101 protein-coding genes and 2 pseudogenes (1 of these 103 only partly in view) are annotated in these 112,923 nt (G+C 60.9%); 38 read left to right on the top strand and 65 right to left on the bottom strand.

The annotated features are described in order from the left end of the window. The 10 genes and pseudogenes from HBN98_RS21055 to HBN98_RS21100 form a co-directional block, all read right to left on the bottom strand. Window positions 1–1,042 (bottom strand): annotated as a pseudogene (locus HBN98_RS21055) (RHS repeat domain-containing protein); the annotation flags it as partial. Window positions 1,043–1,150: 108 nt separating this feature from the next. Further along, window positions 1,151–1,792 carry a hypothetical protein gene (locus HBN98_RS21060; RefSeq protein WP_151101599.1) on the bottom strand — a complete coding sequence of 214 codons (642 nt, stop codon included), beginning with the start codon at window positions 1,790–1,792 and terminating at the stop codon, window positions 1,151–1,153. 312 nt (window positions 1,793–2,104) lie between these two features. Further along, on the bottom strand, window positions 2,105–2,506 hold the full coding sequence (locus HBN98_RS21065) for an Imm50 family immunity protein (RefSeq protein ID WP_083368673.1): 402 nt from the start codon (window positions 2,504–2,506) through the stop codon (window positions 2,105–2,107). A 107-nt stretch (window positions 2,507–2,613) separates the two neighbouring features. Beyond that, window positions 2,614–2,857, bottom strand: a pseudogene (locus tag HBN98_RS21070) (RHS repeat domain-containing protein); the annotation flags it as partial. A gap of 185 nt (window positions 2,858–3,042) precedes the next feature. Further along, entirely contained in the window at window positions 3,043–3,333 is a 291-nt protein-coding gene (locus HBN98_RS21075; protein WP_083369428.1) for a hypothetical protein, read from the bottom strand. Window positions 3,334–3,571: 238 nt separating this feature from the next. Continuing rightward, window positions 3,572–3,916, bottom strand: coding sequence for a hypothetical protein (locus HBN98_RS21080; protein WP_146188728.1), 345 nt, complete (start codon window positions 3,914–3,916; stop codon window positions 3,572–3,574). Continuing rightward, complete coding sequence (locus HBN98_RS21085; protein WP_229755016.1) at window positions 3,913–8,598, bottom strand: RHS repeat-associated core domain-containing protein; 4,686 nt, start codon at window positions 8,596–8,598, stop codon at window positions 3,913–3,915. The genes HBN98_RS21080 and HBN98_RS21085 overlap by 4 nt, the downstream gene beginning before the upstream one ends. Next, on the bottom strand, window positions 8,598–9,335 hold the full coding sequence (locus tag HBN98_RS21090) for a DUF4123 domain-containing protein (protein WP_083368675.1): 738 nt from the start codon (window positions 9,333–9,335) through the stop codon (window positions 8,598–8,600). The genes HBN98_RS21085 and HBN98_RS21090 overlap by 1 nt, the downstream gene beginning before the upstream one ends. Continuing rightward, entirely contained in the window at window positions 9,325–11,367 is a 2,043-nt protein-coding gene (locus HBN98_RS21095; protein ID WP_083368676.1) for a type VI secretion system Vgr family protein, read from the bottom strand. The genes HBN98_RS21090 and HBN98_RS21095 overlap by 11 nt, the downstream gene beginning before the upstream one ends. 131 nt (window positions 11,368–11,498) lie before the next feature. Further along, window positions 11,499–12,014, bottom strand: coding sequence for an Hcp family type VI secretion system effector (locus tag HBN98_RS21100; protein ID WP_003226246.1), 516 nt, complete (start codon window positions 12,012–12,014; stop codon window positions 11,499–11,501). 407 nt (window positions 12,015–12,421) lie between these two features. Here HBN98_RS21100 and HBN98_RS21105 point away from each other — a divergent pair, with 407 nt between their 5' ends. After that, on the top strand, window positions 12,422–13,099 hold the full coding sequence (locus HBN98_RS21105) for a type 1 glutamine amidotransferase domain-containing protein (protein WP_083368677.1): 678 nt from the start codon (window positions 12,422–12,424) through the stop codon (window positions 13,097–13,099). A 109-nt stretch (window positions 13,100–13,208) separates the two neighbouring features. Here the strand turns inward: HBN98_RS21105 and hglS are convergent, their stop codons facing one another. The 6 genes from hglS to HBN98_RS21135 form a co-directional block, all read right to left on the bottom strand. Then, on the bottom strand, window positions 13,209–14,597 hold the full coding sequence (gene hglS / locus HBN98_RS21110; RefSeq protein ID WP_083368679.1) for a 2-oxoadipate dioxygenase/decarboxylase HglS: 1,389 nt from the start codon (window positions 14,595–14,597) through the stop codon (window positions 13,209–13,211). An 88-nt stretch (window positions 14,598–14,685) separates the two neighbouring features. Next, window positions 14,686–15,906 carry a glycolate oxidase subunit GlcF gene (gene glcF, locus HBN98_RS21115; protein ID WP_064588102.1) on the bottom strand — a complete coding sequence of 407 codons (1,221 nt, stop codon included), beginning with the start codon at window positions 15,904–15,906 and terminating at the stop codon, window positions 14,686–14,688. Between the two features lie 2 nt (window positions 15,907–15,908). After that, window positions 15,909–16,958, bottom strand: coding sequence for a glycolate oxidase subunit GlcE (glcE, locus tag HBN98_RS21120; protein WP_083368680.1), 1,050 nt, complete (start codon window positions 16,956–16,958; stop codon window positions 15,909–15,911). Continuing rightward, entirely contained in the window at window positions 16,958–18,457 is a 1,500-nt protein-coding gene (gene glcD, locus HBN98_RS21125) for a glycolate oxidase subunit GlcD (RefSeq protein ID WP_083368681.1), read from the bottom strand. The genes glcE and glcD overlap by 1 nt, the downstream gene beginning before the upstream one ends. A gap of 165 nt (window positions 18,458–18,622) precedes the next feature. After that, entirely contained in the window at window positions 18,623–19,549 is a 927-nt protein-coding gene (locus HBN98_RS21130; RefSeq protein WP_064588099.1) for an alpha/beta fold hydrolase, read from the bottom strand. Window positions 19,550–19,570: 21 nt separating this feature from the next. After that, window positions 19,571–21,022 (bottom strand): flavin-containing monooxygenase, encoded by a 1,452-nt coding sequence (locus HBN98_RS21135; RefSeq protein ID WP_083368682.1) that lies wholly within the window; start codon window positions 21,020–21,022, stop codon window positions 19,571–19,573. A gap of 190 nt (window positions 21,023–21,212) precedes the next feature. Here HBN98_RS21135 and HBN98_RS21140 point away from each other — a divergent pair, with 190 nt between their 5' ends. Both HBN98_RS21140 and HBN98_RS21145 read left to right on the top strand, forming a co-directional pair. Beyond that, window positions 21,213–22,286, top strand: coding sequence for a diguanylate cyclase (locus HBN98_RS21140; protein ID WP_083368683.1), 1,074 nt, complete (start codon window positions 21,213–21,215; stop codon window positions 22,284–22,286). A gap of 123 nt (window positions 22,287–22,409) precedes the next feature. Beyond that, the gene (locus HBN98_RS21145; RefSeq protein WP_064588096.1) at window positions 22,410–23,642 is read left to right on the top strand and encodes a M20/M25/M40 family metallo-hydrolase; all 1,233 of its coding nucleotides are present in this window, start codon (window positions 22,410–22,412) and stop codon (window positions 23,640–23,642) included. A 284-nt stretch (window positions 23,643–23,926) separates the two neighbouring features. Here the strand turns inward: HBN98_RS21145 and HBN98_RS21150 are convergent, their stop codons facing one another. The 8 genes from HBN98_RS21150 to HBN98_RS21185 form a co-directional block, all read right to left on the bottom strand. After that, window positions 23,927–24,796 (bottom strand): isocitrate lyase/PEP mutase family protein, encoded by an 870-nt coding sequence (locus HBN98_RS21150; RefSeq protein WP_064588095.1) that lies wholly within the window; start codon window positions 24,794–24,796, stop codon window positions 23,927–23,929. A 185-nt stretch (window positions 24,797–24,981) separates the two neighbouring features. Beyond that, a complete protein-coding gene (gene astA, locus HBN98_RS21155; protein ID WP_064588094.1) occupies window positions 24,982–26,016 on the bottom strand; it encodes an arginine N-succinyltransferase in 1,035 nt (344 codons plus the stop codon). Between the two features lie 61 nt (window positions 26,017–26,077). Then, the gene (locus HBN98_RS21160; RefSeq protein ID WP_083368684.1) at window positions 26,078–27,094 is read right to left on the bottom strand and encodes an arginine N-succinyltransferase; all 1,017 of its coding nucleotides are present in this window, start codon (window positions 27,092–27,094) and stop codon (window positions 26,078–26,080) included. 119 nt (window positions 27,095–27,213) lie between these two features. Then, a complete protein-coding gene (locus tag HBN98_RS21165; RefSeq protein WP_083368685.1) occupies window positions 27,214–28,563 on the bottom strand; it encodes an APC family permease in 1,350 nt (449 codons plus the stop codon). An 87-nt stretch (window positions 28,564–28,650) separates the two neighbouring features. Further along, window positions 28,651–29,403 (bottom strand): N-formylglutamate amidohydrolase, encoded by a 753-nt coding sequence (locus HBN98_RS21170; RefSeq protein WP_083368686.1) that lies wholly within the window; start codon window positions 29,401–29,403, stop codon window positions 28,651–28,653. Further along, the gene (locus HBN98_RS21175) at window positions 29,387–30,718 is read right to left on the bottom strand and encodes a type I glutamate--ammonia ligase (RefSeq protein ID WP_064588090.1); all 1,332 of its coding nucleotides are present in this window, start codon (window positions 30,716–30,718) and stop codon (window positions 29,387–29,389) included. Before HBN98_RS21175 ends, HBN98_RS21170 begins: the two co-directional genes overlap by 17 nt. After that, a complete protein-coding gene (locus tag HBN98_RS21180) occupies window positions 30,715–31,359 on the bottom strand; it encodes a cysteine hydrolase family protein (protein WP_083368687.1) in 645 nt (214 codons plus the stop codon). Before HBN98_RS21180 ends, HBN98_RS21175 begins: the two co-directional genes overlap by 4 nt. Window positions 31,360–31,361: 2 nt before the next feature. After that, window positions 31,362–32,216, bottom strand: a complete 855-nt coding sequence (locus HBN98_RS21185; RefSeq protein WP_083368688.1) for a MurR/RpiR family transcriptional regulator — start codon at window positions 32,214–32,216, stop codon at window positions 31,362–31,364. Window positions 32,217–32,547: 331 nt separating this feature from the next. Here HBN98_RS21185 and HBN98_RS21190 point away from each other — a divergent pair, with 331 nt between their 5' ends. Next, a complete protein-coding gene (locus HBN98_RS21190) occupies window positions 32,548–33,117 on the top strand; it encodes a histidine phosphatase family protein (RefSeq protein ID WP_083368689.1) in 570 nt (189 codons plus the stop codon). Beyond that, on the top strand, window positions 33,117–33,872 hold the full coding sequence (gene cobF / locus HBN98_RS21195) for a precorrin-6A synthase (deacetylating) (protein WP_083368690.1): 756 nt from the start codon (window positions 33,117–33,119) through the stop codon (window positions 33,870–33,872). The genes HBN98_RS21190 and cobF overlap by 1 nt, the downstream gene beginning before the upstream one ends. A gap of 107 nt (window positions 33,873–33,979) precedes the next feature. Here cobF and ftrA read toward each other — a convergent pair whose 3' ends face one another. Next, complete coding sequence (gene ftrA / locus HBN98_RS21200) at window positions 33,980–34,954, bottom strand: transcriptional regulator FtrA (protein ID WP_083368691.1); 975 nt, start codon at window positions 34,952–34,954, stop codon at window positions 33,980–33,982. 102 nt (window positions 34,955–35,056) lie between these two features. Here ftrA and HBN98_RS21205 point away from each other — a divergent pair, with 102 nt between their 5' ends. The 4 genes from HBN98_RS21205 to HBN98_RS21220 all read left to right on the top strand — a co-directional run bounded on the left by HBN98_RS21205 (window position 35,057) and on the right by HBN98_RS21220 (window position 38,793). Continuing rightward, the gene (locus HBN98_RS21205) at window positions 35,057–35,485 is read left to right on the top strand and encodes a rhodanese-like domain-containing protein (RefSeq protein ID WP_064588084.1); all 429 of its coding nucleotides are present in this window, start codon (window positions 35,057–35,059) and stop codon (window positions 35,483–35,485) included. A 327-nt stretch (window positions 35,486–35,812) separates the two neighbouring features. Further along, a complete protein-coding gene (locus HBN98_RS21210; RefSeq protein WP_083368692.1) occupies window positions 35,813–36,592 on the top strand; it encodes an ABC transporter substrate-binding protein in 780 nt (259 codons plus the stop codon). Between the two features lie 200 nt (window positions 36,593–36,792). Then, window positions 36,793–37,905 carry a M14 family metallopeptidase gene (locus tag HBN98_RS21215; RefSeq protein ID WP_083368693.1) on the top strand — a complete coding sequence of 371 codons (1,113 nt, stop codon included), beginning with the start codon at window positions 36,793–36,795 and terminating at the stop codon, window positions 37,903–37,905. 171 nt (window positions 37,906–38,076) lie between these two features. After that, entirely contained in the window at window positions 38,077–38,793 is a 717-nt protein-coding gene (locus HBN98_RS21220) for an alpha/beta hydrolase (RefSeq protein ID WP_083368694.1), read from the top strand. 3 nt (window positions 38,794–38,796) lie between these two features. Here HBN98_RS21220 and HBN98_RS21225 read toward each other — a convergent pair whose 3' ends face one another. After that, the gene (locus HBN98_RS21225; protein WP_083368695.1) at window positions 38,797–39,363 is read right to left on the bottom strand and encodes a DcrB/PsbP domain-containing protein; all 567 of its coding nucleotides are present in this window, start codon (window positions 39,361–39,363) and stop codon (window positions 38,797–38,799) included. Between the two features lie 91 nt (window positions 39,364–39,454). Beyond that, window positions 39,455–40,237, bottom strand: a complete 783-nt coding sequence (locus HBN98_RS21230) for a hypothetical protein (protein WP_083369429.1) — start codon at window positions 40,235–40,237, stop codon at window positions 39,455–39,457. Between the two features lie 132 nt (window positions 40,238–40,369). Between HBN98_RS21230 and HBN98_RS21235 the strand changes: the two genes are divergently transcribed. Continuing rightward, the gene (locus HBN98_RS21235) at window positions 40,370–40,906 is read left to right on the top strand and encodes a chalcone isomerase family protein (protein WP_083368696.1); all 537 of its coding nucleotides are present in this window, start codon (window positions 40,370–40,372) and stop codon (window positions 40,904–40,906) included. Between the two features lie 144 nt (window positions 40,907–41,050). Beyond that, the gene (locus tag HBN98_RS21240; RefSeq protein ID WP_083368697.1) at window positions 41,051–42,370 is read left to right on the top strand and encodes an Nramp family divalent metal transporter; all 1,320 of its coding nucleotides are present in this window, start codon (window positions 41,051–41,053) and stop codon (window positions 42,368–42,370) included. 225 nt (window positions 42,371–42,595) lie between these two features. Here HBN98_RS21240 and HBN98_RS21245 read toward each other — a convergent pair whose 3' ends face one another. The 3 genes from HBN98_RS21245 to HBN98_RS21255 are packed head-to-tail and all read right to left on the bottom strand — an operon-like array spanning window position 42,596 to window position 45,179. Next, window positions 42,596–43,777, bottom strand: coding sequence for an acetyl-CoA C-acetyltransferase (locus tag HBN98_RS21245; RefSeq protein ID WP_064588077.1), 1,182 nt, complete (start codon window positions 43,775–43,777; stop codon window positions 42,596–42,598). A gap of 11 nt (window positions 43,778–43,788) precedes the next feature. Next, complete coding sequence (locus HBN98_RS21250; RefSeq protein ID WP_083368698.1) at window positions 43,789–44,454, bottom strand: CoA transferase subunit B; 666 nt, start codon at window positions 44,452–44,454, stop codon at window positions 43,789–43,791. A gap of 26 nt (window positions 44,455–44,480) precedes the next feature. Further along, on the bottom strand, window positions 44,481–45,179 hold the full coding sequence (locus HBN98_RS21255; RefSeq protein WP_016983257.1) for a CoA transferase subunit A: 699 nt from the start codon (window positions 45,177–45,179) through the stop codon (window positions 44,481–44,483). Window positions 45,180–45,410: 231 nt separating this feature from the next. On the opposite strand from HBN98_RS21255, the gene HBN98_RS21260 reads away from it, so the two are divergent. After that, window positions 45,411–46,286: a LysR family transcriptional regulator gene (locus tag HBN98_RS21260; protein ID WP_083368699.1), complete on the top strand. Its 876-nt coding sequence runs from the start codon at window positions 45,411–45,413 to the stop codon at window positions 46,284–46,286. Between the two features lie 114 nt (window positions 46,287–46,400). On the opposite strand, the gene HBN98_RS21265 is transcribed toward HBN98_RS21260, so the two are convergent. The 4 genes from HBN98_RS21265 to HBN98_RS21280 form a co-directional block, all read right to left on the bottom strand. Next, entirely contained in the window at window positions 46,401–47,243 is an 843-nt protein-coding gene (locus HBN98_RS21265) for an NAD-dependent protein deacetylase (RefSeq protein ID WP_083368700.1), read from the bottom strand. A 141-nt stretch (window positions 47,244–47,384) separates the two neighbouring features. Next, window positions 47,385–48,431 carry a class I SAM-dependent methyltransferase gene (locus HBN98_RS21270; protein WP_083368701.1) on the bottom strand — a complete coding sequence of 349 codons (1,047 nt, stop codon included), beginning with the start codon at window positions 48,429–48,431 and terminating at the stop codon, window positions 47,385–47,387. A gap of 169 nt (window positions 48,432–48,600) precedes the next feature. After that, window positions 48,601–49,929: an ATP-binding protein gene (locus HBN98_RS21275; RefSeq protein WP_083368702.1), complete on the bottom strand. Its 1,329-nt coding sequence runs from the start codon at window positions 49,927–49,929 to the stop codon at window positions 48,601–48,603. Then, window positions 49,926–50,666, bottom strand: a complete 741-nt coding sequence (locus tag HBN98_RS21280; protein WP_083368703.1) for a response regulator — start codon at window positions 50,664–50,666, stop codon at window positions 49,926–49,928. The genes HBN98_RS21275 and HBN98_RS21280 overlap by 4 nt, the downstream gene beginning before the upstream one ends. 294 nt (window positions 50,667–50,960) lie before the next feature. On the opposite strand from HBN98_RS21280, the gene HBN98_RS21285 reads away from it, so the two are divergent. Together HBN98_RS21285 and HBN98_RS21290 are read left to right on the top strand one after the other, a co-directional pair. Beyond that, the gene (locus HBN98_RS21285; protein WP_064588070.1) at window positions 50,961–51,224 is read left to right on the top strand and encodes a DUF2790 domain-containing protein; all 264 of its coding nucleotides are present in this window, start codon (window positions 50,961–50,963) and stop codon (window positions 51,222–51,224) included. Window positions 51,225–51,495: 271 nt separating this feature from the next. Beyond that, window positions 51,496–52,308 carry a class I SAM-dependent methyltransferase gene (locus tag HBN98_RS21290; RefSeq protein WP_083368704.1) on the top strand — a complete coding sequence of 271 codons (813 nt, stop codon included), beginning with the start codon at window positions 51,496–51,498 and terminating at the stop codon, window positions 52,306–52,308. Window positions 52,309–52,444: 136 nt separating this feature from the next. Here HBN98_RS21290 and pcsA read toward each other — a convergent pair whose 3' ends face one another. After that, window positions 52,445–53,167 (bottom strand): phosphatidylcholine synthase, encoded by a 723-nt coding sequence (gene pcsA / locus HBN98_RS21295; protein ID WP_083368705.1) that lies wholly within the window; start codon window positions 53,165–53,167, stop codon window positions 52,445–52,447. A 250-nt stretch (window positions 53,168–53,417) separates the two neighbouring features. Here pcsA and HBN98_RS21300 point away from each other — a divergent pair, with 250 nt between their 5' ends. Beyond that, on the top strand, window positions 53,418–54,176 hold the full coding sequence (locus HBN98_RS21300) for a tellurite resistance TerB family protein (protein WP_083368706.1): 759 nt from the start codon (window positions 53,418–53,420) through the stop codon (window positions 54,174–54,176). A gap of 100 nt (window positions 54,177–54,276) precedes the next feature. On the opposite strand, the gene HBN98_RS21305 is transcribed toward HBN98_RS21300, so the two are convergent. Next, a complete protein-coding gene (locus HBN98_RS21305) occupies window positions 54,277–54,735 on the bottom strand; it encodes an REP-associated tyrosine transposase (RefSeq protein ID WP_083368707.1) in 459 nt (152 codons plus the stop codon). Window positions 54,736–55,075: 340 nt separating this feature from the next. Here HBN98_RS21305 and HBN98_RS21310 point away from each other — a divergent pair, with 340 nt between their 5' ends. The 3 genes from HBN98_RS21310 to ligD are packed head-to-tail and all read left to right on the top strand — an operon-like array spanning window position 55,076 to window position 60,055. Next, window positions 55,076–56,455, top strand: a complete 1,380-nt coding sequence (locus tag HBN98_RS21310) for an iron-containing redox enzyme family protein (protein ID WP_083368708.1) — start codon at window positions 55,076–55,078, stop codon at window positions 56,453–56,455. Between the two features lie 10 nt (window positions 56,456–56,465). Continuing rightward, window positions 56,466–57,419, top strand: coding sequence for a methyltransferase (locus HBN98_RS21315; RefSeq protein WP_083368709.1), 954 nt, complete (start codon window positions 56,466–56,468; stop codon window positions 57,417–57,419). A 17-nt stretch (window positions 57,420–57,436) separates the two neighbouring features. Beyond that, window positions 57,437–60,055, top strand: a complete 2,619-nt coding sequence (ligD, locus tag HBN98_RS21320; protein WP_083368710.1) for a DNA ligase D — start codon at window positions 57,437–57,439, stop codon at window positions 60,053–60,055. Here the strand turns inward: ligD and HBN98_RS21325 are convergent, their stop codons facing one another. Both HBN98_RS21325 and HBN98_RS21330 read right to left on the bottom strand, forming a co-directional pair. Beyond that, window positions 60,056–60,466 (bottom strand): hypothetical protein, encoded by a 411-nt coding sequence (locus HBN98_RS21325; protein ID WP_169844071.1) that lies wholly within the window; start codon window positions 60,464–60,466, stop codon window positions 60,056–60,058. A gap of 80 nt (window positions 60,467–60,546) precedes the next feature. Further along, window positions 60,547–60,861, bottom strand: coding sequence for a DUF2388 domain-containing protein (locus HBN98_RS21330; protein WP_025111286.1), 315 nt, complete (start codon window positions 60,859–60,861; stop codon window positions 60,547–60,549). Between the two features lie 187 nt (window positions 60,862–61,048). Between HBN98_RS21330 and HBN98_RS28415 the strand changes: the two genes are divergently transcribed. Further along, a complete protein-coding gene (locus HBN98_RS28415; RefSeq protein ID WP_083368712.1) occupies window positions 61,049–62,662 on the top strand; it encodes a methyl-accepting chemotaxis protein in 1,614 nt (537 codons plus the stop codon). Window positions 62,663–63,197: 535 nt separating this feature from the next. Then, window positions 63,198–64,841 (top strand): malate dehydrogenase (quinone), encoded by a 1,644-nt coding sequence (mqo, locus tag HBN98_RS21340; RefSeq protein WP_064588061.1) that lies wholly within the window; start codon window positions 63,198–63,200, stop codon window positions 64,839–64,841. 162 nt (window positions 64,842–65,003) lie between these two features. On the opposite strand, the gene HBN98_RS21345 is transcribed toward mqo, so the two are convergent. The 3 genes from HBN98_RS21345 to HBN98_RS21355 all read right to left on the bottom strand — a co-directional run bounded on the left by HBN98_RS21345 (window position 65,004) and on the right by HBN98_RS21355 (window position 67,882). Beyond that, on the bottom strand, window positions 65,004–65,435 hold the full coding sequence (locus HBN98_RS21345; protein ID WP_083368713.1) for a nuclear transport factor 2 family protein: 432 nt from the start codon (window positions 65,433–65,435) through the stop codon (window positions 65,004–65,006). A gap of 546 nt (window positions 65,436–65,981) precedes the next feature. Further along, window positions 65,982–66,848 (bottom strand): CAP domain-containing protein, encoded by an 867-nt coding sequence (locus HBN98_RS21350; protein WP_083368714.1) that lies wholly within the window; start codon window positions 66,846–66,848, stop codon window positions 65,982–65,984. Between the two features lie 260 nt (window positions 66,849–67,108). Then, on the bottom strand, window positions 67,109–67,882 hold the full coding sequence (locus HBN98_RS21355; RefSeq protein WP_083368715.1) for an alpha/beta hydrolase: 774 nt from the start codon (window positions 67,880–67,882) through the stop codon (window positions 67,109–67,111). 112 nt (window positions 67,883–67,994) lie between these two features. Here HBN98_RS21355 and HBN98_RS21360 point away from each other — a divergent pair, with 112 nt between their 5' ends. Next, the gene (locus HBN98_RS21360) at window positions 67,995–68,939 is read left to right on the top strand and encodes an aldo/keto reductase (protein WP_169844072.1); all 945 of its coding nucleotides are present in this window, start codon (window positions 67,995–67,997) and stop codon (window positions 68,937–68,939) included. A gap of 174 nt (window positions 68,940–69,113) precedes the next feature. After that, window positions 69,114–69,317, top strand: coding sequence for a hypothetical protein (locus HBN98_RS21365; RefSeq protein WP_083368716.1), 204 nt, complete (start codon window positions 69,114–69,116; stop codon window positions 69,315–69,317). 9 nt (window positions 69,318–69,326) lie between these two features. Here the strand turns inward: HBN98_RS21365 and HBN98_RS21370 are convergent, their stop codons facing one another. Next, a complete protein-coding gene (locus tag HBN98_RS21370) occupies window positions 69,327–70,220 on the bottom strand; it encodes a LysR family transcriptional regulator (protein WP_083368717.1) in 894 nt (297 codons plus the stop codon). Between the two features lie 211 nt (window positions 70,221–70,431). Here HBN98_RS21370 and HBN98_RS21375 point away from each other — a divergent pair, with 211 nt between their 5' ends. Further along, entirely contained in the window at window positions 70,432–70,863 is a 432-nt protein-coding gene (locus HBN98_RS21375; protein ID WP_083368718.1) for a (R)-mandelonitrile lyase, read from the top strand. 112 nt (window positions 70,864–70,975) lie between these two features. On the opposite strand, the gene paoC is transcribed toward HBN98_RS21375, so the two are convergent. The 5 genes from paoC to HBN98_RS21400 form a co-directional block, all read right to left on the bottom strand. Next, on the bottom strand, window positions 70,976–73,174 hold the full coding sequence (gene paoC / locus HBN98_RS21380) for an aldehyde oxidoreductase molybdenum-binding subunit PaoC (protein ID WP_083368719.1): 2,199 nt from the start codon (window positions 73,172–73,174) through the stop codon (window positions 70,976–70,978). Next, window positions 73,171–74,127: an FAD binding domain-containing protein gene (locus HBN98_RS21385; RefSeq protein WP_083368720.1), complete on the bottom strand. Its 957-nt coding sequence runs from the start codon at window positions 74,125–74,127 to the stop codon at window positions 73,171–73,173. The genes paoC and HBN98_RS21385 overlap by 4 nt, the downstream gene beginning before the upstream one ends. Then, window positions 74,124–74,771 carry an aldehyde dehydrogenase iron-sulfur subunit PaoA gene (gene paoA / locus HBN98_RS21390; RefSeq protein WP_268241012.1) on the bottom strand — a complete coding sequence of 216 codons (648 nt, stop codon included), beginning with the start codon at window positions 74,769–74,771 and terminating at the stop codon, window positions 74,124–74,126. The genes HBN98_RS21385 and paoA overlap by 4 nt, the downstream gene beginning before the upstream one ends. A gap of 321 nt (window positions 74,772–75,092) precedes the next feature. Continuing rightward, window positions 75,093–76,847, bottom strand: coding sequence for an L-lactate permease (locus HBN98_RS21395; protein ID WP_064588051.1), 1,755 nt, complete (start codon window positions 76,845–76,847; stop codon window positions 75,093–75,095). Window positions 76,848–77,043: 196 nt separating this feature from the next. Next, window positions 77,044–77,316 (bottom strand): hypothetical protein, encoded by a 273-nt coding sequence (locus HBN98_RS21400; protein ID WP_083368722.1) that lies wholly within the window; start codon window positions 77,314–77,316, stop codon window positions 77,044–77,046. A gap of 301 nt (window positions 77,317–77,617) precedes the next feature. Here HBN98_RS21400 and HBN98_RS21405 point away from each other — a divergent pair, with 301 nt between their 5' ends. Both HBN98_RS21405 and HBN98_RS21410 read left to right on the top strand, forming a co-directional pair. Then, window positions 77,618–78,697: a hypothetical protein gene (locus tag HBN98_RS21405; protein WP_083368723.1), complete on the top strand. Its 1,080-nt coding sequence runs from the start codon at window positions 77,618–77,620 to the stop codon at window positions 78,695–78,697. 2 nt (window positions 78,698–78,699) lie between these two features. Further along, complete coding sequence (locus HBN98_RS21410; protein WP_083368724.1) at window positions 78,700–79,053, top strand: DUF1428 domain-containing protein; 354 nt, start codon at window positions 78,700–78,702, stop codon at window positions 79,051–79,053. 116 nt (window positions 79,054–79,169) lie between these two features. Here the strand turns inward: HBN98_RS21410 and HBN98_RS21415 are convergent, their stop codons facing one another. Further along, a complete protein-coding gene (locus tag HBN98_RS21415) occupies window positions 79,170–79,364 on the bottom strand; it encodes a hypothetical protein (RefSeq protein WP_083368725.1) in 195 nt (64 codons plus the stop codon). Between the two features lie 105 nt (window positions 79,365–79,469). Here HBN98_RS21415 and thpR point away from each other — a divergent pair, with 105 nt between their 5' ends. Then, complete coding sequence (gene thpR / locus HBN98_RS21420) at window positions 79,470–80,009, top strand: RNA 2',3'-cyclic phosphodiesterase (protein ID WP_064588046.1); 540 nt, start codon at window positions 79,470–79,472, stop codon at window positions 80,007–80,009. A gap of 252 nt (window positions 80,010–80,261) precedes the next feature. Here the strand turns inward: thpR and HBN98_RS21425 are convergent, their stop codons facing one another. The 5 genes from HBN98_RS21425 to HBN98_RS21445 form a co-directional block, all read right to left on the bottom strand. Beyond that, complete coding sequence (locus HBN98_RS21425; protein ID WP_083368726.1) at window positions 80,262–81,359, bottom strand: polyamine ABC transporter substrate-binding protein; 1,098 nt, start codon at window positions 81,357–81,359, stop codon at window positions 80,262–80,264. A 169-nt stretch (window positions 81,360–81,528) separates the two neighbouring features. Then, complete coding sequence (locus tag HBN98_RS21430; protein ID WP_064588044.1) at window positions 81,529–82,404, bottom strand: ABC transporter permease subunit; 876 nt, start codon at window positions 82,402–82,404, stop codon at window positions 81,529–81,531. After that, window positions 82,401–83,282: an ABC transporter permease subunit gene (locus tag HBN98_RS21435; RefSeq protein ID WP_169841920.1), complete on the bottom strand. Its 882-nt coding sequence runs from the start codon at window positions 83,280–83,282 to the stop codon at window positions 82,401–82,403. The genes HBN98_RS21430 and HBN98_RS21435 overlap by 4 nt, the downstream gene beginning before the upstream one ends. A 29-nt stretch (window positions 83,283–83,311) precedes the next feature. Beyond that, window positions 83,312–84,454, bottom strand: coding sequence for an ABC transporter ATP-binding protein (locus tag HBN98_RS21440; protein WP_003226103.1), 1,143 nt, complete (start codon window positions 84,452–84,454; stop codon window positions 83,312–83,314). A 350-nt stretch (window positions 84,455–84,804) separates the two neighbouring features. Further along, entirely contained in the window at window positions 84,805–85,566 is a 762-nt protein-coding gene (locus tag HBN98_RS21445; RefSeq protein ID WP_083368727.1) for a gamma-glutamyl-gamma-aminobutyrate hydrolase family protein, read from the bottom strand. A 282-nt stretch (window positions 85,567–85,848) separates the two neighbouring features. Here HBN98_RS21445 and HBN98_RS21450 point away from each other — a divergent pair, with 282 nt between their 5' ends. From HBN98_RS21450 to HBN98_RS21465, 4 genes are all read left to right on the top strand, one after another. Next, a complete protein-coding gene (locus tag HBN98_RS21450) occupies window positions 85,849–87,225 on the top strand; it encodes a glutamine synthetase family protein (RefSeq protein ID WP_064588041.1) in 1,377 nt (458 codons plus the stop codon). A 178-nt stretch (window positions 87,226–87,403) separates the two neighbouring features. Then, on the top strand, window positions 87,404–88,894 hold the full coding sequence (locus HBN98_RS21455; RefSeq protein WP_083368728.1) for an aldehyde dehydrogenase: 1,491 nt from the start codon (window positions 87,404–87,406) through the stop codon (window positions 88,892–88,894). Window positions 88,895–88,945: 51 nt separating this feature from the next. Next, window positions 88,946–90,229, top strand: a complete 1,284-nt coding sequence (locus tag HBN98_RS21460) for an NAD(P)/FAD-dependent oxidoreductase (protein WP_083368729.1) — start codon at window positions 88,946–88,948, stop codon at window positions 90,227–90,229. A gap of 489 nt (window positions 90,230–90,718) precedes the next feature. Then, a complete protein-coding gene (locus HBN98_RS21465; protein WP_003226097.1) occupies window positions 90,719–91,267 on the top strand; it encodes a cupin domain-containing protein in 549 nt (182 codons plus the stop codon). Window positions 91,268–91,921: 654 nt separating this feature from the next. On the opposite strand, the gene HBN98_RS21470 is transcribed toward HBN98_RS21465, so the two are convergent. The 3 genes from HBN98_RS21470 to HBN98_RS21480 form a co-directional block, all read right to left on the bottom strand. Beyond that, complete coding sequence (locus tag HBN98_RS21470) at window positions 91,922–92,665, bottom strand: DUF4225 domain-containing protein (RefSeq protein ID WP_083368730.1); 744 nt, start codon at window positions 92,663–92,665, stop codon at window positions 91,922–91,924. Further along, window positions 92,658–93,158 carry an Hcp family type VI secretion system effector gene (locus tag HBN98_RS21475; RefSeq protein WP_083368731.1) on the bottom strand — a complete coding sequence of 167 codons (501 nt, stop codon included), beginning with the start codon at window positions 93,156–93,158 and terminating at the stop codon, window positions 92,658–92,660. The genes HBN98_RS21470 and HBN98_RS21475 overlap by 8 nt, the downstream gene beginning before the upstream one ends. A gap of 215 nt (window positions 93,159–93,373) precedes the next feature. Then, complete coding sequence (locus tag HBN98_RS21480) at window positions 93,374–93,664, bottom strand: hypothetical protein (protein WP_064588036.1); 291 nt, start codon at window positions 93,662–93,664, stop codon at window positions 93,374–93,376. A gap of 591 nt (window positions 93,665–94,255) precedes the next feature. On the opposite strand from HBN98_RS21480, the gene HBN98_RS21485 reads away from it, so the two are divergent. The 4 genes from HBN98_RS21485 to HBN98_RS21500 all read left to right on the top strand — a co-directional run bounded on the left by HBN98_RS21485 (window position 94,256) and on the right by HBN98_RS21500 (window position 97,793). Next, the gene (locus tag HBN98_RS21485; RefSeq protein ID WP_064588035.1) at window positions 94,256–94,669 is read left to right on the top strand and encodes a hypothetical protein; all 414 of its coding nucleotides are present in this window, start codon (window positions 94,256–94,258) and stop codon (window positions 94,667–94,669) included. A 245-nt stretch (window positions 94,670–94,914) separates the two neighbouring features. Then, window positions 94,915–95,337 carry an HD domain-containing protein gene (locus HBN98_RS21490; RefSeq protein WP_083368732.1) on the top strand — a complete coding sequence of 141 codons (423 nt, stop codon included), beginning with the start codon at window positions 94,915–94,917 and terminating at the stop codon, window positions 95,335–95,337. 141 nt (window positions 95,338–95,478) lie between these two features. Further along, window positions 95,479–96,498 carry an AbrB family transcriptional regulator gene (locus tag HBN98_RS21495; RefSeq protein ID WP_064588034.1) on the top strand — a complete coding sequence of 340 codons (1,020 nt, stop codon included), beginning with the start codon at window positions 95,479–95,481 and terminating at the stop codon, window positions 96,496–96,498. Window positions 96,499–97,007: 509 nt separating this feature from the next. Continuing rightward, window positions 97,008–97,793 (top strand): DeoR/GlpR family DNA-binding transcription regulator, encoded by a 786-nt coding sequence (locus HBN98_RS21500; protein WP_083368733.1) that lies wholly within the window; start codon window positions 97,008–97,010, stop codon window positions 97,791–97,793. A gap of 105 nt (window positions 97,794–97,898) precedes the next feature. Here the strand turns inward: HBN98_RS21500 and HBN98_RS21505 are convergent, their stop codons facing one another. From HBN98_RS21505 to HBN98_RS21535, 7 genes are all read right to left on the bottom strand, one after another. Beyond that, a complete protein-coding gene (locus HBN98_RS21505) occupies window positions 97,899–99,182 on the bottom strand; it encodes an NAD(P)/FAD-dependent oxidoreductase (RefSeq protein ID WP_083368734.1) in 1,284 nt (427 codons plus the stop codon). A 145-nt stretch (window positions 99,183–99,327) separates the two neighbouring features. Continuing rightward, on the bottom strand, window positions 99,328–100,692 hold the full coding sequence (locus tag HBN98_RS21510; protein WP_083368735.1) for a glutamine synthetase family protein: 1,365 nt from the start codon (window positions 100,690–100,692) through the stop codon (window positions 99,328–99,330). A 529-nt stretch (window positions 100,693–101,221) separates the two neighbouring features. After that, complete coding sequence (gene chrA, locus HBN98_RS21515; RefSeq protein WP_083368736.1) at window positions 101,222–102,565, bottom strand: chromate efflux transporter; 1,344 nt, start codon at window positions 102,563–102,565, stop codon at window positions 101,222–101,224. Between the two features lie 64 nt (window positions 102,566–102,629). Further along, window positions 102,630–103,523, bottom strand: coding sequence for a LysR family transcriptional regulator (locus tag HBN98_RS21520; RefSeq protein WP_083368737.1), 894 nt, complete (start codon window positions 103,521–103,523; stop codon window positions 102,630–102,632). 246 nt (window positions 103,524–103,769) lie between these two features. Further along, window positions 103,770–104,669 carry a bestrophin family protein gene (locus HBN98_RS21525; RefSeq protein ID WP_083368738.1) on the bottom strand — a complete coding sequence of 300 codons (900 nt, stop codon included), beginning with the start codon at window positions 104,667–104,669 and terminating at the stop codon, window positions 103,770–103,772. A 36-nt stretch (window positions 104,670–104,705) separates the two neighbouring features. Continuing rightward, window positions 104,706–105,704 carry a GTP 3',8-cyclase MoaA gene (gene moaA / locus HBN98_RS21530; protein WP_083368739.1) on the bottom strand — a complete coding sequence of 333 codons (999 nt, stop codon included), beginning with the start codon at window positions 105,702–105,704 and terminating at the stop codon, window positions 104,706–104,708. Between the two features lie 124 nt (window positions 105,705–105,828). Then, complete coding sequence (locus tag HBN98_RS21535) at window positions 105,829–106,680, bottom strand: CAP domain-containing protein (RefSeq protein WP_064588026.1); 852 nt, start codon at window positions 106,678–106,680, stop codon at window positions 105,829–105,831. Window positions 106,681–106,879: 199 nt separating this feature from the next. On the opposite strand from HBN98_RS21535, the gene HBN98_RS21540 reads away from it, so the two are divergent. After that, the gene (locus HBN98_RS21540; RefSeq protein ID WP_083368740.1) at window positions 106,880–107,500 is read left to right on the top strand and encodes a cell wall hydrolase; all 621 of its coding nucleotides are present in this window, start codon (window positions 106,880–106,882) and stop codon (window positions 107,498–107,500) included. Here the strand turns inward: HBN98_RS21540 and HBN98_RS21545 are convergent. Beyond that, window positions 107,497–108,384 (bottom strand): LysR family transcriptional regulator, encoded by an 888-nt coding sequence (locus HBN98_RS21545; protein WP_083368741.1) that lies wholly within the window; start codon window positions 108,382–108,384, stop codon window positions 107,497–107,499. The genes HBN98_RS21540 and HBN98_RS21545 overlap by 4 nt on opposite strands. Before the next feature lie 103 nt (window positions 108,385–108,487). On the opposite strand from HBN98_RS21545, the gene HBN98_RS21550 reads away from it, so the two are divergent. Next, the gene (locus tag HBN98_RS21550; protein ID WP_083368742.1) at window positions 108,488–109,876 is read left to right on the top strand and encodes an MFS transporter; all 1,389 of its coding nucleotides are present in this window, start codon (window positions 108,488–108,490) and stop codon (window positions 109,874–109,876) included. Here the strand turns inward: HBN98_RS21550 and HBN98_RS21555 are convergent. Further along, window positions 109,824–110,537 carry a murein L,D-transpeptidase catalytic domain family protein gene (locus HBN98_RS21555; protein WP_083368743.1) on the bottom strand — a complete coding sequence of 238 codons (714 nt, stop codon included), beginning with the start codon at window positions 110,535–110,537 and terminating at the stop codon, window positions 109,824–109,826. The two genes, HBN98_RS21550 and HBN98_RS21555, sit on opposite strands and share 53 nt — an antisense overlap. Window positions 110,538–110,686: 149 nt before the next feature. Here HBN98_RS21555 and HBN98_RS21560 point away from each other — a divergent pair, with 149 nt between their 5' ends. Then, complete coding sequence (locus tag HBN98_RS21560) at window positions 110,687–112,303, top strand: L,D-transpeptidase family protein (RefSeq protein WP_083368744.1); 1,617 nt, start codon at window positions 110,687–110,689, stop codon at window positions 112,301–112,303. 178 nt (window positions 112,304–112,481) lie between these two features. Then, window positions 112,482–112,923 carry the 5' end (the start) of a glutaminase B gene (gene glsB / locus HBN98_RS21565; protein ID WP_027611723.1) on the top strand. Its footprint extends 467 nt past the window's final position, so 442 of the gene's 909 nt are visible here — the first part of the coding sequence; the start codon lies at window positions 112,482–112,484; its stop codon lies off the right edge, out of view.

Consider the following 112,923-nt stretch of genomic DNA (forward strand, 5'->3'; position numbering starts at 1 on the left):
GCTTGATTGGATCCGGCGTCAAAAACCGCCCAGTGCCCGGATTGTAGTAGCGGTGCCGGTTGTAATGTAACCCCGTCTCGGCATCGAAGTACTGACCTTGGAAGCGCAGCGGATTATCAATCTCGCTAACGTCCAGCGCGGCGAGGTTACCGTAGGCGCGGTACTTTGACGACCACATGATCTCGCCACTGTAGTCGGTGAGTTCCTGCGGTGTACCGAGGTGGTCGAGTTGGTAGTAGAACGGAGTCGCCTTTAGAGGACCTTCGCCATCAAGCATTGCCAGCGGTCGGAAGCTGCCCGGTTCGTAGATATAGCTTCGGTAGCGATTTTCAGCGCTTTCGGCAATCAGGCGTTCGCCTTGCCACAGAAATTCAGTGGTGTGGCCGTCGACGGTTTTTTCTATACGTCGACCGAAGACATCGTACTTGTAGGTTGCAATGCTGCCGCCCGGCAGGCTGACGCTGATGAGGCGGTGCTGGCAGTCGTAGCGATATTCGGTGACGAGTTTCTGACCGGCACCACGGCGTTCGCGGATCAGATTGCCATAGGCATCGTAGTCGTAGTGGCGGTCGCCCTGCATCAGCAGGCGGTTGCCTTTGACGTTGGCAAGGTTCGCTGTGCCTTCGTTGTTTTGATCCAGCAGGTTACCGGCCGGATCATGGACGAAGCTTTCCGGTGTGGCGCCGCGCACGCTGATCAGACGGTCGAGCGGGTCGTAGTGGTAGCTTCGGTTGCCTTTGCGGCTGTCGTCGATACCGGCGAGATTGCCGTTAGCGTCGTAGTTGTAGCGACGCTGAAACAGGTTCTTGTCTCGCTGGCCGACGGTGTGGGCTTGCAGGCGGCCTTGTTCATCGTATTGGTATTGGCTGAGCAGCAGACCTTGTTGGCGCTGTTGTTCGCGACCGGCGCTGAACTGGTAAGCGGTCAGACGTGAGCCGTTGAGGTCGATGCCGCTCAGGCGTCCGCCGGACAGGTGACGGTAGTCGAGCTTGCTGCCATCCGGGAGGCGACATTGGCTCAATTGGCCGACGCTGTCGTATTCATCCAGAAGGAACGAAAAGAAACGTGGTCTGCTCCCGACCATTGCCTACTCTGTTAACTGAGATTGGCGTCTAGAAAATAAACTGCATTTTTGAGACTGATAGTGATATTAAAGATTGTTTATTATTTCAGGTATTTCGGTGTGTGTAACTTTTCTGATTTCCAGATTTTCAAATATCGGTGTAATTTTTTTTAGGTTTTCTGCTGGCGTAATAAGCTGTAAGGTTGAATGAGTGTCGCTTTCTAAAAAACGAGCGATAAGTGTTTCTCTGTCAAAGTTCATAAATTTTAAAATGCTTCTTGAAGTGACAGCTTTGTCGTCTTTGCTTAGTTGTTCCAAAAGTAAAAGTAAGTCTGGGGTGTTTTTTTTTAGGATTAGAAAAGTATTTCTGTATTGTGTTAGTTCGTCAGGTTTGAATCTGTTTTCATGGGTGTCCGTTGGGTTCAGGTAAGAATATATTTTTGTTTCTGCATTTTTCTTGAGTATTCCATTGGCGCCTAAAGTCGATTCAATATCCTTTCGTAGACGAATTTCTTGGATCTTTTGATTCTCCAGCGAGTAGCCAATAGTCCGCCACTTTATTGTTGTAGGCCATTCCAGCGAGAGAGAACGGCTGATTTTTATCCAAGTTGACCATATGTCCTGCAAAGACGCCGAGATAATTGTGAAACTCACAAAGTCAGGAGATGGCGCGAACTCGGGTTGCTCGCATAGCTTAATTCCTGGATCGTAAATGTAAAATGTTCTCATGATTATTCTTTCTTAAAGTATGTATGTGAATTTTCACCCTCTTTTAGGGATCCCTTAGTACCAGTAGTTTTTGTTACCTCTGTGTTGAAATGAGGTCCCTCGTTTCCTTTTACGTGCCCTAATTAATGCTCTCTGATCGTCACAATCTGACCATCGTTTAAACGAAATTCATACACGCGACTCATAACACGGCCGGGTTGGTCAGTAAGTACTTCTTTATATGACCTGGATGGCTGCTGCGAGAGTGGAACTCCTCCGACCCTTTTAGCCTCCCTGAAAGCTGTCCTTCTGGTACATCGCCTAGCTAGCGGCTCAAATCGGTCGCTCTACGGTGCTCATATAAACTGAAGGGCTGCAAAGCAATGGGTATTTTGTTTTGAACTCTAATAGAGAGTTTTCATTTTCTGCGCGGATTAAAAAATACTCGTCAATTTTCTCTACTTTCATAGTGAGATTCTCTTGAGTAGGTATATTTTTTAAGATTAATTCTTTGACTCCGTTGCAGCTTAATCCAATGCGGCAAGTGTTGAATCCCATCTTTACCCACTTTTCAGGTGCGGAGTCGGGGATTTCTGGGATATCGAATTCGAAGGTTATGTTAGGTGTGTTGTTGTCGACAGTTATTTGGAATAAGCTTATCGTGCTGATTTTAATAGGTTTGGTGAATGTTCTATTGAATAGGCTGTTGCCATCAAATTCATTCCAAGTTTTCATTTTTTCGCTTTCAGCTTAAGTGGTAGCTTCTAAGTATATGCTATCCGGGAAAGGTTTATTTTCAATGCCTTTTGGGCCATCTGCGGAAAAATAAATTTGTCCTATTTGATTGATGCGCCCGAGTTCGTCTCGTTCGGCGGTGACTCGGCTATACGGGTTATAGATGAACGCGCGAGTAGCGCCGCCGGGCAGGGTGACTTGGGTCAGGCGATCAGCGGCGTCCCATTGATATTGAGTAATCGCGCCAAATTCGTTTTGCCGGATGATCTGTCCGGCCAAGACATCTTAGCGGTATCTGCGTTGACCATCGTCCGGCAGACGCTCTTCCTGCAGTTGACCAAGGTTGTTCCAGCAAGATGGCTTCAGGAAAGGCGCGTTTAAAAATCGACACGGATCCACCCACCCCGTAGGGTTAGGCACGTACTGGTAGTTGTTCAATCCGCCCGCAAGCTTGATCGAAACTTTAAGCGTCAGGCGGGCGCGGATTGCATCTATATAAGCAAGATCCGTTGAGATTTATATGTTTGAAAACTAAGTTAGGGTTTCCAAAATTTAATCCCTTCCATGTGGCGCTCAATGTCATCCATATCATCATCTCCAAGTGTCGAATCAAAATTCTTGCTTATGATTTTTCTTACTTTGGCAAGGCGTTGGATTACTCCTTCGTTATCAATGAAATCAGTGGTGGCTTTTTGGTAGTCTTCGATTGGTTTGTCGGAGTAATAGCTGCCCATCTTGTGCAGTGAAATTAATATGAACTCGATATCTGCAAGGACTTCGAGAGCATCTTCTCCATTAAGTACTATTTTTATATTGGTTTCTAACATTTTTTCCACCGATTAAATGTGGGGTTTTCAAGCGTCATATTTCCTTTCGTCGTAAGATTTATTGCGCCGTATCTACAGTTATTTACCTATTCAGATTGGATGGCAGAAGAGGGGTTGAAAAAAAAGGGGGTAGATTTATTTTTAGTGTCTTTTGTGTATTGTGAAAAGTAAATTTCCCCCCTCTTGCTTTATTAGCTTTGGCTGTATTGGTGGGTGCTGAGTTTTAAATGTTTGTATTTCACGATTCGATCATGAATGATTCAATTTTTTTAATGAATTCAATTTTGCTTTTGGTTCTGAATTCACCAAGAAAAACTTCGGAGTTTTTAACCGGTTTTCCTTTTTGGTCATAATCGATTTTCAGGAAATCAATTACAAACTCTCCGTTGGGGTCGCCCTCTGGTTCTACTCTAGAATCAAAGCAGTGCCCGCTACTACGCCGCACCCCACCTAATAGTACTGAGCAGGTGAACCAGTCGCTGGTTTCTGGTGTTAATTCCACTTCAAAAAGGTTGTTGATTGTTACTGTCCAACCGCTTGGGACTCGAATTGGTTGAAGTTCATATTTGAGTTTTGGTCTCATTTTACATTGCCCATGTATTTTTTAACTTGCTCGGGTGAGGCCGGGAAACTGTGTATGACAGGTTCGCCAGCTTTTGAAAGTTCAATCCTAACCCAGTTTGTTAGTTCGCCATTATTGTATCCAACGGGGGTTTCTGATCTATAAAACATATATCTTGAACCCCCATGATCAAACACGTTTCCATCGCGTACCGCTGAATAGGCCGCTTGCTTCTCAAAACCGCTGACGTTATTCGCGATATCCGGTAAATAAGAGGCTTCTGGTTTTCCGTCACGACTCCCTTGACCAAGGCTGAGCGATTTCGCTTGTTCTGCCGACTGCGCATTTGTGTGCTTTGTGGCATGCCTACCTTCTGGGCGTTTTGCATCATAGACATCTGTTCTTAGGTCTTTACGTGTTTGGTAGTCGCTTGTATCAACCTTCTTGGGGCAATTAGTGCTATTTAGCCCCAATGGATCTACCCACCCTGTCGGGTTAGGCACGTACTGGTAGCTATTCAAACCGCCCGCAAGCTTGATCGGATCCGGCGTTAAAAACCGCCCAGTACTCGGATTGTAGTAGCGGTGCCGGTTGTAATGTAACCCTGTCTCGGCATCGAAATACTGACCCTGGAAGCGCAGCGGATTATCAATCTCGCTGACGTCCAGCGCAGCGAGGTTACCGTAGGCGCGGTACTTCGCGGACCACATGATCTCGCCACTGTAGTCGGTGAGTTCCTGCGGTGTGCCCAGATGATCGAGCTGGTAGTAAAACGGCGTGGCTTTGCGCGGGCCTTCGCCATCGAGCATCGCCAATGGACGGAAGCTGCCGGGCTCATAGATGTAGCTGCGGTAGCGGTTGTCGGCGCTTTCAGCGATCAGTCGTTCGCCTTGCCACAGGAACTCCGTGGTCTGGCCGTCGGCGGTTTTTTCGATGCGTCGGCCGAAAGCGTCGTATTTGTAGGACGCGGTGCTGCCACCCGGCAGGCTGACGCCGATGAGACGGTGCTGGCAGTCGTATCTGTATTCGGTGACGAGTTTCTGGCCGGTGCCGCGACGTTCGCGGATCAGGTTGCCGTAGGCATCGTAGTCGTAGTGGCGGTCGCCTTGCATCAGCAGACGGTTGCCTTTGACGTTGGCGAGGTTGGCCGTGCCTTCGTTGTTCTGACCCAGCAGGTTACCCGCCGGATCGTGGGCGAAGCTTTCCGGTGTCGTGCCGCGTACGCTGACCAAGCGATCGAGCGGGTCGTAGTGGTAGCTTCGGTTGCCTTTGCGGCTGTCGTCGATACCGGCGAGATTGCCGTTAGCGTCGTAGTTGTAGCGACGCTGAAACAGGTTTTTGTCTCGCTGGCCGACGGTGTGGGCTTGCAGGCGGCCTTGTTCATCGTATTGGTATTGGCTGAGCAACAAGCCTTGCTGGCGCTGTTGTTCGCGACCGGCGCTGAACTGGTGAGCGGTCAGACGTGAGCCGTTGAGGTCGATGCTGCTCAGGCGTCCGCCGGACAGGTGACGGTAGTCGAGTTTGCTGCCATCCGGGAGGCGGCAGTGGCTAAGCTGGCCAACGCTGTCGTACTCGTAGCGCAGGGTTCCCCAGCCTTGGTGTTCCTCGATGAGGCGGTCTTGCAGGTCGTACTTGTAGGCGAGCGGCCAATGGCCGTCGTCGACGTTTACCAGGCGACCGAGGGCGTCGTAGCGGTAGTGAATTTCTTCGCCATCGGCGAGGGTTTTTACCAGCAGACGGCCAGCGGTATCGCGCTGGTATTCGGTAACAAGTTCGCTGCCGTCATCGCCGAATTCGGTTTTCTTCAGCAACTGGCCGTTGAGGTCGTATTCGTAGGCCGTGCGACGACCGTCGAAGCCGGTTTCCTGTTGGATCAGGCCGTTCGAGTAGTAGTCGAGCTGGTAATGCTCGCCGCGCTCGTTTTCGATGTCAGTGAGCAACAGACGCGAGTTGTCGTAGCGGTAGCGCAGTTGGCTGCCGTCCGGATTGATACGGCGGCTGACCAGGTGCAGGTTGTCGGCGTATTCGTAGCGGGTTATACGGCCGAGTTCGTCGCGTTCGGCGGTGACGTTGCCATAGGCGTTGTAGGTGAAGGCACGTGTTGCGCCGCCCGGCAGCGTGACTTGTGCCAGACGGTTGGCCGCATCCCACTGGTATTGGGTGATGGCGCCGGACTCTTCCTGGCGGGTGATCTGACGACCCAGTGCGTCGTAGCGATACTTGCGTTGACCTCCGTCCGGCAGGCGCTCTTCCAGTAACTGCCCGAGGTTGTTCCAGCCGAGTTGATGGCGGCTGCCGTCGGAGTGGCGGATCTCCAGCAGGCGACCCTGGGCGTCGTAGCTGTATAGCGTGGCATTGCCGTCCGGGTCGATTTGCTGGGTGATGTCGCCCTGACGGTTGCGTTGATACTTCCAACTGGCTTTGCCGCGATGAACATCGCTGACGAAACCATTGATGTATTCATACGTGGTGGCTTCGTCTTCCGGCGGGATGACGGCAATCATCAGTCCGTTGTCGTCGTATCGGTATTCGGTAACGGCCCCCAACGGATCCTTTTCTGCGATCAATTGGCCTTTGTCGTTGTACGCCTTGAGATGTTCGGCGCCGTCTGGATCGATCTTGCTGATCAGCCGTGCATGGTCGTCGTGGGTGTAGACCTCTTCGCTGCCATCGGCGTTGGTTACCGTTACGCTGCCTTTATCGTCCCAGGCGTAATGCGCTTCCATCTGCGAGAAATTGGCCCAGTGACGGATGCAGCGAGACAGTTTGCCTTCGTTCTCCCACTCCCAGTAGAAGGCCGCGCCACCTGCCAGTTGCCGCTCCAGAATCACATGCTGATCGTTGTAGCGATAACGTTCGGCTTCGCCGGCTGCGTTCTTCGCTTCGATCAGACGGTGTTGTGCGTCATAGTTGTACGTCACCAGCGTTTGAACGGTGTTCCAGGCATCTTCCAGGTTGTCCGCTGGCAGGAACTGTTGATAGTCCACAGCGATAATGTGTTTGCGGTCGTAACGCAGCAGCAGTGCGCGACCGGCACCGTTATCGAGGCGCTTGATTCGACCATGAATATCGCGCGTAACGTGCAGTCGATTGCCATAGCTGTCGCTGATGGCAATCAGGGTGGCGCCTTTGCTGTTGAAGCGGAAGTGGTAGAACGATGGGCGTTTGCCTGCCTGCGCCAGAACCAGTTCTGACGGATCGTCTCCGAGAAATATCGCGGCCTTCGACAGGCTGTTGGTAATTGCCGGACGTTGTTCGCTTGGGAGGGGGAAGGGCGTTGCGCGGTTTTCGTGGTCGGTCCAGATGACTTCGTCGCCATTGACCTCGATGCGATGCGCCAGAGCATGACTCCAGCCATAGCCCAGACCACAGTCGATTTCCACCGCACTGGTTCGGTAGAGGCGTGTCCATTCAAACGGCAGCAGGCCGTCAAGTTGGCCGTCGGTCAGCGTCAACAGCTCTTCACCGGTCACCATCGAAACCGGGCAACCGTTGGTACAGGTATCGGCGGCGGGCTCTGCGCTTTTATCGGCGTGAGTCTTCGCCTGTTTGGACGCATCGTCGGCTATTTTGCCATCCGCGAGTTTTGCGTTTTTCTTCCCGTCAAAACGCAACTCCGAAATACCGTTTCTAACCTTCGCCGCCATACCTCGTGCCGCAACAGCGGTGTACTTCGCGACGTACTCCATAAAGCCATTGATGATCTTGAACAGCGACTTCACGAAACCGATGACTGCGTTGATGACCAACTCACCGTACTTCTTCAGTCGGGCGGCGAGGTAGATAACCCCGGTGCCTTCGGCCGCGATGGTCAGTACCACACCAATCACGATGTCGATCGCGATGCCGACGACCATTGCCGTGGTCGCTTTCGCTATGTCGCCAGCCATCTTCATTGGCGGCAAGCCTGCCAACCAGATCACTGCACTGCGTACCAGCAAAAACAATGCGGCTTCGTCACTGGCCAGCAACATGGCCTTTTTCATGATGTCCGGCGAGCTTTTGGCAACCTTGATCAGCTCGTCTGCTCCGGTGCCGAGATCTTTCGCAAACTTTCCCGGATCCTGCAGAATATCGAGCACCTGATTGATGCCATCCCACACGCCCTTGATGGCCTCCCAGCCACCTTCAAGAATGCCGGTGCCAATGGCCATCGCGGTGCCCGAGGTGGAAAGGTTCGACCATTGTGGCTTGAACCCTGCCCACTCTTTACGCAGGAAACCTTCGAGGTCTGCGGTCACGCCACTGTATGCGCTGAAGAGGGTGTCAATCTGCGCTGGCGTCACTTCGTTGTGAACGCGGATCTGGTAATACTTGCCGGGGATACCTCCGGTCCACGCCGCCTTGCCTTGAGCGTCGAGTTTGACTTTGCTGATTGCACCGCCTTCCACGGCGACGATTTCAACTTCGATATCACCGACAGGGATGTCGTAGACCGACTCGAATTTACTTTCGATCAGCAGCGGGCCCTGGAGCGGACACTGAGCCACGTTCGAGGAGAAATCACCGTCGGTCATGCTCACCGATTTACTGGTGTCGCCAACCTTGATCACACGCTCCATGCCTAGCAGTGAGGGCAGGTCTGCGGCTCGACTGGCCTTGTCGGCGGCTCTCGCGTACCAGGTTTTGGTTTGTTCCTGATACAACTTCAGACTGTCCTTGAAGGTGTTCAGTTGGTTGTCAACAAAGGCAACGCGATCCATCAGCCTTGCTCCAGAATCAGGTGGTTTAACAGTGCTTCTTTAAGGTTTTTCGGCGCATCCGGGCGGCGCACGAAACGGCTGACTTTCAGCTTCAGGTTGTTCTCTGGCCAAGCGCTGTATATGTCCGGACGTTCTTCTTCGAGCCATTGCAGGAGATTGCCAATCAGTGTTGAAGGGTTTTCCTTGGTCAAACTGTCCAGCAACGGCTTCGGCACTTCCCACCACGGCCAATCCCGCACCTTCGGCAGCACCCGTGTCCCAACCTCCAGCGTTTGCCCGTTAATCAGATACCGCTCAAACACCGGCAGTACTTCCCCAGCCTTCTCCCCAAGCCCCTTCAAAATCGGGTAGATGTGCCGCCCATCCCAGAAGCGGAAAAACACCTCCGTCCCGTCAGGCATCTTCACCTGCGTCAGGCTACGCAGGTGCTCGAACACGTCGTTCGGTTCGGCGCGTGAGACGGCCAGCCAGCCCCAGTCGAGGGCGTCGGTTTCGGCGATCCAGGGCAGAAATGCCGAGTTCGGTTTGAGTTCGGTGACGTAGGGCATCACCGGTTGCCAGGTGGAGTAGGGCGTGCCGCCCCAGATCGGCAGGAGCTGGGCGGTGGGTTCGGTCAGGTACAGGGTTTTCAGCGCGTCGGCATCGCTCGCTGCGCTGATGATCAGATACAGGCGCTCGCCAGTTTGCAGCGGCTGTTGTGCCAGCCAGTCCTTGGGTGTCAGTCGATCAGATGGCACAGGCACCTGCCTTGCATTTTTCGCATTCTTCGCAGAACGGCGCATTACGTTTGAGGGTGTTGATCTGGGCCGGGGTCAGGACCTGGCCGGCCTTGTCGGCGTCGGCCTGTTTCAGGATGCCTGGCATCAGCGGGGCGGCGCCGGTGCCGCTGCCGGGGCTGCCGCCGGAGTTCATGTTGATCACCGGGCCGCTCATGGTCACGCCGCCGGCGTCGATCTTGATGAAGCTGCCGCCACCGACCAGCGTCAGTTCGGCGCCGGCTTCCATCACGACTTTCATGCCGCTGCTCAGGTGGATTTCCTGGCCGGCGTCGATGAATTGGCCGGTGCCGATCTTGATGTGCTGGTTCACGCCCACGGTCAGGTGGTCGTTGGCGCGGGCCTCGACTTTGCGGTCGGCGTAGACGGTGTGGTGTTCTTCGGCCTTGAACTCGGTGTAGCTGTTCTGCTCGACGGTGTCGTGGCGTTCGTTGCCGACGCGGATTTTCTGGTCGTGCTCGATGTTTTCGTCCCAGTCGCGCTGGGCGTGCAGGTAGATCTGCTCCTGACCTTTTTTGTCTTCAATGCGCAGTTCGTTGTAACCGCCGCCACCCATCGAGCTCAGGGTCTTGAAGGTGCTGCGGGTCTTGTTCGCCGGCAGCGCGTAGGGGACGGTGTTTTCCTTGTGGTACAGGCAGCCGCTGATCAGCGGTTGATCGGGGTCGCCTTCAAGGAAGGTGACCAGCACTTCCATGCCGATGCGCGGGATGGCGATGCCGCCGTACTGGGCGCCGGCCCAGGCGCTGGAGACACGCAGCCAGCAACTGGTCTTGTCGTCAGCCTGGCCTTCGCGGTCCCAGTGGAATTGCACTTTGACCCGGCCGTACTGGTCGCAATGGATCTCTTCGCCTTTGGGGCCGGTCACCACGGCGCTCTGACTGCCGAGGATGCGCGGTTTCGGGTGGCGCAGCGGTGGACGGTTCGGCACGTCCCACGGGGTCGCCTGAAAACGGTTGCGGTAGCCCTGATGGAAATCGTCTTTCAGCGCGGTGGTGTCGCTGGTCACCGATTCTTCCAGCACTTGCGGCTGCTTGCCTTCGTGCAGGACTTCGGTCAGCAGCCACAGGTCGTTCCACTTGGCCTTCGGGTGCTCGGTCAGGGCCAGGAAATGGCCGCTGACCAGCAGCGGCTGGTCGCTCTTGCCTTCGGCGAGCTGGAAGTCGCTGCGGTGGCGTTCGAGGGCGCGTTTGGCCAGGTGCTTGCCGCGCTCGCGGTCGATGAAACGGCCCGGGTAGTCGTAGTCTTCGAGGTCGGGCAGGGCGTCGCCACGGTTTTCGCTTTCCAGGGTCAGGCGCGGTTTTTCGAAGTCGTAGTCGCGGCGCGTGGTGCGGCTGGTGCGGGTTTCCAGGCGCAGGTCGAAGCGCTTGATCACCGGGTTGCTGGCGACCATGCCAGAGTCTTGCTGGTAGGCCACCGGCTTGAGTTTCGGGAACACCGTCTGGTCATCGCCGAACACCAGCTTGTGCGCCGTGGCGCTGTGCTGGAAGTGGTAGTGGATACCTTCTTCCTCGCACAGGCGCTGGATGAAATGCAGGTCCGATTCATCGTATTGCACGCAGTAGATGCGCTCGGGATAGATCGACCCGGTCTTGAATTCGTAGGCGTTGCTCTGGATGCCGTGCTCTTCGAGGACCATGCCGATGATTTTCGGCACCGTGAGGTTCTGGAAGATGCGTTGGTTGACGCGGTGTGCCAGGTACGACAATTGCGGGCGCAGGGTCACCGAATAACGGGTCAGGCGTTTGCCCGAGTCACCTTGCGCGGCGCGATAGATCTGGCCGTGGATGCCGCTGCCATCGGGCGACAGCTGCAGGAAGGCCGGTTTGTGCAGCAGGGTTTCGAGGTCCAGCGACGGCTGCTCACTGACCAGCTCCACCTCAAACACAAAAGGCTGGCTGATGGCTTCCCGGCCGGTCAGGGTGAATACCTGAAAATCGGCGGAGAGCCCTTCGATGGTCAGGGCAAAGTGGGTTTCATTGGCCGGCGCGAACATCCCTTGTTCCTCGTGCTGTACAGCGGCGTTCGTCGACTACCGCCAGGCGGATCAACGCACGCGAAATTCTGGAGGGGCGTAAACAACATCGACCAGCAGGGCTGGTCGATGCTTGTAACGATCAGCCGTAATTAAACGACTGGAGCACGCCAGTCATCGGAACCCGAAGTACCGGATACTTCGTGGGTCCAGGTGATTTTGCGGTAGGTGAACTGCACTTCCTCCAGGTGGGTGAAGTGCGAGTTGCCTGGATCCTGGCAGTTGTGCATTTTGTTGTTGATGGCGACGATGATCGCGTCTTCCAGTTTGGTGGTGTAGTAGTGCTCTTGAGTACCTTGAGCAGAAGTACGGTACCACTGGATAACGATTTCGCTCATGCGCTCGCCGGAGGTCAGAGCGGCTTGCAGCAGAGGCGAAGCCTTGTCGTAGACCTTGGTGATGATCACTGGCTTGTGAACGCGCTGACCGGTTGGCTGACCGGATTGTGGGTCACGCGGGATGATCACGTCGTGGCTGAAAGCCTGAACCATGACCTGGTCTTCGTGGCCTTCCTGGTAGGTGTTGCCAACGGAGTCGGCGGTGAAGGCGCCGGCAGTGATCAGGCCTTGTTTTTCGCCGGTAACCGACATGTACGCTGGTGTTGCCATGGGGTGCTCTCCTTGCGGATAAATTTAGGGTGCCCGGGAGGCGGAATCGCCCGGTGGGTGCCTGACTGTTATCAAGGAGCGTGCCAGGTTTGTTGAAGGTCCCGGGAGCCGGGGGTGGAACGGCTCTGGACTGCGGTTGGGACGAAGTTTTCTGCGCAATCGAGGTCGAAAGTGCGCAACTTCTTGCGCAGTACTGCGCAAAAAGTTGCGCACTTGGCTGCGAGCCACGCCAATCAAGGCCTGTAGCGTGATAGGCGGTCGTTTTCGCCGAACAAGTGCGCAAGAAGTTGCGCAGTAAGGCCAAGTGCCAGTGTCGAGCGGTTGAAACGATCCGGCTGCATCGAAGGTCAATCACTCACGAGCGCGCCGAAGGCGTACGAACATTCCCCACATCGAGTGAGAGCGACATGAAAATCCTGATGGTTTTAACGTCCCACGATCAATTGGGTGATACCGGCAAGCAAACCGGTTTCTGGCTGGAAGAATTCGCCGCGCCGTATTACGTGTTCAAGGACGCCGGCGCGCAACTGACGCTGGCCTCGCCCAAGGGCGGCCAGCCACCGCTGGACCCCAAGAGTGACGAACCTGACGCACAGACCGCCGCGACCGAGCGCTTCCGCAAGGATTCTGCCGCCCAGTCGGCGCTGTCCTCCACGGTTAAGCTGGACATGGTGAAGGCTGCGGACTTCGATGCCGTGTTCTATCCCGGTGGGCACGGCCCGCTGTGGGACCTGGCTGAAGACCGGCATTCCATTGCGCTGATCGAAGCGTTTTATAACAGCGGCAAGCCAGTGGCTGCGGTGTGCCATGCGCCTGGCGTGTTGCGCCATGCCAAGGGCGCGGACGGTCAGCCGCTGGTCAACGGTAAGCAGGTGACCGGTTTCAGCAACAGTGAAGAGGAAGCGGTAGGGCTGACCAACGTGGTGCCGTTTCTGGTGGAGGATGAGCTCAAGGCCAAGGGCGGGGTTTTCTCCAAAGGCGCGGACTGGTCGAGCTACACCCGTGAGGACGGGTTGCTGCTGACGGGGCAGAATCCGGCGTCGTCGGAAGAGACGGCGTTCGCCTTGTTGTCGCGACTGCGCTGATAGCCGCACTTGATTCTGTGGCGAGGGAGCTTGCTCCCGCTGGAGTGCGCAGCGCTCCCAAAACAAGGGCCGCTTCGCAGCCCAGCGGGAGCAAGCTCCCTCGCCACGGTCAGCTCAGTTTCAACCGCAATGCTTGGGCGCATTCTTCAATCGAACGCCGCTGCGTCTCGGCATACAATCCCAACTCATCAATAGTCGAACGCCCCAGCGCCTGTTCGAACGCCTGACGGTTCGAGTGTTCGCCGTAGTGCGTTTGCGCTGCGTCCCCAAGGTTCGACTGAAAAATCCCCGCGGCACTGACCGGCAGGAAATCTTCGTACACCAATGGTTCGGCTTTCACATGACCGTCGCGGAGCAGATCCTCCAGCGATGCTGACGTGAGGCTACCCACGGCCAAGCCTTTTTCCGTAGGGAAGTAGCGAAAGTACGCCAGCTCCTGCTCACGCATGCCGTCGACGCTGTCAGGAAATTCGCCAAAGTGCCGGGTCATCAGTGCGTTGTAGCGAGCGGCATTGCCTTCGTTGGGGAAGTCACCCAGTTCATCGCGCGCGGCATTCAGCAGGCGGTCATACAGCGCCCTGCCTTTGGGCGTCAGCGCCGCACCGCGTTGTTCGATCTCGCCGAAACGCGCGCTGTGGCTGCCGTGGGTGTCGTGCTGGTCGGTGAAGGCGATCGGCTCGTCCAGCGCCTTGAAACTGGTCTGGCGCAGCAGGATCGGGCATTGCCGGCGCGGCGGGCCTTCGATCACCGCTTTCGGGGTGATGCCGTGCACCGGCATTTGCGCCTGGACGATGTCGATGTCCAGCGTGCGCGGGGTCAGGTGATTGATGTGCGGGCCTTTGAACGCCACCACGTCAGCGATCAAACGGTGTTGGGCGCTGAGTGTCTGGTACTGCGTGGCGGTGACAGTCGCGCTGTGATGCCAGCGAAAGGTCTCCAGTGCCTGCAGGACAAATTCCGCCGCCTCACGCTCATTCAAACCACCGGCCGCTTCGGCTTGCTCGATCAGCTTCAGCGCCTGCGGGGTAAAGATCGCACGCTGGTTCAGCACCGCTTCGGCAAAGGCGCGCAACTCGGGATCTTCGATCAACTCCAGCCTTAGCAACGAGGTGAATACCCGAAACGGGCTGACCTGCAGCGCCGCTTCATGCACCGCGCGAAATGCCGTGGAGTGCACCGGCACGCCCGCCGGGGTCAGGTCGTAATAACCCACCGGTTGCATGCCCATCACTGCGAACAGGCGGGCGAGGGTCGCCAACTCTGTGCCGGTGCCGACGCGGATGGCGCCGTGGCGCTCCATGTCCAGGCGCTCGATCTCGCCGGTGCTGTGCAGTTGTCGGGCGATGTGCGGTTCGCGGGCCAGCACCTCGCGGTTGGTCTGTTCCACCAGTTCCATCAGCGCGCCGTACAACGGCACTTCTTCGCGGTACATGTCGGACATCGCTTTGGAGAAGCGTTGGCGGATCAGGTCAGGGCTGACGAAAGGCTGCACGGTCATGAAAAAAATTCCTGCCACGGTCACGTAAAGGATGGAGGAAAAGATCGCAGCCTTCGCCGGCGGCGGCAAACGAAGAATCCTACGAACTTCATTCTGCCAACGACTGATCCACCAGTTCGATCCAGTGCATCACCTGCGTGCGTCCGGCGCCAGCCAGATGATTCTGGCAACCGATGTTGGAGGTGACAATCAGCTCCGGGCGCCCGCTTTCCAATGCGTTGAGGCGGTTGTCGCGCAGTTGCCGGGCGAGGGCCGGTTGCGTCAGCGAATAGGTGCCGGCCGAACCACAACACAGATGGCCGTCCGGCACTGGGGTGAGATTAAACCCGAGACGGGTCAGCACGGCTTCCACCGCGCCGCCGAGTTTCAACGCGTGTTGCAAGGTGCAGGGGCAGTGCACGGCGATCCGTCGTTGGGTCGCGGCGCACACCTGTTCCAGCGGTTCCTGCGCGAGGAGCTGCACCAGGTCCAGCGTCCGCTCGCTGATCTGCCGCGCCTTGGCGGCGTAGCGCGGATCCTGCGCGAGCAAATGCCCATAATCCTTGATGAACGCGCCGCAACCACTGGCCGTCTGCACGATGGCTTGTGCGCCGTTTTCCAGGTGTGGCCACCAGGCGTCGATGTTCTGCCGGGCGCGGTCGAGGCCCTTGGCCTGGGCGTCGAGGTGGTAATCCAGCGCACCACAGCAACCGGCCTCGGCCACCGGGGTGACGCTGATCCCCAGCCGATCGAGCACCCGCGCCGTCGCGTCGTTGGTGTTTGGCGACAGGCCCGGCTGTACGCAACCTTCAAGCAGCAACACCCGACGCGCATGGCGTGGCGCAGGGCGCGAGCCGGATACCGGCGCGCGTTGCGGCAATTTGCTTTCGAGGATTTGCGGTAACAGCGGCCGGAACGTCGTGCCGACCCGCAGCAAGCCCTTGAATACTCCGGGATTCGGCGCCAGTGCGCGCAAGCCCTCGCGCAACAGACGTTGAGCGGCGGGGCGCGGCACGGCCTTGTCGACCACTGCCCGGCCGATGTCGAGCAGGTTGTGATAGTCGACGCCGGAGGGGCAGGTGGTTTCGCAGTTGCGGCAGGACAGGCAGCGATCCAGATGCAGTTGTGTCTGCTCGGTGGCCGGTGCGCCTTCGAGGACTTGCTTGATCAGGTAGATGCGCCCGCGCGGGCCGTCGAGTTCATCGCCGAGCAATTGATAGGTCGGGCAGGTCGCGTTGCAGAACCCGCAATGCACGCAGGTTCGCAGAATTTTTTCCGCCTCGGCAGCACGCGGCAGTTGTCTGGCTTGTTCGCTGAGGGTGGTTTGCATGGCTAGAACTCCGCGTACATCCGGCCGGGGTTGAACAGCCCTTGCGGGTCGAGTTGCGCCTTGAGTTGCCGGTGATAGCGCAGCAATGCCGGGGCCAGCGGCTGGAACGGTGTGTCGCTGGCGCCATGGGTGAAGCAGGTGGCGTGGCCGCCGAGTTCCTGGGCGAGCATCTGAATCTGCGCATGATCGGATTTCAGCCAGCGTTGCGCGCCGGCCCAGTCGATCAACTGCTGGCCGGGCCAGTCCTGCGGCCCGAGATTATTCGGCAGCGACAGGCGCCACAGCGGCAGGCCTTCGTCAAAAAATGCCAGGCGGTGTTCGTTCAAATCGCGCCAGAACACCGAGTCCAGCGGTTCGCCGCCGAGCCGTTGATGGGCGGCAGTCACCGAGCCTTCGCCGCCTTCCAGGCGCAGGAACAGGCTATGCCCGTCATGACAGGCGCCGCTGATCGGCAAGGGTTGCTGGCCCCATTCGGCCAGTCGGGTCAGTGCTCGGGCGCAATCGAGGTCGAGGCGAATGCTCAGGCACTGACGCGGTTTTGGCAGGACTTTCAGCGAGACTTCAGTGAGCACGCCGAGGCAGCCGAAACTGCCGGTCAACAGGCGCGACAGGTCGTAGCCGGCAACGTTCTTCATCACTTCGCCGCCGAAACGCAGGTGCTGGCCGAGGCCGGTGATCACCCGGGTGCCGAGGACGAAATCGCGCACCGAGCCAGACCATGGCCGCCGTGGCCCGGACAGTCCGCTAGCGATCATCCCGCCGACGGTTGCGCTGTCGTCAAAGGCCGGCGGCTCGCACGGCAGCATCTGCCCGGCCGCGTCGAGGACGTCCAGCAACTCGCGCAACGGCGTACCGGCGCGCACGCTGACCACCAGCTCCGTCGGTTCGTAGCGCACGATGCCGCGGTGCACGCGGGTGTCGAGCACTTCACCGGCCACTTCGCGGCCGAGAAACGCCTTGCTGTTGCCGCCCTGGATTTTCAGCGGCGTGGCGTTGGCCAGCGCCTCGTTGACCTGATCGAGCAGGGTGCTGCTGGCGTCGACGTCGGCCATCAAAAACGCTCCAGTTCGGGGAATGGCAGTTGTCCGGCGTGAATGTGCATCGCGCCGAATTCCGCGCAGCGATGCAGCGTCGGAATGTTCTTGCCGGGGTTGAGCAGGCCTTGCGGGTCGAACGCGGCTTTGACCGCGTGGAACAGGCTCAGCTCAGCGCTGTTGAATTGCGCGCACATCTGATTGATTTTCTCGCGGCCGACGCCGTGCTCACCGGTGATGCTGCCGCCGACCTGCACGCACAGTTCGAGAATCTTCCCGCCCAACGCTTCCGCGCGATGCAGTTCGCCGGGCTGGTTGGCGTCGAACAGGATCAACGGGTGCATGTTGCCGTCGCCGGCATGGAACACGTTGGCGACGCGTAAACCGTATTCGACAGCGAGGCGGGCGATGCCTTGCAGCACGCCGGGCAACTCGCGGCGCGGGATGGTGCCGTCCATGCAGTAGTAGTCCGGCGACAAGCGGCCGATGGCCGGAAAGGCGTTTTTGCGCCCAGCCCAGAAGCGCACGCGCTCGGCTTCATCCCGGGCCTGCCGCACCTCGCTGGCGCCGGCCTGGAGCATGACGTCGCGGACCCGCAGGCAATCATCGTGAACGTCGGCTTCGACGCCATCGAGTTCGCACAACAGGATCGCCTCGGCATCGACCGGGTAACCGGCGTGAATGAAATCTTCGGCGGCGCGGATCGCCAGGTTGTCCATCATCTCCAGGCCGCCGGGTATGATCCCCGCCGCGATGATGTCGGCCACGGCGCGGCCGGCCTTTTCCACCGAGTCGAAACTGGCCAACAGCACCTTGGCGACTTGCGGTTTGGGCAGCAGTTTGACCGTGACTTCGGTGATGATCCCCAGCAATCCTTCCGAGCCGGTGAACAGCGCGAGCAAATCAAAACCCGGCGCATCGAGGGCGTCGCTGCCCAGGGTCAGGCGTTCGCCTTCGATGGTCAGCACTTCGATCTTCAGCAGGTTGTGCACGGTCAGGCCGTACTTGAGGCAATGCACGCCGCCGGCGTTTTCCGCGACGTTGCCGCCGATCGAGCAGGCGATCTGCGACGACGGATCCGGCGCGTAATACAGGCCGAACGGCGCCGCCGCCTGGGAAATCGCCAGGTTGCGCACCCCCGGCTGAACCCGCGCAGTGCGGGCTGCCGGGTCGATATGCAGGATGTTGTTGAACCGCGCCATCACCAGCAGCAGGCCTTTTTCCAGCGGCAAGGCGCCGCCCGACAGCCCGGTGCCAGCGCCACGGGCAACCACGGGCACGGTGTGTTGATGGCAGAGTTTGAGCAGGGCCTGCACCTGATCGAGTCGGCGGGGCAGGGCGACCAGCATCGGCGTGGTGCGATAGGCCGACAGCCCGTCGCACTCGTAGGGCTTGAGTTCGTCTTCGCGCCAGAGTAGGTCAAGATCCGGGATGGCGTGCTGCAGGGTTTTCAGCAGTTCAGCCTTGTTCACCGCCGGTAGCGGGCCATCAAGGCGTTCGTCGTAGAGAATGTTCATTCCGACCTTCCGAATCTTTGTCGCCGGGACGGTTTGTTGTGGCGAGAGAGCTTGCTCCCGCCGGGCTGCGCAGCAGACCTGAGAGGCAAGCCGTATTCGCTGGATTAGGGCCGCTTCGCGCCCCAGCGGGAGCAAGCTCCCTCGCCACGATCCCGGCAGTGGGTTTCATCGCTGATTGCCCAGAAACTCCCGATACAACCGCGCGGTATTCCCCGGCTGTTCAACCATCGGCATGTGCCCGACGCCGTCCCACACGTCGACCCGCAGGTTGGCGATGCCCTTGCTCCAGATCGGTACGCTGCTAACGTCGATCAAGCGGTCCTTGCGTCCCCACAACAGCAGCGCCGGGCATTTGATGTCGGCCAGTTTCGGCTCCATCGGCGGGCTGGCGCGAAAGTCGCGGAAGATCTCTTCCAGCTCGTCGCGCTGGCGTTCGTAACGCTGGGCGATCGCGTCCAGTACCAGCCCGGGCACCCACGGTGGCGAGGCCATGGTCATCGCATAGAACTGGCGAAACTCTTCCCGGGAATTGATCAGAAACGGGTTATGCCCGCGCGCCAGATGCCGCTCCATGTCGCTGGCCTGCGGTGCGGTGACGCCGGCCGGGTCGATCAGCGCCACCGAGGCGATCCGCTCCGGGTAAGTCGCCGCCAGCCATGCCGCGATGTAGCCGCCCATCGAGTTGCCGATCACGTGCACTTTCTCCACGCCACAGACGTCGAGCAACTGGATCATGCGCTTGGCCTGCAGCGGAATGTCATAGCCACCACCGGCCTTGAACCCGGTTTCACCGTGGCCGGCGATGTCCGGAATGATCACCCGGTACTGCCGGACGAAATGCCGGGCAAAGCGCAGCCACAGGTTCTTGTCGGCGCTGTAGCCGTGCAGCATCAGGATCGCGCTGGCCGCTTCATAGGGGCCGCCTTGCCACGTCGATACGCTCATTTCGGCAATCGGCACCTCGATTTTATGCAGCTTATACAGCTTGGCTTCGAGGGCCGTACTCAGGTCGTACAGCCAATGGCCGACCGCCGGGTAACTTAACCAGCTCCAGGCGACGAAAACCGCGAGAGCGACAAACAGCAAAAGCATCGACGTCTTCCTTTTACGTGTTCAGGACAGAATGTGGTCAGCCGGTTTCAGCGCCCGGGTCAACCGGTAGTAGCTGAAACTGAAGCCCGGAAATATCGCGATCACATGACCGCTTTTGCTCTGATACCAACTGTGACAGCCGCCGGATTTCCATACCGTGCGTTCCATCTCACGGTGGATCATTGCAGTGTAGGAACGTTCCGCTTCGGCGCGCACCTCGATGCTGTGCAGGCCCCTGGCCTCAAGGGTGTGGATGCAATCGAGGATGTAGTTCATCTGCGCCTCGATGATGAACAGCGCCGAGGTATGCCCGATGCCGGTGTTCGGGCCGGTGACGATAAACAGGTTGGGGAAGTCCGGCAGGCTGGTGCCCAGATAGGCGCGCGGGTACTGCGCCCAGACATCCTTGAGCTGTACGCCGTGCTTGCCGGTCACCGGGTAGGACACCACGCCGTCGGTGGCGTCGTAGCCGGTCGACCAGACAATCAGGTCGACCTCAATGTGCTGGCCGTCCGTGGTGGTGATTCCGCTTTCATCGATTTCGGCGATGCCTTGCTCACGACTGTGCAACGTGACATTGGGCCGGGTCAGCGCCGGGTAATAAGTGCTGGAAAGCAGGATGCGCTTGCAGCCGATGGTGAAGTCCGGGGTGAGTTTTTCGCGCAACAGCGGATCCGGCACCTGCTGCTTGAGAAAGCGCAGCGCCTGACGCTGGACCAGGTGAATCGCCGGTCTGGAATATTTGAAGGCGATCACCCGGGTTTCGAATTGCCAGTAGAGCAGCCAGCGCAGCAGCTTGTACGCCGGTTTCAAGCCCAGCAACCAGCGCTGAAAGCGCCCGAACGTGCGATCAGCCCGCGGCAACACCCAGTGCGCTGTGCGCTGGAACACATGCAGGTGCCCGACCTCGGGGGCAATCGCCGGAATCACCTGCGCGGCACTGGCGCCGCTGCCGACGATGGCCACGCGTTTACCCCGGTAGTCGTAGCTGTGATCCCAGTTGTTGGTATGAAAAGTCTTGCCCTGAAAGCGCTCCAGGCCGGGGAAGGCGGGGATCACCGGTTGGCTCAGCGGGCCGCTGGCGTTGATCACGAACTGCGCGTAGAAGACTCCGCGGCTGGTCTGCACCGCCCAGCGCTTTTCCGCCTCGTGCCATTCAATGTGTTCAACATTGGTTTGCAGCTCGACACGTTCGCGCAGGCCGAAATGCTCGATCACGTATTGGGTGTATTGATGCAGTTCGGCCTGGGCGGCGAACATCTGCGTCCAGCGATACGGCGCGAACGACAGCGAATACAGTGGCGAAGGCACATCCACCGCTGCGCCGGGGTAGGTGTTCTGGCACCAGGTGCCGCCGAAAAAGTCGCGTCGTTCCAGCAGGCGGAAATCATCGATCCCGGCCTTGAGCAAATTGACCGCCGCACACTGGCCGCCAAATCCGCTGCCGATGATCAACACTCGGTAGGTCTGCATGGGCCTCCTTCTTATAGTCGTTTTTCCGTTTTCATCCTTTCAGGTATAGCTAAATATTTGCCCTGTGCGCGGCGGCGATGCCCCGGTATTCAGCGGCTGGCCGGTGATGGCTATTTAATCGCTGCCTGTTAGACTTCCAGCACATCCGTCTGACGGTGTGCGCAGGTTCCGTTGAGTGGTCGAGGCCCTTATGCGAAACAAGGGGGGAAAGGGACTTTCACTGGCCAGGAGGCTTTATACATCGCGAACCCTCGGCCTGGTGCTGGGGCTGTTGTGCGTGAGCGCGGCGATGTACCCGCTCGACCCGCCGCTGTGGGTCTGGGGGCTGATGTTGTTCAATGGCCTGCTCTGGCCGCATCTGGCGTTTCAATGGGCCCGTCGTGCCAGCGTTCCCTACCACGCCGAACACCGCAATCTGTTGGTCGACGCATTTATGGGCGGCTTCTGGGTCGCCGCCATGCATTTCAATCCGCTGCCCAGTGCCACCACTGTTTCGATGATGGCGATGAACAACGTTGCCATCGGCGGGCTGCGTTTTCTCGCCGCTGGCCTGGCGGCGCAGATCCTCGGCATCGGTGTCGGCCTGGTGGTGTTCGCCCCGGCCTTCATCCCGCAAACCTCACCGTTGCAGCTCTACGCGTGCCTGCCGTTGCTGATGCTGTACCCATTGGCGCTGGGCTGGATCTGCTTTCGCCAGGCCTACACGCTGGGCCTGCACAAGCGTGAGCTGCTGGCGCTGAGCCGCACCGATAGCCTCACCGGGCTGCTCAACCACGGCGCCTGGAAGGATCAGCTGGAAGTCGAGTTTCAACGCTGCCGCCGGCAGCAGCAGGGCGCGGCCATCGCGCTGATCGACATCGACCATTTCAAACCGATCAACGACACCTACGGTCACGTCGCCGGCGACATCGTGCTGCGCCAGTTGAGCAAGATGCTCAAGCAGAACCTGCGCGCCGCCGACGTTGCCGGGCGGTACGGCGGCGATGAATTCTGCGTGATCCTGCCCGACCTGCCGCTGTTCAACGCCGCCCAGGCCATGGAAGCCTTGCGCGAACGTTTCGCCACCCTGGGTTACGAGCAGAACCCGGCGCTCAAGGTCAGCCTGAGCATTGGCCTGGCCGCCTACGATCCGAGCCATGGCGACGCGACCCGGTGGCTCAACGATGCCGATCAGGCGCTGTACGAGGCCAAGGCCACCGGGCGCAATCGAGTGATCTGCAACAGTGATGATCGGCCGAAACACGAAGTGCTTGATTCGGTCTGACTGCTCAGCACAATTCCTGCAGGTGTTCGGTGTCCGCCGCAGAGATGTCGCATCCGGTATAGAGCCTCGCGCCGATGTCAGGTACGGTTTAATCCCCCCCCGACGCGAAACAAGGATCGATTCATGACGTTCTCATTTTCCCGCTCCCTGCTGGCCGCCAGCCTCGGTCTGTCCCTTGCCTTCAGCACCGCCAACGCCTTCGCCGAACCGCACAAGCAAGTGCTGGCCGATGCCGAGCAGTATCAGCCCGAAGCGCTGAAACTGCTGGAACGGCTGGTCAATATCGACTCCGGCTCCGGTTATGAACCGGGCTTGAAACAGGTCAGCGAGATCGCCATCGATGAACTGAAAAAACTTGGCGCGACCATCGAGCTGGTGCCCAATACCCCGGAAAAATCCAATCATGTGCTGGCGACCTTCAAGGGCACCGGCAAGGCGAAAATCCTCTTGATGGCGCACATGGACACGGTGTTCAAGGAAGGCTCTGCCGCCGAACGCCCATTCCGGATCAAGGACGGCCGCGCCTACGGGCCGGGGGTGATGGACGACAAGGGCGGCATCGTCGCCGGGATCTACGCGCTGAAAATTCTGCAGAACCTCGACTTCAAGGACTACGCGCAAATCACCTTCCTGCTCGACGCCAGCGAGGAAACCGGCTCGGACGTCGCCACCGACCTGATCAAGAAAACCGCCAAGGCCCATGACGTGACCCTCAACCTTGAGCCGGGGCGTCCGGCCGATGGCCTGGTGGTGTGGCGCAAGGGCAGTGCGACCGCGCTGGTCGAGGTCAAGGGCAAGGCTGCGCATGCCGGGGTGGCGCCGGAGCTGGGGCGTAACGCGGCAATGGAGGCGGCGCACCAGATTCTGCAACTGGGCAAACTCGGCGACGAGGCGAAGAAAACCACGATCAACTTCACCGTGCTCCAGGCCGGCGATCGCACCAACGTGATCCCGGATCACGCCAGCGCCAAGGCTGACGTGCGCGCGGCGGTACCGGAAGAGTTCGACCGGATCGAGAAAGACCTGGCGCGGGTGTCGCAGGACAAGCTGATCGCCGAAACCGAAGTCACCACCAGCCTCAAGCGCGGCCTGCCGCCGATGCCGCAAACGGCGGAGTCGGATCGCTTGATGGCCATGGCCCAGGGGATTTACGGCGAGATCGGCCGCAAGCTGACCGAGGAGGGCAGCGGTGGCGCGGCGGATGCCAGTCTGTCCGCCGGGGTGGGCACGCCGACGCTGGACGGTTTCGGGATTGTCGGCGGCAATATCCACACGCCGGAGGAGTACGCCGAAGTGGCGAGCGTGGCGCCGCGGATTTATCTGTTGTCGCGGATGATCATGGAGTTGGCCAAATAGGCACAGCTTGAACAGTGTTCAGGGATGAGGCGACCGGCCCCATCGCTGGCGAGCCACCCGCAGTGGATCTTCAGTGAACGCAGTCTCTGTGTTCGACACAGATCAAATGTGGGAGCGAGCCTGCTCGCGATGGCGTCGGTACAATCAACAGCCATACAGCCTGATCCACCGCCTTCGCTGGCAAGGCAGCTCCCAAAGGGTTGGGGGGTGACCACACATCGATGGTCTGCCAAATCACCTGTGGGAGCGGGCTTGCCCGCGATGGCGTCAGCCCGGCCAACACATCACTCCTTGACGCTCATGTATTCCTTCGCCCACAGGATGTAATCCTCAGGCTGGGTGTAGGTGTGTGTCAGCTCGGTGGCGCTCAGGTCCGAGGCCTGGGTGAAGATCTGCCGCTGTTCGCGCAGGCTGTCGTAGGTGGCCTTGATCGCCGCGAAATAGGCGCCGTGACCGTCGATGGTCACGCGCACGCCCAGTTCGGCCAGGCGTTTGTCGTCGCGCAGTGCCGGGTTGCCGTAGGTGACCAGCATCAGCGGCACGGTCAAGTGTTCGGCAATTTGCTCGAGCTGATCGAAGTCCTGTATCCCGACCATGCAGATGCCATCGGCACCGGCGGCCTGGTATTGCTTGGTGCGGCTGATGATTTCCTGGTTCGGCAGGATGCCGGCGTTGGTGCGGGCAATGATCGCCATTTCCGAATCGACCCGGGCTTCCAGCGCCGCGCGGATCTTGCCGACGCCTTCGGCGACCGAGATCAGGTCGGTGGATTTGCGGCCGAATTGTGCCGGCAGCAGGGTGTCTTCGATGGTCAGGGCGGCGACGCCGGCGCGTTCCAGTTCGACGATGGTGCGCATCACGTTGAGGGCGTTGCCGTAGCCGTGGTCGGCGTCGGCGATCACCGGCAATTGGGCGACGCGGCCGATGCGGGTGGCCTGTTCGGCGAATTCACTGAGGGTGATCAGGGCAAAGTCGGGGGCGCCCAGTACCTGCAACGAGGCCACGGAGCCGCCGAGGATCCCGACTTCAAAACCCAGGTCGGCGGCAATGCGCGCGGACATCGGGTCAAACACCGAGGCGGTGTGGTAGCAGGTGTCGGAAGCCAGCAATTGACGGAAGTTACGGCGCAAATCTTGATGGGAAAGCCTGGTCATACGAGTTCCACCAATACAAAGGAATGGAACGGCTTGAGCAAAGGTGTCAACGCCGAAGAATGAAAAGGCTATCACGCGAATGGGTCAGGGTTCATGACGAATTTGCGAGTGAGGCGTTGATGATGGTCCCAGCGGCTGAAAGGTTTCATCTGCAATCAGCGGATTTCCAGTGGCAGGCCCCGAGTTCAGGCCGCTACCGCCTGTTGCTGTTGCCTGGGCAGCAGCACCGCGCGCACCGAATTGCCCGGTTGCAATTGCAGGCGCTTGGCGGTGAGGCGGTCGACCACCAGGGTATTGCCGACCTGACGACCCGCGGCCACGGTGATGCGGCAGTTTTCCAGGCGCCGGTTGTGGATCAGCCATAACGGCGCCTGATCATCCGGCGTGCCCAGGCTCAGGGTCAGCGCCAGGCTGTCGCGCACGGTACGAATGCTGCCGATCGGTGCTTCGATCACCGGGCCGCCGTCGAAGATGTCGATGTAGCCCTTATGGGTAAACCCTTCTTCGCGCAGGATCTTCAGCGCCGGTTCGGTGTTGGGATGCGGTTGGCCAATGACCGCTTGTGCCTGTTCGGTCAGTAGGCAGGTGTACAGCGGCTGGCGCGGCATCAGTTCGGCGATGAACGACTTGTTGCCCAGGCCCGACAAGTGGTCGGCGTGGCTGAAGTCCATCTTGAAAAAGTGCCGGCCCAGGCTGTCCCAGAACGGTGAACGACCAAGTTCATCGGCGCTGCCGCGCAGTTCGGCGATCATCTTCTCGCCAAACAGCTGCGGAAACTCGGCCACGAACAGCAAGCGTCCCAACGACAGCAGCCGCCCATTGCTGCCGTGGCGATGGTCGTGGCTGAGGAACAATGAGCACAGTTCCGACTGGCCCGTCAGTTCGTTATTGAGAAACAGCGTAGGAATCTGCCGCGAAATGCCCAGATCCGGCGCCGAACTCACGGTCAGGCCAACCCGGTAGTTGTACCAGGGCTCACGCAGGCCCACCGCCCCGGTCAGGGCGCTGACACCGACCACGCGCAGGTCGTCGTCTTCGAGCACGAACAGATAATCGGCGTCGGCCCGCTCGACCTGCTCGGCGAACGCGCGCTGAGCCCAGCGCACCCGATGGGCGAGGCGGTCTTCATTGGCCGGCAGGGTGGTGAACCCCGGGCCGGCCTGTTGCACCAGGGTCATCAGCGCGGGCAGGTCGCTGACTTTGACCGGACGGACGATCATGCGGTAACTCCTTGTACGCGCCTGTTCGGGCACTGTCGTTGGGTGTGCAGCCGGGCGTGGTTCACAGGGCTGTCAGCCTGATCGTGCTGCCATCGCTGATATTCAGCGCCGCACACAGGTCCGGTGTGAGCGACAGCGGTTGATCGGGCTGGTAATCCAGGTCGGCGACGATGGCCCGGAAGCCCTGCAGTGCGTCGTTGCTCAGCAGATAGCGGCCCCGGGCGTCGATCTGCGGTTGCTGGCGCACGGTGGCAGTCTGGCTGTGGGCTATCGAACGGATGTTCGCGGTGCGCGCATACAGGGTCGGGCCGGCGTCGAACAGGTCGATGTAGCTGTTGGTTTCAAAGCCTTCACGTTCGAGGATGTCGAAGGCTTCCTGGCCGTCCGGGTGAATCCGGCCGATGCATGCCTGCGCCGCCGGGGGCAGCATCGGCACGTAGATCGGGTATTGCGGCATCAGTTCGGCGAGAAAGGTGCGGCTCTGCAGGCCACACAGGCGCTCGGCCTCGACGTAGGGCAGGTCGAAGAAATGCTTGCCCAGGGCGTCCCAGAACGGCGAGTGGCCGTTCTCGTCGCTGTAGCCGACGATTTCGGTGATCACCGCATCGGCAAACCGTTGTGCGTGGGCGGCGATGAACAGCAATCGCGCCCGCGACAGCAATTCGGAAAAGGCGCTGCGCACCAGCGCGTTGTCGATGTGAAAGCCGCGCAGCAAGGTGTGGTCGTTGAGGTCGTGACACAGCGACAGCGCCGGCACGCCGTGCTCGATGTTCAATTCCCGCGAGGCACTGGTGAAGTGGCGGTTGCGCAGGCTGTAGAACGGTTCGTTGAAACCGGCAGTAGCGAGGATCTCCGAGCAGCCGACCAGCCGTTGTTGCTCGAGGTCTTCCAGCACGAAGAAGTAGTTCTCCGGGCCTTGCGCCTGAATGTCGCTGTCGAACGAGGCGCAGGAGCCGGCGATTTTTTCGCGCAGGCGCTCGCTGTCGTCCGGCAGCGACGTGACGCCGACCAGACTGTCGCGGGCCAGCTGCTGCAATTGCGGCAGGTCGGTTGGCTCGACTGGGCGTAAGACCAGCATGGATGCACTCCTGTATCAAAGGGTTCGGTGATCCCCACCGAACCTGACTATCACTGTCGGTTGCCACGCTTTAAAGCGGCGGTCGCCTGATTTGTTGTCAGACGCCGCCCTTTTTCTTGTCAGCCATTGCTCGGGTCAGGCAGCGCGGTGCTGGCGCCGAGCTTGTTCAGGAAGAACAGGTACACCAGGCCCAGGGCGATCCAGATCAGACCGAGTTTCTGCGCATCGACGCCCATGTTGTACATGATGGCGGCGACGATGATGAAGCCGATCACCGGGCAGATCAGATGGCGTACGACCTGACCGGATTTCTGCCGACGCCAGTAGTAGTTGATCACTGTCAGGTGCAGCAGCATGAAGCCGCTGAGGGCACCGAAGTTGACCAGCGAGGTCAGGGTGTCGACCGAATTGATGAACAGGTAGCAGATCACCAGCGACAGCACCGCCACCAGGTAAATGCTCAGGTACGGGGTGTTGTGCTTCGGGTGCACCTTGGCCAGCACTTTGGGCAGCTTGCCGTCGCGAGCCATGCCGAACAGCAGGCGCGACACGGCGGCTTGCGAGGTGATTGCCACTGCCACGCCCCAGGCCAGCGCGGTCGCCACACCGGTCAGGGTGGCCAGCCAGCTGCCGGCGGCAATTTCGGCGATTTCATAGAACGCGGTGTCGGCGGACTTGAAGCCCATGCCGGCCGCCAGATCGGTGGCGATCCAGGTCTGCACGACGAAAATCGCGCCCATCACCACCAGGGTGATCAGCGCCGCTTTGCCGACGCTTTTGCCCGGGTCGCCTTTGATTTCTTCCGCGAGGGTCGAGATCGCATCGAAGCCGAGGAACGACAGCACCGCAATCGACACCGCTTGCATCAGCAGGGCGAAGTTGAACGTTTCCGGGTGATACAGCGGCGCCAGGGTCAGCTCGCCGTTGCCGCCACCGTTGTGCAGGGCGTTCCAGGCGTAGAACAGGAAAATCCCCAGCACCACCAGTTGCGCCAGCAGGAAGATGATGTTCATCCGTGCGGTGAAGGTGATGCCGCGCAGGTTGACGAACGTCGCGCTGACCAGGAACGCCAGAATGAAGCCGACTTTCGGAATGTCCGGGTACAGATGGTTCAGGGCCATCGCCGCGTAGACGTAGAGCAGCGGCGGAATCAGCAGGTAATCGAGCAGCATCAGCCAGCCGGCGATGAAACCGACGTGCTGATTGAGGCCGCGTTGCGCGTAGGAATATACGGAACCGGCAATCGGAAATGCCCGCGCCATGCTGCCGTAGCTCAGCGCGGTGAACAGCATCGCAACCATGCCGATGATGTAGGCCAGCGGCACCATCCCGGGCGCCTCGGCATTGACGTAGCCATACACGCCGAAGGGGGCGATGGGGATCATGAAGATCATCCCGTACACCACCAGGTCGGTCAGTGTCAGGCTACGTTTCAACTCCTGTTTGTAGCCAAACTCTTCTATTTCCATGAAGCGAACTCCTTGTCAGCCTATCCAGCGTTTTTAGTTGTTATGTCGATCCGTCGTGTACAGCGTCAGCAGTTTTAACAGCATTCGTTACAGCAGGGGCGCCAAGCGCTCGGCCCACAGCGCGGCGGCTTCGGGGCTGCGCAGCAGATCGTTGCGCACCTCGATCAGCACCGACTCCAGGCCTCGGGCATCGCCGTGCACCGGCACGGTCATGTCGCCCAGCGGATCAATCCGGTACGGCTGGTTGCCCGCGACTTTCAGCGGGTACTGGCCGAGGCCGTCGATCACCCGCTGCGCATAAGCGCTGGCCTGACCGAACAGCACGCCGACTTCCAGCGAGCGCGGCTGGCCGTAATACACCGGGGTAAAACTGTGAATCCCTACGACCCGCACCGGCTGGCCCTGCGCGACGCGCTCGTCGATCAAGGTCTGCAACTGGGCGTGAAACGGTTTGAACAGGTTCTGGCGCCGGTATTCGCGGGTGGCCTCATCCAGGTCGCGGTTGCCGGGCACCTGATAAATCTCGCTTTGCGCCGGGATGCTGTCAGGGGCATGCCGGGGCCGGTTGAGGTCGATCAGCAGCCGTGAATAGTTGGCGCTCAACAGCGTCGCCCCAAGTTTTTCCGACAGCGCTTCGGCCAGTTGCAAGGCACCGATGTCCCAGGCGATGTGTTCGCGCGCGGCTGCATCGTCCAGGCCCAGATTGTTCAGGGCTTCGGGGATGTAGCGGCTGGCGTGCTCACACACCAGGATCAACGGATGCGATGAATCTTCGCGGCTCAGGTTGTAGACCGGGCGGGTATACAACCCCAGCTCGGCGGATTCAGTACAGGCGTGCATAGTGCTCACACAGGTCAGCGGGCGAGAGCTGTTCCGTCAGCGCCAGTTCCTCGGTTTTAAGGGCGTGGTAAGTGTCGAGCAACGGCTTGGGCAGCCATTGGTTGAAGGCTGCACTGTCACGCAGGCAATCCAGCGCCTGGGCCAGCGAGGCGGGCAGGGCAACGATGCCCCGGGCCTTGCGTTGCTCGTCGTTGAGTGAATCGGGAATTTCATCGGTGATCGCGTTCAGCGCCAGACGCTGTTCGATGCCCAGCCGTCCGGCGATCAGCAGCGCGGCCATCGCCAGGTGCGGCGAGGCGGTGGCGTCCATGGCGCGGAATTCCAGGTTGTACTGCGCCGCCACGGACTTGCCGCCCAGGCTCACGGTCGGGCAGATACGCAAAGCCGCTTCGCGGTTCTGCTGCCCCAGGCAGGCGTAGGACGCGCTCCAGTGATGTGGCTGCAAACGCTCGTACGACACCGGCGTCGGCGCGGTGAATGCACACAGCGCCGGCAGGTAATGCAGAACCCCGGCGGCCCAATGCTGGCCGAGGGTCGACAGGCCGTTGCTGGTGCCCGCGTCGTAGAGCATCGGCAGGCCTTGCAGATCGAGCAGGCTGATGTGCAGGTGCACACCGTTGCACACCGCGTCGGCCTTGGTTTTCGGCGCGAAGCTGACGTCGACGCCCATTTGCCGGGCGATTTCGCGGGTGATCTCGCGCACGTTCACCGCGCGATCCGCCGCTGCCACACCGCGGGTCGGTCGGCAGGTGATTTCGTATTGATGCTTGCCGTATTCGGGCAGGAACATTTCCGGCTCGACGCCGCCGGCGCGCAGGGCACTGAGCAGCCAGCCGCCGAATTCGGCGCCCTGACGCTGTGCTTCGAGAGAGAACGCCAAGTGTTCGGCGAAGCCGGCATGCAGGTTGAATTCGTGTTCGAACGCGGCGTTGACCTGCAACCCGAGGTCATCGCGATAGCGCTCGATTTCATCGCGCAACAGCGTGCGCGGGCAGGCGCTCCACGGGCGGCCATCGGTTTCGCGGATGTCGCCGTGAATGAAGTCCAGCGCCGGGGCTGCAGCGTCCGGGCCGTTGCCGACGGTGACGCGGCTGGCAAGATCGGGGATCAGCCGCAAATCGCCATAAGCACCCCACGGGTTGGTGGAGGCGATGATGTCCTGGGGCGTCAGCGCACTGTTGGCCGGCACCCAGCCGCAACCGGCGGCTTGATAATGCTCCAGCTCGTCGGTGGGAAACGAGCGGCCACGGGTGATGCCGATCAGGTCGGTGGTGACGATGGTGGTCATCGGCAACGGCGTCAGGCGTTCGCTCATGGGCGCATCTCCTGCAACCGGCCGAGCACGGTTTGCGTGTCGGTGATCCAGCAGTAGCCCTTGATCGCGTTCAGGCAGGCGTCGTGTCGCGCCTGGGTGTAGGTGGCACAGGCGTCTTCGACCAGCGTCACCAGATAGCCACGGTCGGCGGCGTCGCGCACGGCCATGTCGACACACTGGTCGGTGACGATGCCGGCAATGATCAGGTGACGGGTTTCGAGGTTGCGCAGCACGTAATCGATGTTGGTCGAGTTGAACACCCCGGACGAGGTTTTCGGCAGCACGATTTCGTTCACCACCGGGGTCAGGTCGTCGATGATCCGCGCCTGCTCACTGCCCTTGGGCAGGTGCATGTCCGACAGTTTGTGGTCCAGCGAGCGGTCGCGGCCGTCGGCGGTCAGGCTCTCGATGATGGTGTGCAGCACGTTCTGCCGCGCTTCGCGAAAGGCACTGAGCAACCGGCGTTGATTAGGCACCACCTGCATGTGCGCGCGGGTCAGGAAATATTCGGCGTCCGGGCCGTCGAGGTGCGGGTCGAACTGCGGTTCGAGCCAGGCACGCTGCATGTCCACCAGCAACAACGCAGTGTGGTCGGTGACAAACGGCAGATCCCGCGGCGAGCGGTGGGGAAGGCTGAACATCCTTATTTATCCTCCAGCAGGTGGGTGTTGAACTCATTGCGCATGGCATCGATGCCTTCCAGGCGATCGGCCAGATCCGGGCTGCGCAGTGTCAGGCAGGCAATCAGCGCTTCGACCTGGGCCAGCGCCGGCACCATGGTGTCGAACGGCGAGGCCGATTCCACCGGGGCGCTGATGATCAGGTCAGCCAGTTCGCGCAGCGGCGAGGCATAGATGTCGGTGAACAGCACCACCCGCGCGTTACGGCTCTTTGCGGCACTGGCCACGCGCAAGGCCTGGGTCTGGTAGCGGCGATAGTCGAACAGCAGCACTACGTCCTGACGTTGCAGATCGAACAGCCGGTCTGGCAGTTGCGCGTTGTCTTCCAGGGCAAAGCAGCCGGGACGCAGCAGACGCATGTGATTGAGCAGGTAGTTGGCCATCAGGCCGCTGAAGCGTCCGCCGAAGCAGTAGATCTGGTGCCGGGTGTCGAGCAGCCAGTCCAGCAGAATGCGCACGTCTTCGGGCTGGGTCAGGGCCTGGGTTTCCACCAGTTGGCGCTGACTGTCGGCCAGATAATGGCCCCAGGCATCGTCCTTGTTCAGCTGCGAACGCGGCTGCAACAGTGTGCGTGGCGAACGCAGGCGGTGGTCCATGTCGCTGAGCAGGGCGTCCTGAAATTCGGCATAACCGCCGAATCCGAGCTTCTTCACCAGCCGCACGATGGTCGGATCGCTGACGCCGGCGTGTTCGGCCAGACGCGCCATCGGACCCAGGCCGTTGCGTGGATACTGGTCGAGCAGGGCGCGAATCACTTTGCGCTCCGACGGCGTCAGTTCCAGGCCGGGATCGGTGATCAAGTCTCTTAGAGGGGGCATCCGGGCTCCTGCTGGATGAGGGGGTGTCGAATTCGTTTCACAATCCGCTAAAACAGTATTTATGTAACTCAGGTTACATGTCTAGTGAATTTTTACCGGTAGCGATTCAGCGTTTAAATAACGTGAGAGGCCTGTGTAACAAGGGCTACACCGATGTCGCTGGCCTTTGTAGTCCATTGCCCATCGGCGTGTAAGACATTGCCGTTTTTTCATGTTCAGCAGGTTGGACGCCGAGGTTGCGAGCTCACCCGCGCGGCCCGGTTTGCGGCACAATTGCCCCAAGACCGGCCGTTTGCAGCCGATTCAACGATATTCAGCGAGTGCAAACCCTGTGCAATCCACCCGTTTGACTTTGATTTGCCATGCTCGAACCGTCGCACAGAAATTGTCGCGTTTTCCTACGAACGAGCCTGTTGAAAATCAGCCATTGGCGCGCGGTGTGCTGGCAAAACAGTTCGGTAGTGCCACGCGTCTGCTGTGCGGGCCGGAATTGCGCACGCGCCAGACCGCCGAGTGGTTCGGTGCGGCACCGCAAGTGGACGAAGCGCTGCGCGATTGCGACTGGGGGCGCTGGCACGGGCAAGCGATCAAGGATCTGCAACTGAACGAGGCCGAGGCCTTGCAGGCGTGGATCAACGATCCGCAGGTGGCACCCCATGGTGGCGAGTCGGTGTGGCAATTAGGCGAACGGGTCGCGGCATGGCTGCACAGCTTGCAGGCCACGCCGGGACACGTCGTGGCGATCACCCATCCATTCGTGGTGCGCGCTGCGTTAATGCAGGTGGTGCAGGGGGCAGCGTTCAACGCCATCGATGTCGAACCGCTGTCAGTGGTCGAGTTGCGGTTCAACGGCATCTGGCGGCTACGCTTGCCGGGTATCAATCTTGCGGGAGCACAGTGATGAAACGACTGCTGGTCATCGGCATCGGCGCCGGAAACCCCGACTACGTCACGATGCAGGCGGTGAAAGCGCTTAACCGCGTGGACGTGTTCTTCCTGATGGACAAAGGCCAGAGCAAGGACAAGCTGCTCGACCTGCGTCGTGACATCTGTGAACGCTACATCACCCATCCTGGCTATCGATTCGTCGAAGCCCACAGCCCGGAACGCGAGCGTGGCGACGTGGACTACACCCGTGCGGTCGAAGATCTGAACCGCGCCAAGCAGGAGACCTTCGAACGGTTGATCAATGAGGAACTGTCCGACGCCCAGTGTGGTGGTTTCCTGGTCTGGGGTGACCCGGCGCTGTACGACAGCACGATACGCATCCTGCGGGCGATTCTGGCCTCGGGCCGCTGTGCATTCGAGTTTGAAGTGATCCCCGGCATCACCAGCGTTCAGGCCCTGGCCGCGCAACACAAAGTGCCGTTGAACAGCATCGGTCAGCCGCTGGAAATCACCACCGGCCGGCGTCTGGCAGCGGGGCAGGTGAGTGACACGGACAGCCTGGTGGTGATGCTCGATGCTGAAGATGCCTACCGCCATGTTGCGGATCAGCAGACCGAGATTTACTGGGGCGCCTACCTGGGCACGCCGGATGAGATCCTGATCAGCGGCAAGCTTGAGGATGTGGCAGAGCAGATCGAGCGAACGCGCAAGGCGGCGCGGGCCGAGCATGGGTGGATCATGGATACCTATTTGTTGCGCAAGCCTTAGATTGTTGCCGTCTGGGCTGGCCCCTTCGCGAGCAGGCTCGCTCCCACTTTTGAAACGCGTCACCCTGTGGGAGCGAGCCTGCTCGCGAAAGCGGTTTATGAGTCACCTCAGGAAATCGCTTTGACCCCTCGCCCAAACCGCTCCCGATACACCGACGGCGGCACCCCGACCACGCTGCGAAACGCCACACGAAAACTTTCCACCGAACGATAACCACAGCGCTGGGCAATCTGCTCAGTGTTGAGCGCCGTGCTTTCCAGCAATTCCCGCGCCCGGGCCAGGCGTTCGTGTTGCAGCCAGGCCTTGGGCGATTGTCCGCTGGCCTCGCTGAAACGCCGCAGAAAGGTGCGCTCGCTCATCGCCGCTTCGCTGGCCAGATCACGCACTTCCAGCGGCTGGTGCAGGCGCTCGCGGGCCCACTGCATTACCCGCGACAGGTCGTTGCGCGGCGTCGGGCTGACCGGTGTGGGAATGAACTGCGCTTGCCCGCCGGTGCGTTGCGGCGACATCACCAGTCGTCGCGCAACCGCATTGGCGACCTGAGTGCCGAAGTCCCGAGCCACCAGATGCAGGCAGGCATCGATCCCGGCGGCGCTGCCCGCTGAGGTGATCAACTGGCCGGAATCGACGTACAGCACGTCCGGATCCACCGCAATCGCCGGGAAGCGCCGCGCCAGTTCATCGCTGTAGCGCCAGTGCGTGGTCGCGCCGTGGCCGTCGAGCAAGCCGCTGGCGGCCAGCACAAATACGCCGGAGCAGATCGATAACAGCCGCGCGCCCTGGGCGTGGGCCTGGCGCAATGCCTCGAGCAGGGCCGCGGGTATCGGGGCTTCACGGTCACGCCATCCGGGAATAACGATGGTGCGCGCTTGCGCCAGCAGTTCCAGGCCGCCGTCGGCCAGTACGTGAATACCGCCCATGGCGCGCATCGGCCCTTGATCAACGGCGACGATGCGATGCTCGTACCACGGAAAATCGAATTCCGGCCGCGACAGGCCAAAGATCTCCACGGCAATCCCGAACTCGAAGGTACAGAGGCCGTCGTAGGCCAGAATCGCGACCAATCCAGGTGAGTCAGGCATTTGGCGGAAAATTCCCGGTGAGTGTCTTGCGCGCCACTGTAGCGCCAAGTGTCGGCCCGATAAAGTCTGTTCATACCTCAACCGATGTAGGAGCCACACAGCATGACCAGCCTGGTTCGCGAAATTCCTGCCGCGCCGTCGGCCATTGCCCTGATGCACTTCAGCAACCGTCTGACCTTTGAAACCGATTGTTCCGACGTCTTCAGCAGCCAGGAGGCCGGTAACGTCGATTTTGTGCTGGTCGATGTGCGCGGTCCGCTGGCGTTCGAACGCGGTCATGTGCCGGGTGCGATCAACATCCCGACCCGTTGGCTGACCGCCGAAGGCCTGGCGGCTTATTCGAAGAGCACACTGTTCGTGGTCTATTGCGCCGGCCCGCACTGCAACGGCGCCAACAAGGCGGCGGTGAAACTGGCGGCGCTGGGCTACCCGGTCAAGGAGATGATCGGTGGTGTGACCGGCTGGCTGGATGAAGGCTTTTCGCTGAACGTCGAACAGCCCGCCAATATCCCCATCGCCTGCGAATGCTGACTGTTTTGCAGGCACTGCTGCAGGCTGCGATCTTTTGCCTTTGTTTTTAGAATCAACAGCAAAAAGGTCGCAGCCTTCCGCAGCTCCTACATGTGCACCAGGTCGCCTTTTTGAGGGTTTGTCCTACAGCCTTTGCACCATGTCGGCGCACCGTTGATCCCGGTCAACGCGTGCGCCGATCTTCTGTAAGTATTTGTCGCTTAAAAACAATTTGCCCTGTGCGCGCCGCCATAGACTTCCGGCCACTTCGGTTTTTGCTGCTCAATGGCCATGACCGAACGCCAATCGAAAGCTGCCAATAAAAGCCTCCGCACACAGGAGTAATAAATGAAGAAGCTAGTGATGTTCGGTGCCCTGGCACTGTCGATGTTGTCCCTGACCGCTGTGGCCGCAGACGCCAAGCCGATCCGCCTCGGGATCGAAGCCGCTTACCCGCCATTCTCGATGAAAACCGCTGACGGCAAACTCACCGGGTTCGACGTCGATATCGGCGATGCGCTGTGCAAGCAGATGGACGTCAAGTGCGTGTGGGTCGAGCAAGAGTTCGATGGCCTGATCCCGGCACTGAAAGTGAAGAAGATCGACGCGATCCTGTCTTCGATGACCATCACCGACGACCGTAAGAAAAACGTCGATTTCACCATCAAGTACTACCACACCCCGGCGCGCTTCGTGATGAAGGAAGGCTCCGGCGTGACTGACCCGCTGACTCAGCTCAAGGGCAAGAAAGTCGGCGTGCTGCGCGCCAGTACCCACGACCGTTACGCCAGTGACATGGCCAAGGACGCCGGGTTTGAAGTGGTTCGCTACGGCTCCCAGCAAGAAGCCAACCTCGACATGAAATCCGGCCGTCTGGACGCGATGCTGGCCGACTCGGTCAACCTGAGCGACGGTTTCCTGAAAACCGAAGCCGGCAAAGGCTTCGAATTCGTCGGCCCGACTTACGAAGACGCCAAGTACTTCGGCGGCGGTGCCGGCATTGCGGTACGCAAGGGTGATACCGAGCTGGCCGAGAAATTCAACAAGGCCATCACCGAAATCCGCGCCAACGGTGAGTACAAGAAAGTCCAGGACAAGTACTTCGACTTTGACGTGTACGGCCATTAATACGCCGTAGGAAAAAAGTGGCCCCGTTTGCGCGGTGGCCACTTTTTTTGTGCTCTGATTCATAGGAGAACCCTGTAGGAGTGAGCCTGCTCGCGATAGCGGTTTAACATTCAGCCGCTTTAGTGCCTGACAAACCGCTATCGCGAGCAGGCTCACTCCTACAGGGGATCTGCGTGATCCAGCCATTCAGGAGTTTTCTCATGCAACGCATCGACCATGTTCTGCCCTGGAGCCACTTGGGCAGTGAACGTTCCCTCAGTGTCTTTCGTTACGGCGCGGGCAGCCGCAAGGTCTATATCCAGGCCAGCCTGCACGCCGACGAGCTGCCGGGCATGCGCACCGCGTGGGAGCTTAAACAGCGCCTCAACGAGCTTGAGCAGCAAGGGCGTCTGCAAGGTGTGATCGAGCTGGTGCCGGTGGCCAACCCGATCGGTCTCGACCAGCACCTGCAAGGCAGCCACATGGGCCGCTTCGAGCTGGGCAGCGGCAAGAATTTCAACCGCGCGTTTGTCGACCTCAGTGCCCCGGTGGCCGCGCGAATCGGCGAGCGGCTGGGCAGCGATGCCGAGGCCAACATTGCGCTGATCCGTCAGACCATGGGCCAAGTGCTGGATGAGCTGCCAGCCCCGGCCTCGCAACTCGAAGCACTGCACCGCCTGCTGCTGCGTCACGCCTGCGATGCCGACATCACCCTCGACCTGCATTGCGATTTTGACGCGGCGATCCACATCTACGCGTTACCGCAGCACTGGCCGCGCTGGCAATCGCTGGCGGCGCGACTGAAGGCCGGCGTTGCGCTGTTGTGCGAAGACTCTGGCGGCAGTTCGTTCGACGAATCCTGCTCATCGCCATGGTTGCGCCTGGCTCGGTCGTTCCTGAACGCGGCGATTCCCCCGGCCAACCTCGCCACCACCCTGGAACTGGGCAGCATGGGCGACACCCGGGTCGATCAGGCGCAGGCCAATTGCGAAGCGATTCTCGGCTTTCTTGCAGAACAGGGGTTCATCAGCGGCGAATGGCCAGCCGCGCCGCAGGAGTGCTGTGAAGGCATGCCGTTCGAAGGCACTGAATACCTGTTCGCCCCGCACCATGGCGTGGTCAGTTTCCTGCGCAATGCCGGGGAATGGGTCGAGCAGGGCGATGCGCTGTTCGAGGTGGTGGATCCGCTGAATGACCGCCTCACCACCGTCCGTGCCGGCACCAGCGGGGTACTGTTTGCGATCGATCGCGGGCGTTATACCCAACCGGGGATCTGGCAGGCCAAGGTCGCTGGGCGTGAGCCGATTCGAGTGGGCAAGCTGATCAACGACTGAGTCCAGGCCTCACCCACCTGTAGGAGCTGCCGCAGGCTGCGATCTTTTGATCTTGCTCTTGAAAGTCAAAGTCAAAAGATCGCAGCCTGCGGCAGCTCCTACAGGGTGGGTGGGGCAGATCCAGCCTGTTAGGCTGCCCCCCGAACCCGACGCTCTGTGAAGGAAGGCTCTATGTTGAAGGCGTTTGCCCTGTTAACCCTGCTGGCGTCCAGCGCCGTCCACGCGCAAACCACGCTGCAAAGCGACTTGCCATTGAAGTACATCGAACAGGTTCACCCAGACGCGGACAGCCGGCCGCTGGTGATTTTCCTGCACGGTTACGGCAGTAACGAAGCCGACCTGATCGGCATGAAGTTCCAGCTCCCGGCGCAGTACAACTACCTGTCGGTGCAGGCACCGCTGGCGTTGGGTGAGGGGCGTTTCCAGTGGTTTCGCAAGAAAGGCGAAGGCGCCTACAACGGTGAGACCGATGATCTGAAGGCCAGCGGTCAGAAGCTGCGGGAGTTTGTCGCCCAGGCGGCGAAGAAATATCACGCCAGCCCGGACAAGGTGTACCTGATCGGCTTCAGCCAGGGCGCGATGATGACGTACGAGGTGGGCTTGCGTCCGCCCGCAGCAGTGGGCGGCATCGCGGCGTTGAGCGGACGGCTGTTGCCGGTGTTGAAAACCGAGCTCAGGGCCGAGCAGCCACCGTTGCCGCTGAAGATCTTCATCGGCCACGGCACCGCCGATGATCGGGTGCCGTACCGCGACGGCACCGAGGCCAATGCGCTGCTGCAAAAACTCGCCTACACCCCCGAGTTTCACGCCTATCCCGGCGTCGGCCACAGCATCAGTGCGGCCGAGCTGCGGGATTTGAACGCCTGGCTGCAGCAGCTCAATCCCTAAGGATCATTTGTCCTTGAGGATGGTTTTCACCAGCGCATCGTGACCGCGCTTGTCGCTGACCCGGGAAATCACCTGGACCAGCGCCATGCGCTTGCCGGACCCGGCGAGCAGAGTGGTGTTGAGGGTCTGGCCGCCGCCCTGGGTGGCGGTGCTGTCGACCTGACGCACACCGAGGCCACTGCTTTTCTGGGTCAGGCTTTTTTCGCTGAGCTTGTTGAAGTCCGGCAGGGCCTTGCGCTGGTCATCGATGAAACTCGCCAGGCTGCTGTCGAGAAACTGATTGTCGTTGTCCTTGACGCTGGCGCCGCCGGCGATCTGGTTTTCCGCCGCGATGACCACGGTCTTGGTGGTCGGGTTGGTGTACATCGTGCCCTTGGCACCGGTCGGGCCGGCCGGCAACGGGTCGGCGGTGAAGCCTTTGGGCAGGACGAACGTGAACTTGCCGTCGAGCATCGACACGCTGTTGGCCGGGGCTTTTTCCTTGGCCTTGGCCGCCTGGGCATTGAGGGCACCGAGACCGGCGACCGCCGCCAGCAACAGGACGACGGCTTTCTTGCTGAGCAATGACATGTGAATCTCCGAGGGATGGTCGCGCCAGGGCGGCGATGATCCCACGGAGCGTGCATGGCATTCCAGCGCGGTCTGTCGCCCAGGTATGGCGTCAGCCTTGGAGTTGTCGGCGTTTGGCCGGTGCTGGTCGGGCCAGCAGTTTGCGGGTGACCCCGAGCATCGCCACCGACACCGTGACAGCGGCGATGAATCCGCTGAGGCCCATGCTCGGCAGAGTCAGCGCCGACACCAAGCAAAACGCCGAGAACGAGTACATGCCGATTGCCGTCGCCCGCAGTAATGCTGCGGTAAACGCCGGGCCGCGGGTCTGTTGCGAGAACACCGCCATCACGCTGCCGAGCACCGGGAACACCGCGAGCAGGCCGCTCCAGCGCTCGCCCACGGTGCTGGCAAGCATCGTCACCAGCAGCGTCAGCGCCGCTCCGGCAATCATCCGCCAGAGCAGTTTGTCCGACTTCGGCGCCGGGCCGTTCAGTGCAGGTTGTACGTGGGGGAACAGGTACGGCGCCGCCAGCAGGGCAGTCGCCGCCGCTGCGAGCGAAAACGGTAGCGACGGCGCAATCAGCGACAACACCAGCGCCAGCGCGGCCCACACGGACAGGGAAATCGTCAGCGCCCACGGCCAGTTCGCCCGCTGCGCCACCTGCGCATAGGTGGCGCAGAACGCGATCATGGCGAACATCGCCGACAGCGCCGCGACCGCCGATTGCGCGGCAAACAGTGGCCCTTGTTCGATGGCAAGAAAAAACAGAATCGGCCCGACCACCACCGGCAAACCCGACAGCCACCCGGCCACGCTCGGGCCCCAGCGCTTGCCGGCCAAGGAAATCAGCAACAGAAAACCGGGGATCAGCAGCAATTTGAGCATCAGCACGCGGGCGGCCTCGGGCAGGGAAGTGGCCAAGGTAACCGATTGGCGCATTGATCGACAATTTTTGTATACAAAGACCCGAGCCGATATCCGCTATGCTCTGGCTATCAGGGTTTACCGGGAGTTGATGCCGCGATGAGCAAACCATCGAAGTTGATGCGGGGGTGTTGTGGCATCGGCTTGTGGGCGTTGTTGCTGACGCCGACCTGGGCCAATTGGCAGGATGCCGTGCCCGGTGCGCAAATCATCGGCACCGGCGATTTCAGTGTATTCGGCTTCGACGTCTACAACGCGCGGTTGTGGAGCGCAGTACGCCCGTTGTCCATCGAAAAGCCCTTCGCCCTGGAGCTGATCTACCAGCGCAAGATCTCCCGCGATGATCTGGTGCAGGCCAGCGTTGATGAGATCAAACGGCTGGCGGGCTCAAGTGTCAGTCCGGCACAACTGGCCACGTGGCGAGGGCAAATGCAGCAATCGTTCGTCGATGTGCAGGCCGGCACGCGCATCACCGGGGTGTATTTGCCGGGGCAGGGTGCGCGGTTTTTTGTCGGTCAGCAATTACAGCACGAGATTGATGACCCGCAGTTTGCCCGGGCGTTTTTTGATATCTGGCTGGATCCGCGTACTCGTAACCCCGAGTTGCGTCAGCAGTTACTGGGTGTGAGTCGTTAAGATCAAAAGATCGCAGCCTGCGGCAGCTCCTACAGTGCAACGCATTCCAATGCAGGAGCTGCCGCAGGCTGCGATCTTTTGCTCTTCAAGGGTTCAACTGAAACGTCTAAGCTGCGTCTTTCGAACTTGTTTCTGGATGTGTGCGTGAAATTCAGCTTACCCAAAATCGCCACTGCGCCGTTCTGCCCGCCGGAAGTGGCCGGCAGTGTCGCGGTTGACCCGAACGCCTCGTTCTTCAAGCGCGTGCTGCGCTTCGCCGGTCCCGGCTTGCTGGTGTCGATCGGCTACATGGACCCGGGCAACTGGGCGACCGCCATCGAGGCCGGTTCGCGTTTTGGTTACAGCCTGCTGTTCGTGGTGTTGCTGGCGAGCCTGGCGGGGATGGTCGTGCAGTGCCTGTGTTCGCGCCTGGGCATTGCCACCGGGCGCGATCTGGCGCAACTGTCCCGCGCGCGCTACAGCACGCCGACCGCACGCCTGCAATGGGTGCTGGCGGAAATCTCGATCATCGCCACCGACCTGGCCGAAGTGCTCGGCTGTGCCTTGGCCTTCCACTTGCTGCTCGGTTGTTCGCTGACCTTCGGCATCGCCCTGACCGCCTTCGACACGCTGCTGGTGCTGGCCCTGCAGAACCGTGGTTTCCGTCGCCTGGAAGCGATCATGCTGGTGCTGGTGGCGACCATCGGCGTGTGTTTCTTCGTCGAACTGGTGCTGATCAAACCTTACTGGCCGGACGTGTTCGCCGGCTTCAAACCGTCGCTCTCGGCGATCAGTGACGCCGCACCGTTGTACTTGGCGATCGGCATTCTCGGCGCGACAGTGATGCCGCATAACCTCTACCTTCACACCTCGATCGTGCAGACGCGGATGATCGGCACGGACCTGGCGAGCAAGCAGGATGCGGTGAACCTGGCGCGCATCGACACCATCGGCTCGCTGGCCCTGGCGCTGTTGGTCAACGCGGCGATTCTGATTCTCGCGGCGGCCGCGTTTCACCAGTCCGGGCATACCGACGTGGTTGATATTCAGGACGCCTATCACCTGCTCGACCCGCTGGTCGGCGGCGCGCTGGCCAGTGTGCTCTTCGGCGTGGCGTTGCTGGCGTCGGGGCAGAGTTCGACCTTCACCGGGACCATTGCCGGGCAGGTGATCATGGAAGGCTATCTGAACCTGCGGATTCCCTGCTGGCAGCGGCGCTTGATCACTCGTGGGCTGGCGCTGATCCCGGCGTTCATCGGCGTGTGGCTGATGGGCGATAACGCGGTGGGCAAGCTGCTGGTGTTGAGTCAGGTGGTGTTGAGCCTGCAATTGCCGTTTGCGCTGTACCCGCTGATCCGCATGACCAGCGACAAGCAACTGATGGGGCCGTTTGTGAACCGGCTGCCGACCCAGGTGCTGGCGTGGGGGTTGTTTGCGTTGATCAGTGGGGCGAATGCGTGGTTGATTCTGCAGATGGCGGTGTGACTGAGGGTTTTGTAGCGTCTGAGCTGGCCCTATCGCGAGCAGGCTCACTCCTACAGTTGTAACGTGTTTCCCTGTAGGAGTGAGCCTGCTCGCGATGGGGTCGGCCGATTCAAAGAAAATTCTGGATAGATAAAAAAACACCCGGTGCAACGCAAGTCGCACCGGGTTTTTGTTGCCAGCGAGCAGCGGATGTCGTGGATCCACCGCCCGCTGTGAACTCGGGGGTTAAGCGCGTTCCAGCGCCAGCGCCACGCCCTGGCCGCCGCCGATGCACAAGGTCGCCAGACCTTTCTTCGCATCACGCTTGATCATCTCGTGCAGCAGGGTCACCAGCACCCGGCAGCCCGACGCACCGATCGGGTGACCGAGGGCGATGGCGCCGCCGTTGACGTTGACCTTGTCCAGATCCCATTGCAGGTCCTTGGCCACCGCCAGCGATTGCGCGGCGAAGGCTTCGTTGGCTTCGATCAGGTCCAGCTGGCCGATGTTCCAGCCAGCCTTGTCGAGGCAGCGACGGGTGGCCGAGACCGGGCCGATACCCATGATCGCCGGGTCAACACCGGCATTGGCGTACGCGGCGATTTTTGCCAGCACCGGCAGGCCCAGGGCCTTGGCTTTTTCGGCGCTCATCAGGATCACCGCAGCGGCGCCATCGTTCAGCGACGACGCGTTGCCGGCGGTGACGCTGCCATCCTTCTTGAACGCCGGGCGCAGTTTCGCCAGGGATTCGGCGGTGGTGTCGCCGCGTGGTTGTTCGTCAACCTTGAACGCCAGCGGGTCGCCTTTGCGCTGCGGAATCAGGATCGGGGTGATCTCATCAACGAAGCGACCGGCCTCGATGGCAGCCGCGGCTTTACGCTGCGAGGCGGCGGCGAAAGCGTCCTGTTGCTCGCGGCTGATCTCGTACTTGTCGACCAGATTTTCCGCGGTGATGCCCATGTGGTAATCGTTGAACGCATCCCACAGACCATCACTGATCATGGTGTCGACGATTTGCGCATGACCCATGCGCAGACCGGTGCGTGCGCCCGGCATCACGTAGTTGGACAGGCTCATGTTTTCCTGACCGCCGGCGATGATCACTTCGGCGTCGCCGCAACGGATCGCCTGCGCGCCCAGATGCAGGGCTTTCAGGCCCGAGCCGCAGACCTTGTTCAGGGTCATGGCTGGCACGGCGTGGGGCAGGCCGGCCTTGATCGCAGCCTGACGCGCCGGGTTCTGGCCGGCGCCGGCGGTCAGCACCTGGCCCATGATCACTTCATCAACCTGCGCACCGTCCAGACCGGTTTGTTCGAGCAACTGGCGGATCACCGCCGCGCCCAGATCCACCGCGGACACCGAGGCCAGTGAACCCTGGAAACTGCCGATGGCGGTACGGGTGGCGGCAACAATTACGACGTCTTGCATTTTCGAATTCCTCACTGGGCAGCGAACTGCATTTCCGGTACGTGATCCGGGACGATCAGTTTACCAGCGGTTTTGGCGACGATTTCCTCGACGCTGACGCCAGGTGCGCGTTCCTTGAGGACAAAAGCGCCATTTTCGATTTCCAGGTAGGCGAGGTCGGTCAGCACGCGCTTGATGCAGCCGGCGCCGGTCAGTGGCAGGCTGCACCTGGATAACAGCTTTGACTCACCGTCCTTGGACGCGTGGGTCATGATCACGATGATGTTGTCGGCACCGGCCACCAGGTCCATGGCGCCGCCCATGCCCTTGACCAGTTTGCCGGGAATCATCCACGAAGCGATGTTGCCTTCGACGTCGACTTCGAACGCGCCCAGCACGGTCAGGTCGACATGCCCGCCACGGATCATCGCGAAGGATTCGGCGGAGTTGAAAATCGACGCGCCGATGCGGGCGGTCACGGTCTGTTTACCGGCGTTGATCATGTCGGCATCGATGGTGTCTTCAGTCGGAAACGGGCCCATGCCGAGCAGGCCGTTTTCCGATTGCAGCATGACTTCCATGCCTTCGGGAATGTAGTTGGCGACCAGGGTCGGAATGCCGATACCGAGGTTCACGTAGAAGCCGTCCTGCATTTCGCGGGCGACGCGCTGAGCCATTTGTTCGCGGGAAAGTGCCATGTTGTTGTTCTCCGTCTGGGCTTGAGTTATTTGCGGATGGTGCGCTGTTCGATGCGTTTTTCGAACGTGCCGCAAATGACCCGGTCGACGTAGATGCCGGGGGTGTGGATCTGCGACGGATCCAGCTCGCCGGGTTCGACGATTTCTTCGACTTCGACCACGGTGATCTTGCCGGCGGTGGCGGCCAGCGGGTTGAAGTTCTGCGCGGTGTGACGGTAGATGACGTTGCCGAAATGGTCGGCTTTCCAGCCTTTGACGATGGCGAAGTCGCCGGTGATGGACTCTTCCATCAGGTACTTGCGCCCTTTGAATTCGCGCACTTCCTTGCCTTCGGCGACCGGGGTGCCGACGCCGGTGGCGGTGAAGAAGGCCGGGATGCCGGCGCCGCCTGCGCGCATTTTCTCGGCGAGGGTGCCTTGCGGGGTGAGGATGACTTCGATGTCGCCCTTGAGCAGTTGCTCTTCGAACAGTTTGTTTTCGCCGACGTAGGAGGCGATGACTTTGCTGATCTGGCGGTCGGTCAGCAGCACACCGAGGCCGAAACCGTCGACGCCGCAGTTGTTGGAGACCACGGTGAGGTCGCGGGTGCCCTTGCGCTTGATCTCGGCGATCAGGTTTTCCGGGATGCCACACAGGCCGAAGCCGCCGGCAATCACGGTCATGCCGTCTTCAAGACCTGCCAGAGCTTCCTCGTAGGAACTCACGCGCTTGTCGAAACCTGCCATATGCACCTCTTTTATTGTTTGTCGGGCGGCTGGCTAGCCGAATGACTGGAGTGTCTCGCTGGAGAATATATTTGTTAAGTTGATTTTTAAGGTTGATTGATAGATAAAACTCAACAATAGATTCCGTTTACCTGTAGGAGCTGCCGCAGGCTGCGATCTTTTGCTTTTGTCTTTCAACGTCAAACGATCGCAGCCTGCGGCAGCTCCTACAAGGATCAAGGCGTATTCAGTATGACCATCAAACAGATCCGCGCCTTTCTAGCCGTCGCTCAGAGCCTGAGCTTCGCCGTGGCCTGCGAGCGCCTGCACCTGTCGCAGTCGGCGCTGAGCCTGACCATCAAGGCGCTGGAAGAGGGGCTGGGCGGGCGGCTGTTCAGTCGCAACACGCGCAACGTCGCACTGACCGCCGAGGGCGAATCGCTGCTGCCGCTGGCCCGGCGGCTGATCGCCGACTGGGACAACGCCGAAGACGAAATGCGCCAGCGCTTTAGCCTGCAACGCGGGCGGGTGACGCTGGCGGCGATGCCGTCGTTTGCCGGCAACCTGCTGCCGCCGATTCTCAAGACGTTTCGTGCGCGCTATCCGAACGTCAACGTCACAGTCAACGACGTGATCAACGAGCAAGTGCTGGAAATGGTTCGCGACCGGCAAGTGGAGCTGGGCGTGGCATTCGAACCGATGCAGAACACCGCGCTGACGTTTACCCCGCTATACATGGACCGCTTTGTTGCCGTGGTGCCGCGGGATTCGGCGCTGGCCGGGCGCCGCGACATCGACTGGCAGACCTTGCTGCAGGAACCGTTCATTACCCTGCAACGACCGTCGACGGTGCGCGTGATGCTCGAAGAACACTTGCAGGCCCGAGGCATGAAGCTGCCGGTGGAGTTTGAAAGCCATCAACTGGCGACGGTCGGGCGCATGGTCGCCAGCGGGCTGGGGGTGAGTGCGGTGCCGGCGTTGTGTGCCGAGCAGATGCTGGAACTGGGCGCCTGTTGCCTGACCTTGAATGACTCCGTGGAGCGGGCGATTGGCGTGTTGACCGAGCCGGGCAATGAGCTGTCGGCAGCGGCGCAGGCGTTGTTCGATATTCTCAAAGCCGAACACTGAACTGCGATCCCATCCCTGTAGGAGCTGCCGCAGGCTGCGATCTTTTGACGTTGTTTTTAGAAGCAAGATCAAAAGATCGCAGCCTGCGGCAGCTCCTACAAGGGGAGTGCGGATTCAGGTGGTCAGGTGTTGCGCCAGCAACGGCAGCAGCTGTTCGCACGACGCCTCGATCTTCAAATCCAGCAAGTCATCGGCGCGGGTCTTGCCCAGGTTGATCGCCATCAACGGCTTGCCGCGATCGGCGATCACCCGGCACAGGCGAAACGCCGAATACGCCATCAGCGACGAGCCCACCACCAGCAAGCCCTCGGCATTTTCCGCTGCAGCCATGGCCCGGGCTGCTGTCGGCGGCGCTACGTTCTCGCCGAAGAACACCACGTCCGGCTTCATCCGCTCGCCTGCGCAATACGGGCACTGCGGGGTTTGAAAGCGTGCTTCGAACGCCGGATCGAGCAGCGTATCGCCGTCCGGCGCCTGCACCGCATCGACTCCGGCCAGGTACGGATTCTGCTCGACCATCCGCTGTTGAATGTCATCGCGTGCGCTGCGCTGGCCACAGTCCAGGCACAGCACGCGGTGCAGGCTGCCGTGCAGTTCGATCACATCCGGACTGCCGGCCTGATCGTGCAGGGTGTCGACGTTCTGGGTGATCAACCCGCTGATCCGCCCCTGGCGCTGCAATTCGGCCAGTGCGGTGTGCGCCGCATTCGGCTGCGCCTGACGCACCCGTGGCCAGCCGAGCATGGCGCGGGCCCAGTAGCGACGACGGGATTCGGGGGCGGCGAGAAATTCCTGATACATCATCGGCTGCCGACCCCGACGCACACCTTCACTGTCGCGGTAATCCGGAATGCCCGACGGCGTGCTGATACCGGCACCGGTCAGCACCACAAAGCCGCCATCGGCCATGGCCCGGTGCAGGGTGTCGAGGTGTTTGCGGGTCGGGCTGTCGAGCATGGTCAGCACTCCGGGGCAGATGAATGCCTTGCAGGTTAGCACTGACCTTTGTGGCGAGGGAGCTTGCTCCCGCTGGACTGCGCAGCAGGCCTGCCTTAGCGGGCGTTTCGCAAGCGCCCTCGCCACAGCTGATAGCGTTGCCTATTTGCGTGCCTCCAGAATCAGATTGAACGGCGTCTGCGTCGCCCGGCGAAAGTGCGTGAACCCGGCCTCGGCAAACACCTTGCGCAAACGCATTTCACCGGCCTGTGCACCAAGGCCGAGGCCGACTTCCTGCGACAGCGAATTCGGTGTGCAGATAAAGGTCGACGCTGCGTAAAACAGCCGTCCGACCGGGTTGATGTTGTCGTCCAGCGCGTCGTTGGCGAACGGCTCGACCAGCAGCACCGTGCCGTCGTCCTTCAACGACTTGTAGGCATGCCGGGCCGCGCCGACCGGGTCGCCCATGTCGTGCAGGCAGTCGAAGTAACAGATCAAGTCATAGTCGCCGCCCGGGTAGCTTTTGGCGGTGTCCTGAAAGAATGTCGCCCGGCTGCTGACCCCACCTTCTTCGGCGCGCTGAGTGGCAACGGTGATCGACGGGGCGTGGTAATCGAAGCCGACGAAATTCGAGTTGGGAAACGCCTGGGCCATGATCACCGTCGAAGCACCATGACCACAGCCGATGTCGGCGACTTTGGCGCCGTGTTCGAGTTTCGCGACGACGCCTTCCAGTGCCGGTAGCCATTCAGCGATCAAGTGACCTTTGTAGCCGGGGCGGAAGAAGCGTTCGGTGCCGCTGAACATGCACGGATGGTGATCGCCCCAGGGCAGGGCACCGTTGCCGCGCATGGCCTTGACCAGTTTGTCCTTGTCGTGGAAAAACGATGCCACCACGCCGAGCCCGCCGGCAACGTACACCGGCGAGTCCTCGACGGCCAATGCCAGCGCCTGTTCTTCCGGCAGGCGAAACTGGCCATCTTGATGCTCCATGTAGCCGGAGGCAGCGTGGGCGCTGAGCCATTCACGCACCAGTCGGGGGTTGCAGGTGGTCTTTTCGGCGAGGGCTTGCGCGCTGATCGGCTGACTGTCGGCCATCGCCCGATACAGCCCGAGTTCTTCGCCAACGATGACGTTCGCCAGCATCGCGGCGCCGCCCATGTCGTTGACCAGTTTGCCCATGAATGCGTTGAGTCGGGCCTCGTCCATCACATGTGCTCCTCAAACAGGATCACAGTCCGGCGGCGTTGAAGGTCGAGGCATACCCCACCGGGCGGTGGTCATGGATGCGGGCAGGGCGATGGTTGCGTCCTGCAGCCCCCTCGACTGGGTCATCAGTCAGTCTAGCCGGGCCGGGGCAACCTGCAGCGTTTGTGGCTCACGTAATTTCCCTTGGGGGCCAGGAGAGTGGCAATTTCAGTTCAGCACACAAACCACCGCCCTCGCGATTGCTCAGGGTCAGCGAACCGCCGAGGGCCATCGCCAGTTGCTGGGCGATCGCCAGTCCGAGGCCGGTGCCGCCGGTGCTGCGGTTGCGCGAGTTTTCCACGCGATAGAACGGCTCCAGGACCTTTTGCAACTGGTCTTCGGCAATGCCCGGCCCGCGATCCATGACCTTGATGGTAAGGCCCGCGCCGGTGTCGACCTGCAATTGCGCCGCCCCGGAAAATTTCAGCGCGTTATCGGTGAGGTTCACCAGTACCCGGCGCAGGGCTTGGGGGCGGGTGTCGATCACTGCCGCACTCTTGCCCTGCAACTGCACGTCCTTGCCCATGTCCTGATAGTCGAACACCAGACTGTCGAGGAACGAGTCGAGGTCGGTGCGGCGGCTTTCCTCGGTCGAGCCGTGGATGCTGCGGGCGTACGCCACGCCTTCGCGCACCAGATGCTCCATCTCGCCGAGGTCGTTGCACAGTTTGTCTTTTTCCACCGAGTCGTCCATGAACTCTGCGCGCAGCTTCATGCGGGTGATCGGGGTTTGCAGATCATGGGAAATCGCCGCCAGCAGTTGCATGCGCTCCTTGAGATAGGCGGCGATGCGCGCCTGCATTGCGTTGAAGGCCCGTGCGGCGTGCGCCACTTCCGTCGGGCCTTGCTCATCGAGCATCACCGGGTGCGCGTTGGGATCGAGGGTTTCCACCGCGTTGGCGAGGCGGGCAAGGGGGCGGATGGCAATGCGCACCGCCAGCCAGGTGCAGGCGATCAGCAGCGCCAGTTGCCCGAGCAATACCCCTGGCAGCCACGGCGACAGCGGCGGCATGGCCGGACGCACATCGAGGGTCACCGGGCTGCCATCGCTGAGGCGTACATGGGCCTGAAAGTGTTTTTTCTCCCCGGCAAACCGAGTGAAGGTCAGCGGATGGGCGCCGCCGATCGCGGCTGTGATCGAGGTCACGGCCACCGGCACTTCGTCGGCATCGGCGTCGAGCGGTGCACCGGCTTCGCCGTCGCTCAACAGATAGTCGTAGTTGGTGCGGGCCAGTCGGCTCAGCCAGGCGGGGCGTTCCTGCATGGGCAGGCGGTCGAGGATCGCGATCGAAGTCGAGACATCGCTTCGCATATTGCCGAGCATGGTGCTTCTGGCGCTCTGGAAACGCTCGTAATACTGCGCGCCGAACGACAGCGCCTGAGCGAGGATCAGCCCGACCAGAAAGATCAGCGACAAGCGCGACGCCAGGGTGCGCGGCCACTGCAGTTTGAGGCTCATGCCGAGGCCCCGATGATTTCCACCGGCAACGAGAACACATAGCCCTCACTGCGCACGGTCTTGATGTAGGCCGGTTCGCGGGCGTCGTCGAGCAGACGCTGGCGCAGGCGACTGACCAGCAGATCGATGGAACGGTCGAACAGATCGGCCTCGCGACCTTGGGTCAGATTGAGCAACTGATCGCGACTGAGCACCCGCTGCGGGTGATCGAGGAACACCCGCAGCAAGCGGTATTCGGCGCCACTGAGGGCAACCAGCGTACCGTCCTGATCCAGCAGATGCCGGGCCGAGGTGTCCAGTTGCCAGCGGCCGAAAGCCAGCAGGCGACCGCTTTCGGTGACCACCAGATTCGGCGGCAACATGCGCGTACGGCGCAGCACGGCGTTGATGCGTGCCAGCAGTTCACGGGCGGCGAACGGTTTGGTCAGGTAATCATCGGCGCCCATTTCCAGGCCGATGATGCGGTCGGTTTCATCGTTGCGCGCGGTGAGCATCAGCACCGGCGTGGCCTTGTGTTTGCCCACGCGCAATTCGCGACACAGCTGCAGGCCATCGTCACCGGGCATCATGATGTCGAGCACGATCAGGTCGACGGTATTGGCTTCGAGAAAGCTGCGCATCTGCCGGCCATCGGCAACCACGGTGGTGCGCAGGCCGTTCTTTTTCAGGTAATTGCCGACCAGCTCGCGGATCTCGCGGTCGTCGTCGACGATGAGAATGTGATCGACATGTTCCATCGGAGAACCTCTATCAAAGGGCGATGCCGTGCAGTCTATCGAGACTGTTGCGGTTCGCCTGCCCGGGTTTGTATTGCAGTGTATCTGGCGCAACGCCGGATACACACCAACGCAAAAACGCGAGTTTTCCAAGGCTTTGTATCGCTGTGTATCTCCGGGCGGCGGGGATACACAGCGAGTCATACCGAGCGTTTCCAGACACACACGCGATACCTCGGGCGCCTCAAATAGGCGCCATCGAGGCCCACACCGATGGCCTCGGCTCAAACCCCTACATGCCCCGAGGAAACCGCCATGACCAGCAAATCCGTGATCGCCGCCTGCCTGTTCGCCGCCCTGAACATTTGCACCCTGTCGGCCCGCGCCGAAGCCGATGCCAGCCCGCACACCTACACTTACGGCACACACCTGGACGTGCAGAAAGTGCTGTCGATGACCCAGGACACTTCGGTGGCCTGCGGCATAGTCGATGCGCGCATGACCTACCTCGATTCGGCGGGCAAGACCCAAGTGCTGGATTACCGCAAATTCGCCGACGGCTGCAACAACGAGAACTGAGTGCTTATCGGCATCGGCCGTCGCTGGCCGTCCCTCTCAATGGCTCACAGGTCGCGCACCATGAGCCATGGGTCGTTGTCCCTGGCGCGGAAGCGCTCCAGCAGTGTCCAGCCGCGCTGCCCCGACGGTGTTTCGAGGGCTTTACAAAAGCTCGCCATTCATCGGCCCGGCGCCTGTTTTAAAGGCTCTTCGGACGATTGGCAGGGACGCCGGCGACCCTCCGCGCGATAGTGAGTTGGCCAGTCCACCCACCTGCTGCGGAGCACGATTGATGAGCACCCCCATTGATCTGACGGGCCTGAAAGAACGCCAGAAAGTCGCCTGGGCCAGCGGCGACTATGCGCTGATCGGCACCACCTTGCAGATTGTTGGCGAAAACCTTGCCGAGGCCTGCGACCTGCGCTGCGATGAAGAGGTGCTGGATGTCGCCGCCGGCAATGGCAATGCCACCCTCGCGGCGGCGCGCCGTGGCTGTCGGGTGACCTCCACCGACTACGTCGCGGCGCTGCTGGAGCGCGGGCAGGATCGGGCGCGGGCCGAGCATCTGGACGTGACTTTTCAGGTCGCCGATGCCGAAGCGTTGCCGTTTGCCGATGACAGTTTCGATGCGGTGCTCTCGACCTTCGGCGTGATGTTCGCCCCGGACCAGCCCACCGCCGCCACGGAGCTGGCGCGGGTCTGCCGGCGGGGCGGGCGGATCGGTCTGGCGAACTGGACGCCGGAAGGCTTCGTCGGCCAGATGTTCAAGGTGCTGGGTCGCCACGTGCCATCGCCCGCCGTGGCCCAGCCGCCATCGAATTGGGGCACCGAAACGTGGTTGCACAGCCATTTCGACGAACGTCAGTTTTTGCTGCAGGTGACGCGCCGCACCTTCAACTTTCGCTATCGCTCGGCAGCGCATTTCATCGACATTTTCCGCCACTGGTACGGACCGGTGCACAAAGCCTTCGCGGCGTTGCCACCGGAAAGCGCTCTGGCGCTGGAGAGTGATCTGGCGGATTTGTTGAACCGGTCGAACCGGGCGGGAGAGGGCTCGCTGGTGGTGCCGAGCGAGTATCTGGAGGTGGTCATTACCAAGCGCTGAATGGCCGAACAGCGCCAAACCCTGTGGGAGCGAGCCTGCTCGCGAATGCGGTGGGTCAGTACAATGAACTACTGACTGAATAAACGCCTTCGCGAGCAGGCTCGCTCCCACCGGGATGTTGTCTGGCTGCCCAGGCCTATTTCACCTGCGACCGATCAAACCATTCCAGCGCCGTACGCCAGATGCAGATCCCCAGGAAGTAAGCCGACATCAGCAACCACAAGCCCATTACCAGCGGGTTGATCACCGGGTGGTTGAGCACCAGCGACAGGCTGCACAGCAACCAGATTGCCGTTACCGCGATGTTGATCGGCATGAACCGGCGCACGCGGAACGGGTGCAGGAATTTCATCCGTGTCACCGTCAACAGCGCCAGGCCAATCACGGTGAGGAAAGTGATCCACGGCCCCGGGTCGATGATGTACAGGCACAGGGCGACCACATTCCACGCGGCGGGGAAACCGACGAAATAGTTGTCCTTGCTCTTCATGTTGACGTTGCAGAAACAGAACAGCGACGACACCAGAATCAGCGACACCGTCAGCAACAGGGTGTAGTCGGGCAGGGGAATGTAGCGGTAGATGAAAAGTGCCGGGATGAACACGTAGGTCAGGTAGTCGATCACCAGATCGAGGATCGAGCCGTCGAAACTCGGCAGTACCGATTGCACATTGACCTTGCGTGCCAGCGCACCGTCGAGACCGTCGACGATCAACGCCACGCCGAGCCACATCAGGCAGTGGGTCGGCTGGTTTTCCAGCAGCGCGAGGGTTGCCAGGAATGCAGTGACTACGCCGGTCGCGGTAAAGCCATGGGCGCCCCATGCTTTGAGCCTGGCGATGTGTACGGTCGATATCACAGGGGCGTTCTCCAGAAAAATGAAGCAAGCCGGGTATCACCCTTGGGCAAAGGGCGCCGGCAAACCGGGTCGGGGTTGCAGTTATCGACCGGTTCGGCCGGGATAAGGTTCACCACCTTTGAATCTTAGCTGGCTGCACAAAAAATACCTTGGCGAAATCCGCCGGTGTCGGCCAGACGGTGCTGGCGCGATGGCTGCGGCGGTCTATCGTTGCCTGACGCAGTCAATGCCAACGCCTGAGGACAAGATCATGAACACCAGCGATTTGCTCGAACAACTGCTGCGGGGCCAGGCCTCGACGGGACAACAAAGTGGTACCCCGGCCGGTGGTGGTCTGGGTGGGCTGGGCGGCTTGCTCGGCGGTCTGTTGGGCGGCGGTGCAAGTGGCGGCGCGGCGCAGTCCGGCGGCTTGGGCGGTCTGGGTGGCTTGCTCGGCGGTCTGCTCGGCGGCGGTAGCAGCGGTGGTTTGGGCGGCGCGCTCGGCGGCGCGCTGGGTGGCGGTACACAAAGCCGTTCTGGCGGTACCAACTACGCGGCGCTGGCCTCACTGGGGATGATGGCGTTCCAGGCGTATCAGGCCTGGCAACGCAGTCAGGCCTCGGCCGCACCCCAACAGATTCCGCAAACGGCCAATCTGCTGGCCGGGCCCGAGGTCGAGGAACACAGTCACGCGGTGCTTCGAGCGCTGATTGCGGCAGCCAAGGCCGACGGTGAGATCGACGCCCGGGAACAGCAGATGATCAGTGTTGAAATCAGCAAGCACACCGACGATCCGCAACTGCAGCAGTGGTTTGAAACCGAAGTCGCCAAACAGTTGGATGCGGCCGAAGTCGCGCAGGCCGCCAACGGCGATCAGGGTATGGCCGCCGAAATGTATCTGGTCAGTGTGATCATGGTCGACGACCAGCAGGACGCCGAACGCAACTACCTGGATGAACTGGCCGCTGCGCTGAAAATTGACCCGCAATTGCAGGTGCATCTGGAGCAGCAGGCCAAGGGTACAGCCTGACGCAACGTCAAAAGATCGCAGCCTGCGGCAGCTCCTACAGATCGTCGGAACACGATGCCAATTCCTGTAGGAGCTGCCGCAGGCTGCGATCTTTTGATCTTCAAAGCCAGATTGCGTCCCACAAAGGGTAATCACCCAATCGCTGCACCAGGCCAGCCCGCAATGGGTTCATGACGATGTAGCGGGCTGCCGCCTTCAAATCTTCATCGCGACGTAGAGCACGGTCGTGATATCCACGTTGCCATAGGCCGCCTTGGCTACCGGACATCAAATTGATTGACCGGCAACTTCTTGCCTTTACACGACACATCAATTGCGCCAAAGAGCCTCGTTTCAACTCGACCAGCCAATGCAGAGGGTCCGGCATGACCACCCAAGCCAGAGATTCAACCAATCCTGCTTCATCGGCCGCGCGCATCTGTGCAACCAACAATCGTCCGATTCTCCAGTCGGAAAAAACCGGTCGACGCTCTTCAACCACCGCCGTCAGCAAATAAACCCGCCCAACTTCCGAATATCGTCCCTTGCGCAAACTGCACGCTGTTGCAGCTTCAGGCATTCCATTGCCCTCCTTAATCGTTGTACCTCAACACTAGCGTTCCAAAAACAATCCGCGCGGCCAAGCTTTTACACGATGTAAATGTAGGAGCTGCCGGAGGTTCGGGCCGCGTGCGGACGATCTTCTGATGTTCAAAATCAAAAGATCGCAGCCTTCGGCAGCTCCTACAGTGATCAAGTGATCAAGTGATCAAGTGATCGAATGAAAGAGAATTGGCGCTAATCAGGCCGTCCGTCAGGGCAATTTTCATGTCGATTGAATTTTTCTCCGTGGCGGTTGCTCTGCTGCTGTAGAGGCGTGAAACAACGCCCTGACAGGCCAACCGACCGAGACCCCTGACATGACTGCCCTGACTTCCCTGCAAGCGCCGAGTGCGCAGCAACAGCCGATCATTGCTGCTGGCGATCTGCGGCGTATTTATGAGGCGCTGCTGATCGAGGATCAGCCTGAAAATCTCGCGCAGGATTTTCTCAGCGAACAGTTGCAGCGCGCCGCGCAGTTGCCTGAGGCGCTAACGCTGGATCCGTCTGCCTGGCAAGCCTGGGTCGCCGAGCACTGCACCGAGGTTGCCCGGCAATACGCCGACTATTTGCAACAGCGTCAGACTGGCGGGCCGCGTCAGTACTTCAGCAACAAGGCGCACGCACTGTACTTTCTGCAAGCGGTAGCGCCGACCAAACTGGTTGATGGCGCGTGGCTGTACGGCTTGCTGGCGCAATGGCGCGACCCGCGTTTCGACGGTTTGTTGTGCACCTATCTGGAAGAACTCGGCGACGGTAATCCTGCGCAGAACCATGTGGTGATCTACCGCAAACTGCTCGCCGAGCACGGCCTGCAGGACGCCAGTGCCATCGCCGATGAACGCTACCTGCAAGGCGCGCTGCAACTGGCGCTTGGGGCTTGTGGCGAGGCGTTGCTGCCGGAAGTGATCGGCTACAACCTCGGTTACGAACAATTGCCCCTGCATTTGCTGATAAGCGCCTATGAACTCAGCGAGTTGGGCATCGATCCGTACTACTTCACCCTCCACGTGACCATCGACAATGCCAGCACCGGCCATGCGCAGAAAGCCGTGCAGTCGGTGCTCGACCTGCTGCCGCTGGAGGCTGATCGTGGCGAATTCCTGCGCCGGGTGTCGCTGGGGTATCGACTCAATGACCTGGGGCAGGGCAGTCACGCGATCATCGAGGGTTTTGATCTGGAACACGAAGTGCTGGCGATGCTCGAGCGCAAGCGTCCGTTCGGTCAGCACATGCACTCGGACTACTGCCGCTTCGAAGGCAAAACCGTCAATCAGTGGCTGGCCACCCCCGAGCAGTTGCCCGGGTTCCTGCAGGCGATGCAGGACAAAGGCTGGATCAAACGCAACGAGGACCCGCAGGCTAGCCGCTTCTGGCAGTTGATCGACGGCGACGGTGCGGCGATGTTCGGCGTGTTCAGCCCGTATGAAAAACAGCTGCTGCACGACTGGATTGCTGGCGACTGGACGCCATCCGACCAACGCAAGGCGCCAAGACGCAGCCGTCAGGTTGCAACCCCGGACGCCGCCGTCCCCGAACACGATCCCGATGTGCAACGCCTGAGCGCCGCCCTGCAAGGCCAGGACGGCCACGCGCAGATGGCAACGCTGATCCCGTGGTTGTCACCGGCCCGGCATGCCCACCCAGCGGGGCTGCTCGCAACCCGTCGCTTCATCGAACTCAAATCCAGCCTGCGCTAAGGACATTTTCATGACTCAGGAAGAACAACTGTCTGCCAACGATCTGACACTGCTGCAACTCGGCCGGCGCTTGCAGGCCGACGGCTACCGCTTCATCACGCCAACGCCGTTGACCCATCAGCGCGTCAACCAGCGTGACGAAGGGCAGGTGGCCGATACCCTGCGCGACGTGTTTGGTTGGTCGCGCCCGTTCGAACCGGGGCTGTTGTCCGCTGACGAGCAGCGGCAATTGCAGGAAGCCCAAGTGATTGATGTTTACGACGGCCGCTTGAAGAGCCGGGTGCGCTGGTCGAGCCTGGATGACTTGCTCTTCGTTCACTCCGGGTTTCCCACCGACGCCGCCGATTCGGTGTTTTTCGGCCCGGACACCTACCGTTTCGCGCAACTGATTCACGCGCATCTGCAACAGAGCTTCGCGCCGATTCAACGCGCCGTGGACATCGGCTGCGGCGCGGGTGTCGGGGCGATTCTGATTGCCCGCGCGCGGCGTGAAGCCGAGGTGCTGGCGGTGGATATCAATCCTGCTGCGCTGCGCCTGACCGCAGTCAATGCGGCGTTGGCCGAGGTTGCCAACGTCCAGGTGCAAGCCAGCGATGTGCTGCAGGGCACCGACGGCAGCTTCGACCTGATTGTCGCCAACCCGCCGTACATGGCCGATCCGGCCGGGCGCGCTTACCGCCATGGCGGTGGCACGCTGGGTGCCGGACTGTCGTTGCGCATCGTCGAACAGGCGCTCAATCGGTTGGCGCCCGGTGGTTCGTTACTGCTGTACACCGGCGTGGCGATGGTCGATGGCCGCGATCCGTTTTTCGACACCGTGGTGCCACGGCTGGACTCGACGCGGTTTGGCTGGACCTATCGCGAACTGGATCCCGACGTGTTCGGTGAAGAATTGTTGAACCCCGGTTACCAGCGTGTGGACCGGATCGCCGTGGTCGCGCTGACCGTGACCCGCATTGGCTGACACAAGGCAGGTGCGCCATGAACAGGAACCTCGACGACTACAACCGCATGCGCGATTTCTCGGCGACCTCCGAGCCCGCCGCCGTCAAGCGCCGTGGCCGCAGCAAGGCCACTGACCATGCGCTGCAGTTCTGCATCCAGAAGCACGACGCTTCGCACCTGCATTACGACTTTCGCCTTGAACTCGATGGCGCGCTGAAGAGCTGGGCGGTGCCCAAGGGGCCGTCGCTCGACCCCAAGGTCAAGCGCTTGGCGGTGCATGTCGAAGACCATCCGCTGGATTACGCCACGTTCGAGGGCAGCATTCCCGAAGGGCATTACGGCGCCGGCGATGTGATCGTCTGGGATCGTGGCGTGTGGATTCCGCAGGAAGACCCGGCCAAGGCCTACGCCAAGGGCAAACTCAAGTTCGAGTTGCAGGGTGAAAAACTGTCCGGACTCTGGAACCTGGTGCGCACCCACATGCCGGGCAAGAAGGAGAACTGGTTTCTGATCAAGCATCAGGACAGCGCCGCCCGTCCGCAAGACGATTACGACGTGCTGAGTGCAGAGCCGAACAGCGTGCTCAGCGAGCGCACCTTGATCAGCAAACCGAGGCTCGCCGCCGAGCAAGCCAAGCCGGTGAAAAAATCCCCGGCCAAACCGCGCAAAGCGGCGTCCGGCACGCTCACCGGTGCGCGCAAGGCCAAACTTCCGGCACAGCTCAAGCCGCAGCTGGCGACTCTGGTCGACAGCGCACCTGGGGGGCAGTGGAGCTACGAGATCAAGTTCGACGGCTACCGGATCATGGCGCGCATTGATCACGGCGAGGTGCAGCTGTTCACCCGCAACGGCCACGACTGGACGCACAAGCTGCCGCAACAGGCGCAGGCGTTGGCTGCGCTGAGTCTGGAATCGGCGTGGCTGGACGGCGAAGTGGTGGTCACCAACGAACACGGTGTGCCGGACTTTCAGGCGTTGCAAAACGCCTTCGAAGCCGGGCGCAGCGGCAGCATCATGTTCTACCTGTTCGACATGCCGTATCTCAACGGCGTCGACCTGCGCGAAGTGCCGGTCGAGGAGCGCCGCGCGGCGTTGTCCACGGTGCTCGGCGGGCATGAGCAGCCGTTGCTGCGCTTTTCCGAAGCTTTCGACGAAACCCCGGACGCGCTGCTCAACAGTGCCTGCCAGATGCAGATGGAAGGGCTGATCGGCAAACGCCTCGGCTCACCCTACGTGTCGCGGCGCAGCGGTGACTGGATCAAGCTCAAGTGCAAACATCGGCAGGAATTCGTGGTTGTCGGCTACACCGATCCGAAAGGCGCGCGCAGTGCCTTCGGTGCTTTGCTGCTGGGCCTGCATGATCGCGACAGCGGCGAGTTGCGCTACGCCGGCAAGGTCGGCACCGGGTTCAACGAAACGACGCTGAAAAGCATCCTCGCCCAGCTCAAGCCGTTGCAGGTGAAGAAGGCCGCCGTGGTCAATCCGCCGAGCGGCTTCGACGCCAAAGGCGTGCACTGGCTCAAGCCGAGCCTGTTGGCGGAAGTGGCGTTCGCCGAGATGACCAAGGACGGCTCGGTGCGCCACGCCGTGTTCCATGGTTTGCGCAATGACAAACCGGCCAAGGCGATTACCGAGGAGCGAGCGAACACCGTGAAGACGTCAGCCAAAGCCAGTCCAGCGAAGAAAGCAGCTCAATCAAAAAAAGCCGCTTCATCAAACCAAGCCACCTCTGCGAAGAAAGCCGAGGCGGCGCCGTCGCAGCTTGGCCTCGCCAGCGGCAAAGTGCGCATCACCCATCCCGACCGGGTGATTGATGCGGTCAGCGGCACCACCAAGATGCGACTGGCCGAGTATTACGCCAGCGTCGCCGAGTGGATCCTGCCGCAACTCAAGGAGCGCCCGGTGGCGCTGGTGCGGGCGCCGGACGGCATCGCCGGCGAACTGTTCTTTCAGAAAAACGCCGAGCGCCTGGCTATCCCCGGCATCACCACGCTGGACAAGGACGTCACCGGCCAACCGGTGATGCTGATCAACAACGCCGAAGCGCTGATTGGCGCGGTGCAGATGAGCACGGTGGAACTGCACACCTGGAACGCCACGACGGTCGATCTGGAAAAACCCGACCGCTTCGTTCTCGATCTCGACCCGGACCCTGCGCTGCCGTGGAAAAGCATGGTCGAGGCCACCGCGCTGACTCTGACCGTGCTCGATGAACTGGGGCTCAAGGCCTTTCTCAAAACCAGTGGCGGCAAGGGCATTCACCTGGTGGTGCCGTTGACCCGCAAGCATGGCTGGGACGAGGTCAAGGACTTCAGCCATGCGATCGTCAGTCACATGGCCAAGCTGTTGCCGGAACGGTTTTCCGCGGTGTCCGGGCCGAAAAATCGCGTGGGGCGAATCTTCATCGATTACCTGCGCAACGGTCTGGGCGCCACCACCATTTGTGCCTACGCGGCGCGCACCCGCGAAGGGTTACCGGTGTCGGTGCCGTTGTTTCGTGAAGAAGTGGGGGAGATCAAGGGGGGCAATCAATGGAACATCAGCAACGTCCATGAGCGCCTGAACGAGGTCGGCGACGCGCCGTGGGCCGATATGAAGAAAACCCGCCAGAGCATCACCGCAGAGATGCGCAAGCGGGTCGGCATGAAAAAATGATCAGGTGTCGCGCAGCAAGTCGTGGGCGTTGAGCAGTTCGAAGGCAATTTTCGGTTGATTGTTCAGCCCTCGACGAATGGCCGCCGGGATGGCTTTGCGTGTCTTGCGGCACAGCCCCGGCAGTTCCTCGATCTGAATCTCGATACCCAGCATGCTGCGCACCTCATGAAACCCCGGGGCGACTTCCACGCGCATGCCCAACTGCTCATACATGCGCGTTTGCAGATGCCGCAGATCGGCGAGGTCTTTGAGCTGCTCAAGGCGCGCGAGGAGGATCTTTTCCTGGTCGCGGGTCAGACGCAGGATGCGCAAGTCCGTGCCGGGCGTTTCCAGCAACGATTCGCGCCCGCAATCGCAGGCGCCGGGCGGGCAGGGTGAGCGCAAAGGCACCACAGGCGCAAGAGTCGTCATGGCCTCCATCATAGAGGCCGTCAGACCGTTTTGCCTATGCGCCTTCGGCAGCCGTCCATCGGCCGCCGCCTGCGTGACCGTTACTGATTCAGACCTTCGTAATGCACCAGAATCGCATTGGCGAGGTCTTCATCGCTGGCGTTCAGCCCAGGATTGTCGTGGCGCACCTGTTGCAGCACCGATTCAAGATAAACCCCACGGATGGCACCGCCGCTGGCGACAAACGCAGACAGGTCGTCACGGGCCGGAATCACCATTTTATGATCCTTGAAGGTCGAGTACAGCGAAGCCGAAACGCCCGCCGAGGTGGCGACGTCTCCGGCATCAACACGAGCCAGGGCCGAGCCGACAGGAAGGCAGAGCAGGAGAGAAGAAACGAGCACTAACTTGCGCATGACGGTGTTCCTCCACAAGCGCGAAGCAAAAAGGAAGGACTGCATAATGTGAGAGGGGCGCTGCGTGTCGGAGTTCCATCGATGCTGAAGGATACTTGCTGAAACGCTCGGCTGCGGCGCGTTCGCACAAATAGGCTTAACTGAAACCTCACAGGCGCATTCCCGCGAGCCTCAGGAGGAACCCAAGGTGTCGATCAAATTGCGTTTGTTGTTGCTGATTGCAACCAGTCTGCTGACAGCGCTGATCGTGAGTCTGGTCAGCTACGTGGGGAATACGCGCATGTCCGGCGCGGTAGACGACAACGCGGTGAGCATGACCGCGCTGCGCAATCACATGGAAGCCGACATGATGCACGACGCGCTGCGCGCCGATGTTTACTCGGCGCTGCTGGTGGGCCTGGGTAAAAGCACCGGCACGGCGGCCGAGGTGCGGGATTCGATCAACGAGCACGCGACACACTTTCGCGAAGTGCTGGATGAAAACCTCAAACTGCCGGTCAATCCGCCGCTCAAGACGGCGTTGGAGCAGATCAAACCCAGCCTGGACACCTACATTGAGGCGGCCGAGCGCATCGTCGGCCTGGCACTGGACAACCCGGACAGTGCGCAACGGGAATTGGGCACGTTCAACGCCGCGTTCAGTCGGCTCGAAGAGCAAATGGCGGCCCTCAGCGAGTTGATCGAAAGCAACACCCGCGACACTCGTCAAGCCACCGAAAGCGCGATCCGCAATGCCAACATCGCCCTCGCCGTGGTGTTGCTCGCCAGCCTGTTGCTGTTGTTGGCGCAGGGACGCTGGGTGACCCTCAGCATCATGGGGCCGCTGAAGTCCGCCAACCACATTGCCCAAAGCATCGCCCACGGCAACCTCAGCGAGCCGATCAGCGAACCTGCCGGCAAGGACGAAGCCAGTACGCTGATCCGCAGCCTGGCAACCATGCAACGCGACCTGCGCAACATGATCGATGTGGTGCGGCGCAACGCCCACGGCGTCAGCGGCATGAGCGAGCAACTGAGCCACGGCTGCCATCAGGTGGCCGACAGCAGTCAGCAGCAAAGCGTCGCCGCCGGCACCATGGCCGCCGCTGCCAGCCAGATGACCGCCAGCATCGAGGAAATCACCCGCCATGCTGAACGCGCGCTGGGCATGGCCAATCAGGCCGAAGCGCTGGCCAAGAGCGGCGGGCAAGTGATCCATCAGGTAGTCAGCGACATGGATGACATCGCCCGCTCGGCGCAGCAATCGGCACAGGTGATCCGCACGCTGGATCAGGAATCCGAAGGCATCTTCAACATCATTCAGGTGATCAAGAGCATTGCCGACCAGACCAATCTGCTGGCGCTCAACGCCGCTATCGAAGCGGCACGGGCCGGCGAGCAGGGCAGGGGCTTTGCGGTGGTCGCCGACGAAGTGCGCAGCCTGGCCGCCCGCACCAGCGCCTCAACCCAGGAAATCGCTGCCATGGTCGCGCGCATCCAGCACAGCACCCGCGAGGCGGTCAGCAGCATGGAGGCCGGCGTGGCCCAAGTCGACAAGGGCATGGCGGTGACGGCCGAAGTCGAACGGGCGATCCGCGAAATCCTCGACGCCACCCTCAGCACCACACAACTGGTCAACGACATCACTCGCACCATCGGCGAGCAAAGCCAGGCCAGCAACGAGATTGCCCATCAGGTGGAAATGATCGCCGGGATGTCCGAGGGCAACAGCAAGGTGATCGGGCAGACGGCCAATACCACGGATGAGCTGTCGAGTCTGGCGGGGGCGTTGGCGCTGTCGGTGGATCGGTTTCGGCTGTAAGGGCATGGTTGGAGCCCGGCCGGATGTGGTGTCCGGTCTGCCGTTATCGCGAGCAGGCTCGCTCCCACTTTGGAATGCATTTCCCCCGTGGGAGCGAGCCTGCTCACGAAAAGGCCGGTCCTGGCCTGCACATTTTGCTGAAAGCCTTCAGGTAGCCGCTTCATCGAGGTCATGTTCAGCCCGGATCGGCCGATAAACGCCCCAGAGCGGAAAAAGACTCTCAAGTCGGGAACAGACGCGCGGGTTTGCCCTGACGTGATATTCTTCGCGCCAACTTGGTTTGACCTAATTCGGTCTGCCTGCCTTTTGGCGGGCTGACGGGATCCCTGTCGCTCAAGTAGCTGAAGCCAATAATGATAAAAAGTCAGTTCAGAAGGGACATTAACTGAGGTCGATGCGGTACATCGGCCTTGTGTGCCCACCCGTCAAAATTGCAGTGTGAAGGTGCCCGCGACCCTGGCCTGAGTGTCGCGACAAAAGGCCCTCATACCCACAACAGCGGCGGGCGGAAGGCGTTTTATCATAGGTGCAACGGATGTTTAAGAAAGTGAACACAGCCTTGCTCGGGCTGGCTTTGGCGATGGGGATGTCGTCCGCCAATGCTGCAGAAGCAAAGAAAGTTGACGTCCTGCTGATCGGCGGCGGCATCATGAGCACCACCCTGGGTGTGTGGATCAATGAGCTGGAACCGAGCTGGTCGATGGAAATGGTCGAGCGCCTTGATGGCGTCGCCCTGGAAAGCTCCAACGGCTGGAACAACGCCGGTACCGGTCACTCGGCGCTGGCCGAGCTGAACTACACCCCGGAAGACGACAAGGGCAACGTAACGATCCCGAAAGCCGTCGAGATCAACGAAGCGTTCCAGGTGTCCCGTCAGTTCTGGGCCTGGCAGGTTCAGCAAGGCGTTCTGAAGAACCCTCGCTCGTTCATCAACACCACGCCGCACATGAGCTTTGTGTGGGGTGATGACAACATCAAGTTCCTGAAAAAGCGCTACGAAGCCCTGCAAGCGAGCCCGCTGTTCGCCGGTATGCAGTACTCCGAAGACCCGGCTGTGATCAAGAAGTGGGTCCCGCTGATGATGGAAGGGCGTGACCCGAACCAGAAAATCGCGGCCACCTGGAGCCCGCTGGGTACCGACATGAACTTCGGCGAAATCACCCGCCAGTTCGCCGGTTACCTGCAGACCAAGCCTAACTTCGACCTGAAACTGTCGAGCGAAGTCGAAGACATCACCAAGAACGCCGACGGCACCTGGCGCGTCAGCTACAAAAACCTGAAAGACGGCACCAAGACTGAAACCGACGCCAAGTTCGTGTTCATCGGCGCCGGTGGCGGTGCTCTGCACCTGCTGCAGAAGTCGGGCATTCCTGAAGCCAAGGAATACGCTGGCTTCCCGGTAGGCGGCTCGTTCCTGGTGACCGATAACCCGGCCATCGCCGAGCAGCACTTGGCCAAGGCCTACGGTAAAGCCTCGGTTGGCGCACCGCCAATGTCGGTTCCGCACCTGGACACCCGTGTTCTGGATGGCAAGCGCGTCATTCTGTTTGGCCCATTCGCGACCTTCAGCACCAAGTTCCTGAAAGAAGGCTCGTACCTGGACCTGCTGACCAGCACCACCACCCACAACATCTGGCCGATGACCAAGGTCGGCATCAAGGAATACCCGCTGGTCGAGTACCTGGCCGGTCAACTGATGCTGTCGGATGAAGACCGTCTGAACGCGCTGAAGGAATACTTCCCGAACGCCAAAGCCGAAGACTGGCGCCTGTGGCAAGCCGGCCAACGCGTGCAAATCATCAAGCGTGATGAAGCCGCTGGCGGCGTGCTGAAACTGGGCACCGAAATCGTTGCTGCACAAGACGGCTCCATCGCCGGCCTGCTAGGCGCATCGCCAGGCGCGTCGACCGCTGCACCGATCATGCTGAGCGTGCTGCAGAAAGTCTTCAAAGACAAAGTCGCGACCCCTGAGTGGCAAGCCAAGCTGCACCAGATCGTTCCAAGCTACGGCACCCAGCTGAACAGCGATCCGGCGAAAGTGGCACAAGAGTGGGCGTACACCGCCAAGATCCTCGAACTGCCAACGCCGCCGGTCATCGGTCAGGCTGCTCCGGCTGCACCAGCCGCTGAAAAAGCTGAAGCACCGAAGGAAAATGCTGCACGTGACATGGCGCTGTAACTAGACGCCAGACACACAAAAGCCCACTGAACCGGCGACGGTCAGTGGGCTTTTTTTGTGCCCCAAACCCCTGTAGGAGCTGCCGAAGGTTCGGGCCGCGATCGGACGATCTTTGGATTTTGATTCAAAAAAAGATCAAAAGATCGCAGCCTGCGGCAGCTCCTACACTGATTTTGCGCTCGCCAGATAGGCGCCGAGACGACGGCCCATCTCTTCCCCCAACGCCTGCAAGCCACTCAACGGACGCACCATCACCTCAAACTCGACAATCTTCCCGGCCTCATCGAAGCGAATCATGTCGATCCCCTTCAGCTCCTTCGCCCCCACCTTGGCACTGAACTCCAGCACCACATTCAAACCGTCGGCAGTCACCAGTTCGCGGTGGTATTTGAAGTCTTCGAACACGTTGAACACGGTGTTGAGGATCATCGTCACCACTGGCGCACCGGGGTAGGGGGTGTGGGCCATGGGCGAGCGGAACACCGCGTTCGGCTCGAGCAGTTCGGGCAAGGCCTTGAGGTTGCCGGTGCGGATCATCTCGTGCCAGTGCTTCAGGGATTCGGCGGCGTTGGGGTGCAGGTTCAGTTCGGACATTGACCACTCCTGGGATTGTTGTTGTTCTTCACGCGACGGCAATCACTCTAGTTCAAAGACGCGGATCACGAACCTTTGTGTGCTGCTCTGAATACCGGGCCATGGATCGGAGCGGATCAGATGGGCATCTGATCCGTATTTTTCTCTTGGATCTGCCTCTGTAACCGGTTCAGTCAGGCGCTCAGAATACCCCTGCAAATTCGGTCACTCGCGGCAGTGCTTCATCCCGAAGCGCCCGGTGCACCGCAAGCTCAGCATTAAGGAGAGCAGCATGAACAAGATGGCGATTTTCCTGGGTGGGTTTCTGACATTGACCATTCTGATCGGGATGCTGGCGACGATTTCTCCGGTTTGACGGGTAGCCTGAAGAAAACTCACCCACCCAAGTGACCGGTATCAGCCCTCCCTGAAGTGCCGACCTTCGGGAAACTCTGGGAGGCTGATCCCGGCAGAAATCCGCAGGCTCGCCCCTGTGTTTTTGCAGACACCGGACAACAGGCCGGTGCGAGCCTGCTGGCGAAAGGGCCCGCCGTTTCACTGCAAAAATCAAGGCGCGCCAAACAGCATTGTCCAGTAAACCCCTTCATCACTGCGCGCCTCGCTGGCAAACCCGGCCCCCACCTGGGTAAACATCGGGTTCATCAAATTCGCACAATGCCCCGGACTGGCCAGCCATCCGGCCATGGCTTTGCCCGGTGAACTCTGCCCGGCGGCGATGTTTTCACCAATCTGTCGGCCCCGATAACCCGCTGCCCGGGCGCGATCTGCGGGCAGATCTCCATCAGGATCGCGGTGCGCGAAGTAGTTGCCGTAAGCCATGGCCTTACTGTGGCCCTGAGCCGCCGCGCCCAATGCGGCGTTCCAGCTCAACGGCCTCGCGGCGGCGAAACGCTGGCGCCCGCACATCCGTGGGCGTGCGCGGGCGGCGTTGACCTCGGCGAGCAGCGCTTGGCCGACGTTGCGGTTGTCGCCGACATGACTGTCGAGCACCGGTCGGGCCAGCACCACTTGCCATTCACCGCGGGAACGGCTGACGCCAATGTCGGCGTATTGGGCGTCGAGCAGCGCGGTGCAGTGGCTGTCTTGCAGCTGTTCAAAGGCTTCTTCGGCATCCCCGGCACCGATGATGCGGATACTGCGCACCGCCACTGCCGAATAACCCGCGGACTTCAACGTCTCGCGCAAGCCTCCGCCGTAGCCATAGCCGATCGGCAGGGCCAGATTCGATTTCAACGACAGTGGCGCCAGACGTTGCGCCGGCCGACGATCGCAGCGTTGCGGATGGGCGCGGTAGTCGTTGATGGCGGCCACCAGTTGCCGCTCCTCGCTGGCGTGAGCGGTCTCGGTGAACAGTGGCGAAAGGATCAGCAGGCACAACGAAACGAAGCGGGATGGGCGAACGGTGTGGCGCATGGGACGGCAAGCTCTGGGAAAAGGACAGTGCTGAAGTGGGCGACCGCAGGATGCGGCGCCACTAGGACTGGGCTTTTGAGACTTGGTTCATGCTGGCCAAAAGGCTTTTTTGCTGGGTTGATGAAGGGCAGGCCTGAATGTTGTGTTGCATGGACTGGCGCCTTCGCGAGCAGGCTCGCTCCCACAGGGGGCACGCGTTGCCAAGGTGAGAGCGAGCCTGCTCGCGAAGCGGCCAGTTCAGACAATGCAATAAACAGACATCAACGATTGAGCACATCCCCCATCCACTGCAGATACTGCTCCCGCTCGGAAATCGAGTTATGCCCCGCGTCCGGCACCACCCGCAGCGTCGCCACGCCTTTGGGGAAATGCGCCAGCAGCCGCTGCGTGCTGTCCCGTGGAATCACTTGGTCATCGCTGGCCGCCAGCAGCAACGTCGGCACCTGAATGTGCGCGGCATAGCGGCCCGACTCGAAGCGATCCTTGAGCATCCACTGCACCGGCAGCCACGGGTACTGGCGAACGGCGATTTCTTCGAGGCTGTTGTACGGCGTCACCAGAATCAGCCGGCTCGCTGGACGCTGACTCGCCAGCCGTACCGCCACCCCGGATCCCAGGCTGCGCCCGATCACGGCAATCTGCGGATGGCTGGCGTACACCCGGTCGAACAGGGCCAGCGCATCTTTGGCGATCGCTTCCTCCGAGGGCGCGCCGCCGCTGCCGCCAAACCCCCGGTAGTTCATTAGAAACAGCGCGTAATCGGGAAAGGCCTGGCTGAACGACGGCAGGTTGCGCGACACGTCCTCGGCGTTGCCGCCAAAGTAGATCAGCGCCTTTGGCCCGGCGCGTTCGCGAACGCTCACCCAGACATCGGCATCCGGCATCGACAGTTTCAGCCGCGAATCCGGCGTGGCGACGGCGCTCTCGGTCTGCGGGAAATAGATCAGCGAGCGCTGAAACACGAACACCGCCGCACACAGCGCCAAGTACAACGCGACGATCAATGCGACGAGTGACAGGACGGTTCGGGACATTCGGCTAACTTTAACGGGACGCGCAGGTGCGTAACGGCAGTGTAGTTCAGCGATAGGTGCTGATCGCCATGCCACACACCCTGCAACAGATCCACGCAGCAGGAGCACCGGCATGCGCCACACTGAGGGTTACTCGCGGCGCCGCCTGCTCACGCTGGCTGCCGGGGTTTCGGCGGTTTTCACTTTGCACCGGGCGTTGGCCACCGCCACCTCGCCGAACACTTCAGGAGGCCAGACCATGCAGACCCGCGCCATCCCTTCCAGCGCCGAATTGCTGCCCATGGTGGGCCTGGGCACTTATCGCGGCTTTGATGTCGCGCCGGGCGATCCGGCTTACAAGCCATTGCCGGCGGTGCTCGACGAGCTGTTCAGAAAGGGTGGCACGCTGATCGACAGCTCACCGATGTACGGCCGTGCCGAGCAAACCACCGGCGAGCTGCTGTCGATCCACGAACCGCGTTCCCCCGCGTTTCTGGCGACCAAGGTCTGGACCCGCGGGCGCGAGGAGGGCATTGCGCAGATGGAACAATCCTTCCGTCTGCTGCGCACCGAGCGCATCGACCTGATGCAGATTCACAATCTGCTGGACTGGCAGAGCCATCTGCCGACCCTGCGCGAATGGAAAGAACAGGGGCGCATCCGCTACATCGGCATCAGCCATTACACGTCTTCGGCCTACGACGAAGTCGAAGCGCTGCTCAAGGCCGAACCGCTCGACTTCCTGCAAATCAACTACGCCCTCGATGATCGCAGCGTGGAAAAACGCATTCTGCCGCTGTGCCGCGATCGTGGAGTGGCGGTGATCTGCAATCGGCCGTTCGGTGGAGGCGGGTTGCTCGCGCGGCTCAAGGGCAAGCCGTTGCCGGCCTGGGTCTCGGATGTTCAAGTCAACAGCTGGCCGCAACTGGCGCTGAAATTCCTGCTGGCGAACCCGGCGGTGACCTGCGTGATTCCCGGCACCGGCAATCCGCGCTACATGGCGGATAACGCCGGCGCCGGGTTCGGGCCGATGCTCACCGATGCGCAGCGGTATCAGTTGATTGAGTGGGTAAAATAACAGGCCGCACCACGGCCCTCTCAGGAGCGAGCAACGTCGGTTTGTGCACAGATTATGCCGGGTTCAGCGTCCTGTTATTTCCAAACCCTCTAAGCAACTGTCAGATATGACAGTTGGCGAAGCCGTTGCTGCGAACAATCATGGAGATCCACGTTTCGACAGGGAAGAATCTCCATGAAGCGGACCTGCCAGACGTTGCCCGGCGTTGTCGCGGCCTGGCTGTTGGCGGCCTACATGAGTGCCTGCGCAGAGACAGCGGAGTACATCTGTCTGGGACATGAGCGCGGACAAGAGGCAACGGTGATCGCCAGTTCGACAGCGGAAGCCGTCGCGCTGGCCAAATCTTACTGGCGCAGTGCCGGGTGTTATAAAAAGTGATCGGCGCGATCAGTGGCGGTAGCGCAACGCCTCCAGCAACAAGGCAAACGCCGGTGCGGCCTGCCGCCGGCTCGGGTAGTACAGGTGATAACCGGCAAACGTCGGGCACCAGTCTGCCAGCACTTGCACCAGATGCCCGTCGGCCAGATGCGGGGCAACGATGTTTTCCGGGATGTAACTGAGGCCGAAACCGTCCAGTGCGGCGTCGAGCAGCGGGTAGACGCCATTCAGGGTGACTTGCCCGGACACCCGCACCTTGAGGCTTTCGCCGTCCTTCTCAAACTCCCAGGTGTACAGCCCGCCGTTAGTGGGCAGGCGCAGGTTGTTGCAGGCGTGGGCGGTCAGGTCTCGCGGCGTCTCCGGCCGGGTACGGCTGGTGAAGTAAGCCGGAGAGCCGACCACCGCCATGCGCATGTCCGGGCCGATGCGGGTGGCGATCATGCCTTGCGCGACGTCTTCGCCCAGGCGGATGCCGGCGTCGAAACCTTGCCCGGCAATGTCGACGAAACCGTAGTCGCAGATCACCTCCACGGCGATGTCCGGGTATTTCGGCAGAAATTCGTTGAGCACCGGGCGCAGCAGCCAGTTCAACGAATGGTCGGTGGCGCTGATGCGGATGCGGCCGGCCGGGGTTTCGCGCAGGTTGCTCAGGGCCGCCAGTTCGACTTCGATCTCTTCGAAACGCGGGCCGATGGTCTGCAGCAAATGATCGCCGGCCTCGGTCGGGGAGACGCTGCGGGTGGTACGGGTCAGCAGGCGCAGCCCCAGGCGCGCTTCGAGGGCGCGAATGGTATGGCTGAGCGCCGATTGCGAGACGCCAAGTTTGGCCGCCGCTTTGGTGAAACTGCGCTCGCGGGCCACGGCGAGGAAGGCGAGCAGGTCACTGGCGTTTTCTCGAAGCATTGATGAGTGTCCTGCATAAGTTTTTTCGAATTCTAGTCGATTATCCGAAGAGTACGGCTCGCTAAAGTGCTGGAAGTTTCCTGTAGGAGCTGCCGCAGGCTGCGATCTTTTGATCTTGATCCTGAAAAACAAAGTCAAAAGATCGTCCGAACGCGGCCCGAGCCTGCGGCAGCTCCTACAGGGAGGTCTCTTACAGATTTGGAGTCTTGTGATGAATTCAGTTGCTGCCAATGCGCCAATCTCAGGCGTCACCGTCACCGCCAATGGTTCACAACCCTCGGCCAAAGGCCCGGCGGACTGGTTCACCGGCACCGTGCGTGTCGATGCGCCGTTCAAGGGCAGCGATGACGCGCGCGTCAGCGGCGCCACGGTGACGTTCGAGCCGGGCGCACGCACCGCGTGGCACAGTCATCCGTTGGGTCAGACGCTGATCGTCACCGCCGGTTCAGGTTTTGTGCAGGAATGGGGTCAACCGGTTCGCGAAATCCGCCCCGGCGATACCGTGTGGATCGCGCCGCAAGTGAAGCACTGGCACGGCGCCGCGCCGACCACGGCGATGACGCACATTGCGATTGCCGAAGTGCTGGATGGCGAAGTGGTGGAGTGGCTGGAGCAGGTAAGCGCGGCGCAATACCCGCACTGATCCCTGTAGGAGCTGCCGCAGGCTGCGATCTTTTGCGCTTGTTTGAAGAAGCTAAAGTCAAAAGATCGTCCGAACGCGGCCCGAACCTGCGGCAGCTCCTACAGGGGGGGAATCAGGTCATCGGCGGCAACGAATCGAGAACCTTGTCCAGCGTAATCGGATACTCACGCACCCGTGCCCCGGTGGCGTTGTAGATCGCATTCGCCACCGCCGCACTCACGCCGCAAATCCCCAGTTCCCCCACACCCTTGGCTTTCATCGGCGACGAAATCGGATCGGTCTCGTCGAGGAATATCACCTCCTGATGCGGAATGTCGGCATGCACCGGCACCTCGTACCCGGCCAGGTCGTGGTTGACGAAAAAGCCCAGCCGCTTGTCCACCGCCAGCTCCTCCATCAACGCCGCGCCGACGCCCATGGTCATCGCCCCGATGACCTGACTGCGCGCAGCTTTCGGGTTGAGAATCCGGCCCGCCGCGCACACCGCGAGCATGCGCCGCACGCGGACTTCACCGGTCGCCGCGTCCACCGCCACTTCGACGAAATGCGCGCCGAAGGTCGACTGCTGATACTGCTTGGCGAGGTCGGCGAATTCGATGCTGTCCTCGACCTCGACAGCGCCATCTTTCGCGGCATCACGCAGCGGCAGGGTCTTGCCACCGGCGCGCACCTGACCGTCGACAAACTCGACGTCGCTGCCGCTCATGCCGAGTTTGCCGGCCACCGCTTCGCGCAGTTTCATGCACGCGGCATACACCCCGGCGGTCGAGCAGTTGGCGCCGAACTGGCCGCCGGAGCCGGACGACACCGGGAAGGTTGAATCACCCAGGCGCACGCTGACATCCGCCAGTTGCACGCCCATCATCTCGGCCGCTGTCTGGGCGATGATGGTGTAGCTGCCGGTGCCGATGTCGGTCATGTCGGTTTCCACCGTGACCTTGCCGTCGCGCTCCAGGCGTACCCGGGCGCCGGACTTCAACAGCAAATTGTTGCGGATCGCGGCGGCGACCCCCATGCCGATCAGCCAGCGACCTTCGCGACGGCTGCCGGGTGTGGCGTTGCGCTGGTTCCAGCCGAATTTTTCGGCGCCGGTCTGCAGGCATTCGATCAGGCGCCGCTGCGAGAACGGGCGCTCGGTTTTCACCGGATCGACCTGGGTGTCGTTGAGAATGCGGAACTGGATCGGGTCGAGCTTGAGCTGCTCGGCCATCTCGTCCATGGCGATTTCCAGCGCCATCAAGCCCGGCGCCTCACCTGGCGCGCGCATCGAGTTGCCTTCGGGTAGGTCCAGCGGAGACAGACGCATGGTCACCCGGCGGTTTTCTGCGGCATAGAGCAACTGACTCGGTTGTGCCGCGACTTCGACCTTGCCGTCCTTGAGGTTGCCCGACCAGCCTTCGTGGGCGATGGCGCTGAGCTTGCCGTCCGCCGTGGCACCCAAGCGAATGCGCTGGATCGTGGCCGGGCGGTGGGTGGTGTTGTTGGCCATTTGCGGGCGGGCGAGGGCGACTTTCACCGGGCGGTTGGCCAGGCGCGCGCCGAGGGCGGCGAGGATCGCGTCGGCGCGGATAAACAGTTTGCCGCCGAAGCCTCCACCAATGTACGGCGAGACCAGGCGTACGTTTTCCTTGGGCAGGCCAAGGGTGGTGGCGATGTCGCCGACGCTCCAGGCGATCATCTGGTTGGAGGTCCACAAGGTCAGATGATCACCTTTCCACGCCGCCAGTGTGGCGTGTGGCTCCATCATCGCGTGGGACTGATCGGGGGTGGTGTAGGTCTGGTCGAATTGCACCGGTGCGGCGGCGAAGGCCTTGTCGAAGTCGCCGTGGGTGACGTCGGGCAGTTCTTCTTTGTCTTCGACACCCTGGTCGCGCACGCTGGCCAGATCGAACTCGCCTTTGGCTGCGACGTAATCCACTTTGACCAGTTGCGCCGCAGCGCGGGCCTGTTCAAAAGTCTCGGCGACCACCAGCGCCACGGCCTGATGATAGTGCTGCACTTCGGGCCCGGCGAGCAGCGGCGCCGAGTTGTATTTGCCCTTGCTGAGCTTGCCGGCATTGGCGGCGGTGACAATCGCCAGCACACCCGGCGCGGCTTCGGCCGCGTCGAGATCGATGTGGCTGATGCGGCCCTTGGCAATCGCCGAGCCGACCATGAAACCGTAGGCCTGATGCTCAACCGCGTGGTGCTGTTCATAGGCATAGGGTGCCTGGCCGCTGGTTTTCAGCGGTCCTTCGACGCGGTCGGTGGGTTTGCCGATGACCTTCAATTGATCGATCGGGTTGGTGGTGGCGGGCGTGTCGAACTTCATGCTTCATCCCTCGCTTGCGCCAACACCGAGCCGAGCGTGCGCTCGACCAGGGTCAGTTTGAATTGGTTGTCATGGGTTGGCGTGGCACCGTCGAGCAGGCGCTGGCTCACGGCTTTTGCGCCGTTGGGCAGCAACGCGTCGGCGTCTTCGACCCGCCATGGTTTCGGCGCAATGCCGCCCACCGCCACGCGACCGCTGCCGTCCTTTTGCAGGATCAATCCGACCGACACCAGGGCGAAGGCGTACGACGAACGATCGCGCACCTTGTGATAAATGTGCGTGCCGCCGACCGGGGCGGGCAGGGTCACCGAAGTGATGAACTCGCCGGGGGTGAGGCTGGTTTCGATGTTCGGCGTGTTGCCCGGGAGCTGATGGAAATCGGCGATGGCGATGCTGCGTGTGCTGCCATCGGGTTTGACTGTTTCAATCTGCGCATCGAGCGCGCGCATGGCAATCGCCATGTCGCTGGGGTGGGTGGCGATGCAGGCGTCGCTGACACCGATCAGTCCCAGTTGCCGACTGACCCCGCCAATCGCCGCGCAACCGCTGCCGGGCTGGCGCTTGTTGCACGCCTGATTGACGTCATAGAAGTACGGGCAACGGGTGCGTTGCAGCAGGTTGCCGGCGGTGCTCGCCATGTTGCGCAACTGGCCGGAGGCCCCGGCGAGCAAGGCGCGGGAGAGCAACGCGTAGTCTTTGCGCACGCGGCTGTCGGCGGCCAGATCGGTATTGCGCACCAGTGCGCCGATGCGCAATCCGCCTTCGGGCGTGGCTTCGATTTGATCGAGACCCAGGTGGTTGACGTCGATCAGGTGCTGCGGGGTTTCGATGTCGAGTTTCATCAGGTCCAGCAGGTTGGTGCCGCCGGCGATGAACTTGGCGCCTTCGACCTGCGCCGCCAGCGATGCGGCTGCGGCGGGGGAATCGGCGCGGCTGTAATTGAACGGCCTCATGCCGGCACCTCCGCAACTTCAGTGATGGCTTCGATGATGTTGGAGTAGGCGCCGCAGCGGCATATGTTGCCGCTCATGCGCTCCTGGAATTCGCTGGCAATCAGTTGCGGTGCGTCGGTCAGGCTGGGGCTGACGTGGCTGGGAATGCCCTCGCGGATTTCCTTGAGCACGGAAACCGCCGAGCAGATCTGCCCCGGCGTGCAATAGCCGCACTGGTAGCCGTCGTGCTTGATGAACGCAGCCTGCATCGGGTGCAAGTTGTCGGGCATGCCGAGGCCTTCGATGGTGGTGATCTCACGGCCTTCGTGCATCACCGCCAGGGTCAGGCAGGCATTGATCCGGCGGCCATCGGCGATGACGGTGCAGGCGCCGCACTGGCCATGGTCGCAGCCTTTTTTGCTGCCGGTCAGTTGCAGGTGCTCGCGCAGGGCATCGAGCAGGGTGGTGCGGTTGTCGACTTCAAGGGCTCGGGGTTTACCGTTGACGTTGATCGTTACTTTGGCCATGGCCGGTTGCTCCAGACTGGCCGCGTAGGCCTTGAGGCTAATAAAGGGCGGCATTGCAAACGCAGTGGCGGTCACGGCACCGAGGATCAGGAATCTTCGTCGGGAAATCGTCATGCTTCGATTCCTCTCTGGCTTAATCAGGACGGCAGGGATAGAAAGGCCCAATCGGGCGCGCCGGCATGCTTGCCGGTCTCGTTCTTGGAATGACCTGCGCGGAGGGGAAAAGGTTTTTGCGGATTTGCGCTATAGAGTTATGCGCATGGCTCATCAATCTGCTGAGTGGCGCTGAGCTAAATGTGGGTGGGGCGGTGCGACGATTCGACTGGCTCCCGAAGGCAGTGGGTCAGGCCGTCGCTGGTTGAAGGACATGGCGCTTTCGCGAGCAGGCTCGCTCCCACAGCGGACACGTGTTCCGACTGTGGGAGCGAGCCTGCTCGTGAAGAGGACGTTACGACCGACTCAATGCCCGCCGACCACCATATGCGTAAACGGCGCCACGTACGCCTGCAACGTCACCAGTCCGCCCACCAGCGTCGCCAGCACAATCGAGTGGAAGAACACGTAGCGCAGAATCTCGCCCTCATGCCCATACCAGCGGGTGGCGGTGGAGGCGACCACGATCGATTGCGCATCGACCATCTTGCCCATCACCCCGCCGGAACTATTGGCCGCCGCCATCAGGATCGGGCTGATGCCCAGCTGTTCCGAGGTCACCCGTTGCAGCCCGCCGAACAACACGTTCGAGGCCGTGTCCGAGCCGGTCAACGCCACGCCGAGCCAGCCGAGCAGGGTGCCGAACATCGGGTAGAACACCCCGGTCGCGGCAAACGCCAGACCCATGGTCGCATCCAGCCCCGAGTAGCGCGTGAGGAACCCCAGCGCGAGCATCGCGGCAATGGTGATCAGCGAAAACCGCACCACCCACAGCGTGCGCAGGTATTGCTTGAGCAACTGCGGGATCGAGTAGCCCATCAGCAGCCCGCCGACAATCGCCGCCAGCAGAATGCCGCTGCCGGTGGCGGTGAACCAGGTGAACTTGTAGATCGCCTCTTCGGCTTTCGGCGCCGGGACCACAGGCGGGACTTTCTGCACTTGCAGGTGCAGGGTGGTGAAGGTCAGCGCCGGCGAAAAAATCGGGTTGGCCTCGTTGAGCGGTTTGCCTTGCGGATCGAGTTTCACCGAGTGGGTCACCGGGTCCAGCGCCGGGCGCACGTCGAAAATGTTCTTGAAACCCTGGGTGCCCCAGGCAAACACGAACACGGTGAGGATGATCCATGGCATCCACGCGCGCATCACTGCGGGGCGCGCCTGATCACTGAAGGCAGCGCTGGCGGTGACTTTTTCTTCCTCGACCCGCGAGTTGTCGACGCGCCCCGACAGCGCGGCCGAGGTGTACACCGTCGCCGGTTTCCAGACCCGCAGAAACAGGGTCAGACAAGCCATGGAAATCAGTGCGGCGATCACGTCCACCAGCATCGGCCCGTGGTAGTTCGAGACGAGGAACTGCGGCACCGCGAAGCTGACCCCGGCCACCAGAATCGCCGGCCAGATTTCCAGCATCTTGCGCCATCCGGCAAACGCCCAGATCAACCAGAACGGCACCAGCACCGAGAAAAACGGCAGCTGCCGACCGACCATCATCGACAGTTCCATTTCATCCAGGCCGGTGACCTTGGCCAGCGTGATGATCGGCGTGCCCAGCGCGCCGAATGCCACCGGGGCGGTGTTGGCAATCAACGCCAGACCCGACGCGGCCAACGGCGAAAACCCGAGGCCGATCAGAATCGCCCCGGTCACGGCCACGGGCGTGCCGAACCCGGCCGCGCCTTCGAAAAACGCACCGAAGCAGAAAGCGATCAGCAATAACTGTAAACGCCGGTCATCGGTGATGCGTGCGAGCGAATCCTGCAGCACTTTGAACGAGCCGTTCTCGGTGGTCAGGCGGTGCAGAAAGATGATGTTGAGCACGATCCAGCCGATCGGCAGCAAGCCGTTGGCCGCACCGAACAGCGCTGCCGAACCGGCCATGCTCGCCGGCATGCCGAAGGCGAAGATCGAGATCAGCAGCGCCGATGCCAGGGCGAGCAGGGCGGCCAGATGCGCCTTGACGTGAAAGAACGCCAGCGCCGCGAGCATCACCACCACCGGAACGGCGGCCATGAGCGTGGAGATCACCGGATTGCCGAACGGGTCGTAGATTTGCTGCCAGACCATGGTCCACCTCTGCTTGTTGTTATCGAGGCGCAGGTCCGTTGCGTCGGGGGTGATAACCAGCAGTATAGGTGGCATTTCGCCGCCGTCCGGGTGCGGACGGCGGGCCGATCAACGGTCGTGGTCGGTCAGTGAATCCAGGTCCGTTTGTTGGGTCGTTTCAGCGGCTGCGTTCGCGCAACGGGAACGACCTCGGCGATTAAAAATGAGCGCTCGCCCGGACGCTGGAATGCGCAGGCGCAGAGGCCTCGAGATCCAGCAAATGGGTGGCGAGTATGTCGCTCAGAAAGCGGAACTGATCGTTGATGCCGACCACTTCATTGCTGAAGTGATTGCTCGCGGCGGGCATCAGCACATCGTCGAAATCTTCGTTGAACACCAGCGCCTGCGCTTTGCGCGACACCACGTGCTGTTGGTAATAGTTGCTGCCAAACACCGGGAAACTGACGGAGAGTGCGATGGTGCGAATCATGATGGGTACTCCTCGTTGCGTCTCGGATGGGTCAATCGTGCCTCTGCCGGGCGGCGGGCGGAAGGCAATCGTGGCGATGGTGAATATCGACGGCGTTGATGGTTGAAACAGGGGGGGAATTCACTGCCCTCATCGCTGGCGAGCCAGCTCCCACAGAGATCTCCAGTGCGCACATATTTGATGAGCATCCGAAGAACCTGTGGGAGCTGGCTCGCCAGCGATGGCGGCGACACACCCAGCTTCCCGGAAACTGACACACCTATACTCAATCTGTTTTCCTCCACTCAAGGACGCCACCACCGTGAACCTGCGTGCGCTGAGCCTCGCCGCACTGTGTCTGCTGGCGGGCTGCGCCTCTTCGGCCCGGGCCCCGGTGGCGCCGCCGGTCGTGGTGGTGTCGCCGGCGACCTGGCAACAGATCGACCGCGACATCGTCAGCGCCTCGCAACAGTCCACCGAGCAGGTCAAGGTATTTGCCCGTGGCTCGATGGAACATTGGCGCACTCGCGTCTATCAGCAAACTGAAGAAAATTTCATCCCGTGGTTCAGCAGCTACTGGACCCAGGAATGGCTGTCGATGAAGGTCAGTTGGTACACGATCAACGCCGGCGGCGAGCAGGATGCGTCGGCCAAGCGTCTGGCGAGCTATCTGCTTGAGCAATATCAGGAAAGGGTGTTGGCGCCGGTGGCGGTGGAGATTGATCCGGACGCGATTCTCGGCCAGGCCACGGCGTTTTATGCGCAACTGATGGCGCAGCAGATGCCGCTCATCGCCCAGCGTTACGGCGTGCCGCTGGCTCAGCTTAACGGGCGTCTGCAAAAGGTTCCGGCCATCGCCCTCGGGCCGCCGCCGGCGCGGGATGCGTCGCTGTATCAGATCATCAGCACCGAACCGCTGAACACCTTGCCGGCGTACGCCGCGCTGATCGACAAGATCCACACCGAGGGCGGCAGCAAGGGGATCGCCTCGACCGACGCCGGCATGGCCCCGGTGGCCAAACGCGCCAGTCAGCGGATGGAAGCGGAAATGGCCCCGCGCGGCGCGGCCAGTGCCGTGGCGGCTGCGGCGGGCAAGCTGGTCGGCGGGGTGATCTCGATCGGCGTGGCGGGCATCCGCGCGATCCTCCAGGCCAATGACCGGCCCGACAGCGAAGCGCTGATCCGCAGCAGCCTGGGCGGCACCTTCGACAAGGCCTGGGCGAAATTGCTGCAGAACCCGAATACCGGGGTCATGGCCGCTACGCTGCACATCGCCGGAAAGGTCGAAGGCCGTCTCGGCGGGGGCGAGCAACCGCCGGTCGGGTTGGGGGTGAATCGTGTCGAATGGCGGCCGCCGCAATCGACTACTCAGCAGATCGAACCCAACGTGCAAGGAGAGTGATCATGGCTTACATCGATATTTTTGTGGCACCCGTGCCGAATGCCAATCGCGAACAGTACAAAAAACACTGTGAGATCGCCGCCAGGTTGTTCAAGGAGTACGGTGCAAAGGATGTGGTTCAGTGCTGGGGCGATGACGTGCCGGACGGCAAAGTGACGTCCTTCCCGATGGCGGTAAAACTCAAGGAGGGCGAGACGGTTTCGTCCGGCTGGCTGATCTGGCCAGACAAGGCCACCCGCGATGCCGGCATGGCCAAAATGATGGAAGACCCGCGCATGCAGCCGGACGTCAACCCGATGGGGTTTGATGGTCAGCGCATGATCTTTGGTGGCTTCAAGAACATTCTTGAAGCCTGATGCCTGCACAAATCTCTTGTAGGAGTGAGCCTGCTCGCGATGGCGTCTGCTGGTTCAAAACCTGAGTGCCAGACCCACCGCCTTCGCGAGCAGGCTCACTCCTACAGGTACTGTGCTCAATCGGCTGAGGGGGTGATCCGGCAGCCCTTGCGGTTGCGAATCTGCTCGTCCGTCGGCCGTTCGCGGACGAATTCGAAACGCGGTTCTCCTTCGCTGTAATGCACCAGCCAGCCCCATTCCAGCTCGGTTTCATCCTGCCCGGGGTTGGGTGGTCTGGCCCACCACGGTTCTTTGCTGAGGATCTCGCGCATGGCGGCCTCCGGTTCGATGGCAATCCTTGAACTATAGCCGGGTGCTGCGAGTCGTCAGGGAAGGCTGTGTAGAATCGGCCGATCGACGAGCGAAGGAGCAGGGCCATGACCGATGATGCGCGCAGGGATGAACCGTTCAAGCGACTGTTTTTCGCCCTCGACTGCCCGCCACCCCAACGCAAGGCCATTGCTCAGTGGCGCGGCGATCTGCGGCTGCGCACCGGCAAGCCGGTGCCGGCGGATAACTTTCACCTGACGCTGCTGTTTCTCGGTGCCGTGCCGCTGGCGCAGATCAATGAAGTCTGCGAGGCCGCGAGCAACGTGCGCACGCCGGGTGAAACGTTAAGGATTGCGCTGGATCGCCTGCAGGTCTGGCATCGGGCCGGGATCCTGTCCCTGGCACCCGAGCAGGCGCCGCCGGCGTTGTTGCGCCTGGTGTATGCGCTGGAACAGGCGATGCTGCCGTTCGGCTTCGAAGCGTCGCCGCGCGAATTTCGCCCGCACCTGACCCTGGCCCGGGACTACCGCGCAGCGGAGCCGGAATCCGCCACACCGGCGGAATTCTTCCTGCGCGCTGAACGCTTTGCCTTGTTCGAATCGCACAAGGGGCACTATCGGATTCTGCAGGATTGGCCGCTGAACTGAGCGCACAAAAAAAGGCGCCCGAGGGCGCCTGAAATTCACCTGAGCCGAGGGAGCCAGGTGAGGCCGTTCATTGCAGGGTGCAGCGGTGGTAAGGCGCTGCGTGAACGGGAAACCTATGCCACATTCCCCTGTAGGAGCTGCCGAAGGCTGCGATCTTTTGATCTTGCGTCTAAAAACAAAGTCAAAAGATCGCAGCCTTCGGCAGCTCCTACAGGATCAGAGGTGTATTCAATATTAGGGTATTCGGTATTTTTACTTACCGAGCTTCACCCGGGTCCAGCCACGGGTCATGATCCGCTGCGTGGCAATCGGCTGATCCGGCACTGCGTACAGCGTCGCCATCACCGCTTGCGACGGGTACGAGCCCGGATCGTTGCGGATCGCTTCGTCCACCAGCGGTGTCGCCGCCGAGTTGGCGTTGCTGTAGCCGTTGCTGTTGGTGATCTCGGCAATGATGTCCGGGCGCATCAGGAAGTTCATGAACCGGTAGGCGTTGTCGACGTTGGCTGCATCGCGCGGGATGGCGACCATGTCGTAGAAACTGCCGGCACCTTCCTTCGGAATGCTGTAATCGATCTGCACTTTGTTGCCGGCTTCCACGGCGCGGGCCTTGGCCTGCAGCACGTCACCGGAATAACCGACCGCCACGCAGATGTTGCCGTTGGCCAGGTCCGAGATGTACTTCGAGGAATGGAAGTACGCCACGTACGGGCGGATCTTCATGAACAGCGCCTCGGCTTCGAGGATGTGCGCCTTGTCCTTGTCGTTCACCGGATAGCCCAGATAGTGCAGGGCGGCCGGGATCATTTCGGTCGGCGAGTCGAGAAAGCTGATGCCGCAGGCTTTGAGTTTTTCCGCGTTTTCCGGCTTGAACAGCAAGTCCCAGGAGTTGGTCGGGGCATTGGCGCCGAGCACTTCCTTGACCTTGGCCGGGTTGAAACCGATGCCGATCGAGCCCCACATGTACGGGAACGCGTGAGCGTTGTCCGGGTCACTGGCGGAGGCGTTTTTCAGCAGCACCGGGTTGAGATTCTTCCAGTTCGACAGCTTCGATTTGTCGAGCGGCTGATAGACCCCGGCCTTGATCTGCTTGGCCAGGAAGCTGTTGGACGGCACGACAATGTCGTAACCGGATTTGCCCGCCAGCAAACGCGCCTCAAGGGTCTCGTTGCTGTCGAACACGTCGTAGGTCACCTGGATGCCGGTCTCGTCTTCGAACTTCTTGACGGTGTCCGGCGCGATGTAATCGGACCAGTTGTAAACACGCAGCACCTTGTCGTTGGCCTGGACGCCCGTGGCGATTGCGCCCATTAAGGACAGTGTCAGCAGAGTCCTGCCAAACATTTTCATCGGTACAACTCCATTCTTTTTATTCAAAAACACAACACAAAACCTGATGTACACACAGCTCTGTGGCGAGGGAGCTTGCTCCCGCTTGAGCGCGCAGCGCTCACAAGCTTTTGGGTCTGCTGCGCAGCCCAGCGGGAGCAAGCTCCCTCGCCACAAGAGCAATCTTGCGTTAAGCAGTCGCTGCAGCTCTTTGCGGCTGCCACGACTCATTCGCCGTCTGATCCATCGCTTCCTGGATCGCCTTCTTGCGGTTGGCTTCTGCCTTGCGGCCGAAGTACCAGACCAGGAAGGTCACCAGCGACACCGCCAGCAGAATCAGGCTCGCCACGGCGTTGATCTCAGGCTTCACGCCCAGACGCACCGCGGAGAACACTTCCATCGGCAGCGTGGTCGAGCCCGGGCCGGAAACGAAGCTCGCCAGCACCAGGTCATCCAGCGACAGGGCGAACGACATCATCCCGCCCGCTGCCAGCGACGGCGCGATCATTGGAATGGTGATCAGGAAAAACACCTTGAACGGCTTGGCCCCCAGATCCATCGCGGCTTCTTCGATCGACAGATCCAGTTCACGCAGGCGGGCGGAGACTACCACCGCCACATAAGCGGCACAAAACGTGGTGTGGGCGATCCAGATGGTGACGATGCCACGCTCCTGCGGCCAGCCGATCAGTTGCGCCATCGCCACGAACAGCAGCAGCAGCGACAGACCGGTGATCACTTCCGGCATCACCAACGGCGCGGTGACCAGACCACCGAACAGCGTGCGCCCCTTGAAGCGCGTCACCCGGGTCAGAACGAAGGCGGCGAGGGTGCCCAGTGCAACGGCGGCAATCGCGGTGTAGCAGGCGATTTCCAGCGAGCGCACCACCGAGCCCATCAGTTGCGTGTTGTCGAGCAGCCCGACATACCACTTCACCGACCAGCCGCCCCACACCGTCACCAGTTTCGAGGCGTTGAACGAGTAGATCACCAGGATCAGCATCGGCAGATAAATGAACATCAGGCCGAAGATCAACATGAACTTGGAAAAACCGAAGCGTTTCATCCCCGTGCCTCCATCTCTTTGGCCTGGCTGCGGTTGAACAGCAGAATCGGCACAATCAGGATCAACAGCATCACCACTGCCAGGGCGGATGCCACCGGCCAGTCGCGGTTATTGAAGAACTCTTGCCACAGCACGCGACCGATCATCAGCGTCTCCGGGCCACCCAACAGTTCCGGAATCACGAACTCGCCAACCACCGGAATGAACACCAGCATGCAGCCGGCGATGATCCCGTTCTTGGCCAGCGGCACGGTGATTTTCCAGAAGTTGTTGAAGTTGCTCGAGCCCAGATCCGACGCTGCTTCCAGCAGGCTGCCGTCGTGCTTCACCAGGTTGGCGTACAGCGGCAGCACCATGAATGGCAGGTACGCGTAGACCACGCCGATGTACACAGCCGTGTTGGTGTTGAGGATCTCGATCGGGTGATCGGTCAGCCCCGTCCACATCAGAAATGCGTTAAGCAGGCCGTTGTTGCTGAGGATGCCCATCCACGCGTAAACGCGGATCAGGATTGCGGTCCAGGTCGGCATCATGATCAACAGCAGCAGGACGTTTTGCGCTTCCTTGCTCGCTTTGGTGATCGCATAGGCCATCGGGAAACCGATCACCAGGCACATCATCGTGCTCAGTGCCGCGACCTTCAGCGAACCGAGGTAGGCCGAAAGGTACAACTCGTCTTCGCCGAGCATGGTGTAGTTGCCGATGTTCAGCATCAGCTGGAATTTCTGTTCGGCGTAGGTGTAGATCTCCGAGTACGGCGGGATCGCCAGCGCGGCTTCCGAGAAGCTGATCTTCATCACCAGGAAAAACGGCAGCATGAAGAACAGGAACAGCCAGATGAACGGGATGCCGATGACGAACTTTCGCCCGCTGGGCACCAGGCGCAGGAATTGCTGATTGAAGGTTCTCATGAGCGCAGTACCACGCCGCTGTCGTCTTCCCACCAGACGTAGACCTTGTCGTCCCAGGTCGGACGCGCGCCACGGCGTTCGGCGTTGGCCATGAACGACTGGACGATCTTGCCGCCGGGCAGTTCGACGTAGAACACCGAGTGCCCGCCGAGGTAAGCGATGTCATGCACCTTGCCTTCGGACCAGTTGTAGCGGACCTCGGGCTTGATCGTGCTGACGAGCATTTTTTCCGGGCGGATGGCGTAGGTGATCGACTTGTCCTGCACCGAGGTGCTGACGCCGTGGCCGACATAGATTTTCTGCTGCAGGTCCGGGCTGTGGATGATCGCGTGACCTTCCAGGTCTTCCACCACGGTGCCGTCGAAGGCGTTCACGTTGCCGATGAATTCGCAGACCATGCGGCTGACCGGCGCTTCATAGATGTCCACCGGGCTGCCGATCTGGGCGATCCAGCCCAGGTGCATGATCGCGATGCGCTCGGCCATGGTCATGGCCTCTTCCTGGTCGTGGGTCACCATCACGCAGGTCACGCCGACGCGCTCGATGATTTGCACCAGTTCCAGCTGCATCTGCGAACGCAGTTTCTTGTCCAGCGCGCCCATCGGCTCGTCGAGCAGCAACAGCTTCGGACGCTTGGCCAGGGAGCGGGCGAGGGCGACGCGCTGACGCTGACCGCCGGACAACTGATGGGGTTTGCGTTTGGCGTATTGGGTCATGTGCACCAGGCGCAGCATCTCTTCGACGCGGGCGTCGATTTCGCTGGCCGGCAAACGGTCCTGCTTCAAGCCGAAGGCAATGTTCTGCGCCACGGTCATGTGCGGGAACAGCGCGTAGGACTGGAACATCATGTTGATCGGCCGTTCGTACGGCGGCATGTCGGTGATGTCCACGCCGTCGAGCAGAATCCGCCCTTCAGTCGGGCGCTCGAAACCGGCGAGCATGCGCAGCAGGGTCGATTTGCCCGAACCGGAGCCACCGAGCAGGGCAAAGATTTCGCCCTGATGGATCTCCAGGGACACATCGTCCACGGCGGTGGTTTCGTCGAACTTCTTGGTGACACGGTCGACTTTCACCAGAACCTTTTTCGGTTGCTGGTGGCCTTCAAGTGCCTTCCGGTAAGTGCTGGAGGCGTTTGCCATGTGAAACTCCCAACAGGTTTCGTTCGCTCGGCCAACGTGGCCGGGCTTAAGTGGATTGCAAGCCAGGGAAAACTGTCCTCGCCACACATGGCCTCTGTAGGAGCTGCCGAAGGCTGCGATCTTTTGATCCTGATTCTGAAAAACAAAATCAAAAGATCGCAGCCTTCGGCAGCTCCTACAGGGGATCGCATTGGCTGCGGGTTGCCCTGACCTGGTCGGCGCCGCCGTCCTGGCTGCCTGGGTCGTACTTGTTGTTATTACGGTTTGTTGTTTTCACGGATGACGGATGCGCACACGCGCAACCGCCGACCCCGTGGGGGCAGTAAACAGTGTTGAAATCCTGGGTGGTGTCAGCGCTGGTTGCGTCGCGCCGCCCGTTGCCGGCAAGCCTCACCGAACGCCTGGAAAATCTTCAGGTAGTTCGGGTTGTCCAGTACCTGCCATTCCGGGTGCCATTGCACGCCGAGGGCAAAGGTCGGGCTGTGCTCGACCGAGATCGCCTCGATCAGGCCATCCGGCGCCACGGCTTCGGCACGCAGGCCGGGCGCGAGGCGGTCGATGCCCTGGCTGTGAATCGAGTTGACCTGGAACTCGCCCGGCAACGCCAGCGCTTCGAACACGCCGCCGCCAAGCACGGTCACCGCATGGGCCGGTGCGTACTGCACGGCCACGTCCGGACTGTCGGCTTCGCGGTGATCGAGCATGCCCGGCAACTCGTGCACCTTCTGGTGCAGGCTGCCGCCGAAGGCCACGTTCATTTCCTGGAAGCCACGGCAAATGCCGAGTACCGGAACGCCCGCCGCAATGGCTGCACGCAATAAAGGAAGGGTTGTGGCGTCCCGCGCCGGATCGTGATCCGTGCCGGGGGCGCTGGCCGGGCCTTGATAGTGGAAGGGTTCCACATTCGAGGGCGAGCCGGTCAGCAACAGACCGTCGAGTTGACCGAGCAGGTCTTCGATTTCAGTCAGTTTGCCAAGGGAAGGAATGACCACGGGAAGACCCTGAGCGCCAACGCTGACAGCACGTACGTACTTGTCGCCGCTGATGTGATAAGGGTGCAGGCCAATCTGTTTGACGCACGCAGTAACGCCGATCAATGGCTTGAATGCCATTTTTATTCACCTCGAAGTTTGACACTTGAACGAGCTTTTCCGGAGCTTAGCCTCGTTGATTTTAATTAACAACTGCCATGTAAAAAATTCTAAACGCCGTTCATCAAATCTTCATGATTCCAGGCCTTGTGGCGCCTGCATTGGCACGCAAGTGTTAAAAAAAGCCCGAAAAATAAACGCTGAACGGCCAGGTGTTCGCTATTGACTTCACTTTGCCTTTCGGATTGACTGGCTCGGCGAAACAGCAGTGAACATAATAATTAACAGCTAAATAGGTGCATCATGTCGGTCCCTCTGCGTGCCGTTCAACTCAACGAAGCAAACGCATTCCTTAAGAAATATCCTGAGGTTTTGTACGTCGACCTTCTGATTGCGGATATGAACGGTGTGGTGCGCGGCAAGCGCATCGAACGCACCAGTCTTCACAAGGTTTACGAGAAAGGCATCAACCTGCCGGCCTCGCTCTTCGCCCTCGACATCAATGGCTCCACGGTGGAAAGCACCGGCCTGGGTCTGGACATCGGCGACTCGGACCGCATCTGCTACCCGATCCCGGGCACCCTGAGCATCGAGCCGTGGCAGAAGCGTCCAACCGCCCAATTGCTGATGACCATGCACGAGCTGGAAGGTGAGCCGTTCTTCGCCGACCCGCGTGAAGTGCTGGCCAACGTCGTGCGCAAGTTCGATGAAATGGGCCTGACCATCTGCGCCGCGTTCGAACTCGAGTTCTACCTGATCGATCAGGACAACGTGAACGGCCGTCCGCAGTCGCCACGTTCGCCGGTGTCCGGCAAGCGCCCGGTGTCGACTCAGGTGTACCTGATCGACGACCTCGACGAATACGTCGACTGCCTGCAAGACATCCTCGAAGGCGCGAAAGAGCAGGGCATCCCGGCTGACGCCATCGTCAAGGAAAGCGCCCCGGCGCAGTTCGAAGTCAACCTGCATCACGTCTCCGACCCGATCAAGGCCTGCGACTACGCGGTTCTGCTCAAGCGTCTGGTGAAGAACATCGCCTACGACCACGAGATGGACACCACCTTCATGGCCAAGCCGTATCCGGGCCAGGCGGGCAACGGTCTGCACGTGCACATTTCGATTCTGGACAAAGAAGGCAACAACATCTTCGCCAGCGAGGATCCCGAGCAGAACGCCGCGCTGCGACACGCGATCGGCGGTGTGCTCGAGACCCTGCCTGCGCAAATGGCTTTCCTCTGCCCGAACGTCAACTCGTACCGCCGCTTTGGCGCGCAGTTCTACGTGCCGAACTCGCCGAGCTGGGGCATCGACAACCGCACCGTGGCAGTCCGTGTGCCGACCGGTTCGGCCGACGCCGTGCGCATCGAACACCGCGTCGCCGGTGCCGACGCCAACCCGTATCTGCTGATGGCCTCGGTGCTGGCCGGTATCCACCACGGCCTGACCAACCAGATCGAACCGGGTGCACCGGTGGAAGGCAACAGCTACGAGCAGAACGAGCAGAGCCTGCCGAACAACCTGCGCGACGCATTGCGCGAGCTGGACGACAGCGAAGTCATGGCCCGCTACATCGACCCGCTGTACATCGACGTGTTCGTCGCGTGCAAGGAAAGCGAGCTGGCCGAGTTCGAGAACTCGATCTCTGACCTTGAGTACAACTGGTATCTGCATACCGTTTAAAGCCCAACACCATTCCCTGTAGGAGTGAGCCTGCTCGCGATAGCGTCGTCACATTCAAGAGTGATGGTGACTGACCCACCGCTATCGCGAGCAGGCTCACTCCTACAGGGGGTCGGTTACCAGATTTTGATCGGTGGCGTTCGTCCGCTGCTCACCAACCCCTTGTCGAGCCACAACAATGACCAACACCCGCAACGACTGGGAACAACGCTTCCAGTCCCTGAGTATCGAATCCCGCGCCTTCATCAACGGTGAATATCGCCCGGCGATCAGTGGCGACACATTCGAATGCCTGAGCCCCGTCGACGGCCGTTTCCTCGCCTCCGTCGCCAGCACCGATGAAGCCGACGCCAACCTCGCCGTCGAAGTTGCACGGCAGTCGTTCAATTCCGGCGTGTGGGCCAACAAGGCCCCGGCCGAGCGCAAGCGCATCCTGATTCGCTTCGCCGATCTGATCCTGCAGCACCAGGAAGAACTGGCGCTGCTGGAGACCCTCGACATGGGCAAACCGATCAGCGACTCGATGAGCATCGATATCCCGGCGACCGCCAACGCGATCCGCTGGAGCGCCGAAGCGATCGACAAGATCTACGACGAAGTCGCCGCCACGCCGCACGACCAGCTCGGTCTGGTGACCCGTGAGCCGTCCGGCGTCGTCGCCGCCATCGTGCCGTGGAACTTCCCGCTGATCATGGCCAGCTGGAAGTTTGCTCCAGCGTTGGCAGCGGGCAACTCGTTCATCCTCAAGCCTTCGGAAAAATCGCCGCTGACCGCGATCCGCATTGCCCAACTCGCGCTGGATGCCGGTATTCCCAAAGGCGTGTTCAACGTCCTGCCAGGCTTCGGCCACACCGTTGGCAAGGCGCTGGCGCTGCACATGGACGTCGACGTGCTGGCCTTCACCGGCTCCACCGCGATTGCCAAGCAACTGATGATTTATGCCGGCCAGAGCAACATGAAACGCGTCTGGCTCGAAGCCGGGGGCAAGAGCCCGAACGTGGTGTTTGCCGACGCCCCGGACTTGCGCGCAGCAGCCCAGGCCGCCGCCGGCGCCATCGCCTTCAATCAGGGCGAAGTGTGCACCGCCGGTTCGCGTCTGCTGGTCGAGCGTTCGATCCGCGAGCAATTCATTCCGCTGCTGGTGGAAGCGCTGCAAGCGTGGAAACCGGGGCATGCGCTCGACCCGGCGACCACCGTCGGCGCGGTGGTCGATCAGCGACAGCTGGACAACGTGCTGCGCTACATCAGCATCGGTCGCGAGCAGGGCGCCGAGCTGATTGCCGGCGGCCAGCGCACCCTCGAAGAAACCGGTGGCCTCTATGTGCAGCCGGCGATCTTCGATGGCGTGACCAATGCGATGACCATCGCCCGCGAAGAAATCTTCGGCCCGGTGCTGTCGCTGATCACCTTCGACACCGTTGAGGAAGCGCTGCAGATCGCCAACGACAGCATCTTCGGTCTCGCCGCCGGCGTCTGGACCAGCAACCTGAGCAAGGCGCACACCTTCGCTCGCGGCCTGCGTGCCGGCAGCGTGTGGGTCAACCAGTACGACGGCGGCGACATGACCGCGCCGTTCGGTGGCTACAAACAGTCGGGCAACGGTCGCGACAAATCGCTGCATGCGTTCGACAAGTACACCGAACTGAAAGCGACCTGGATCAAGCTCTGATTTTCTAAAGCGGTGGTCGCCTTTGACGGGCGACCTTCGGAGAACAATAAAATGAAACAACAACACGTAAACAGCTACTACGCCGCCACCCGTAATGAAGTCATCGACTTCCCGACCCTTGAAGAGTCGGTCGAGTGCGATGTCTGCATCATCGGCGCCGGCTACACCGGCCTGTCCTCAGCACTGTTCCTCACCGAGGCCGGCTACAAAGTGACGGTGCTGGAAGCGGCAAAAGTCGGCTACGGCGCCAGCGGTCGCAACGGCGGTCAACTGGTCAACTCCTACAGCCGCGACGTCGACGTGATCGAAGAGCGCTATGGCGACAAGACGGCAGAAATCCTCGGCAGCATGATCTTCGAAGGCGCCGACATCATCCGCTCGCGCATCAAGGAATACGACATCCAATGCGACTACCGCCCGGGCGGTATTTTCGCAGCGATGAACAAGAAACAACTCAACGGTCTGGCCGAGCAGAAGCGCAGCTGGGAACGTTACGGCAACAAAAACCTGAAGATGCTCGACGCCGCTGACATTCGTCGCGAAGTCGGCTCCGACGCCTACGTTGGCGGCCTGCTGGACATGCAGGGCGGTCACGTTCACCCGCTGAACCTGGCGCTCGGTGAAGCCGCGGCCATCGTGCGTCTGGGCGGCAAGATCTACGAGCAATCGGCTGCCGTGGAAATCAAATACGGCGAGCCAAACGTCGTGCGCACTGCCAAAGGCCAGGTGCGCGCCAAGTACCTGCTGATCGCCGGCAACGCCTACCTGCCGCAAGGCCTGGACAACCGCGTAACCGCGAAAAGTATGCCGTGCGGCTCGCAGATCGTCGTCACCGAACCGCTGACCGAGAAACAGGCGCGCAGCCTGATCACCAACAACTACTGCGTCGAAGACTGCAACTACTTGCTGGATTACTACCGCCTCACCGCTGACAACCGTCTGCTCTACGGCGGCGGCGTGGTCTACGGCGCGCGCGAACCGGATGACATCGAACAGCTGATCCGCCCGAAGATCCTCAAGACCTTCCCGCAGCTCAAAGACGTGAAAATCGACTACCGCTGGACCGGCAACTTCCTGCTGACCATGTCGCGCATGCCGCAATTCGGCCGCATCGAGAAAAATGCCTACTACATGCAGGGCTACAGCGGCCACGGCGTCACCTGCTCGCACCTGGCCGGCAAACTGATCTCGGAGATGATCCGCGGCGACGCCGAACGCTTCGACGCCTTCGCCTCCTTGCCACACATGCCCATGATCGGCGGCCGCACCTTCTCGGCTCCGCTGACCGCTCTCGGCGCCGTCTACTACTCGCTGCGCGACCGCTTCGGCATCTAGGTTACCTCCCCGGCGGCGGTCCCCAAGACCTCGCCGGTTTTTTATCTGATACACCAAGAATCAAAATGTAGGAGTGAGCCTGCTCGCGATGAGGCCGGCCCAGCCACTATCCCTCCCACAGAAACACTACAAACCCTGTGGGAGTCTGGCTTGCCAGCGATGACGCCCTGACAAGCGCCACACAGCAAACTGACACAAAAGAGATCCAACTGTGGGAGCGAGCCTGCTCGCGAAGAGGCCATATCAGCCAGCATCGTTGTCGACTGACACACCGCTTTCGCGAGCAGGCTCGCTCCCACAGTGACTGCATTACCAAGGCCAGAAGGACTTTTGCCCCACCGTCCATCGAACCTGCTGAGCAACACCGGCAAACGTGATTTAATAGCCGCCTTTCACGGTTCCGGGACACGGGAGCAACGTGATCCGCGCCTCGCGCGGCACCCGCCACCCACCCCCATTGCCCTTAAGTACTACTCACATAAGGCTGTCATGGATACGGGTTCTCGACTCAAACTAGTACGCGAAAGCTACAAACTCTCCCAGCGCGAGCTGGCCCGGCGTAGCGGCGTGACCAATGCCACCATCTCCCTGATCGAACAGAATCGCGTCAGTCCTTCCGTCAGCTCCCTGAAAAAGCTGCTCGAAGGCATCCCGATGTCCCTGGCCGACTTCTTCACCTTCGACCAGCCCCCGCGCGAACACCAATACGTCTTCCGCGCCAACGAACAACCCGATCTCGGCCGCCACGGCCTGCGCCTGCTGCTGATCGGCGCCTCGGTCCCCAGCCGCCAGATGCGCCTGCTACGCGAGCAATACGCCCCGGGTGCGAGCTCCGGGGAAGAGCCGATCGTGCATGCGGAAGGCGAGGAGTGCGGACTTGTTACGCGTGGCACGGTTGAGTTGACCGTGGATGGGCAGGTGAGCGTGTTGAATGCGGGGGATGGGTATTACTTTCCGACGACGCTGCCGCATAAGTTCCGCAATATTGGGGCGGATGAGGCTGAGATTATTAGTGCGAATACGCCGGCTAACTTCTGATTGATGCTTTAGGTAAAAACCATACGCTGTAAGTAAATCCGACGCCTTGTTGAAGGGCGTCGGATTTTTTTTGAGTCGAGGAAAGATTTGTAGGTTTGATGGTTTTTATTTGTAGGACAATTCTGAATTAATGCGTGATGATGCTAGGTTTATGGTGTTATGAGTTTTCGTGCATGTTTACATTGGTGTTGATATTTGTGCGCTTCTTTCTTGGTTGGTCAGGATTTTTTCGAACTCAATTAATTGTTTTAAATGGTTTAATGCGGGTGGTGTCGTGAAGTTGAGCATTCGATTTCTGTGTCAGGTTGTCCTTCTGTTCTTTTTAACTGTCGCATTTAGCTATATTTTCGCGATGGTTCTAATAAATTTTATGATTCAGATTTTACCGCTGGAAGGACTGATCAGGAAATTTGCTGAGGGCTTCATGTTTCTGATTTATCTGTATGTAAATTTATTCTACTGCTTTCCCGATCAGGTAGCTGAGTTGCGAGGTCGACATGCTGGGTCTAGACGCTATCCTGCTTGGGTAAGGCATTTCATCGCTGGCAGTTGCGCACTTATATTTGAAGAGGTCGCTTATTACTTTATTAGCGATACTTGGAGTTTTTCAGAACTGCTGTATAGGTTGCTGAGTTTTTCGGTGTTCTTCGCTTTTTACGGATATTTTATGTCCGGGAAAGAATTTAAAGGTGGGCGGTGATTTTTGTTGTTGGTTTGTTGTGTGACTTCGTTGTCGATGTTTCTAATGGTGATGCCGTCAATCAAGGCCTCAAAAGCGAGCGATACTTTCCCCATTCTCTTATAGGCCCGCTCATAATTCATAGGGTCGCGAATGAATAGCTCCACTGAGTCGGGTTTTCGAACTGGTTGAAGTATGCTGAATATAGAGAGCCCTATGTCAACACCAAAATAGGCAATATTTCCATGGGAAGAGTCACCCGCTAAGAATTGATAGATTTGGCGGATTGGACCAACTACTGCTGGGTTTTCAGGGCCGTAGTAAATGTTTGCTAGTCCTTCATAGATATTGTTAGCTCCATGTAATGAATAGGCGGTGCCGGCCACTGCGTTTTTTGGTGTTCTGGAAGCGAAATATACTGAGGCGATTTGGATTTGCATCATCCCCGCGGCAACACCTACACCGTTTTGAGCATAGAACGATACTTTGTTCAATAAGTCAGAGTGTTCCTCCCTGAGCTCCTGCAGCCCTTGTTTGGCACTCATAAAACCTTCATCCACCGCCCGAATAACCTCATTCGCATAAGACGAAACGATCTCGCTAAATCGAAGTTGGCTGAAGCTATCGTACAACTGAGTCGCGCCGATCTGGCACCCGAATGCGACCAGATCGGAAGCAGCGCGGGTGACGTCGTTGATGTCACACGAATCCTCATTCATCGTCATTTCCCCACGTGCTGTAGCCGCACGTGCCCGCCTGAATGTGCGTCCAACTGATCTCTCGGTAAGTGAATGACACCAGTTCCTGTGGCTGTGCGTCGTTCAAGTGAATGGCATGGGGGACCTGGAGGTTGATGTGGGCGATTTTTGCGCCGCTTATGTGGATTTTGAAGTATTTGTCTTGCGTGCCAGCGGGGGAGGTTCGGTAGAAAAAGATGGTGCAGTCCAGCACTTCGCGTTCGTGAAGTGCGGCGGACAGTAGGGGAGAGGATTTGTCGATGTTCTTGGTGATCATGATCGGCAAGTGCTTGCCACGGTCGGCAGTGACGCCGCCGTTATTGCCGGTGGTCATGTTGTGGGAGTAGGCCAGAACCATGATTTCGTCGAGGTGACCTAACTGACATTTGTTGCCGATTGAGTTTGTGTCGGAGCAACCGGCGGAGATCAAGCCTTGACGGTTTCCGGTAATGCTCATGTAGCTGTGGTTGGCCATGGATGCTCTGCTTTGTTGGCTGGAAAACTCTTGTTTGAAGAGTAACCGTCAACTAAAGCCGGAGCAGTGAGGCACCGGTTCGCTGTGGGTGATGTTCGGACGCGTCTTACAAGACACACGGAAGTTATAAGGTGATTATTCTGACGTGCCAACGACGTTATCGCTGGTGGTATGGCCGGGCGTTTATGAAGTTGGCACTTTTGGCAATCTGTTGTTTATGAAATGGACCCGTCAAAGCCTCGCTGCTCGATTACGCGAAACACATCACTCACATCCTGCACCAGGATCCTGGCGATGTTGGTGACCGTGTTGATGTCGTGTTCGGCGTAGTCGGGGAGGCTGGTGCAGGCGATGAGGTCGAGGTATTTGAGGACGGCGTTGAGGCGTTCGGCGAGGCAGGCGTGGAGTTCGCGCAATGGGGCATCGGCGTCGATCAGGAGGACAGGGTGGTCGGTGGCGGGGTGGGACATGTGCGCGTAGTGGTGGAGCGGTGTTTGCGTCGTCATGGTGTTAATCCTTGGCAAAGAAGAATTGCCACCATTGTGCTGCGAAACAAAAGGGTGGCAGCTATGCGCGGGTTCGCAGACCGGAGGATAAACACCATGACCCGGCAGACCCGGAGGTCTCCCACGCACAACCGCCATAAAACGTGGACAGCCGGGAGTCGGCCGAACCTGACGGAACAAGGTGTCAATCTTAAGGGCTGCGAAACCCTATCGCTAATTTAGTTAGCGGCGACACCACTCTAGTCATCCATTTCAGCCATAACAACCGACCTGTAGGACGCCAACCCAACCCTGTGGCGAGGGAGCTTGCTCCCGCTCGGCGACGCAGTCGGCGAATTCCGGCGCATGCGGTGGACCTGGAGAAAAGGACTGGCCGGTTTTGGGTCTGCTTCGCAGCCCAGCGGGAGCAAGCTCCCTCGCCACAGGTGGTGTTTTCCTACGCGTTTTTCAGACTCAAAAATCTGCGCGGATCTTATTTGCCTGTTTGAACTTTCCTAAAAAGCGATGTCAATTTGATGGCGTGTCGCGACACTCATTGAGAATGGATCAAGCAGTGCCAGGCTGATTCCTGGCAACCCAGGGAAGTGTGAGATGAAACTGATTTTTGCGATGTTATTGATGTTCAGCGGTTACACGTTTGCCAGTTGTTCCAGCATCAGTGACAGCGATCAACGTAACTATTGCCAGGCCACGCAGGAAGGCAGTACCTGCTCCTCGATCCGGGATAGTGATTTGCGAGCGTCCTGTGAAGCGGAGAAGGGCAGTACCTGTTCGAGCATTCACGACAGCGACCAGCGTGCTTACTGCGAGGCGAAAAAGGGCAGCACATGTTCTAGCATTCATGATTCGGATTTGCGCGCAATGTGTGAGGCTGAGAAAGGCAGTACCTGCTCCAGCATCCATGACAGCGATCAGCGTGCATTTTGTGAGGCGAAGAAGGGCAGCACGTGTTCGAGCATCCATGATTCGGACCTGCGCAATCAGTGTGAAGCGATGAAGCGCTGATTGATCCGCTTGCCTCCATACGTAAAAAGGGACACCCAACGGTGTCCCTTTTTCGTGGGCGACGGAAACGTGATTCCCGGACTGCCCAGTCAAATTTTTCACTTGTCACCACCCGGTTCATCGTCAAAGGTTCCCCCCATTGGCACCACGTCGTAGACTGCGACACAAGTTGTAACACCTCTCCCACGGACGGAACCGCGCATGATCGAAATCGGCAGCCGCAACAACGCCCCCAAGGAAATCCCATGACCCAGACACTCGAACGCGCCATCGCCATTGCCGCCACCGCGCATGCCGGGCAGGTGGACAAGGGCGGTGCGCCGTACATTTTGCATCCGCTGAAAGTCATGTTGCGCATGAGCACGCTGGAAGAACGCATCGTCGCCGTGCTGCACGATGTGGTCGAGGATTGCGGTATCAGCCTCGAGGACTTGCGCAAGGAAGGTTTCAGCGAAGAGGTGTTGAGCGCTATTGCGTCGGTGACCAAAGTGCCGGGCGAATCCTACGAGGATTTCGTCGAACGCGCCGCGCAGGATCCGATTGGCCGGGTGGTGAAACTGGCGGATCTGGAAGAAAACAGCGACCTGTCGCGGATTGCCTCGCCGAGTTGGGAGGATCTGGAGCGCATCGAGAAATACCGCCGGGCGATTGGCCGGTTGCGCGCGTAAGAACGAATACACCCCTGTAGGAGCTGCCGAAGGCTGCGATCTTTTGACTTTGTTTTTTCAAGATCAAGATCAACAGATCGCAGCCTGCGGCAGCTCCTACAGGAGAGTGGGATACCTCAGGAAATAGCCAGGAAGGCGACTATGAAATCCATTCTCTGTTTGTTGATGGCTGCCGGTTTCGGCGCGCTGTTGCAGTTCGAAGGCGTGCCCCATGGCCTGCTGTTGGGGTCGATTGTTGTCACCGCATTGTTCGCCAGCAAAACCGGCATTGCGCCGGCAACGCCCTATGGACTGGGCTACATCCAGGTCACGCTGGGCATCGCCACCGGGCTGATGTTCGAGGCGTGGGACAGTGCGACGGCGTCGGCGATGTTGCCAAGCCTTGGCGTGCTACTGATATGCCTGACCGTACAGATCGCCCTCGCCGGATGGTGGCTGACACGCGGTGCAGGCTGGAATCGCACTGATGCGCTGCTGGCGGTTTATCCCGGCGCACTGGCAGCGGTGTTCGATTTACTCGAGTCGGAGAAAGCGTCGAGCAAGGTCATCATCGTGCACCTGATGCGCTTGCTGCTGATCACCGTGCTGGTCAGTTTGCTGATTCCCGGCCAAACGGCCATCGCGGTTGCCGTCGGCGATCCCTTGACCACGGGCATGGCATTGACCGCGCTTTCGGTGATCGCGCTGAGCGTGCTGCTTGGGCGCTTGCTGCTGGTAATCGGCGTCCCGGCGCCGTTCATGCTCACCGCGATCATCATCACGGCGGTGTTTGTGAAGTCAGGTTGGCTGCACGGTTTTCACATGCCGGACTGGAGTCTGAATCTGGCGGCGCTGATTCTCGGTGTGCGGATCGGTTCAAGGTTTCAAGGCCTTGGCGTCGCGGAACTTGGGCGTCACGGCCGTACGGCCTTGGTTTCGGTCGGCTTGATGATCGTGGTCGCGGCGGTATTTGCGGAAGTGGCGGCACGCTGGTTGGGCAGCGATGCACTATCGCTTTGGCTGGCCTACATGCCAGGCGCGATCGAGACGATTGCGATTGTCGCGTTTGGTGGCGGGCTGAATGTAGTGTTTATCCTGACTCATCATCTGAGCCGGATGGTGCTGCTGCACTTTGCTCCAGCTTTGTTGGTGCAGGTGCGGCGCGCGCGCGAAGAAGCTTGAAGCCCCTCTGTGGGGAGGGAGCTTGCTCCCGCTGGGCTGCGAAGCGGCCCCAACCCCGGAGATCACTTTTTTCTGACTGACCGGGGGCGCAGGTTTTGCGGCGACTGTGTCGCCGAGCGGGAGCAAGCTCCCTCGCCACAAGGGTTAATCGTTTCTAAATGGTGTGCGCTGCAAAGCCCTCAAGGCCGCGTGCTCCGCGACTTATCCTGACGTGTGAGCGCAAATAGTTGCGAGAGCACTTGGCGGCTTCAATCTGACGCCTCAAGCATGGCCCAGGGCAATCGCAAACGACACGACGATCATGCACGCAAACGCAAAATTGAGATTCATCCGCTGTTCATCCTGAGCCTTTTTAAAGTGAGGCCATTCTGAACAGGCGCACTGCAAAGAAAAAAATCGGCGTGTTGATTCCAATGATCGAAACAATTGATACCGGCTGGATTGTGTTTGCCCGGGGCTTTCGCTAGCCTCGGCAAAACCTGCAACTACAAGCATAAACAGGCACAACCATGCACGATCATTCGGTCACCGAACTGCCGTCCCTGCGCCGGCAGAAAATCCTTCTGATTCTCGAACGCGACGGCAAGGTCATGGCCTCCGAGTTGAGCCAGCACTTTGCCGTGTCCGAAGACACCATCCGCCGGGATCTGGCCGAACTGGACCACGCCGGGCTGGTGCAACGGGTGCACGGCGGCGCACTGCCAAGGCCCAAGGACAGCGGCAAGGATTACTTTACCCGACTGGAAGAGACTGACGAGGTTAAGGTGCGGCTGGCGCAACGGGCGGCGCAAGAGGTCGAGGACGGGCAGATCGTGCTGTTCGATTCCGGCTCGACCACGTTGCAGGTGGCGCGCTCGTTGCGCGCGGATATCCAGATCACGGCGGTGACCGCCGCGCCGATGACGGCCATCGCCTTGTCCGAGTACAAGGGGGTGAAGGTGATTCTGGCCGGTGGGCAATTGAATCCGCGCACCATGTCTGCCGGCGGGCATGAGGCGGTGCGATTGCTGGCCGGGATCAAGGCGGATCTGGCGTTTACCGGCGTCTGTGCGATTCACCCAGAGGTGGGCATCACCTCGCTGCACTTCGATGAAGTGCCGGTGAAACAGGCGCTGCTCGACAGCGCGGCGCGGGTAATTGCGGTGACCACGGCGGACAAGCTGGGGGCGGTGGAGCCTTTTGTGGTGGCTGCGTGTACGCGCCTGCACACGCTGATTACTGAGCGGCATGTGGCGTCGGGCAGTGTCGAGGATTATCGGCGGTTGGGGATTTTGGTCGAGCAGTTGGCGGATTGAGATTTTGTGGTGGCGCTGATGGCCTCATCGCGAGCAGGCTCACTCCTACAGGGGATCGCATTCCAAAATGTAGGAGTGAGCCTGCTCGCGATATGGCCAGTGCAATCACCGCAACTTTTCGAGCATTTGGTAGTACCACATCCCCGCCGCCAACAACGGGTTACCGAGCAAATCCCCCATCGGCACGCGGATGTGCTGGCACTGCGCAAAGGTGTCGAACTGTTCCATCTGCCCGGTGATCGCCCGGCTCATGATTTCGCCCATGATGTGCGTGGTGGCGATGCCGTGTCCCGAGTAGCCCTGGCAATACCAGACGTTGTCCGAGAGCTTGCCCAGTTGCGGGATGCGGTTGATCACGATGCCCATCGCGCAGCTCCACTGATAATCGATCTGCACCCCTTTGAGCGCCGGGAACGTCTGCTCGATACACGGGCGCAGTTCGGCGGCGATGTCCCGTGAGTCCTTGCCGCTGTAGTTGGCGCCGCCGCCGAACAGCAGGCGTCCGTCAGCCGTGAGGCGGTAGTAGTCGAGGACGAAACGGCAGTCGTACACCGCCAGATCTTCGGGGTTGATCTGCCGTGCCAGATCACCGAGTGGCGCGGTGGTGACGATGCCGCCCATGGCCGGGAAAATCTTGCCCTTGAGCTGGGCCGGTTCGAGCTTGTGATAGACGTCGCCAGCGAGCATCACCTGATTGGCATCGATCTGACCGTGGGCAGTGCGCACGCCAGGCGTATCGCCGTGAATGATCTCCAGCACTTCGCTGTTTTCGAAGATCAGCGCACCGAGACTCTCTGCCGCCCGCGCCTCGCCGATGCACAGATTGAGCGGGTGCAGGTGCATGTTGCGGGTGTTCTTGATAGCGCCGTGGTAGAGCTCGCTTTGCAGCAAGTCGCGCACCTGGCTGCGGTCGAGCAGGCTGACTTCATCACCCAGGCCACGGCGCACGGCTTCTTCGTAATCCTGACGCAAACCCTCCATGTGGCTCGGCTTGTAGGCCGCGTGCAGATGGCCGTGCTTGAGGTCGCACTGAATGGCATATTTCTCGACCCGCTGTCGGATGATCTCGTGCCCGCGCCAGCGCAGGTGCCAGATGAAATCGTCGACCTCATCACCCAGCTTCGGGCGCATCTGTTTGCGCATCGCGCCGTCGCCGGAGAGGCTGCCGGTGACTTGCCCGCCATTGCGCCCGGTGGCGCCCCAGCCGATTTTATTGCTCTCGACGATGGCGACTTTCAGGCCTTTTTCGGCGAGCTCGACGGCGGTGGCGACGCCGGTGAAGCCGCCGCCGATGATCACCACATCGACTTGATGCCGGCCTTGCAAGGTCGGGTAGTCGGTGTCCTGGTTGAGGGTGGCGGTGTAGTAGGAATTGCAGCGTTGGGTCATGTCAGTGTCCACACAAAATTCAAATCGGTACGCGGTCCCCTGTAGGAGTGAGCCTGCTCGCGAAAACGGTGTGTCAGTCACCCAAATGTTGAATGTGACGACGCCTTCGCGAGCAGGCTCGCTCCCACAGGGGAGATGTGAATATTCAGGCTTCGGTCAAATACCAACGCCAATCCTGCTCACCCACCTCGGCCATGAACTGCCGGTACTCGGCGCGTTTCACCGCCAGGTACACCCCGAGAAATTCCTGGCCCAGAGCATCCCGTGCCCACGCGGAATTCTCCAGCGCTTGCAGCGAAGTCAGCCAATCGGTCGGCAGCAATTGCTTGGCTTGCGCATAGCCGTTGCCCTCGACCGGCGCGCCCGGATCAAGATGTTCGCGAATGCCGCGATGGATCCCGGCGAGGATCGCAGCTGCCGCCAGATACGGGTTGGCGTCGGCGCCGCAGATGCGGTGTTCGATGTGCCGGGTGTTGGCCGGGCCGCCGGGCACGCGCAGGCTGACAGTGCGGTTGTCGACGCCCCAGGTCGGCGCCAGCGGTGCGTAGCTGTTGGCCTGGAACCGGCGGTAGGAGTTGGCGTTGGGGCAGAACAGCAGCAGCGTATCGAGCAGCGAGGCGAGCATCCCGCCAATCGCCGTGCGCAGCAGCGGCGTGCCGGCGGGATCTTCGGAGGCGAACAGATTGCGCCCCCCGCCGTCGGCAAGACTGACGTGCATGTGCATGCCGGTGCCGGCCAGATCATCGAACGGTTTGGCCATGAACGTCGCATGCATGCCGTGCTTGTGCGCCACGGCTTTGACCAGGCGTTTGTAGCGCACCGCCTGATCCATCGCCTGCAGGGCATCGCCGTGTTCGAGGGTGATTTCCACCTGGCCCGGCGCGTATTCGGAGATCGCCGTGCGCGCCGGAATACCGTGCAGTTTGCAGGCGCTGTAGAGGTCGGCGAGGAACGGTTCGATCTGCTCCAGCTCGCGCAAGCCGTAGACCTGCGTGTGTCGCGGTCGCCCGCCATCGGCGTCCAGCGCCGGTTGCGGACGGCCGTTGTGGTCGCGTTTGGCGTCGAGCAGATAAAACTCCAGCTCGCACGCCATCACCGGGTGATAACCTTCGGCCTTGAGGCTGTCGATGACCTTGATCAGCAGGTGACGCGGGTCGGCAATGCTTGCCGGCATGCCCTCGGTCGGGTGCATGCTGACCTGCACCGCTGCAGTCGGAATCTGCCGCCACGGCAGGCGCACCAGACTGCCTTCGAGCGGGTAGGCGCGGCAGTCGATGTCGCCGACGTCCCACACCAGTCCGGAGTTTTCCACGTCTTCGCCCTGCACGGTCAGGCCGAGGATGGTGCTGGGCAGCGGGCGACCGCTTTCGTACACGGCGAGCAGTTCTTCACGGTGCAGCAGCTTGCCGCGCGGCACGCCGTTGGCGTCGAGGATGAACAGCTCGATCATGTCGATATCAGGGTTCTGTTCAAGGAACAGGCGTGCGTCTTCGATGGCTGCGAATTTCATGGTCAATCACTCACGATGGCGCCGCACAGGCGCGCAGAGTCGGGCCGGACGCATAGAGGGCGTCCCGGCAGGGATTTCAAATGCAGATCAGTCAGAGGTGACACATAACCTGTGGCGAGGGAGCTTGCTCCCGCTGAGGCGCGAAGCGTCTCTCGCTGTTTGATTCAAGGGCAGGGGACCGCTGCGCAGTCCATCGGGGATGAATCCCCTCGCCACAAATGGATCTTTTCTGACTGACAGAAATCAGCAGGCGATATCCGGCGGGCGTGCGGAGTGACGCAGCTTGGAACGGCGCAGGGCCATGGGGAGATTGACGATGCGATTCATGCGCGGCCCCTGTGACAGAGGGCGCACACAGCGGAGACGTTCAACCTTTCTGATTGTTGTGGTGACGTACTCATAACGCGTGTTTCCGTTGGCGGAAAACGTCGATGGCGGGGCAGGCCCGCCGACCGGTGTGCCCGGATAGTAAGGGGCAATCTGCGGGCGTGTAAACCGCTGATTGCGCCCCTGTACCGTTGGCCGACGTTCAGCGCAGCAGGTGGAAGCCCAGCCCGGCAAGGGCGCAAACGATCAACACTTCAATCACGCCGCGTTTGAAAAGGAACAGCGCCAACGCCGCCAGCAACGCCAGCCCGATCGAAAACAGATCCGGCTGCCCGGCAAAACCGCTCGGCCAGAACACGTGATACGCGAAGAAACACGCCAGGTTGAGAATCACCCCGACCACTGCCGCAGTGATCGCGGTCAACGGTGCGGTGAACTTCAGTTCATTGTGCGTTGATTCCACCAGCGGCCCGCCGGCGAGAATGAACAGAAACGAGGGCAGGAAGGTGAACCAGGTCACCAGTGTCGCCGCCAGTGCACCGGCGGCGAACGCATGTTCCGCGCCAAATGCCGGTTGCACGTAACCGCCGATGAAACCGACAAACGCCACCACCATGATCAGCGGCCCGGGTGTGGTTTCACCGAGGGCGAGGCCGTCGATCATCTGCGTCGGCGTCAGCCAGCCGTAATGCCCGACCGCGCCCTGATAGACATACGGCAACACCGCGTAAGCGCCGCCAAACGTCAGCAGCGCGGCCTTGGTGAAGAACCAGCCCATTTGCGTGAAGGTGCCGTCCCAGCCGAACAGCGCAGTCAGCAGCGCCATCGGCAAACACCACAGCGCCGCGCCAACCAACAGCAAGCGCCACAGCTTCGGCAGGCTGAATCGCGCATGTTCAGGCGTCGGCGTGTCGTCATCGATCAGCGCCGGGCCGAAGGATTTGGCACTGCCGCGCTGCCCGCCATTGTTGAAGCGCTGCGGTGCCAGACGCCCACCGAGATAACCGATCAGCGCCGCCCCGAGCACGATCAGCGGGAACGGCAGGTTGAAGGCAAAGATCGCCACGAATGACGCCCCGGCGATACCCCACAGCCAACTGTTTTTCAGCGCCCGCGAGCCGATGCGATGGGCCGCGTGCAACACAATCGCGGTCACCGCCGGTTTGATCCCGTAGAAGACGCCGGCCACCACTGGCACGTCGCCGAGCGCGATATACAGCCACGACAGCGCAATCAGGATGAACAGCGACGGCAGCACGAACAGCGCCCCGGCGATCACCCCACCCCAGGTGCGATGCAACAGCCAGCCAATGTAGGTCGCCAGTTGCTGGGCCTCGGGGCCGGGCAGCAACATGCAGTAATTGAGCGCATGCAGGAATCGCCGCTCGGAGATCCAGCGCCGGCGCTCGACCAGTTCCTGATGCATGATCGCGATCTGCCCGGCCGGGCCGCCAAAGCCGATGCAGCCGAGCTTGAGCCAGAAGCGCCAAGCCTGGCGCAGGGTCACGGGGGCGGGTTTGGGCAAGTCTTCGGGTGGGGTGCTCAAGCGCGGCTCCTGAGGGGATGCTGTCGGAGGCGCTATCTAAGCAGTTTTTTGTTCAAGAGTGGTGTCAGGCTTGGCCTTCCCCGAACAACGTGCGCGCCTCGGCAAAGCACTTCTCGGCAATCGCCGAGCGCGGCTCGGTCTTGCGCATCACCAGCCCCAGCGGCGCCAGCACGCTGGCATCCGGCAACTGCATGAACGACAGGTGCTCGATCGGCTCTTCCAGCCCACTGTCCAGCGGCATGATCGAGCAGCAGAAGCCCTGGTGAATCGCCTGCAACAGCTGATAGGTCGAATCGCTTTCCAGGATCGGCTGCGGATTGAGCCCGCGACTACGGAAGCTCAGGTCGATGGATTTGCGGTAGTGCATGCCGGTGGTGATCATCCCCAGCGGCAGTTCGGCGGCGTCTTCCCAGCTCATTTCCGAGCCTTCGAACTGGAAGTGACGGTTGTCGTAAAGCAGGCCGACGCTGGTCTCGCCGATCTTGAAAAACTCGAAATAGTTCGGGTTGACGTGGTCCAGATAGCACACGCCCAGGTCCAGCTGATTGTTGCCCAAGGCGTCGATGATCTCATCGGAACTCAGCGACGACAGGCTGAATTTCAGCTCGGGATACGTCTCCGACAAACCCTGAATGTAATTGATCGGGTTGAAGTTGCTCAGCGGCACCAGCCCCAGGCGCAGGTTACCGACCAGTTGCCCACGGCAGGCCGCCGCTTCGGCGAACAGGCCATCATGGGCAGCCAGCAGCGTGCGCGCCCAGGCCAGCACCCGTTCGCCGGCCTGAGTGAATCCTTCGAAGCGCTGGCCGCGATTGACCAGTACCAGATCCAGCTCATCTTCCAGGTTGCGCAGGCGCATCGACAGGGTCGGCTGAGTGATGTGGCAGCGGGCGGCGGCCTGGCCGAAATGTCGGGTTTCGTCCAGTGCGATCAAGAACTTGAGTTGTTTGATGTCCACGATGGCACCTGCTCGTTGAGAAATCGGATTGAGTATCGACGCAGCGGCGCGCAGTGCACGAAAACGCGAGGTGCGACGATCTCACCTGACGGTATGTGCGTCTGGATCGGAAGCATTGAATAGCCGGTCGATACGCTCTGGCGCCCATGGTTTCAAAGGCGTTGGCTGAGGTCAACGGCGCCGATAGAGCAGATCGATTATGGGGTGGGTCAGAATGATCAGACTGTACTCGCGGGGGGCGCGAGATCAGCTCAGCACATAATCCACCGGCAGCAGCATCGGTGGCAGGTCGGTTACGCCCAGTTCGCTGAGGATGTCGCGCTCGACGGTGCGCACCAGCGAATCGGTCGCCAGGTCGTTTTCGTCGCGGCCGAACGGGTCTTCCAGTTCATCGGCAATCGCATCCAGACCAAAGAACGTGTAGCTGACAATCGCCGTGAACAGCGGTGTCAGCCAGCCCAGCGGTTCAGCCATGGCGAACGGCAGCAGGATGCAGAACAGGTAGATCGTGCGGTGCAGCAGCAGGGTGTAGGGGAAAGGCAGCGGAGTGTTTTTGATCCGTTCGCACACCGCTTGTGCCTGGGTCAGGCTGGTCAAGTGATTGGCCAGCAGCATGTAACGCCACTCGCTCAGTTCGCCGCTCTGCTGCAGGTCGGAGCACTGCTGGCCGACCTGCTGCAGAATCCGTCCGCTGTAATCCGGCACCTGCGCATCGTGTTGCGGCGTGATCCAGGCACTGCTGGCGGCCGCTTCGCTTTCCCGGCGCAACCGCGCATTCAGCGCATGGGCAAACCCGCAGAGATTGAGCAGCAACGGCTTGCGTTGCACCGATTCACGGATGACTTGGGTTTCGCGGATCACCGAACGAATGTGCACCAGCACATCCCCCCAGGCCTTGCGCGCTTCGTACCAGCGGTCGTAGCAGGCGTTGTTGCGAAAACTCATGAAGATCGACAGCGACAAACCGAGCAAGGTGAACGGTGTGGCATTGACCTTGGTGAAGTTGCTCGGGTGGAGGATTTCCATCAGGACGATGGCCGAGGCCAGCAGCGTGACCATCAGGGTGCGCAGGGCGATGCGTTTGGCGATCGAACCCTTCAGCGTGAAGAGGATGGCGAACTGGTTGACCTTGGGTCTGATGATCATGCTGGGCGATCCCGGTTACACAAGGTGAGGGCGGGCTCAGCCGCCGGTCATGTTCATGAAGCGCACGACCTGAACGTCGTCGTTCACTTCGAAGTTGTGCCGATACGGCTTGAGTGTCATCGCTTCGATAATGGCCTTCTCCAGTCGCTCTGGTTGCCCCGGATGAGCGCGCAACACGGCTTTGAGATCCACCGAATGCTCGTTACCCAGACACAGTAGCAAACGCCCTTCGACGGTCAGTCGAACGCGGTTGCAAGTGCCGCAGAAATTGTGGCTGTGCGGCGAGATAAAGCCCAGGCGAATGTCCGGCGCTTCGGCCACGCGCCAGTAGCGCGACGGGCCTTGGGTCGACTCGGCGGAGTCGATCAGGGTGTAGCGCTCGGCGATTTTCTCGCGCACCTGGGCGCTGGAGAAAAACGACTCTGCGCGGCTGTGGTCGCTGATGATCCCCAATGGCATTTCTTCGATGAAGGAGATGTCGAGCTGACGGTCGATGGCGAAGCTCACCAGATCGTTGATCTCCTGATCGTTGCGCCCCTGCATCACCACCACGTTGAGTTTGGTGCGGGTGAAACCGGCCTTGTGCGCGGCATCGATGCCGTTGATCACCTGCGCCAGATCACCAGTGCGGGTCATTTGCCTGAAGCGCTCGGGGTCGAGGCTGTCGAGGCTGATATTCAGGCGTTTGACCCCAGCGTCGAACAGCGGCGCCGCGAGTTTGCCCAACTGCGAGCCATTGGTGGTCATGCACAGCTCACGCAAGCCGGGCAGGGTGGCGATCTGCTCGCACAGCTTGACCACGCCCGGACGGATCAGCGGCTCGCCGCCGGTCAGGCGAATCTTGCGGGTGCCCAGCGCCACGAAGCGCTGCGCCAGTTGATAGATCTCTTCCAGCGTCAGCACCTGTTGGCGCGGCAGAAACTGCATGTCCTCGGCCATGCAATACACGCAGCGGAAGTCGCAGCGGTCGGTGACCGACATGCGCAGATAGTCGACGCGGCGGTTGTAACCATCGATCAAGACATGCTCTGACATGACAGTCTCGCGGGATTGAAAAACCGCATTGAACGGCAGTAGCGGCGCAGGTTATTGGCGACTTTCGCAAGCGTCCAATCACTAATAATGAACAGCCGATAGATGCGCTCGATGATGGCAGTATTTACTGCGCCCCAAACATCGCCGTCCAGTAAATCCCGGCGCTGCTCTTCGGATCGGTCGCGTAGGCGGCGCCGAGTTCCTTGTATTGCGGGTTCATCAGGTTGGCGCAGTGGCCGGGGCTGGCGAGCCAGCCGTCGACGACCTTGCGCACGGTGTCTTGCCCGGCAGCGATGTTTTCGCCGACCAGTTGCCCGCTGTAGCCGGCCAGTTCCGCGCGGTCACCGGGGGTGCGGCCGTCGCGGTCCTTGTGGTCGAAATAGTTGTTGTTGGCCATGTCCCGGCTGTGATCCTGGGAGATGCTGCCCAGGCTGGCGTTCCAGGCCAACGGTGCAGCGGCGGCAAAGGCTTGGCCGCCGCATTGGCGCGGCTGGGCGCGGGCGGCGTTGAGTTGTTCGAGCAACTTCTGGCCTTCGCTCTGCGCATCGCCCAGCTTCGCCGACAGCAGCGGGCGCGCCAGCACGATGCGCCAGTCGCGATCGGCGCGGCTGACGCCGACATCGACGAACTGCGGGTCCAGCACCACCTGACAGAAACTTTCCTGAATCGCTTGCATCGCCGACGCCGCATCGCGCGGACCGTTGAGGGTGATCGCCTGCACGTTGACCATCGGGTAGCTGGCGCTGGCCATCGCCTGTTGCAGATCGACCGCACCGGCGGCCGGCAGTCTCAGCCGTGGGTCGGCCGACAGCGGTGGCAACTCGTTGGACGCCTGGCTGCCACAGCGCTGCGGTTGGCTGCGGTAGGCGTTGATCGACTCGATCAGTTGCGACTCGTCGGCAGCCATGGCCGAGGCGGCCACGGCCAGCCCCACGGACAGCGCGGCAAAACGCAAAACGGATGGCATGAAACGCATGGAAATCTCCCTTGAGCGGAATGCGCTCATGATGCGCGAAATGGCCCGGGGGAATGCAATGTCTTTTTCTTCATCGAGCCGGTTTTTCTGCGGAACATTGCGCGAGTATTTGCCGTCTACACTCTCCGAAGGCCCCGGGAACCGGGCGTCTCCCCCACGAAACACCTTGCCCGGAACGGGCGTTGCCGGAAGAACAGACATGGGATTGAAATGGTTGGCTGGCTGTTTCGCATTAACCCTGATGGCCGGTGTGGTGATGGCCACCGATCAGGCCCCGATCAAGGCCAAGGCCGAAGAGAAAGCCCAGGTGCTGGAAGAAAAAGCCGCCGACAACGTCAGCGCGGCGCCGGCACCCAAATCCGAAGCGATCACCCCCACTGAAGTGCAGGCGGTCGACCCCGCCGGCACTGCGCCGCTGGACGATCCGATCACCTGCCTTGCGCGCAGTATCTATTGGGAAGCCAAGGGCCGCGATATGTCGGAAATGCAAGCCGTGGCCAGCGTGGTGATGAACCGCCTCGGCCACGACGGCTTCCCCGGTACCGTGTGCGAAGTGGTCAAGCAAGGTTCGCAAACCAAGAGCTGCCAGTTTTCCTGGTGGTGCGATGGCAAGGCGGATCAGGTCAAGGAGGACGCCGAATACACCTTGGCCAAGGATATCGCCGGCAAGGCACTCAATCGCCAGTTGCCGGATCGCACCCGTGGCGCGCTGTATTTTCATGACCGCAACGTGCACCCGAGCTGGGCCAGGGAATACCGCAAGACCGCCAGGGTCGGCAAATTCCTGTTCTACAAACCCGCCGGCGGCGATGCGCGCTAGACGCAGACTTCGCGTACACAGTTGCGCAACCAGCGGTGCGCCGGGTCGGCGTCCATGCGCGGGTGCCAGAGCATCGACACGCTGATCGGCGGCATCTTGAAGGGCAGGGAGAAGCTGTGCAGGCCGGTGCGCAGCTTGTTGGTGTGGCGCTGCGGAACGGTGGCGATCAGGTCCGATTCGCGGACCAGCGTCAGCGCCGCAGAAAAGCCGCCGAAGGAGGTGACGATATCCCGCGTCAGCCCCAGGGCGAGCAATGCTTCGTCCACCGGACCGCTGCTGCGCCCACGGCGTGAGATGAGAATGTGCTGGCCGCCGGCAAAGCGTTTGCTGCTGATCTTGCCCGAGCTCAACGGATGCCCCTCGCGGACCACGCCGATCCAGTGATCCTGAAACAGGATGCGGCTGTGCAGCGCCGGGTCGGTGCTGTCGTCGACCACGCCGGTCTCCAGGTCCACCCGACCTTCCCGCAGCAGCGTGCTGTCCTTGTCGGCTTTTTGCACAAAGCGCAGGCGCACGCCGGGTGCCTCTTCAGCGATGCGCGCCAGCAAAGCGGCTGCGAAGGTTTCAACAAAGCCATCGGTGTTACGCAAGGTGAAGGTGCGTTGCAACTGGCCGGGGTCGAGAATCTCGGCGGGACGCAGCGCCGCCTCGGCTTCCTGCACCAGGCCACTGACACGCTCGCGCAATTCCAGCGCCCGCGGCGTCGGCACCAGGCCACGACCGGCGCGTACCAGCAACGGATCGCCAGTGGTTTCGCGCAGTCGGGCGAGGGCGCGGCTCATGGCCGACGGGCTCAGCCGCAGACATTGCGCGGCGCGGGCGACGCTGCCTTCACGCAACAACACGTCGAGGGTGATCAACAGGTTCAGATCCGGTGCACTCATGACATGGCGTTCCATGCAGGTATCAAGTGCAAAGCATGCGTCTTGCGCCTCGCGTTGTCGAGACTCAGGCTATGCCGTCTGACCTTTGCACCAGGAGCGCCCGATGCCCGGATCCCCCTTGACCCCCCAAGCCCGCTGGGCGCTGACCAGCCTGGCGCTGTCGATGTTGATGCCGTCGCTGGACACCAGCATCGCCAACGCCGGGTTGCCGACGTTGGCCACGGCGTTTGAAGCGACGTTTCAACAGGTGCAATGGATCGTGCTGGCGTACCTGCTGGCGGTCACCACGTTGATTGTCAGTGTCGGGCGTCTGGGCGACGGGGTCGGGCGGCGGCGACTGCTGCTGATCGGGATCGGCATTTTCACCAGCGCTTCGCTGTGCTGTGCACTGGCCCCGGGGCTGGGCTGGTTGATCGGCGCCCGGGCGGTGCAAGGGCTCGGCGCGGCGATCATGTTCGCCTTGACCGTGGCATTGGTGGCGGATGCGGTGCCCAAGGCGCGGGCGGGCAGCGCGATGGGGTTGCTGGCAACCATGTCGGCCACCGGCACCAGCCTCGGGCCGTCGCTGGGTGGTCTGCTGATCGCGCATGTTGGCTGGCCGTCGATCTTTGTCCTCAACGTGCCGTTGGGCCTGCTCAATGCGTGGCTGGTTTATCGTTATTTGCCGGCTGATCGCCCGGTGAAATCAGCTGCCGCGTTTGATTATTTCGGCACCGTGGTGCTGGTGTTGACGCTGGCGGCCTATGCGCTGGCGATGACGCTTGATGGATTCACCCTGCTGTTGCTGCTGCTCAGCCTGTGCGGGGCCGGGGTATTTGTCGCGGTCGAGATGAAAGCCCGGGCGCCGCTGATTCGCTTGTCCTTGTTCGCCGATGCGCGACTGAGCAGCAGCCTGGCGCTGACGTTGCTGGTGACGACGGTGATGATGACCACGCTGGTGGTCGGGCCGTTTTACCTGAGCCGGGGCTTGGGACTGGGCAGCACCGTGGTCGGTCTGGCGTTGTCGGTCGGGCCGCTGCTGGCGGCGTGCGGCGGGGTGCCGGCGGGGCGTCTGGTGGATCGCTTTGGCGCACAGCGCGTGGTGCCCGGCGCGTTGCTCGGGTTGGCCGGTGGTTGCAGTTTGTTGGCGTTGTTGCCGATGAGTCTCGGTCTGCCGGCGTATCTGCTGCCGATGGCGGTCATTGCCAGCAGTTACGCGTTGTTCCAGGCAGCGAACAATACCGGGTTGATGGCGACGGTCAGTCAGGATCAGCGCGGCGTGGTCTCGGCCTTGCTCGGGCTGTCGCGCAATCTGGGCTTGATCACCGGCGCGGCGGTGATGGGGGCGGTGTTTGCCTTCGCCACAGGAAACCCGACGCAAGCCCCGGCCGAGGTCATCGGCAGCGGCTTGCACAGCACGTTCAGTGTGGCGGCGGCGCTGATGGTCGTGGCCCTGATCGTCAGCTGGCGTGGGTACTCAAGATACTCGCCACCTGCTGCGGCTGGCAGTTGAGGTACGGCGAGGACTTCAGCCAGCGCTGGTCCGGGTACCAGGAAAACATGAACTGGCCGTCCTTGAGTTTGTCGATCACCTGCTTTGCCACTTGCGGGCGTACCGCCGGGCAACCCTGGCTGCGCCCGATGCGCCCCTGACGTTTGCTCCACAGCGGATTCACGTAATCGGCGGCGTGGATCACGATCGCCCGGTCGCGGGCCAGGTCATTGAAGCCCGGCTCCAGACCGTCCATGCGCAGTGAATAACCGTGAGTGCCCTCGTAGCTTTCCTGGGTGCGGAACAGGCCGAGGCTGGACTGGTAGCTGCCTTCGCGGTTGGAAAACTGGGTGGCGAAGTTTTCCCCGGAATTGGAGCCGTGGGCGACCAGATCACGCAGCACCAGTTTCTTTCTGCTCAAGTCGAAGATCCACAGCCGGCGGGCAGTGGAGGGCTGCGAATAATCGATGATCGCCAGGTGCCGGGACGGTTTCGCGCCGTTGTTGACCGCGCATTGCATGGCGTTCAAGGCACCTTTCAGCGCTTGGGGATTGAGTTCCGGCGCGGCGTGGGCGAGGCTGGTTAAAAGAACCGGCGATGGTTTGCCGGCGGCGAAAGCGGGGCTGCCCACTACGACGAGGGTCGCGGTGGTCAGCAGAAGTCGGCGCAAAAACGTCAACATGTATAAAGAGTCCTCACTTGCTACTTATTTGGCACTTTGGCTCCTGACTCCCAGTCATACCCACAGACCCCTGATTCGGGCCTGACTGTTCAGCGCACCTGATGTAATGTTGACCGTCATCGAGACGGCCACGGATTGGAGTAAAGCAGTTGTTCAAAAAGTACGCATGCTACTTGAGCATTTGTTTGCTCGCTGCGCCGTTTGTCGCTTGTGCCGATGAGCCGCTGCCGCCATTGCAGACCCTGCCGACGACGCCGGCACCAGTGCCGGTCGAACCGCAAAGCCCGCTGCAAGCGGTATTGATCGGATTGCCCCAGGCGTGCCCGGCGATTGCCGCGCACCTGAGTGCTCCGGCGCTGGCGCAGTTGCAGGCGTTCTACCAGCAGCAGGACTGGCTGCCGGTGTGGGCCAGCGAGTCGGGCCGTTTGCCGGCCTTGCGCGGGCAATTGCAGCTGTTGGCCGATGATGGACTCAATCCCAAGCGCTACCCGGTGGCGGTCAATCCGCCGCAGGACGGCGAACTGTGCGCCGATATCGACATCACTCGCTATTACCTGCAAGCCCTGCAGGACCTGCATTACGGGCGCCTGTTGCAGTCGCATTTCGAGCCGCTGTGGCATGCCGACGACACCCCGCGCGATCGCCAGGCCGAATTGCTCGCCATCGCCGTGCCCGGTCTGCACGACATCAAGGCCGCGTTCGATCTGGCGCGGCCGCGTCTGGCGCAGTACCAGAGCCTGCGTCATCTCTACGCCAGCCAACGGCAACAAGCCTTGCCGCACTGGCAGTCGGTCGGCAACGGTCCGTTGCTGCGCCCGGCCATGGAAGACAAGCGCGTGCCGGAACTGGCCCAGCGCCTGTACAACGAAGGCTATCTGACGCACGCCATCGGCACCCCCGGCAATGCCTATGAAGGCGTGCTGGTGGAGGCGGTGAAAAGCTTCCAGGCCAACCATTCGCTACAGGCCGACGGCGTGGTCGGGCCGGGAACGATTGCCGAGCTCAACATCAGTCCTTTGACGCGCCGCGAACAATTGCGTGTCAACCTCGAACGCTTCCGCTGGATGGCTCAGGACCTGGAACCCGACGGCTTGCTGGTCAACGTCGCTGCTGCCGAGCTGACCCTGTATCAGGGCGGCAGGGCGGTCTGGCAGACCCGCACCCAGGTCGGTCGCGCCGAACGGCAGACCCCGCTGCTCAAATCCCGGGTTACGCGACTGACCCTGAACCCGACCTGGACGGTGCCGCCGACCATCTGGAAAGAAGACAAGCTGCCGGCGATCCGCAAGGACCAGACCTTCCTCAGCCGCCAGAACCTGCAAGTGCTCGACGCCCACGGCCAGCCGTTGGCCGCAGCGGACATCGATTGGGACAACCCCGGCAATATCATGCTGCGCCAGGACGCCGGACCGCGTAACCCGCTGGGGCAGATCGTCATCCGCTTCCCCAACCCGTTCGCCGTGTACCTGCATGACACACCGAGCAAAGCCCTGTTCGACAAAGGCCCGCGCGCCTTCAGCTCCGGCTGTGTGCGGGTCGAGCACCCGATGCAACTGCGTGACCTGCTGCTGACGTCGGCGGAACGCGCCCGCACCGACACCTTGCTCGCCACCGGCAGCACCCACGAATTCCGTCTGTCGGCACCGGTGCCGATCCTGATGACCTACTGGACAGCGCAGGTGGGCAGTGACGGGCAGGTGCGCTATGCGCCGGACATCTACAGCCGTGACAGCGCGCTGCTGGCGGGGCTGGACGGGGCGCACTGATCTACCCCTGTAGGAGCTGCCGAAGGTTGCGATCTTTTGATATTGTTCCTCAAAAGCAAGGTCAAAAGATCGCAGCCTTCGGCAGCTCTTACAAAGGTTCTGTGTGATTCCGCAAGCGTGTGCAGCGTCTAGCCCCAGTGTCCCCGCAATCCCATGGGGCGAGACTTCGGAACCCGGCATGCAAGCGCTGTTGAACGAGATTCTTGACGCAGTCCGGCCCCTGATCGGGCAGGGCAAAGTGGCTGACTACATTCCCGCCCTCGGCACCGTGCCGGCCAATCAACTGGGGATCGCGGTGTATGGCAACGACGGCGAAATGTATTGCGCCGGCGACGCCGAGACGCCGTTCTCGGTGCAGAGTATTTCCAAGGTGTTCAGCCTGGTGCAGGCCATCGAGCATTCCGGCGAGGCGATCTGGGAGCGCCTGGGCCACGAGCCGTCCGGCCAGCCGTTCAACTCGCTGGTGCAGCTGGAGTTCGAACGCGGGCGTCCGCGCAACCCGTTCATCAATGCCGGGGCGCTGGTGATCTGCGACATCAACCAATCGCGCTTCGCCGCGCCGGCCTTGTCGATGCGTGACTTCGTGCGGCGGCTGTCGGGCAATCCGCAGGTGATCGTCG

The organism is Pseudomonas koreensis (genome assembly GCF_012986595.1).
In the GTDB taxonomy this organism is placed as follows: Bacteria; Pseudomonadota; Gammaproteobacteria; order Pseudomonadales; family Pseudomonadaceae; genus Aquipseudomonas; species Aquipseudomonas koreensis.

What these genes read in the sequence shown, in the direction of transcription:
- HBN98_RS21410 (WP_083368724.1), top strand. Translation starts at nt 78,700, where the DNA reads ATGGCTTACATCGATATTTTTGTGGCACCCGTGCCGAATGCCAATCGC.
- HBN98_RS21150 (WP_064588095.1), bottom strand. Translation starts at nt 24,796, where the DNA reads ATGACCAGGCTTTCCCATCAAGATTTGCGCCGTAACTTCCGTCAATTG.
- HBN98_RS21160 (WP_083368684.1), bottom strand. Translation starts at nt 27,094, where the DNA reads ATGCTGGTCTTACGCCCAGTCGAGCCAACCGACCTGCCGCAATTGCAG.
- HBN98_RS21135 (WP_083368682.1), bottom strand. Translation starts at nt 21,022, where the DNA reads ATGCAGACCTACCGAGTGTTGATCATCGGCAGCGGATTTGGCGGCCAG.
- HBN98_RS21365 (WP_083368716.1), top strand. Translation starts at nt 69,114, where the DNA reads ATGAAGCGGACCTGCCAGACGTTGCCCGGCGTTGTCGCGGCCTGGCTG.
- HBN98_RS21170 (WP_083368686.1), bottom strand. Translation starts at nt 29,403, where the DNA reads ATGCACGCCTGTACTGAATCCGCCGAGCTGGGGTTGTATACCCGCCCG.
- HBN98_RS21455 (WP_083368728.1), top strand. Translation starts at nt 87,404, where the DNA reads ATGACCAACACCCGCAACGACTGGGAACAACGCTTCCAGTCCCTGAGT.
- HBN98_RS21215 (WP_083368693.1), top strand. Translation starts at nt 36,793, where the DNA reads ATGCAACGCATCGACCATGTTCTGCCCTGGAGCCACTTGGGCAGTGAA.
- HBN98_RS21510 (WP_083368735.1), bottom strand. Translation starts at nt 100,692, where the DNA reads ATGAAATTCGCAGCCATCGAAGACGCACGCCTGTTCCTTGAACAGAAC.
- HBN98_RS21555 (WP_083368743.1), bottom strand. Translation starts at nt 110,537, where the DNA reads ATGTTGACGTTTTTGCGCCGACTTCTGCTGACCACCGCGACCCTCGTC.
- HBN98_RS21315 (WP_083368709.1), top strand. Translation starts at nt 56,466, where the DNA reads ATGACTCAGGAAGAACAACTGTCTGCCAACGATCTGACACTGCTGCAA.
- HBN98_RS21345 (WP_083368713.1), bottom strand. Translation starts at nt 65,435, where the DNA reads ATGTCCGAACTGAACCTGCACCCCAACGCCGCCGAATCCCTGAAGCAC.
- HBN98_RS21145 (WP_064588096.1), top strand. Translation starts at nt 22,410, where the DNA reads ATGACGTTCTCATTTTCCCGCTCCCTGCTGGCCGCCAGCCTCGGTCTG.
- moaA (WP_083368739.1), bottom strand. Translation starts at nt 105,704, where the DNA reads ATGTCAGAGCATGTCTTGATCGATGGTTACAACCGCCGCGTCGACTAT.
- HBN98_RS21490 (WP_083368732.1), top strand. Translation starts at nt 94,915, where the DNA reads ATGACCCAGACACTCGAACGCGCCATCGCCATTGCCGCCACCGCGCAT.
- HBN98_RS21175 (WP_064588090.1), bottom strand. Translation starts at nt 30,718, where the DNA reads ATGAGCGAACGCCTGACGCCGTTGCCGATGACCACCATCGTCACCACC.
- HBN98_RS21545 (WP_083368741.1), bottom strand. Translation starts at nt 108,384, where the DNA reads ATGAGTGCACCGGATCTGAACCTGTTGATCACCCTCGACGTGTTGTTG.
- HBN98_RS21475 (WP_083368731.1), bottom strand. Translation starts at nt 93,158, where the DNA reads ATGGCCAACCACAGCTACATGAGCATTACCGGAAACCGTCAAGGCTTG.
- cobF (WP_083368690.1), top strand. Translation starts at nt 33,117, where the DNA reads ATGAAACGACTGCTGGTCATCGGCATCGGCGCCGGAAACCCCGACTAC.
- HBN98_RS21300 (WP_083368706.1), top strand. Translation starts at nt 53,418, where the DNA reads ATGAACACCAGCGATTTGCTCGAACAACTGCTGCGGGGCCAGGCCTCG.
- HBN98_RS21440 (WP_003226103.1), bottom strand. Translation starts at nt 84,454, where the DNA reads ATGGCAAACGCCTCCAGCACTTACCGGAAGGCACTTGAAGGCCACCAG.
- HBN98_RS21205 (WP_064588084.1), top strand. Translation starts at nt 35,057, where the DNA reads ATGACCAGCCTGGTTCGCGAAATTCCTGCCGCGCCGTCGGCCATTGCC.
- HBN98_RS21060 (WP_151101599.1), bottom strand. Translation starts at nt 1,792, where the DNA reads ATGAGAACATTTTACATTTACGATCCAGGAATTAAGCTATGCGAGCAA.
- HBN98_RS21425 (WP_083368726.1), bottom strand. Translation starts at nt 81,359, where the DNA reads ATGAAAATGTTTGGCAGGACTCTGCTGACACTGTCCTTAATGGGCGCA.
- HBN98_RS21450 (WP_064588041.1), top strand. Translation starts at nt 85,849, where the DNA reads ATGTCGGTCCCTCTGCGTGCCGTTCAACTCAACGAAGCAAACGCATTC.
- HBN98_RS21165 (WP_083368685.1), bottom strand. Translation starts at nt 28,563, where the DNA reads ATGGAAATAGAAGAGTTTGGCTACAAACAGGAGTTGAAACGTAGCCTG.
- HBN98_RS21310 (WP_083368708.1), top strand. Translation starts at nt 55,076, where the DNA reads ATGACTGCCCTGACTTCCCTGCAAGCGCCGAGTGCGCAGCAACAGCCG.
- HBN98_RS21185 (WP_083368688.1), bottom strand. Translation starts at nt 32,216, where the DNA reads ATGCCCCCTCTAAGAGACTTGATCACCGATCCCGGCCTGGAACTGACG.
- glcF (WP_064588102.1), bottom strand. Translation starts at nt 15,906, where the DNA reads ATGCAAACCACCCTCAGCGAACAAGCCAGACAACTGCCGCGTGCTGCC.
- HBN98_RS21480 (WP_064588036.1), bottom strand. Translation starts at nt 93,664, where the DNA reads ATGACGACGCAAACACCGCTCCACCACTACGCGCACATGTCCCACCCC.
- HBN98_RS21385 (WP_083368720.1), bottom strand. Translation starts at nt 74,127, where the DNA reads ATGAGGCCGTTCAATTACAGCCGCGCCGATTCCCCCGCCGCAGCCGCA.
- HBN98_RS21305 (WP_083368707.1), bottom strand. Translation starts at nt 54,735, where the DNA reads ATGCCTGAAGCTGCAACAGCGTGCAGTTTGCGCAAGGGACGATATTCG.
- paoC (WP_083368719.1), bottom strand. Translation starts at nt 73,174, where the DNA reads ATGAAGTTCGACACGCCCGCCACCACCAACCCGATCGATCAATTGAAG.
- HBN98_RS21250 (WP_083368698.1), bottom strand. Translation starts at nt 44,454, where the DNA reads ATGGCACTTTCCCGCGAACAAATGGCTCAGCGCGTCGCCCGCGAAATG.
- HBN98_RS21105 (WP_083368677.1), top strand. Translation starts at nt 12,422, where the DNA reads ATGAAAATCCTGATGGTTTTAACGTCCCACGATCAATTGGGTGATACC.
- HBN98_RS21350 (WP_083368714.1), bottom strand. Translation starts at nt 66,848, where the DNA reads ATGCGCCACACCGTTCGCCCATCCCGCTTCGTTTCGTTGTGCCTGCTG.
- HBN98_RS21260 (WP_083368699.1), top strand. Translation starts at nt 45,411, where the DNA reads ATGACCATCAAACAGATCCGCGCCTTTCTAGCCGTCGCTCAGAGCCTG.
- HBN98_RS21445 (WP_083368727.1), bottom strand. Translation starts at nt 85,566, where the DNA reads ATGGCATTCAAGCCATTGATCGGCGTTACTGCGTGCGTCAAACAGATT.
- HBN98_RS21210 (WP_083368692.1), top strand. Translation starts at nt 35,813, where the DNA reads ATGAAGAAGCTAGTGATGTTCGGTGCCCTGGCACTGTCGATGTTGTCC.
- mqo (WP_064588061.1), top strand. Translation starts at nt 63,198, where the DNA reads ATGTTTAAGAAAGTGAACACAGCCTTGCTCGGGCTGGCTTTGGCGATG.
- HBN98_RS21525 (WP_083368738.1), bottom strand. Translation starts at nt 104,669, where the DNA reads ATGATCATCAGACCCAAGGTCAACCAGTTCGCCATCCTCTTCACGCTG.
- HBN98_RS21275 (WP_083368702.1), bottom strand. Translation starts at nt 49,929, where the DNA reads ATGAGCCTCAAACTGCAGTGGCCGCGCACCCTGGCGTCGCGCTTGTCG.
- HBN98_RS21280 (WP_083368703.1), bottom strand. Translation starts at nt 50,666, where the DNA reads ATGGAACATGTCGATCACATTCTCATCGTCGACGACGACCGCGAGATC.
- HBN98_RS21270 (WP_083368701.1), bottom strand. Translation starts at nt 48,431, where the DNA reads ATGGACGAGGCCCGACTCAACGCATTCATGGGCAAACTGGTCAACGAC.
- HBN98_RS21485 (WP_064588035.1), top strand. Translation starts at nt 94,256, where the DNA reads ATGAAACTGATTTTTGCGATGTTATTGATGTTCAGCGGTTACACGTTT.
- hglS (WP_083368679.1), bottom strand. Translation starts at nt 14,597, where the DNA reads ATGACCGTGCAGCCTTTCGTCAGCCCTGACCTGATCCGCCAACGCTTC.
- HBN98_RS21360 (WP_169844072.1), top strand. Translation starts at nt 67,995, where the DNA reads ATGCGCCACACTGAGGGTTACTCGCGGCGCCGCCTGCTCACGCTGGCT.
- ftrA (WP_083368691.1), bottom strand. Translation starts at nt 34,954, where the DNA reads ATGCCTGACTCACCTGGATTGGTCGCGATTCTGGCCTACGACGGCCTC.
- HBN98_RS21075 (WP_083369428.1), bottom strand. Translation starts at nt 3,333, where the DNA reads ATGTTAGAAACCAATATAAAAATAGTACTTAATGGAGAAGATGCTCTC.
- HBN98_RS21330 (WP_025111286.1), bottom strand. Translation starts at nt 60,861, where the DNA reads ATGCGCAAGTTAGTGCTCGTTTCTTCTCTCCTGCTCTGCCTTCCTGTC.
- HBN98_RS21140 (WP_083368683.1), top strand. Translation starts at nt 21,213, where the DNA reads ATGCGAAACAAGGGGGGAAAGGGACTTTCACTGGCCAGGAGGCTTTAT.
- HBN98_RS21495 (WP_064588034.1), top strand. Translation starts at nt 95,479, where the DNA reads ATGAAATCCATTCTCTGTTTGTTGATGGCTGCCGGTTTCGGCGCGCTG.
- HBN98_RS21415 (WP_083368725.1), bottom strand. Translation starts at nt 79,364, where the DNA reads ATGCGCGAGATCCTCAGCAAAGAACCGTGGTGGGCCAGACCACCCAAC.
- HBN98_RS21500 (WP_083368733.1), top strand. Translation starts at nt 97,008, where the DNA reads ATGCACGATCATTCGGTCACCGAACTGCCGTCCCTGCGCCGGCAGAAA.
- HBN98_RS21255 (WP_016983257.1), bottom strand. Translation starts at nt 45,179, where the DNA reads ATGGCAGGTTTCGACAAGCGCGTGAGTTCCTACGAGGAAGCTCTGGCA.
- HBN98_RS21325 (WP_169844071.1), bottom strand. Translation starts at nt 60,466, where the DNA reads ATGACGACTCTTGCGCCTGTGGTGCCTTTGCGCTCACCCTGCCCGCCC.
- HBN98_RS21370 (WP_083368717.1), bottom strand. Translation starts at nt 70,220, where the DNA reads ATGCTTCGAGAAAACGCCAGTGACCTGCTCGCCTTCCTCGCCGTGGCC.
- HBN98_RS21235 (WP_083368696.1), top strand. Translation starts at nt 40,370, where the DNA reads ATGAGCAAACCATCGAAGTTGATGCGGGGGTGTTGTGGCATCGGCTTG.
- HBN98_RS21550 (WP_083368742.1), top strand. Translation starts at nt 108,488, where the DNA reads ATGCCCGGATCCCCCTTGACCCCCCAAGCCCGCTGGGCGCTGACCAGC.
- astA (WP_064588094.1), bottom strand. Translation starts at nt 26,016, where the DNA reads ATGATCGTCCGTCCGGTCAAAGTCAGCGACCTGCCCGCGCTGATGACC.
- HBN98_RS21430 (WP_064588044.1), bottom strand. Translation starts at nt 82,404, where the DNA reads ATGAAACGCTTCGGTTTTTCCAAGTTCATGTTGATCTTCGGCCTGATG.
- HBN98_RS21355 (WP_083368715.1), bottom strand. Translation starts at nt 67,882, where the DNA reads ATGTCCCGAACCGTCCTGTCACTCGTCGCATTGATCGTCGCGTTGTAC.
- ligD (WP_083368710.1), top strand. Translation starts at nt 57,437, where the DNA reads ATGAACAGGAACCTCGACGACTACAACCGCATGCGCGATTTCTCGGCG.
- thpR (WP_064588046.1), top strand. Translation starts at nt 79,470, where the DNA reads ATGACCGATGATGCGCGCAGGGATGAACCGTTCAAGCGACTGTTTTTC.
- HBN98_RS21375 (WP_083368718.1), top strand. Translation starts at nt 70,432, where the DNA reads ATGAATTCAGTTGCTGCCAATGCGCCAATCTCAGGCGTCACCGTCACC.
- glcE (WP_083368680.1), bottom strand. Translation starts at nt 16,958, where the DNA reads ATGGCCGACGTCGACGCCAGCAGCACCCTGCTCGATCAGGTCAACGAG.
- HBN98_RS21285 (WP_064588070.1), top strand. Translation starts at nt 50,961, where the DNA reads ATGACCAGCAAATCCGTGATCGCCGCCTGCCTGTTCGCCGCCCTGAAC.
- HBN98_RS21535 (WP_064588026.1), bottom strand. Translation starts at nt 106,680, where the DNA reads ATGCGTTTCATGCCATCCGTTTTGCGTTTTGCCGCGCTGTCCGTGGGG.
- HBN98_RS21460 (WP_083368729.1), top strand. Translation starts at nt 88,946, where the DNA reads ATGAAACAACAACACGTAAACAGCTACTACGCCGCCACCCGTAATGAA.
- HBN98_RS21220 (WP_083368694.1), top strand. Translation starts at nt 38,077, where the DNA reads ATGTTGAAGGCGTTTGCCCTGTTAACCCTGCTGGCGTCCAGCGCCGTC.
- HBN98_RS21130 (WP_064588099.1), bottom strand. Translation starts at nt 19,549, where the DNA reads ATGCTTTTGCTGTTTGTCGCTCTCGCGGTTTTCGTCGCCTGGAGCTGG.
- HBN98_RS21505 (WP_083368734.1), bottom strand. Translation starts at nt 99,182, where the DNA reads ATGACCCAACGCTGCAATTCCTACTACACCGCCACCCTCAACCAGGAC.
- HBN98_RS21540 (WP_083368740.1), top strand. Translation starts at nt 106,880, where the DNA reads ATGGGATTGAAATGGTTGGCTGGCTGTTTCGCATTAACCCTGATGGCC.
- HBN98_RS21100 (WP_003226246.1), bottom strand. Translation starts at nt 12,014, where the DNA reads ATGGCAACACCAGCGTACATGTCGGTTACCGGCGAAAAACAAGGCCTG.
- HBN98_RS21095 (WP_083368676.1), bottom strand. Translation starts at nt 11,367, where the DNA reads ATGTTCGCGCCGGCCAATGAAACCCACTTTGCCCTGACCATCGAAGGG.
- HBN98_RS21085 (WP_229755016.1), bottom strand. Translation starts at nt 8,598, where the DNA reads ATGGATCGCGTTGCCTTTGTTGACAACCAACTGAACACCTTCAAGGAC.
- HBN98_RS21180 (WP_083368687.1), bottom strand. Translation starts at nt 31,359, where the DNA reads ATGTTCAGCCTTCCCCACCGCTCGCCGCGGGATCTGCCGTTTGTCACC.
- HBN98_RS21245 (WP_064588077.1), bottom strand. Translation starts at nt 43,777, where the DNA reads ATGCAAGACGTCGTAATTGTTGCCGCCACCCGTACCGCCATCGGCAGT.
- HBN98_RS21225 (WP_083368695.1), bottom strand. Translation starts at nt 39,363, where the DNA reads ATGTCATTGCTCAGCAAGAAAGCCGTCGTCCTGTTGCTGGCGGCGGTC.
- HBN98_RS21290 (WP_083368704.1), top strand. Translation starts at nt 51,496, where the DNA reads ATGAGCACCCCCATTGATCTGACGGGCCTGAAAGAACGCCAGAAAGTC.
- HBN98_RS21065 (WP_083368673.1), bottom strand. Translation starts at nt 2,506, where the DNA reads ATGAAAACTTGGAATGAATTTGATGGCAACAGCCTATTCAATAGAACA.
- HBN98_RS21395 (WP_064588051.1), bottom strand. Translation starts at nt 76,847, where the DNA reads ATGGTCTGGCAGCAAATCTACGACCCGTTCGGCAATCCGGTGATCTCC.
- HBN98_RS21265 (WP_083368700.1), bottom strand. Translation starts at nt 47,243, where the DNA reads ATGCTCGACAGCCCGACCCGCAAACACCTCGACACCCTGCACCGGGCC.
- glcD (WP_083368681.1), bottom strand. Translation starts at nt 18,457, where the DNA reads ATGAACATTCTCTACGACGAACGCCTTGATGGCCCGCTACCGGCGGTG.
- HBN98_RS21470 (WP_083368730.1), bottom strand. Translation starts at nt 92,665, where the DNA reads ATGAATGAGGATTCGTGTGACATCAACGACGTCACCCGCGCTGCTTCC.
- HBN98_RS21400 (WP_083368722.1), bottom strand. Translation starts at nt 77,316, where the DNA reads ATGATTCGCACCATCGCACTCTCCGTCAGTTTCCCGGTGTTTGGCAGC.
- HBN98_RS21465 (WP_003226097.1), top strand. Translation starts at nt 90,719, where the DNA reads ATGGATACGGGTTCTCGACTCAAACTAGTACGCGAAAGCTACAAACTC.
- HBN98_RS21080 (WP_146188728.1), bottom strand. Translation starts at nt 3,916, where the DNA reads ATGAGACCAAAACTCAAATATGAACTTCAACCAATTCGAGTCCCAAGC.